Below are 85373 nucleotides of genomic sequence, written 5' to 3' on the forward strand. Positions count from 1 at the left end.
GGCGGGTGTGGTGGACCGCCGATACGCCATGCCTGGGAGGGCCGGGCGCGGGGGCTGGCTGTTTCCGGCGCAGGGTCGTGTTGCTCGACGAGATCGCCGTCCAGTGGGCTCCTGCACAGAGCGGGTGAGGGTACGCAGGTGTGTCTCGTTGCCGTTGTGCTGACGGGCGGGCGGTGAGGCCGTCAGCGGGTGGTCAGTGGCCGGTCAGCGGGGGCGGCGAGTCTCGGGGCATGACGAACACGAGCATTCTCATCTCCGGCGCCGGGATCGGCGGGCCCGCTCTGGCGTACTGGCTCGACCGGTACGGCTTCGACGTGACCGTCGTCGAGCGCTGGAACGGCATCAGGCCCGGCGGACAGGCGATCGACGTTCGGGGGCCCGCGCTGGACGTGGCCGAGCGGATGGGCGTTCTGGACGCGATACGCGCCAAGAGCACCGGCATGCGCGGGATGTCGGTGGTGGACGCGGCGGGTGAGGAGGTCTACCGGTCGCAGGAGCGGACCGTCAGCGGCGGTGACCTGGCGAGCCCGGACGTGGAGATCCTCCGAGACGATCTGGCGCAGATCATCGCGGCGGCGGGCGGGGAGCGGATCGAGTACCTCTTCGATGACTCGATCATGGCGCTGGAGCAGGACGCGGACGGGGTCCGGGTGCGGTTCGACAGCGGCCTGGAGCGGTCTTTCGGGCTCGTGATCGGGGCAGACGGGCTGCATTCCACCACGCGCCGGCTGGCGTTCGGGCCGACGGAGCTGCAAGAGCTCGGGACCTGCATGGCCGTCTTCAGCGTCCCGAACTTCCTCGGGCTGGACGGCTGGCAGGTGATGCACCAGATGCCGGGCGGCGGCCTGCGCGGCGGCATGGTGATGAGCGTGCGGAACGGTACCGAAGCCCGCGCCTACCTGATGTTCGATCCGGCGGGACCACTGGAGTACGACCACCGAGACATCGAGGCGCAGAAGAAGCTCGTGGCCCGCGAGCTGGAAGGGGACAGCTGGGTGATGCCAAAGCTGCTGGAGCTGATGTGGGCGGCTCCAGACTTCCACTTCGACTCGGCGGCGCAGGTCCGTCTCGACGCCTGGTCGAGCGGCCGGGTGGCGCTGCTGGGGGACGCGGGCTACTGCGGGTCCCCGCTGTCCGGGCAGGGAACGAGCATGGCCATGGTCGGCGCCTACGTCCTGGCGGGCGAGCTGAAGGCGGCCGACGGCGACCATGTCCGGGCCTTCGCCGCCTACGAGGAGGAGCTGCGCGGCTACGTCGGCGCGAACCAGCGAATCGCGGTCGAGAACATGAGGGCGCGGCGAGCGCAGCTCGCGGCCGAGACCCAGGGAGAGGAGGCAGCGGCCGAGGCGCTGGCGGAAATAGGGGTGGAGGAGTTCACCGAGGTCGTCAGCTCGTACACGATCAAAAGGTACTGACACGAGACCGCCGGGCGCCGCCCCTACGGTCACTTCCGCACGGCCCGACGCGGCCCTGCCCTGCCACCTCCTCCCGACACAGGAGAGCACGAGTGCTGGTTTCGGTGGGTGCGCAGTCCGGTCGCCTCGGGGATGGCCCGGGCGGGAACTGGAAACGCTACACGACGGCGCTCCAGCCGTTCAGGGCGGCGTAGGTTGGCAGGTCAGATGCGTAGGCAGGAGCCGCCGCAGCCATCGACGCGGGTCGCGCCGTCGCGGATGCCGTGGCTCACCGCACACCGGCGGCTGGCTCGCGACTACGAACGCAATACCGCCACCAGCGAAGTATGATCCGGTGGCCGCCATCGGCCTCATGCATGCCCCGCTGCTTGGGGGGGTGGACGACCGGCCGTCGGTCAGGGCCTGCGTCCGCCCGAATGCCAGCGCCTGTGCAATTCTTCATGGCATTCCGTGCGCAGCCGTTCGAGTGTCTCCCCGGCCGGAAGCGGATCCTGATATGCCTGAAGAGCCTGGGAGGCAAGGCGTTCCGGCCACATCGGCGTCGCCGGACCGGGGACCTGTCTGTACTGGCTGGAGAATGAGTCCTCTCCGTTGATCACTTTGATCTGGTCCGTATCCGTCGAGGTGAAGCGGTAGGTCATCTCCTCGCCTGCGGAATCGATGAACACCATGGCCACTTCGTTATCCGACAAGATCGTCAAGGACCGGAGCGTCAGGTACGTCGCCATGATCCGATCGTCCCACTCTCGGGCGGCTCCACGTCATCGGGCCTTACCACTCCGACAGGCGCTCCCTGAGCCCAACGTGGTCCCGAAGGCTCATCGGGTCAACTTCTCAAACACGCACTCAGAACCGTCAGGTGCGAAGTGTTTAGTCTTGGCTGAGAGTGGCCGCCGCAGTAGCGAGCAGGACTTCAAGATCGCGGATCGCCCGCTTCGGCCGGCTCCCGCACCCGCGTGGTCGACGATCACACGTTCGGCGACGCGCGGTGTGCGGGTCCGAAGGGCGCGGGAACCGGCGTCCGGGGGCCAGATCCTGCTGGCATGCGAGACAACCGGTGTTCCCCGCGTTTTCGCAATTGTCCGGCGCTGTTGACGGTTCTCGCGGGCTGTGTCTTGGCTGCCGCAACGCAGAACGACGGAATCCCGCCTGATCATAAACTCAGACGGGATTCCATTGTTCGGCTCCAGGCCGTCTGGAGGACGGCCATGGGTCACTGCCCCTGGGGGTTTAGAAGGTCAGTTTCCAGGAGTCGAGTGTGCCTTGGTCCCGGTGGAAGATGTCCCGGACAAGGAGCTTCCAGGGGCCGTTGGCTGGTTCGCCTGAGGCGTTGACGGTGTAGGTTTCGGCCAGATTCGCCGCGCTGTCGCCGCCGTTGGCGGGGCGCAGGGGATAGTGCTTGCCGCTGGGAGCGATCAGGTCGATGTGGAGATCACCGCGGTAGGTGTGTTTCACCGACACCGCCGCTTTGAGGGTGGCGGGGGCGTTACCGCTTTGTCCGCTGACCTCGATCGTGCTGGTGACTCCCTTCTGGTCTAGATCGGGGACGGTCATGTCGGTGTCGTTGGTGAATTCCCTGCCGCCGGGGGTCTCGGGGCCGAGTTCGGCGAGGATCGCGTCGGAGTACTTGGTGATTCTGGTGGAGATGCCGGGCCCCTGGCATTGGGAGTCGCCGGATGAGTGGATGCCGACGAGCGTGTAGGTGCCCGATCGAGGTTCCGGCAATATAGGGCGAGCCGCTGTCGCCTCGGCAGCTGCCGACCTCGCCCTTATGCGGGCCGTGGCAGAGCTGGTTTTGCGGGTTGAAGGTGAAGCCGACGTCCTTGCAGGTCTTGCCGTCGATAATGGGGAACTTGGCCTTTTGCAGATGTGACTGGTACCCCGTGCCGCCGTCGGTGTTGCCGTAGGTGAGCATGGTGGTGTCGGTGCCGGGTTTGTCGATTACGCCGTTGTCCTTGCCCAGGGCGACTTTCAGGGTCTGGGTGCCAAGGTTTTTGTCCAGTGTCAGGACGGCGACGTCGCTGCCGTCGAGCTTGCCCGGTGTGTAGCCGGGTTCGATCCACCGCTTGATCGGTTTGGCGGTGGTGCCCTGGGAGGCGTCCTTCAGGTCATCGCGGCCGAACACGATGGTTTTGGACTGCCAGTTGTCGGCGCTGTTGTCCACGCAGTGCGCGGCGGTGATGACCTTGTTGGGGCGGACCAGCGCGCCGCCGCAGTTCAGCTTCTGCGGATGGGGGCTGCCGGGGCGCAAAATCGCAACCGCCCACGGGTACTCGGCGGTGGTGGTGTCGGTGCCGCCCCGGACGAAGGGTTCGGCCGACGGTGATGCGGCGCTGTCGGCGAAGCACATGGGCGAGGAGAGGCCCGACCAGCAGACGATCTTGCGCTGGGTCACGGCGCTCAGGCCGCCGGTGTCGGTGACGGTGAGCTTGCTGATGTAGTCGGCGGTCTTGTTCGGGTAGGGATGCTTGGCGACCTTGTCGCCGCCGGTGCCGCCGTCACCGAAGTCCCACTGGTAGGACGCGATGGCGCCGTCGGGGTCCTTGGAGCCACCTGCGTCGAAGGTGCACTGGCCCGACCAGCACTGCGCGCTGAAGCTCGCGGTCGGCGCCAGGTTGGGGTCGCCGCCCGGCTTGCCCGCGGTGACTTCCTGCTCGGTGGAGTTGCTGTTGCCCGCGCTGTCGGTGACGGTCAGCTTGACCTTGTAGGCGCCGGCCTTGGCGTAATTGTGCTTGTACTTCACGCCGTCGCCGGTGCCGCCGTCGCCGAAGTCCCAGCGGTAGGACGTCGCCCCGGTGGAGACGGACGCGTCGAACGCACAAGACGGAGCCGTGATGGCGCAGCTGGCGGTGAACTTGGCCGCGGGACCGCCGGGACCGGGGTCACCTGGGCCGAACTGGACGTTCAGCAGCTTGTTCGGTGATCTGGTGCCGGGGTTCTTCACCACGCCCTGGGTCGCGGCGTTGACGATCGCGTCGTGGGCCTGCTTGGCGGTCGCGCCGGGGTTGGCGTGCAGCCAAACCGCCACCGCGCCCGCGACGTGCGGAGCGGCCATCGAGGTGCCGGTCTTTTGGGTGATGCCGGTATCGCTGCTGTGCGAGGCAGCGTCGATGTAGGTGCCGGGGGCGAACACATCGACGCATCTGCCGTAGTTGGACATCGAGTTGCGGCGGTCGTCGCGCTCGGTGTTGCCGACCGTGATCACCTCGGGCAGCTTGGCGGGGCCGTAGCCGCAGGCGTCGGCGTTGCTGTTGCCCGCGGCCGCCACGAACACCAGCCCCTGGCCGGTCAGGTTCCGGATCATGTCGGCGGCGAAGTCGGCGGTGTCGAAGATCAGGCTCATGTTCACCACCGCGGGCTTGACGCCGTTGCGTCCGAGCCACTCCAGCGCGTCCATGGCCCAGGAGTCCGGGGCGGTCGAACCGCAGCCGAAGGTCCGCAGGGCCACGACCTTGACCTGTTTGGCGACCCCGTAGACCTTGCCGCCCACGGTGCCCGCGACATGGGTGCCGTGCCCGTTGCAGTCACTGCCATCGCCCGGCTTGCTGTCGGTGAAGTCCCCGCCGACGCTGGCGCGGCCCCCGAACTCGGTGTGGGTCTTGCGAATGCCCCCGTCCATCACATAGGCGGTGGCCAGGGACGCGGTGTTGGGTGGGTTGTACTTTTTGTCCAGCGGCAGGTTCTTCTGGTCGATCCGGTCAAGGCCCCAGGTGGCGTCGTCCTGAGCCAGCCGGGCCGTGCCCTCCTGGTACACGGCCGCCACCGCGGCGTGGCCGGCCAGTCGGCGTGCCTTGGCCTCGTCCAGCCCGCGCACCAGGAACCCGTTGCCGGCGGCGGTGTAGACGGACTTGAGCTGGCCGCCGTGGGCTCGCGTGAGGTCAGAGGCGGTCTGGCCCACTGAACGCGAGTCCTTGAGCTTGACCAGGTAGCTGCCCGGGATGGGTGTGCGGGCCGCGATCACCCTGCCTTCCGGTTCGGCGGCCGAGCCGACGCCGGGCAACAGCGCCGCGACCACGACCGCGGCGAGCGCCGCGACCGCCGATGAAGAGATACGTCTCCTGGGAGCGTTCACGGGGGTCCTCCATTTCTAAAGCGCGGCAAGGATGCACGCGCAGGACGGAGACATCCCAAAGGGTAGGAATCGCAGACCCAAGCCGCATCCGGGAAAGCCCTCGTCTCACCAGCACCGGGAATTTCCCTGTCGTTGCAGAACAGTCGTTGATGAATAACAAGGGATTCCCCTATTTCCTCGGCCGCCGGGTCACGCCACGCAGCAGTTCTCTGAATTCCCCCTGCACGGCGCCCTCCCTGCTTTCGCCACGGGACAGCCGGCAGAAAGGTCAGGTCTGTGCAGCATTTCCCACATCTCGTCCGCTGGAGCGCATTCACCGCCGCCAGCGTCCTGTCCACCACCCCCGCGCAGGCCGAGCCCCGAACCATCCGACCCCGCTGCTGAAGGCCATAACGCGATCTGAGTTTGGGCGCCGCACAGTGCGCGAACCTCTCACGGACGAAGCCACCGCCCCGGACGGCCACGAGCCTGCGAATGACCTCCAGGGCGACCAGGCCGGATACTGGTTCGACACCGCCAGCGGCACACTCGTCGCGGCCGTCCCCAGCGACGCGGCGGCTGATGCCCGTCCGACTGTGCGCCGGCACCCAGCGGGTCAGCCACAGCGCCGCCTAACTGCCCGCATCTGAACCCGTACGGGCCATGCGGACACCCTGGAACCAGGCGAGCACCACTCCCCACCAGGGGTCGTCGCCATGGCCACCATCAGCGTGTTCGCGGCCATTCTCACCGTGCTGTGCGCGGCGTACCAGCGGCGGCACGCCGACCCCGAAGAAGAACCCGAGGAATGGGAAGAACACCAAGGCTCCGGCGTCGTCGCGGACACTCCATCTCCTGTTCAAGCGCACCGGAGATGGCCATCAGCAGTCGGCTTGTAGCTGCGTCAACATCGCTGTCGCAATGACTCGTAGTAAGAGGGTGTCTCGCGTGGGAGGTCTGGTGAGTCGCCAGTAGTTGGTAACGGCGCCTGCAAGGAAGAGGATCCGGGGCCCGTAGTAGGGCGTCGGTGCGGTGGCGAGGGTTTTCCCTCTGTCGGCGCAGGGGCTCACTGCCTACGATCACGTGGCATGGTGGTGCGCGCCGGGTTGACAGCCGCCGCCGGGGCGCTGGCGGCGGGTGAGCGCGTCGTGCTCCGCGGCCCGGCGGGAGTCGGCAAGAGCACGTTGCTGGACTGTCTGGTCCGGGACCGGCCGGGGCCGGTGATCCGGGTGGGCACTGGCAGCGATGCGCTTGAATTTGCGGTCGTCGCGGAGATTATCGACGTTGTGCCCGCGCGGCTGATCGGCACGCTGGCCGGGCCGCAGCGGGAGGCGGTGGGGGCGCTGTTGCGGCGAGAGCCAGGCGAGGCCGACCCGCTGGCGGTGCGGTTCGCGCTCGCCGAGGTGCTCGCTGGATCCGGCGGACTGCTGGTGATCGACGACGCCCACTGGACGGATCCGGCCAGCGTTGGGGCGTTGACGCACGCGCTTCGGCGCTGTGGCGGGCGGGTGGGGTGCCTGATCGCCGAGCGCACGTCACCGGGATTGTCGGTGACCGAACGGCTCGGTGGAGCGTGGACGGTGGTGCCGGTGCCGCCGCTGTCGGGCCAGGAGGTGGCGTCGCTGCTGAGCGAGCACGGCATCGCCTGCCACCTGGCCGGGCGGGTGCACGCGGCGAGCGGTGGATTCGCGGGATGGGCGCTGGAGATCGGCAGGGCTCTGGCGGCCGGGACCGATCCGCGTCCGGTCAGGCGTCTCATTGCCGCACGGCTCGTGGAACTGCCCGCCGCGACCCGCGATGTGCTGCTGCCGGTAGCGCTGGCGCGGCGGCCGACGTTCTCGCTGCTGTGCCGGGCGGGATGGCCGGACGCCGACGTCGAGCTGCAGCCTGCGGTGGCGGCGGGTCTGGTCACTCTGGACGAGATGAGGGGGACAGCCGCAAGAGACGCCACAGTGAGGTTCGCCGGGACGGCCATCGCCGACACGGTGATCGAGGAAGAGGGCGGGAGCCGCCGGGCGACGGTGCACCGGGCGCTGGCCGAGGCGTCCGAGGATCCCGCCGATCGTCTTCGCCATCGCGCGCTGGCCGATCCGGGACCGGACGCCGGTCTGGCCCACGAGCTGGCGGCGGCGGCCGTGGTCGCGCGTGCGGCGGGTGATCGTGCGGGCGCCGCCGAGCTGGGGCTGCTAGCGGCCGAACGCGCTCCGGGCCGGGCGAGCGGCGTGGTGGCCGAGGCGACGGCCGACGCGGCGGCTGCCGGGCGTGCCGATCTGGTCCAGCGGGGCGAGGCGCTCCTGGAGGAGATGGGCACCCCCGCCGAACGCACCCGGGCCCGGCTGGCGGTCATCCGGACGGCAGGGCAGTCGCTGCACGGCCATGACGACACCTTCGCGCGGGCTCTGGCCGACGCCGGTGGCAATCCGGCCTTGCAGGCCGAGGTCCGCATTCGCCTGGCGGTGCGCGCCAACCTGACCGAGGCCAATCCCGCCCGGGCCAGGGACGAGGCCGACCGGGCGTGCGATCTGGCGACCGCCGCCGGCGACCGCGCGCTTCTCGCGGCGGCGCTGACGATGCGCGCCCGGGTCGAGCGGATCATCGGCCATCCGGACGCGGAACGCTCGCTGGCGGACGCGCTGATCCTGGCGCCCGGCGGTCAGGCCCCAATGAACGACTCGGCCAGGTTCCTCGCGGCCCGGCACGCGCTGTTCGACGACCGGCTCGACGACGCCCGCACGATGCTGCTCGACCTGCTGCCCGCGGCCGAACGGTCCGGCGACGCCGAGGACCTGACCGACGTGCTGCGCGGTCTCGCCGAGGCCGAGGTCCGGTCGGGCGCCTGCGTGCAGGCGTCGTCGTATGCGGCGCGTGCGATGGAGCTGACCAAGACGGCGGGGCTGTCCGCGGGACCGGCCTGGTACAGCATGGCCTTGACGGAGGCGGCGGGTGGTGACTTCGGCCGTGCGCGGGCGTATGCGGAGCACGGCGCCGCCGCCTCCGAGGAGGAGCACGACGTGATCTTCCTCGCTCGTTGCCTGCATGTGCTGGGGGTGGTCGACCTGGTCCGCGGCGATCCGGCGGAGGCCGTCCGGGCGCTCGGCCGGGTGGGCGACCTGGAGCGGATGGCCGGTGTCGTCGACCCCTCGCAGCTTCGCTGGCACGGTGATCTGGCGATCGCGCTGGCCCTGACCGGACGTCCCGGCCAGGCACGCCGGCTGCTGGCGGAGGTCCGGCCCACCGCTGAGCAATTGGGCCGGATGGGTGTCGTGGCCGCGCTTGACCACGCACAGGGGGAGGTCATGGCCGCCGACGGCGGTGATCTGTCCGAGGCGGCCGAGGCGCTGGCGTGTTCGGCACGGCGGTTCGGTGAGCTCGGCCTGCCGTTGGAACAGGGGCGGGTGCTGCTGTCTTTGGCCAGCGTTACGCGCCGGCGGCGCCGCCGGGCCGAGGCGCGTGTGCTGGTGGCGCGCGCGGGTGAGGTGTTCAGCGCGGCGCGGGCCTGGCCCTGGCTCCGGCTTACCGGGCAGGCCGCCGCCCGGCTCGACCCGGTCGCGCTCAAGGCCGGCCACGCGGCCGAGCTGACCGCGAGCGAGGAACGGGTGGCCGAGCTGGTCGCGGCGGGCGCCAGCAACCGGGAGATCGCCGTGGCGTTGTCGGTGAGCGTCAAGACGGTCGAGGCGAGGCTGACGCGGATCTACCGCAAGCGCGGCGTCCGCTCCCGCACACAGCTGGCCACCCTGCTTCGCTGACTTCGCACGGAGCAAGGGGTTCCTCGCTTTTGGGGCGGATGCCGGCTCCCTACCGTTCTGGCATCCCCCAACCCCCGAAAGGCGCAATCGATGAACAGGTACACAGGTCTGCTGTTTTCGGCGGGCATGGCGGCCGCGATGGCGTGCGCCGCGCTCCCCGGGGCGGCGGCGCACGCGCGAACGGGCCCCACGGACTCCGACCCGGTCCTGCAGGCGATGCGGCGTGACCTCGGGCTGTCGGCCGACCAGGTACGGCACCGCTGGTCGGACGAGGCACGGGCCCGGCAGGCCGCGCAGGCCCTGCGGCCGGCCGTCGGCGCCGCCGGCATGTGGTTCGACCCGGAGAAGGGCACCCTGGTCGTGCCCGTCACCGATAAGGCGAACATGGGCAATGTCCGTGCGCTGGGCGCCGAGCCCCGGCCCGTGACCCACGGCCCGGCGGTGCTCGCCCGGACGGCGGCCTCGGTGTCGCGGCTGGTCGGCGACGGTGTCCCCGGCGTCACGAGCTGGGGAGCCGACCCGGTCGGCGACCGCGTGGTCGTCCTGGTGACCTCCGCCCTCGCACCGTCGTTCCAGGCCCGGCTCCGCGCGCTGTCGCCCTCGGTCGCGATCGTCCGGTCGGACGCGGGGTTCCGCCAGCAGGGCGGTGACGTGGTCGGCGGCGAGTACTGGAAGCCAGGCTCGGAGGGGTCGTGCTCGATCGGCTTCTCGGCCACCGGCTCGGGCGGGTCACGCCACGTGCTGACCGCGGGCCACTGCACCAACGATGCCGATCAGCCCGCCTACGGCAAGGACGGCACGCGGCTCGGCACCTCCAACGTCGGCGGGAACCGCAGTGTCAACGCGCGCGAAGGCGACTTCGGCGTGGTCGCGGTCACCCAGACCGCCTGGCGGCTGACGGCGACCGTGTCCGGATGGGGCCAGGGCGACGTCACCGTCACCGGATCGGCAGAACCGATCGTCGGCATGTCGGTCTGCCACTCCGGTGGCAACACCAAGTTCCGCTGCGGCACCGTCACCAAGGTCAACCAGACCATCGACTACGGCAACGTGATCATCGAGGGCCTGTTCGTGACCAACGCCTGCTCGGGCGCCGGCGACTCGGGGGGCTCCTACATCACCGGGCCCAAGAGCGGCGCCAATGCCATCGGGCTCCATTCCGGCGGCGGGAACGGCTGCGGGCAGACCGGTCCGACGACGATCGGGCAACCGGTGCGCGAGGCCGCGGCCAAGTGGGGCCTGACCCTGGTCACCGACGACGCGCAGCCCGGCGACCTCACCGTGACAGCGCCCGGCGACCAGTCCGGCCAGGTCGGCACCGCCGTCCGGCTGGACCACAGCGTCTCGGGCGGGACGGCCCCCTACACCTGGACGGCCGCCGGCCTGCCCGCCGGCCTCGCCATCGACGCCTCCACCGGAACGATCACCGGTACCCCCACCACGGCCGGATCGACCCGGGTGACCGTCACCGCCACCGACGCCCAGGGCAAGACCGGCTCCGCCTCCTTCACCTGGACGATCGCCGCGACCGGCGGGACACCGGCCGTGACCGTTCCCGAGTCGCAGACCGCCTACGTGGGCCGCGCGTTCCAGTTGCAGATGAAGGCCACGGACGGCGCCGCACCGTACCGCTGGAAGGCGACCGGCCTGCCCGCAGGCCTGACGATCGACGCCGCGACCGGCCGGATCTCCGGAACCCCGAACAGGTGGGGGATGTACCGCGTCACCGCGACCGTCACCGACCAGGCGGGCAAGACGGGCTCCGCCACGTTCCCTGTGACGGTCTGGAACTCGTGGTGATCGCAGAGGCGCCACACCGATGACGGCCGGGGACGGGACCGCTGCCCGTCCCCGGCCCCTATCAGCGGACCTCCGGCAGTCGGCTCCACCATCTCCCGCCAGCGTCCGCTACCCGGCACCGAGCCGCAGCCCGACTTATCGACATCGCCCTCGTCATAGGACTCACCCTGGCGTTGGTAGCCCTCCTGGTGGCATTCGCCATGATCCGCGCCTGTGAGGGTCCGCCCGGCGGCACGGTCAACATCAGCGGGTTCGTCCCCCTTGCTCCCTTGCCCCAGGGTCCGCCTTCCCTGGGGCGCGGGCGTGGAAAGAGGAAAGAGGTGCGCAGGTGGTGGCGGACCCCGGGATCGAGGCCGTCGTACGGGCCCGCGATCCACGGCGGGCGATGACGCGCGTCGCGCTCGTCCAGGTCGCGAGCCCCGCGGCGGAGCCGCCCGCGCGGCGCAGGGAGCGGGTCGGGCGGATGGTGGCGGACGCCCGCGGCGCCGACCTGGTGCTGCTGCCCGAACTGTGGCTTCCCGGCTACTTCGCCTTCGACCGGTACGCCGAGCTGGCCGAGCCGCTGCACGGCGACACCGTCGCCGCCGCCCGGGAGTGGGCCCGCGAGCTGGGCTGCTTCCTGCACCTGGGCAGCATCCTGGAACAGGCACCCGCAGGACGCCTGCACAACACCGCCGTGCTCGTCGACCCCTCCGGGACCATCGTCCACACCTACCGGAAGATCCACCTGTTCGGATACCGGTCCCGCGAGGCCGAGCTGCTCACCTCCGGCGACACGGTCGCCACCGTCACCTCCCCGCTCGGGACGACCGGCACCCTCACCTGCTACGACCTGCGGTTCCCGGAGATCTGGCGGGCGCTGACAGACGCCGGCGCCGAGGCGGTGGCGGTCCCGGCCGCATGGTCGGCACGGGTCCGCGCGCACTGGCGGCTGCTCACCGCCGCCCGCGCGGTCGAGCAGCAGATGCTGATCCTGGCCTGCAACGCCGCCGGCACGCACGAAGGCGTGACACTGGCCGGCGCGTCCCGCGTGGTCGACCCGTGGGGGACGGTCCTGGCGGAGGCGGGCGCCGCCGAGGAGATCCTGCGCTGCGACATCGACCCGGGCGTGGTGGCGCGGATCCGCGAGGAGTTCCCCGTCCTACGCGACCGCCGATCCGGACGGTCGAGACCGCCGGGACGCGGTACGCCGCGACCGCGTCCGCAGCGATGAGGTGACGCGTTCCGGCCAAATCGTTGGCACCATCCCCCACGTAGCCCCGGAGCAACCGGACGGTGCCGGTCCGAGCGCAGCGTCACCCGGTGTGGAGCGTTGAGAGGGTGGGCAGGTCTGGCGGATCACCGAGCGTTACCGGACCCTCGATGCACGGGCGCTGAGCATGAGCCAGGAAGAACTGTTCGAGGACAGCCCGCACCAGTCGCCGATCCCAGGCCCAAGCGACGGCGAAGTCGAGGCGATCCGCCTGATGCTGAACGCCCTCATGGCCGCCGACCGCCGCTTCGGTGGACGGCGCATCCGCCGACAGGCCTACAGCTATCTCACCGACGTGATCGAGCCGATACTGCGCGGGTACGCACCCGAGGCACTTCCGTCCCCCGGCGGTGCCCATCTCCGCCCCCGACACCCCGTTCTCCCACCGCCACGCGGCCCTTCGAAACCCCACCCTGGCTCCAAGCGTCAATGACGTCACCTACGCCGGCGCTCTGCTGACCAGTTTCCCGCCGTCCCGATTTCTGGGCCGTCCACATTCATGCTAATGCTTGACCCGAGTAGGCCTTGATGTCTATTTCACCATCGATTTGGTGTTCACGACGATATGGTTACTTATGGTCACGCCTGCTCTTCGGGAGCGGGTTGTAATTGCGTGTTTGACCACGGCCGGGGGTTCGGATGGAGTCATCACAGGTCGAAGCCGGGCTGGCGTATGTCTGCGCGAATTTTGAGGAGATCCGAGACCTCCTCGATGATGAAGGGGCCAGCGAGACGGCGCCGTTGTCGCAGTTGAAGGCAGCGCTCCAAGGTCGGCAGGAACTCGATCGACAGGGGCCATCGAGGGAGCATGTGCCCGAGTTGCTGAACGCGGTGCACCTTGCGATCCAGGCCCGAGGGGACGTGCTGGGCGTATTCGGATATGGCGGTTTCAGGAGCGTCATGGGTGCCGACGGAGTGGAGAGCCTGGAGATCGTGTATCGGTGCCCGCTGAAGGCCTGCACGGGGCGGGATGAGGCTGAGGCGCCGGAGTTCCCGCCGCGCTGTTCGATCAGTGGAGTAGTGCTGGTGCGCGAACCACTCGACCCATGAACGGGCTGCTGGGCGAGCTCGGCAAGAAACTCGCCGAGCGCTGGCTGTCGCTGCTGGTGCTTCCCGGGGCGCTGTACCTGGCGGTCGCCGCGGCGGCCGTCACTCTCGGGCACGGCCACGCGTTGGACGTGGGACGGCTCGCCCATGAGATCACCCGCCACGCCAAATCGCCCTCCGTGACGAATGCCGGCGGGCAAGTGGTGCTGCTGGCCGCGGTGCTGGCCGGGGCCGCTGTGGTGGGCTTGATCGTCCAAGCTCTCGGTGTACTGGTCGAGCGGTTGTCGCTGGCCGCTGGGTGGCGCCGATGGCCGCGTCCCGTGCAGGGCGTCGTCCGGCGATGGGTCGATGCCCGGCAGCGGCGCTGGGACGCCGCCCACGCCGCCTGGCATGCCGAGTACCAGGGGGCGAGGGCTCCGGATCCGGCCGATCGGCCCGATCCGGCCGCACGGCACAAGGCCGCTCGTGATCGGGATCGGATCGCGGTGGAACGCCCCGCCCGGCCCACCTGGAGCGGTGACCGCGTGCACGCCGTCGCCGTCCGCCTGGACCGGCACCATCACCTGGACCTGGCCACGGTGTGGCCACAGCTGTGGTTGATCCTGCCGGACGCGGTGCGCCGCGAGCTGAACGATGCCCGCGCGGATGTCGCACGTGCCGCGACGCTGGGCGCATGGGCCGTGCTCTACGTGCCGCTGGCCGTCTGGTGGTGGCCTGCGGCGCCCATCGCCATCGTGATCGCGGTCACCGCCCGCCACCGTATCCGCACCTCAACGAATGCCTATGCCCGGTTCCTGGAGGCCGCCACCCGCATGCACGCCACGACGCTGGCGGTCCGGTTGGGCATCGTTTCCGCGGTGCCCGCGGACCAGCCCCTCGAAGCGCCGCCAATCCGGCCCCTCGACCGCGATCTTGGCCGCGCCCTCACCCGTCATCTGCGGACCCACCTGCCGCCTCCCAGGCCGCCGGCGGGCCGTTGAGCGGCGCGGCCACGAGCGAAGGCGGGTTCGATGCGAGAGCATGATCTAGCTGCGGTCAAAGCGCGGGTCGAGCGGATCAGGACCACCGGAAAGGCGTCGCTGGCGCTGAAGCGGGGCGCCGTGAAGGAAATGCGCCGGCTCCTGCGGATTCTTCAGGACGATCACGCCGACCTTCAAGCCCGCCACCTGCTCGGCTGGATGTTCTGGTATCGGCATTGCGCCCTGCCCCACAACGACGACGAGCTTGACGCGGCCGTGGAAATGTTCACGCCGTGCTTTATCGATGGCGTCGAACCGTTGCCCGAGGCCGTGCTTCCTGTGCTCGCCGAGTCGGTGGTGCCGATTGCCGAAGCGCGGCTGGATGACCTTGTGAGCCTGGGTCGGCTGCATCGGTTGTCGGACGACATCGCGCTCTGGCGGCGCATCGTCGACGCGACGACTGCAGATGACCCGTTCCGAGCCGCTCGGCTGACACGACTCAGTTTCCTTCTGTGGTTCCGGTTCCTGCGCAACGGTCAGGCGACGGATGTTGAGGAATCGGTGGCCATTGCCCGTAAGGCGGCCGCGCAAGACGAGGTAGGCGACACCGACACGGCGTTTCGGCTGAGTGTTCTCTGCCTCGCGCTGACCGCGAGGTTCAGCATGAACGGAATGGTGACGGACCTCGATGAGGCGATCGAGACCGGGCGTGAAGCGATCACGCTGAACGCCGTGGACGCAACCACGGTCATGGTTCGGATGGCCCTTGGCACAGCTCTGATGACACGAGCCCGCATGACCGGGGACGACGAGGACCTGGAGGAGGCGATCGTCCTCGCCCGCGAAGCGGTACAGAGGGGCGAGGCCGGCGACCCCGATGACGCCTCCGCGCTTTCACTCCTCGGTGGCGCTTTGCTGACGCGCTTCGAACGAAGGGGGAATCTGGCCGATGTGAACGAGGCCATCACGGCGTGCCGCGCCGCCGCCCGAGTCCTCCCCGCCGATCACGCCGACCGCACAGATGCGGTCTTCGTGCTTGGCGAAGCCTTGAAGAGGCGGGCTTTCCGCACACACAGCGAGGCGGATCTGGACGATGCGATCGCCTACCTTCGTGAGACGCTGAAGGTCGGCGGACCAGATAATTCCCGCCGGCACGGCATGCTTTCGTCCTTGGCCGGCGCCCTCCACATGCGCAGTGAGCACACGGGGGACCTGGCCGACTTGGACGAGGCCATCACGCTCGGACGACAAGCCGTCGCGCTCATTCACGATGATCACCCTGATCGGCCTCTCATGTTGGCGAACCTGGCCCGGGCCCTGCAAAGTCGGTTCGGGGCGACCGGAGGCATGGCAGATCTCGACCAGGCGATCGTGGTCGCGCGTGAGGCCGCCAACGTAGTTCCGGCTGACTCCTCCGCGCGCACCAACGTCCTCCTCAACCTCGGCTCGGCCCTGCAACAGCGTTTCGTCCGCACCGAGTCGCGCGAGGACATCGACGAGGCCGTCACCGCCTGTCGCCTGGCGGTCCACACTGCGATTGGCGAGCGAGCCGCCGCTCTTCTGCACCTCAGTCGGGCTCTGGGACCTCGGTTCGTGGCCTTCGAGGAGTCTGCAGATGGTGAGGAGGCCGTTGCCGCCGCGCGTGAGGCGGTCGCGATCATTCCGGCCGACCACAGCCGCCGGCCGATCGTGCTGTTCGAACTGAGTCGTGCGCTGGGCGCCCATTTCAGGATGACGGGTGACGAGACGGACCTTGAGGAGTCCACCGCGCTCCTCCGTGAGGCGATCGAGAGCACCGCAGACGACGCGGATCGCGCGCTCTATCTGAGTCGACTGGGTGATCGCCTTCGTTCCCGGTTTGAGCGTACCGGCGTGCCGGCGGAACGGGATGAGGCAGTGGCCGCCTGGTCAGAGGCGGCGAGCATTGTCTCAGCACCGGCCTCGTGGCGGATCGATGCCGGCTGGGCGGCGGCCGGTTTGATCGCTGATTCCGATCCCGGCCACGCCGCCAAGTTACTCGACGCCGCGGTGCAACTGCTGCCCGAGACAGCTGCTCGGCACCTCCACCGCAGCGATCGGCAACGTGCGCTCGGGGAGTACGCCAGTTTGGCTGCCGATGCCGCCGCGCTCACGCTTACCGACACCACCCTGCGCCGTACGGATGAAGAACGCGCGACCCACGCTTTGCAGCAGCTTGAGCTGGGCCGCGGCGTGCTGCTCAGTCAAGCGCTCGACACTCGTAGTGACTTCACCGACCTCCAGGCACGCCATCCAACTCTGGCCGCGCGCTTCACCGAGTTGCGCGACCGGCTCGACGCGGATGACGCCACGGCGGTACCCCTGATGACGGGCGACGCCGGTTCGCCACAGGATTGGGGTGTTGACCAGAGGCGGCGGATCGCGGCCGCCTTCACGGCCACCGTCACCGAGATCCGCGCGCTTGAAGGATTTGAGAGCTTCTTGCGTCCGCCCGAGCCGTCCGAGCTCGTCCGGCACGCCGCACATGGGCCGATCGCCGTCATCAACGTCAGCCGGTACCGCAGCGACGCGCTCCTTTTGACGGTGGACGGCATCAGGTCACTCAAGCTTCCCGGCATCGACGCGGCGGCCCTTGCCAATGCCTGGATACAAGCTCTCGACGCCGCGCGCGATCCCGAGCAGCCCGCCCGGCGTAGGACCGCCCAGACCACAATCGTCGAGATCATCGAACGGCTGTGGGACCGCATCACCGGCCCCGTTCTCGACGAACTCGGCTATCGGACCACTCCAGCGGACGGCACCGAGTGGCCACGAGTTTGGTGGGTGCCGTGTGGTCCGCTCAGTCTGCTGCCGATCCATGCCGCCGGATATCACCGTGAACGCCCTGGGGCCGGCCGGCGCGCTGTCATGGATCGTGTGATCTCCTCCTACACCCCGACCGTACGAACGCTCGGCTACGCCAGAGACAAGGACAGCACTTCGGCTGTGGTCGACCGGGCATTGGTCGTGGCCATGCCCACCACACCTGGAGCCAAGCCGCTTCGCCATGCGCTGCGGGAGGCGTCGCTGGTCCAATCTCGGTTCAGCCGGCCCACGGCGCTTATCGGTAGCGACCAAGACAGCCCCACAACGCAGCGAGTCTTGGACCATCTGCCCCGCTGTCCCGTTGCCCACTTCGCATGCCACGGCACCATCGACGAGACCGACCCTGCGCAGAGCCAACTCCTCCTGCATGATCACGGGGTCGCCCCGTTCACGGTCGCCAGGCTCGCATCGATTCAGCTCGATCAGGTTCGCCTGGCCTACCTGTCAGCCTGCACGACGGCGCTCAATCCCGCTGCAAGCCTGGTCGATGAGGCCGTCCATCTGGCGACCGCCTTCCAACTCGTCGGCTACCCACACGTGATCGGCACCCTTTGGGAGATCGACGACAGCCTCTCCGCAGACGTCGCCGACACCTTCTACGAAGGTGTGAGCACCGACGATGGACAGATCGACCCAACACATGCCGCACGGGCTCTACACCAGGCGGTGCGTGCCGCGCGCGATCGCTTTCCCGCTGCCCCGTCGCTATGGGGCGGCTACCTGCATGTCGGGGCTTAAAGGAACACGAATGACGGACCGCCAGGGTTCTGAGTGTGCAAGACGGACGCAGGGGCGGGGTGGCCGCCGGATCGCCAGCGCATCTCTGAACGGGCCCAGGGTCCGGTTCTCACATCCGATTTCGTCAGGGGCGTCGAGCTGTTGCCGTGAGGCGAGGACCGAAAGCTGATCGTTCGTCGTAGCGCCGGCCGGTTTGGAGGCAGTGGAACAAGCAGCCCAGCAAACGGTTGAAGGTGTCCCGCAACCGCACGCCACGCGACCGGCCCTCCGGGATCGACTCACCGGTCTCGGACGTCGGCCGGACCGGCACCGCGCCCGGCGCCTCCCGGAAAACGCGGGAGCGTGGGTTAGGTTCGGCTGCATGGACGACGGCACACCGGAGGAGCTGCTGGTGGCGGCGCGCGAGGGCGACGGGGCGGCCTTCGGACGGCTGGTGGCGCCGTTCCTCGGGGAACTGCAGGTGCACTGCTACCGGATGCTGGGGTCGGTCCACGATGCCGAAGACGTGGTGCAGGACACGCTCGACCGGGCCTGGCGCGGCCTTGAGCGGTTCGAGTATCGCGGGTCGGTGCGGCCGTGGCTCTACAAGATCGCGACAAATCGTTCGTTGACGCTGATCGAGCGGCGTGGACGGCGTGAGCTGCCCGTCGATCTGAGCCCCGAACGTGCGCCGCTGGCCGAGACGGTCTGGCTCGAGCCGTATCCGGATCGGCTCATGAACTGGACGGCGCGGCTCACCCCGGAGGAGCAGGCGGTGGCGCGCGAGAGCGTGGAGATCGCCTTCGTCGCCGCCCTCCAGCACCTGCCGGCCTCGCAGCGCGCCGTGCTGCTCCTGCGCGACGTGCTCGGCTATGGCGCCGGCGAGGCCGCGGACCTGCTGGAGACGTCGGTCGCGGCGGTCAACAGTTCTCTTCAGCGTGCCCGCAAGGTCGTCGCCGGGCGGCTCCCCGACGACGCCCAGCGTCAGACCTTGGCCTCACTCGGAGAGGCGAGCGTGCGCGACCTCGCCCAGCGGTACGCGGCGGCCTGGGAGGCCGGGGACGTCGACGCCGTGGTGGCGATGTTGACGGCGGACGCGAAGTTCTCGATGCCGCCGCAGACGGTCTGGTACGAGGGACACGACAGCATCCGCGGCTTCCTGGAGGAGGGGCCGATGCGCGAACGGTGGCGCTTCCTGCCGACGCGGGCCGGCGGGCAGCTGGCGTTCGGTACGTACATGTGGAACGGGGACAAGGGCGTCTACGTCCCGGCGGGGCTGGACGCGTTGATGTTGCGGGACGGGCTCGTCGCCGAGGTCATCTCGTTCCTGGACGCGGACTTCCCGGTGTACGGGTTGCCGGCTGAGCTGGCTGGATAGCGAATTCGGCGCGCCGCGATGATTTCGCGAGCCGGCGCGAGTTGTAGCTGTGACAGAGCTTCGACCCGAGAGGACGCGAACCGATGACCGCAGCAGCCGAAGACGTGATCCGCACCCTGATAGAGCGCTGGGCCGAGGCCGTGCACTCAGGTGACATGGACGCGGTGCTCGCCTACCACGCCAAGGACATCGTGATGTTCGACGTGCCGCCGCCGTTCGAGGGCGTTCGCGGCATCGAGGCCTACCGCGAGACCTGGCCCCCGTTCTTCGAATGGCAGGCGAACGGCGCCTCGTTCGAGATCGAGTCGCTGGACGTCACCGCCGGCGGCGACGTCGCGTTCGCGCACGCCCTGCTGCGTTGCGGCACCGCCGAAGAACTGGCCGCCAACCCGGCCAACCGCCTGCGTCTGACACTCGGCTTGCTATTCGAGGACGGCCGGTGGGTCGTCACGCACGAGCACCATTCGTTCCCCATCACCGATCAGCCGGCTACCGGTCAGGTGCGGGAGCCGGGTGGTGCTCGGTGAGCCGGCGCGAGGACGGGGGCCGCTAGCGCGCGGGTTGATGCGGGGACCGACGAGCCGAACTCGCGGGAGACGAGCCCGTCCTCCAGCTCGTCGATGAGCCTGTCGAGGCCACATGTTCGGCGGCCGGGCCGCCGTCTTCGGACAGGAAACGCTCGAGCAGGTCGTCGAGCATGCACCCATACTAGGATCACCCTGTATAGTCTCAGATGAGACTATCTCGACTAGAGCTAGGATTCGGCGATCGATGGGGAGAGGTCCATGCCCGATCCGACCCACCGGACCGCACCGGTGATCGGGGCTTTCCCCGGCGCGCGGGTCCAAGACCATGTCATGGTGGCCACCGCCGTGCTGAAGACCTATGGCTCCGGCGACGGCGCGGTCACCGCGCTGCGGGAGGTCTCGGCGACGTTCACCCGGGGTCAGTTCACCGCGATCATGGGACCGTCCGGGTCGGGGAAGTCGACCTTCCTGCACTGCCTGGCCGGGCTGGACACCGTGACCTCCGGCACCGTCGTCCTCGGCGAGATCGAGCTCACCGGCCTGTCGCGGACCCGGCGCACCCAGCTGCGCCGCGACCGGATGGGCTTCGTCTTCCAGTCGTTCAACCTGCTGCCGATGCTGACCGCCGAAGAGAACATCCGGCTCACCGGACGGCTGGCGGACCGCCACGCCGAGCAGGGATGGTTCGACACGATCGTGGACGCGCTGGACCTGCGGGAGCGGCTGCGGCACCGCCCGAGCGAGTTGTCGGGCGGGCAACAGCAGCGGGTCGCGGTGGCGCGCGCACTGCTGACGCGTCCCGAAGTGCTGTTCGCCGACGAGCCCACCGGCAACCTCGATTCGCGTTCGGGCGCCGAGGTGCTCGGCTTCCTGCGCTCCGCCGTCGACTCCTACCGGCAGACAGTGATCATGGTGACGCACGACCCGGTGGCCGCCGCGCACGCCGACAGGGTGCTGTTCCTGGCCGACGGGACGATCGTCGACGAGCTGCCCGCGCCCACCATCGACGCCGTGCACGCCCGCATGCGCAAGCTGGAGGGCTGACGCCATGGGAAACGCCATGTGGCTCATCGCGCGCCGTTCGTCCGCCGAAGGCTGGCCGCGGTTGACCGCCACGCTGCTGGCGGCGCTGGGCTCGATCGCGCTCATCGCGGGCTCGCTGCAGTTCGCCCTGCGTGCGCAGGAGGCGGTGTCGGGCAGCGACGCGAGCGAGTACTTCCGCGCGGACGTTCTCGTGCAGGGCGGAACGGTCGACCCGGACGACCCGTACGCGCCGTCCAACGGCCGGATCCGCACGGACCGCATCGCGCCCCGGCCCGGAGTGGCGGCCGTCGCCGGGGACGCCACGGTCACGGTGACGGCCGCCCTTCCCGACGGAAGGGCGATCACGGCGTCGGCCGAGGGTCGCACGCTGCTGCGTCCATGGGTGCCCGACCCGCGGCTCAGTCCCTACCGGCTCGAGGCAGGGCGCTCCCCCGTCGAGGGTGAGGTGGCGATCGTCCGGCACATGTCGCGCGCCGGGAAGGCGAAGGTCGGCGACACGTTGACGTTGACGCTGCCCCGCCAGACGCAACGAGTGCGGATCTCCGGGGTCGTCAGCGTGCAGGATCGTGACGCGGTGGCGGCCGGTGACCTGGTGCTGGCCCCGCCCGAGACCGTCCAGCGCGCCGCCATGCTGCCCCCCGGCACCTGGCAGAGCGTCTGGGTGAAGGCCGCCCCGGGCGTGCCCCCCGAACGGCTGCGCGGTGACCTGGCCCGGGAGTTGGGCGGCGCGGCCACGGTCCGCACCGCGGAGTCCGTACGGCGCGTGCAGAGCGCAGCCGCGGAGGGCGAGGGCGCCTCGATCGCCGGCGTCATCGGCATGCTCGCCTCGGTGGCGATCTTCGTCGGACTGTTCGTGGTGGCCAACACGTTCGGGACGCTGGTCCGGCAGCGCACCCGGCGGCTCGCGCTGCTCGGGGCGATCGGCGCCACGCCCCGGCAGATCAAGCGGCTCATCCGGCTGGAGGCGCTGGTGCTGGGCGCCGTCGCCTCGGCGGGCGGGGTCGCCGCAGGCTATCCGGTGTCCGCGCTGATCACCCGGCTGTTCGCGCGGGACGGCTTCGACGTCTCGGCCGCGGGCGCCCAGTTCGGCTGGGTCGCGCTCGCCGTCCCTGCCGCGGCCGGGATCCTGGTCACCCAGGCCGCCGCGTGGCGGGCGGCCCGCCGCGCCGCGGGCGTCTCGCCGGTCCAGGCGCTGCGCAGCACCGTCACCGAGACCCCGGAACATCGCCGGCCGCGGCTGCTGGCCGCGTTCGCGATCTTCGCCGGTGCGGGCTTCTGGTGGGCGGTGGCGGCCGCGATCCGCACCGGCGATCCGCCCGGCCCCGACCGCACGTTCGGGGTCTCGCTGATGGTCGTCTTCGGTGCGCTGCTCGCCGTGACCGGCCTGGCCGTCCTCACCCCGTTCTTCGTCAGGCCGCTGGGCGGCCTGGTCGGCCGCCTCGGCACGCTGGTAGGCGGCGAGACCGGGCGGCTGGCGCATGCCACCATCACCCGCAGCCCGCGCCGGGTCTCCTCGGCCGCCTCGTCGCTGATGCTGGGGGTCGCGCTGGTCGCGTCCGTGGCGCTGGTCACGCTGTCGGTGCACGACCGGTTCCGGGACGCGGGACGGGAGGTGATGGCGGCCGAGCACGCGATCACCTCGACCGCCAGGACCACCGAGGGCGCGCCCGCGCCGCTGCCCCGGGACGTCGCAACCCTGGTGACGGCCGCGCCGGAGGTGTCGCAGGCGACCGCTCTCACGCAGACCGAGGTCAAGCTGGTCTCGCCCCCATCGAACCGGCTCGAACCGGACGAGGAACCCGAGCCGTTCTACTTCCTCGTCAGCGGCGCCGAGCAGGCCGGGTTGCGCGACGTCCTGCGGCTGGGCGGACGGCCGCCCACGCTGCGTCCCGGCCAGATCGCGCTGTCGTCGACCGTCATGAAGGAGCGAGGGCTGCGCCGCGGCGAGGAGATCGTCGTCCGTGGCGCTCAGGGCCGCGTCACCCTCACGGTGGCGGCCGTCTACCACGACCCGTCCCACCTGTTCGCCGAACAGGCGCTCGCGGCGCCCGCGACGATGGACCGGCTGGACGCCAACGCGGCGACCCAGGCCGTCCTGGTGCGAGGCGGCTCCCCCGAGGACCTCGAGCGCGCGGTGGCCGGAGTGCCGGGCGTGCGGGTCCTCGACCGTGACGCCTACGTGGACGCCGCGTCCAGCTCCCTCACCCGTCCACTACGGGCGACGTACAGCTTCGTCGGCATGGCGCTGCTGCTGGCACTGTTCGGCATGGCGACCACGGTGTCGATGAGCGTCACCGAACGCACGCGGGAGTTCGGGCTCCTGGGCGCCGTGGGCACGACCATGAGGCAGATCCGCTCGATCGTCCGGTGGGAGGCGGCGACCGTGGTCGTCCTCGGCACGATCCTCGGCCTCGTGATCGCCATGGGAACACTGACTCTTCTGCACCTGGCGACGGGAAGTTCCTTCCTGCGCCCGGACCCGCCGTGGTGGCTGGTCCCGATACTGACGGCAGGTGCGGCAGCGGCGACGCTGGCCACCTCGGCCCTCCCCGCACGTCGGGCCGCCGCCATACCCGTCCTGGAAGCCACCAAGGCCGAGTAGGCCCCAGCACACGGCCAGCGGCCGGCAGCGTCAGGTCGCGCGTAACGCCGGAGCTTCGCCGATGGATGAGCAGCCCCACATCAAGCGGTGCGCAGGAGGTCGTCGCGGCGGCGATCGAGCGGAGGGCCTACCCCTCGAAAATCTCCCAACTATCTACTCTCTGCAATCAGTCGATCCCTCTAAGTGAGGGCATGGGATTGGGTGGATGCTCCCGACCCCCAGGAGAGGCCATGCCCGACCACACCAATGCCATCCCGACCGGCAAGGTCTTGATCGTGCACAAGGTGATCAACGCCTACCTCATGCCCGATGGCATCAGCGATGCCGAGACCAGCGACAACGACGAACTTCAGACCTACTGGGTGGACCCCTGGCCCAACAATGCATCGGTCTACTGGGTGTTCGAGCCCGCGCGGGACCGCCCCGGGGCTTACTACATCCGGTCCCAGCCCAACCAGCGATACCTCGGGATCCGGGGGGACGTGGCGAAAGCCGACGCGGTGGTGACCCTGCGGATGAACGAAAACAATGCCGGCCTCTGGGAGCCCGTCCCCATCCCGGGCCTGCCCGACAACCCGAACCACCCGGTGGTACGCGCGCTACGGCTGCGCGGCACCAACTTCGCCATGGCCACAGGCGGGAACCTTCCCAACCGAGACGCCGAGATCCACCTGGACCGCGCCTGGGACGGCGAGTTCAACTTCTACCACGCATTCCTCCTCATCCCCGAAGCGTCGGTCGTCACCCGGCCGTAGCAGCCTGCCCGTACGTGCGCACTCGTCCGGGCACACAGGCGCCTTGACGCCGCCCGCACGATACCCGCAGGCCACCGCCGAGACAGTCCTCGCACGCACGTCATCAGCCCGATGCCGTCTCCGGACGGCATCGGGCGAAAGAGCCGAGCGTGACGTTCGAGACCGACCATCTGCAGATCCGCGGTCATCTATTGAGAGTGGAGCCGGTCCGGTAGGTCGGCCAGCGCGAAGACCTTCCAGAAATAGGCATCCGCCGCGTGCTGGTCGCCGGGGTAGTTGATCGCCTCGGCGATACGGCCCTCCTCGACGCGGAAGGCCAGCGCCCAGGTGATGTCCAGTCCCTTGGGCTTCGTGCTCCACCCGCGGTGCAGGTCGACCACCCAGTCGCCGTCCGCGGCCAGGAAGATCGTCTCGGCCTTGAAGCCCGCCCGGCCGAGCGCCTTGAAGAAGGCCAGCACCTCGTCCGGACCCTCTTTCGTGCCGGCCAGGGGATGGTGTCCGGGGATGGTCCAGGTGATGTCCCGGGCGAAGAACCTCGTGCGCAGCGCTTGGAGATCGCCTTTTCCGTAGGCGTCGTAATACTTGCGGATCAGGGTGACGTTCGGATGCTCGCGAGGCTTGCCGACGGGCGCCGCCGCGGCCGGTTCGGGGCCCGCGATGGTCGCGGCGGCCGCGGCCGCCGCGGTGACGCCGGCGGCGCGCAACAGGCTCGCGCGAGAGATCTCGCTCAAGAGGAACTCCTTTCGGAAATGGGGACAGCGCTTGTCCCGCTCATGTGGTGGTCGGAGGGAAAGACGGCGATGGCCAGTGCGCCCAACGCCGAGTTGCTGCGCGGTGACGTTTAGAGCGCAGGCGACGCCGTGACGAGCCTGTGCGGTACCCCGGTGAGGGACGCGGCCCTCATGGCGGCGAATGCCAGCCCCTGACCCACGCTCATGACGACGACGCCGAAGACGTCCCCCTGCCGGGAGTGAGTTCAGAGGTCACATGAGCTCCGGTCGCGAGTGAGCTGTCACCATTGGCTCTCCATAGACCGCGGACTTTCCGCGCCGCATACCAGCCGCTCAGTAGCGGCCCACAACATCGCGGATCAGCCCGTCCTGGATCAGGAATGCGTAGGAGAAGCTCTCGCCACCGCCCCCGCCCGTCTTGAAGTCGTAGTTCACGACGTACCGGTCGCCGTCCCAGCGGCTCCCGGTGGGCTTGTAGCGGCCGCCGACGTCGAGTACTTCGGGAATGAGGAAGCGATTCATGATGTCGGCGCGCGACGGGTAGACGCGGCCTGCGCTGTCGAATCGGGCGTTCTCCGCGAAGGTGGCCTCGACCCCTTTCGCGTCCCCCGCGTTGGCGGCGTCCAGGAAGCGGCGCGCGACCCGTTCGGCCTCCGCCTTGTCGACGGGCACGGCGACGGTGGACGCCCGAAGAGAATCCGAGGCGCCCGCCTCTGTGCCGGTGCCTGCGGAATTTTCCGGCGAACCGCCGGTATCCCCCGCGCCACCGCAACCTGTGAGCAGTACCGCCGCCACCATTGCGAAGCCGATGTGCCTACGAAAACGCATGACAAAATCTCCAACCCTGCCATTTTCTTTCCTTCGCTTCCCGGCCGACGAGTGGACGCTGTGCCCCCGGCCCTGCGAGCGCAGGGCCTCCGCGGGCCGAGGGGAGGTCTCCGCTGCCGAAGGACGTCCGCTGGGCTCAGCAAAGCGCGGGCTCCCCGCGCGAGTCCAAGACCTTTGCCTATGCAAAAAGCGCATGGTGGCCCAAGGGCTGGCGTCTCACCCGAGATGGCAAGGGAGTATGAGACCCATGCCCATACAGTTGACGCCTAGATCAGCCCTTGGGTCAGGGAGGCCTGCGCATGGACGTGGACACGCGATCCCTGCGGTATTTCATCGAACTCGCCGAACAACTGAACTTCACCCGCGCCTCCGAACGGCTCTTCGTCTCCCAGCCCGCGCTGAGCCGAAGGATCCGCCAGCTTGAAGAGGACCTCCGCACGCCGCTGTTCGAGCGGACCGGTCGCGAGGTCCTGCTGACCGCTGCGGGCGAGGCGCTCCTCCCGCTAGCGCGGCAGCTCATCGCCGACTGGCAGGCGGCCCAGCGCACCGCACGCGTCGTGGCGGCGGCCAGGTCCCGAATCCTGCGAGTCGGATTCGAGGCTTCGGGTGCCGGGACGATGGCCACCCAGGCTTACACCGAGTTCATGCGGCGGCACCCCGATTCCTCCGTCGAGCCCAAGCGCTTCGAGTGGGGCGGGGAGGTGATGGCGCTGCACGAAGGCCTGGTCGACGTCGCCTTCGTCTGGCTGCCCGCCCACACCACCGGATTGCACACCGAGGTCGTGGCCGTCGAGCGGCGGATGGCCGGGCTGGCCACCGGACATCCGCTGGCCGGACGGGACACGATCTCGATCCTGGAGCTGAACGACGAGCCGATCGTCTGGACCCGGCGGGCGCCGCGGGACTGGGTCGACTGGTGGGCGGTGAACCCGCGTCCCGACGGACGGGAGCCGCTGTGGGGACCGGAGAACGACAACGTCGAGGAGATGCTCGAACACGTGGCCTCCGGCCGGGCGATCTGCATCAGCCCCGAGTCGATGACACTGCACTACAGCCGTCCGGATCTGGCCTGGGTGCCCGTGGACGACGTCCCACCGCTGCGCATCGCCCTCTGCTGGCCGGTGAACACCACCAACCAATCCGTCGCCGACTTCGCCTCCGTGGTCAGGCACCTGTCCAGGGAACCCACGTCCGACTCGACCCGCGATCCGATCCCCGGGGAAGCCCGCAGGATCGGCGGTTGACACGGTGGTGCCGCCCGACGGGCTCTAACACCGTTATGAACGCAGTCCGGAGAATCAGTTCACCATTGATGTTGTTGGTCGTTGCTGTCGCTATTGGTCGTCGTTGTGGCTGGCTGCGGAGACGCGGCCCAGGCGCGGTTCTTGATGCGGTAACTGTCTGGTACTGGGGCGACATGGACCCGTACACGGTCAGACCCGGACCCCGCAGATATTCGATACGTACCTGCTCGCCGGGCAGATAGCCGGAGGCCCTAATCCGGACCGTCCACCCGGCAGTTCCAGCGGCCGGCACGACCTCGGCGACCGGCGCGCTCGCACGAGGTGGCATCGGCAGAGCCTGCGTCGGCGGACCAGTGCTTCGCGTGAGGCAGGTGGAAGCCGCCCTGTCCGAACTGCGGTCCTGAACAACCCCTGGGATCGCCGCGGACGCCACCCACACTGCCACCAGCGCCACAACCACGCCTGCCACCTTGGGATCAGTGAAATAGGTCAGGACCAACCACGCGATCGCGGCACACACCGGTGCGGCGGGCAGCAGTAGCCAGGCTGCAGCCACGTTTAGCGTGTAGAGCCACACCCAGCCCGCGCTGCCCGCCACGATCACTGTCCCAGCGGCGATGGGGGTCAGCCACGGCGGAACGGCGATCGGGTGACGCTCAACCGTGTTAGGAGCCGAGGAAAAAGGTCTTGGTGATCACCGGCTGATCGGTGGCCCCTGGGCAACAGCCGCGCCGCAGCCGCCGCGTCCTGTTGCGTCCCCCACGATCTCGGACGCGATCGTGATTAAAGTGAGCGCGCCTCGTCCCGAGTTGGGCGCCGGGCGTGGGACACGGCTTGCGGACGTGCGGCCGTTCGGGTGTGGTGGAGGTGACGTGGGCAGCGCGAGGCGACCTACAGCGCTGCTGCGGCGCATCGGTGAGGAGCCGAGAAGATGAAGGCACTGGCACCTGCGGTGCACCGGGCGATCGTCTGCGTCGACGTGGAGGAGTTCACCGATCGGCGGCGCACTCACCCGCACCAGATTGCGGTGCGCAAAGGCCTCTACCGGGCGCTCGACCAGGCGTTCGCCCGAGCGGGAGTCGCCTTGCGGCACTGCTACCACGAGGATCGCGGCGATGGGGCGTTGATCCTCGTGCCGCCGGACGTCCCCAAGGACCTTCTCGTCGCCGGTGTCCCGCAGGAGCTGGTCACGGCGCTGGCCCAGCACAACCACGAGCATGACGAACGGGCACGGATCCGGCTGCGGTTGGCGCTGCACGCCGGGGAGATCCACCACGACGATCACGGCGTCACGGGCACCGCCATCAACCTCGCCTTTCGGCTGCTGGAGGCCGCGCCGCTCAAGCTGGCGCTTGCCGACTCGTCCGGCACACTCGCCATGGTCGCTTCGCAGTGGTTCTTCGACGAGGTCATCCGGCACACGCCGGGCAGCGCGTCCAGCTCGTATCGGCAGGTGCCGATCGTGGTGAAGGAAACCCGGACCAGCGCGTGGATATGCCGGCCCGATGATCCCTATCCGCCCGATGAGACGTCCATGGCGGAACCGCCCGCACCTCCGCAGGCGCGGGAATGGCCCGTCCCGCGGCAGTTGCCCGCCGCCACCCCGGTGTTCGTCGGCCGGGAGGCCGACCTGGCGGCCTTGGACGCGCTGCCGGGCCGCGATGGCGCGTGCGAGGCGGTGGTGATCTCCGCGATAGCCGGCGGTGCGGGCGTGGGCAAGACGACCCTGGCGGTGCACTGGGCGCAGCGTGTCCGGGAACGCTTCCCCGACGGGCAGCTATTCGTCAACCTGCGTGGCTATGATCCGGGCGACCCGCTCAGTCCGCTGGAGGCCCTGGACGGCTTCCTGCGAGCGCTGGACGTACCCACCACCAAGATCCCTCTCGATCTGCAATCCCGGGCGGCGCTGTTCCGGTCCATGCTGGCGGGACGCCGGATACTGGTGGTGCTGGACAATGCCGGCAGTGCCGACCAGGTCCGGCCGCTGCTACCGGGCGTTCCCGGTTGCCTCGCGCTGATCACCAGCCGCAGCCGCCTGTCGGGGCTGACCACACGCGAAGGGGCCCACCGGCTTCCCCTCGACGTCCTGCCGGTCGATCAGGCAGTACACCTGCTGCGACGGACCATCGGCGCCCCACGGGTGGACGCCGAACCGGACGAGGCGCAGGAACTCGCGCAGCGGTGCGCGTACCTCCCGCTGGCATTGCGCATCGCCGCCGACCGCGCGGCAGGCCATCCGCACCTCAAGCTGGCAGACCTGATCGAGGAACTCGCCGATGAGAGTGCCCGGTTGGACATGCTGGCGACAGACGACGAGACCACCGCAATACGAGCGGTCTTCTCCTGGTCGTACCGGAGGCTGCCCGACGACGCTGCCAGGGCCTTTCGCCTGCTGGGTCTCCACGCCGGACCCGACATCGCGCTCAACGCCGCCGCGGCCTTGCTCGGCCTCTCCGTCTCCCGCACGCGGACCGTCCTCGACACGCTGACCGGCCAGCACCTGCTGGAACACAGCGGACGGGACCGTTACCGATTCCACGATCTGCTTCGCGTCTACGCGGCTGAGCGCGCCGATCACGACGACACTCACACCACCCGCGACACCGCTGTGGGACGCCTGCTCACCTGGTATCTGCACACGGCCGGAGCCGCGCATGACGTCCTGCTCCCACACGGTCACCGGATCGATCTCGACCAATCGAACACCGAAGGACCATCGCCATTGGAATTCGCCCATCGTGACCTGGCACTGGCGTGGTTCGACGCGGAAAGGCATAATCTCGTCGCCGCTGTCCGGCACGCCGCGGAGAGCGGCCGCCACGCCATCACCTGGAAACTCGCGCACACGTTGATCGCCTTTCTCCACATGTGGTGGTATCCAGACGATTGGCTCACGGTGCTGCACACGGGTGGCGTCGCTGCCCAGCGTCTCGATGACGCGGGTGCGCAGGCCGTCATGCTGCTCCATGACGGGGTGTGGCATCGCGAGTTCGGCCGCTATCGCGAAGCCATCGAATTGTATGAGAGATCGTTGAGATTCAATCGCGAGTCCGACGACCGCCGAATTGAAGGCTTCTGCCACAACAGCCTCGGCGTGGCCCGTACCGAACTCGGTGAACTCGATGTGGCAGTGAACCACCTTCAGTTGGCGCTACAGGTCTTCCGTGACATATCTGATCGCCGTGGGGAAGGGATCGCCTTGTCCAACATCGGCGAGGCCTACCAGAGACAGGGACGGCTCGACGATGCGATCGACTGCAACCGGCGGGCGGCGGTGATCCTCCGATCAACCGGAAACCACGAAGGCCGGGCGTCGGCGCTGCGCCGCATCGGGAAGGTTTACCGAGAGCTTCAGCGATACGATGATGCCGCCCACCATTACCGGGAGGCACTCGATATCCTGCGCGATAGAGGACATCGAAGGCAGACCGGGTACGCCCTCGTCGGCCTGGGAGAGGTCCATCTCGATGCCGGCCACCTTGAAGCGGCGCGGCAATGCCTCCAAGAGGCACTCGCCATCTTTACCGACGTTGACACTTCGCAGGCAGCAAAAGTGCGCACCAAGCTGGCTGCTATCGACATTCCGAGAAAGGTGCGATGATGGAGAATAGTCGAGATGAGCTGACTCACGTCTCCTGGCGAAAGAGCAGCAGATCTCAAGAATTCGAAGACTGCGTGCGTGTTGCCCGAATCGGAAACAGCTGCGCCATCAGCGACAGCAAGGACCCGGACCAGGTTATGATCACACTCGCCGTCAAAGACCTCCGACACTTCATCCACTCCATCTGCTCCGGAGAGCACGACCTGCCTCTACCCTGAAACGGCTGCACAGGACCACCGACATCGAATATGAAGGTGCCCGAAAAGGAAGCGGCAACGGTCCTGCACTCGCCCGACACGATGACCGTGCCCTTGTGAACGCTTCCCCGCCTCACCGAGATCCATGGCCTCTCTGGCATGCGGCCCCTGGGTCATCGGCAGAGCTGCGCGAGCTGCGGCGGGAGAGGATGTTGGGGCTGAGGCAGGACCCCCGGGATGGATCGTTCGGTTAAGGGCCGAGGTAGGCCATTAGGGCCTTGCCGCGTGGGGAGAGGCGGTATCCGGTCTCCAGGCTTTCGGTTAGGCCGAGGGATTTGAGGCGGCGGACGTCGGCTTTGAACGGGAGTTTGTCGCGGTCCAGGCGTTCGGCCAGGTCCATGGCGCGCAGGCCGGGGTGTTCCTCGATGAGGCGCAGGACCTCGCGGGTCCAGGGGCCGCGGCGGCTGCGGGTGTCGATGGCGTCCAGGGCGGCTTTGAGGTCGGCCAGTTCCTGGTCGGTCAGGTCGGCGTTGCCGGCCAGCTCCGCTCTGGGATCGGGGCCGCCCAGATGGAGCATGACGCGGTGGTAGCCGCCCTGCTTGGTGCTCTTGGACAGGGCGGTGAGCAGCGCCGCGCGGCTTTTGAAGCCCGAGCGCAGGGCGTCCTCCTCGGTGATCTCCTCGGGGGTGACGGCCGTGACCGAGTCGATGACGATGATCCCCGCCCAGGTGCGCTGGGTGCTCCCGGCGCGGGCCCGGGGCTCGGCCCACACCCGGAACACCCGGTCGATCCGTCCGCCTGCGATCCCCTCAAGGACCTCTCGCTTGAACAGCACAGTTCCCTCCCGGGTGATGCGCCTCTCGTCCTGCAACTTCATGCGGGGGACCCAATAGGTCATGCTAAGCGAGCTGCAGGAGGCCGCCCGAGCAGGAACGATGACCCGAACGGCCACCTCGACCGAATGAGCCGCCGACCTCCGCGGCTTGGGCACAGTGCCGCGCCTCGCCACAGCTGACCGGCCGAGGAACCGCCGGTCACCACTGGCGGACGAGTTCGATCGAGGGTCACGCTGGCAGCGCCGAGATCCCGTTAGGGCTTACCTCACCAGGCGGCCGCGAGCGTTCAACAGCGTTGGAGGGTCGTGCTGGTCGTCGACGATGTGTCGGCGGGACGCATGGCGGCGGCCGCGAACAGTGCGGTGGCCAAGGCGACGATTCCGGCCACGCCGCCGACGAGGTGGAGCCAGTCGGTATGGGCTTGCTGGTGTCTGGGCGGTACTACCGGTTCTCAGGGGTCATGTGGTGCTGGCGGTAATGGTCGGCCAAGATGTCGTCGCCGAAGTCATCCGCGGGGTTGCGCCAGACCGAGTGGATGTGGGCGCCGTTGTTTTGAGAGTTGTCGTGTTCGATCAGCAGGACCGGTCCTTGGATACGGAAGTAGTGCCGGTCTCCGGGTGATGTGCCGCCGGCCCAGGCGAACACCAGGTTATGCAGGCCGGCACGCTCGATTTTGTGGAGCTGCGCTGCCGCCGCGTCCGATGGCAGCCGTCCGGCGAAGGCTTCGACGATGGCGAACAGGTCGCCGAGCTGGTCCTCGCGCAGCGCGTCTCCGGGCAGCCCGCGGGGGTCGTCGCGCACGTAGCTGAGGATGTCGCGCTCGGCCTCGCTGATCACGTAGTCGGGCTCGGGCGCGAACACCGGATCCGGCCGCTCGACGTGACCGATCTTGGGTGTGATGCGGGTCGCCAGATCCGGCGGCGGTCGATGGTGGATGATCGCGGTGGCGCGTTGCGCGGGGTCGAGGGAATTGACGAAGCGGAAGCCGGCCTCCTCGTCATCGGCGAGCGGGGCGAGTGTCCCGAAGGTCGCCGGCTGCGAGCCGAGCAACGACGGGGTGGGAGACACGTAACGTCCGTCCACCACCGTGAAGTTGAGCGAAACATGGTGCCCGGCGAGCTGCCATCCCCACGCGCCGGTGTCGCCGGGACGGCCGAACACCTTGAAGCAGTACCGTCCCGGGTCGAACAGGTCCGCGCTCGCCGGACGTCTCGCGGCGGTCAGCGCGCGGAGCACATGCTCCATGGCGATCACCGAGACGACCTTGGCGTAGCCGGGCATGCTGGTACCGGACACGATCAACTCGTGCGCGAGCTTGCGTTGCGCCTCGTCCAGCGCGCCGATCGGCAAGCCGTCGCGTTGCCTGGCGGGCAGGAACGACCAGTCGCGCCGCTGAGCCTCATCGGCGAAGTCGAAACCGACCTTGTCGCGCTGCGCCTCGGTCAGCGCCGCAAGGAGGGCGGCTGCGGCTTCGGCCATCGCACGTGCGGTCTCAGGAGCAGTCCGCGCCAACTCGTCCACTGTCCATCCCCCGCTCTCAAAGCCTGCACAACCCCCGGTCCAGCGGGCCATTCTGGCAGCTGACGATCAAGGCGTCGTGGCTTGAGCCCCAGCGTAGCCGGAGGGCTTGAGCAAGGAACGCCGGCCTGGACGTTCACTACCGGCCGCGGGGAAAGGCGCCCGACCGCCCTAATGAGCAGCAGATCAGGGTGGTGGCGCGGAGCGCGATGAATTTTGGGGGAACCGGCGGTCTGAGTGTGGAGTGATCACCACTGAGCACGAGCTGATCGAGCGTTTGACGCCGATCGGTGAGGAGCTGGGACCGTCCCGGCGCGGGAGGAAATACAGGGAGGCACGGATGCGGAAATTGGATCAGCCCGTCAACCTGCGCCTGGTGAAAAGCACGGCCTTCCCGTCCGGAGTCCTCGAACTGGTGTACGCGCCAGCCGACAAATAAGACCGGGAAGGCGACGCATCGTCACGGTGTGGGCTCGGTCGTTCGCCCGCGCGCCTGTCACGAGGTGGGGGTGCCTGAGGACTGTTGGTTCGCCGCTTGGAGTGAATCGTGATCGTGGGAGGTCGCCGTCCTCGGCCTTCCTACGAGGCGGGGCTTTCCTGCGCTGAAGGACAGGGCCGCCTGGACGACGCATATCGCCATGAGGACCGATACCGGCGTGGTCCAGGAACCGGTGACGTCCCGCAGCACGCCGACGGTGAACGGACCGAGTGCGGCGAGGAGGTAGCCGGCGCTCTGCGCCATCGCCGACAGGGCGGCGGTGTCCGTCGCGGTGCGGGTTCGCATGCTGAACAGCGCCAGGGTCAGTGGGAACACGCCGCCGCCGATGCCGATGAGCACCGCCCAGAGCCAGGGGACCGACTCCGGACGGAGCAGGAGGCCGGCCAGGCCGACGATCTGGACGGCGGTCATCCCCGCGCCGAGGGCTCCCTGCCGCCGTAGCCGTGCGGCCAGGACCGGGACGACGAAGTACACCGGTACGCCGACGAGGAGCGCGGCGGCCAGGAGGGTGCCGGCCTCGCCCGGTGCGAAGCCGGCGTCGATGTAGATGGTCGGCAGCCAGGCCATGACGACGAAGGCGAGGACGGACTGCGTCGCGAACAGGAGGGTGACCGCCCAGGCGACCGGACTGCGCATCATGGCCGTCATCGACGCGCGGGATCCGGCCGGGGTGCGGCTCCGGCGCAGCTGGGGCAGCCAGATCGCCAGAGCGGCGGCGGCGAGGACGGACCAGGCCGCGAGGCCGCCCCGCCAGCCGCCGGCGGCGTCCCCGATCGGCACGGTCGCGGCGGCGCCGATCGCGGCCCCGGCGGACATGGCGGCACTGTAGGCGCCGGTGACCTCGCCGGCGCGGGCCGGGAACTCGATCTTGACGATCACGGGGATCAGCACGTTGCCCACCGCGATGCCGGCGCAGGCGACGAAGGTGCCGGCGAGGAGCGCGGCCTCGCCGCCGACACGGACCAGCTGCCCGGCCAGGAGCAGTCCGAGCGCGAGGGCGAGCCCGGCCTGCGCGCCCACCCGCCGGATGAGCAGGGGCGTCACCAGGGCGATGCCGCCGAAGCACGCGACCGGCAGGGTCGCCGCGGTCGACGTGGCGAGCGTGGACATCGCGAGATCGGCGCGGGCCTGGTCGAGAACGGCGCCGAGGCTCGTCACCGCGACACGGAGGTTCACGGCGACGAGGACGACGGCGACCAGCACCACCAGCGGTCGCCTGAGCGCGCCGCGAGCGGGTGCCGCCCCGGTGGCCTGGCCGTTCCTGGTCACGTCGCGTCCCGTTCACCAGGGGTGCCCGGCGCCGCGCGGAACGCGGTGTGTGCCTGGGAGCCCCGGCGTCTCGCGGTGGATCCGTCGTCCGGGTTCATCACGCCCCGAGGGTCGGCTGCGCGGACGTGCCGGACCGTGCGCTCGCCGCGATGAGCGCGCGCACCGCGTCGACGGCGGTGGCGAACAGCGGGGCGGCGGAGGGGGCGGTGCCGGTGTCGATGGCGTCCTGGCTCCACATCATCACGACGCCGCCCGTGCGCACCTTGAGCACGGTGCCGACGATGAACACGGCGGCGGTCTCCATCTCCGAGCAGACGGCCCCGCCTCGGCGCCATGCCTCGAAACGCTCGGTCAGCGCGGCCGCCAGCGGCATCCGCTCCGGTTCCGTCTCGCCGTAGTAGGAGTCCTTGGTGTGCGCGGGTCCGCACGTGTACGGGACGCCCGCGCGGTCCGCGGCAGCGCGCAGCGCGAGCACCACGTCGATGTCCGCGACCGCCGGGAACTCGACCGGCAGGTACTGCCTGGTGGTGCCCTCGTCGCGGATCGCCGCGGTGAGGACGGCCAGCTCGCCGTTGCGGGTCTCGGGCCGCATCGAGCCCGACACGCCGACCCGGATCATCGTGTCGACCCCGAGCGCGGCCAGCTCTTCCACGGCCAGGGCGGTGGACGGTCCGCCGACGCCGGTGGAGGTCACGATGACGGTCGCGCCGCCGGCCGTGCCGCGCCAGGTCTCGAACTCGCGGTTGCGGACGACGAACTCGGGATCATCGAGGAGCGCGGCGATCGAGGCCACCTGGTCGGGGTTGCCGGGCAGGAGGGCGTACCGTCCCACGTCCCGGGCGCGAAGGTGCAGGTGGTGGGCCAGCTTGTCGCCGTTCATCCAGTTACCTCCGTGTGTCAATTGCGGCCATAGAGTGTCATAACCCAACTACGTTCGTCACTATTGACATACGCGGACAAGGCACCTACGGTTCCGGCACGGCCTGACGACGAGGAGGCGCCCGTGCGGTACACGCCGGCGATGGAGTCCGCGCTTCTGGCGTTCATGAACGTCCAGGAAGGCCCCGTAGGGGCGCGGGCGGCCACCCGGCACCTGCGCGGACGCGGCTTCGACGTCAGCGAGTCGACCGTCAGCCGGCTGCTCAACGACCTCGACGAGCGGTCCCTCACCCTGTCCCTGGGGAAGAAGGGGCGGATCCTCACCGAGGAGGGGAGCCGCGTCGCGGCCAACCAGCGGCTGGACAGCCGCCGGGAGTCGTCCTTCGCCGACGCCCTCGCGCTGCGCGACGTCCACGACCTGATCGACCACCTGATCGGGCGGCGGGGGATCGAGCGCGAGGCCGCGCGGGCCGCCGCGCTCCGGGCGCGCCCGGAGGAGCTCACCCGCCTCCGGGAGATGGTCGAGACGAGCGGCGAGGCGCGCTGGCGGGAGCGGCTCGCCTTTCACAAGATGATCGGCCAGTCCTCGCACAACAAGCAGATCCAGGCCATCAGCACCACCCTGTTCGACGAGCGCCTCGACGTGCTCGAACGACTGCTCATCATGATCGGAATCAAGCAGGATGCACTGCTTCGGTGGGACCAGGAGCACCGCGACATCGTCGCGAGCATCTCGGACCGGGATGCCGACGGCGCCGAGCGGCTCATGGTCGTGCATCTCGACGGAATGATCCGTGAGACGGAGCACTTCGCCAACAGCGGAAACGCTCACGTCATCCACACGCTGCTCGCGGAAAACGACCTCGCGTAGAGCGCTACCCCTTCCTCAACACAGCGATCACGACGACGACTCTTTCGGGAGCACGAATGACTCACTTCTGCGCGCCGCCCGGCCTTGGCCGGCGGTCCTTCCTCCGGGTCGCGGGCCGGAGCGCGGCCGTGGTGGCGGCCGGCTCGGCCGTCCCGTGGCTGGCCGCATGCGGTTCCAGCGCCGCCGGCGGCGGCGACTCCGGCAAGGGCCGGTTCACGGTGAAGCTCGCCTGGATTCCCAACGCGGAGTACGCGGGCATCTTCGTCGGGGCCGAGGACGGGCTCTACACCAAGCAGGGACTCGACGTCGAGGTCCTGCCGGGCGGGCCGAACTCCGCGGTCGTCCCCATGGTCACGACGAACCGCGTCGACCTCGGCGTCGAGGCGATCCCGGAGAACGTCGCCACCGCCGTCGCCCGTGGCTCGAAGCTGAAGATCGTCGGTGCCGGGCTGCTGAAGAGCCCCGAGTCCTGGATCTCGCTCGCCGACCGTCCGGTCAGGAACCCGAAGGAGATCGAGGGCAAGAAGCTCGGCATCACCCTGGCCGGGAAGAACACGGCCCTGGTGTTCATGAAGCGCAACGGCGTCGACGTCAGCAAGGTGAAGCTGGTGCCGATCCAGTTCGATCCCGCGCCGCTCGCGGCCCGCGAGGTGGACGCGATCTGGGGATTCGCGTCCAACCAGCCGGTGTCGCTGGCGCTCCGCGGGGTCAAGACGCACGTGATGCCGCTGGCCGACTTCGGGTTCAACCGGATGCAGAGCGTCTTCTTCGCGTCCCAGAAGACGCTGGACGACCCCGCCGCCCGCGAGCGCGCCCGCAAGTTCATGACCGCCAGCAGGCTGGGCTGGGAGGCGGCGCTGCGCGACCAGAAGCACGCCGCCGACGTGATCATCAAGAGGTACGGCGCCAAGCTCGGGCTGAAGCTCGACGAGCAGGCCAAGTCGCTCGCCGCCATCGCGCCCTACGTCAAGGGCGACGGGTCCGGCATCGGGGCCAAGGGCCTGTTCTGGATGTCGGACGCGCTCATCGAGGAGACGATCACGAGCCTGACCAGCATCGGGATCAAGCTCGACAAGTCGCTCTTCACCAACGAGCTGCTCGGGGGATGAGGCCCGCCATGCCGGAGGAGAGAACACTGCCGGACACCGAGAAGGCCCGCGCCGCCTCAGACGGCGTCCCGGACTCGGCGGGGATTCGCACGAGCGGCTTGAAGAAGACGTTCGCCGGGAAAGGGGCGTCGGTCGAGGCGCTGCGCGAGTTCTCGTTCGAGTCGCGCCGCGGCGAGTTCGTCGGGCTGCTGGGGCCGTCCGGGTGCGGCAAGTCCACGGTCCTGCGCATGCTGGCCGACCTGGAGACCCCCACCGCCGGGACCGTCACGGTCCACGGCCGGACGCCGCGCGAGCTGCGCGAGGGGCACGGCGTCGGCATCGCGTTCCAGGACGCGGGCCTGCTGCCGTGGCGGAGCGTGGAGGCCAACATCCGGCTCCCGCAGGAGGTGGCCGGTCACCGCGACGGCGCCGCGGTCGCCGACCTGATCCGGCTCGTCGGCCTCACGGGGTTCGAGAAGGCGCGGCCGTCGCAGCTCTCCGGAGGCATGCGCCAACGGGTGTCGCTGGCCCGGTCCCTGGTCACCGATCCCGAACTCCTGCTGCTGGACGAGCCGTTCGGGGCGCTGGACGACCTGACCCGGCAGCGGCTCAACTTCGAGCTGCAGCGGATCTGGGCCGAGCGGGGCACGACCACGGTGCTGGTGACCCATGGCATCGCCGAGGCCGTGCTGCTCTCGGACACCGTCGTCCTGATGTCGCCGCGTCCTGGAACGATCCTCGACGTCGTCCGCGTCGACCTGCCCAGGCCGCGCACCCCCGAGATACTGCAGGACGCCGCGTTCCACGCGCTCTGCGACGAGCTGTCGGAGAAGCTGTTCACCAGCCGTGAGAACGGGAACGCTCCATGAACGCCGCCGCCGTCCGGCCTCGCATGGCGGGCCTGCGGCACGTCGTCCCGCCGCTCCTGACGGTCGCGGTCCTGGGCGCCGCGTGGCAGGTGATGTCGCTCGGCGGGCTCGGGTCGCTGGTGCCGCCGCCCGCCGACGTGCTCGCGCAGATGCGGGACGACGCCGGCTACTACGTGCCGAACGCGACCGTCACCATGTCGTCCGCGTTGCAGGGGTACCTCTGGGGCAACGGCATTGCGATCGCGCTGGCCCTGTGCACGCTGCCGTTCCCCCGCGTCCAGGCGCTGTTCGAGCGGGTCGCGGTCGGCGCGATCGCGCTGCCGCTCATCGCCATCGCCCCGCTGCTCGCGATCGCCTTCCGCGGCAACGTCCCGAGCGTGATCCTCGCCGCCCAGGCCGTGGTCTTCACAACGCTGGTCGCCGCCATCCTCGGCCTGGGCAGCGTCGACCGGACCTCGGTGGACGTGGTCCGCGCCGCCGGCGGTTCGGAATGGACGGTGATCCGCAAGGTGCGGCTGCCCGCCGCGATCCCGAGCCTCGTCGGCGGCCTCCAGGTCGCGGCGCCCAGCGCCATCCTCGGCGCGATCATCGGGGAGTACATGGGCGGCGAGGAGGGGCTGGGCGTCGCGATGATCCAGGCCCAGGGCGCGTTCGACGTCCCCCGCGCCTGGGGCCTGGCGATCGTGACCTCGCTTCTGGCCGCCGTGGCGTTCCTGGCGCTGCCGCTGGTCGTGCGGCTGATCCTGCCGTGGACCCGCTCAGCGGACACCGTCCTGGACGCGCGGGCGGCCCGCCCCGGACGACGCGACGCGCGCCGGGCCGCCCGGGTGCTGCGCGCCGCCTTCGCCGCTGCCGGGACGCTGGCGGGCGTCGTGCTCGGCTGGTGGCTGCTGGTCCTCGTCGTCCCGGGCGGTACCGAGGTCGCGAGAGGCCCGCTGGAGGTCGCACCGTACTTCGCCACCGGCGACACCCAGCTGGTCACCGCGTCCGGTGAGGCGGAGGAGCCGCTGCCGTACATGCTGTCGTCGCTGCTGCGCACCCTCGGCGACGCCGGCGTCGGCTTCCTGGTCGGGCTCGTCCTCGCGGTGGCGATGGCGGTGGTCGCGCACGAGTTCCCGGTGATCGAACGGGTGCTGATGCCCGTCTCGATCGCGCTCCGGTCGATCCCGATCGTGGCCGCGATGCCGCTCCTCGCCCTCATGTTCGGGCGGGGGATCGTCGCCGTGACGATCCTGATCGCGGTGATGACGTTCTTCCCGATCCTCGTCAACGTCCTGCTCGCCATGAGAGCGGTCCCGCGCAGCGCCGTGGATCTGCTCACCGCGGTCGGCGCGGGACGCAGGCACCACCTGACGAAGCTCCTCATCCCGTACGCGCTGCCGGCGCTGCTGGCCTCGGTCAAGATCGCGCTGCCGCTGTCGATCGGCGCGGCCATGGTCGCGGAGTGGCTCGCCACCGGCTACGGGCTGGGCGCCTCCATGACCGTCGCCGCGACGCTGTCGGACTACGACTTCGTCTGGGGCGGGGTCGCCATCGTGCTGCTGGCATCGCTCATGGCCTACCGCCTGGCCGCCGCGCTGGAGGACATCGCGCTCAGCCGCCTGGAGTAATCGGAAGGCACGACCGTTCACGGTCCCGGACACCGGGACGTAGGAGAAGGCGAATCATGTCGAGAATCATCCTGTCCAATGTCCGTGTGAACGGCGCCGGCGACCCGCAGGTCATCACCATTGCCGACGGGAAGATCCACACCGTCGGCACCGAGACCCCGGCCGACCTCGGCCCGGCCGACCACGTCGAAGACCTCGCCGGGCAGATCGTCCTGCCGGGCTTCGTCGACGGCCACGCCCACGCCGACAAGAGCCTGTGGGGCGAGCCGTGGGTCCGGCGGACGTCGGAGCCGATCACCATGGAGCAGATGTTCGACGACCAGCTGCAACAGTGGGCGGAGACCACGACGCCGGTCGCCGCCCGGGCGCGCACCTTCCTCGACATGTGCGTCGCCTACGGCTCGACGTCCATCAGGACCTTCACCGACGTGGCCCCGGAGATCGGGCTCGACGGCGTCCACGGGCTGCTCCAGGTGCGCGAGGAGATGGCCGATCTCACGGACCTGCAGATCGTGGCGTTTCCCCAGCTCGGCATCCTGCGGAAGCCCGGCACCGCCGAACTGCTCGAACAAGCCTTGCGGGCCGGAGCCGACGCGATCGGCGGGCTGGACCCCGCCGGCGTCGACGGCGACGCGGCACGCCAGCTCGACATCGTCTTCGGCCTCGCCGAGAAGTACCAGGTGCCGGTGGACTTCCACGCGCACGAGTCCGGCGAGCTCGGCATCTGGCTCATCGAGCGGATCGCCGAGCGGGTCAAGGCACTGGGCATGCAGGGCAAGGTCAGCCTCTGCGACGTGTTCAGCCTGGCCGAACCGACGCCGCCGCAGTTCGAGCGGCTGGCGTCCGTGCTCGCCGACGCGGACATCGCCGTCGCCGTCGGCGTCCACGGGCTCCTGCCGGTGCCCGACGTCAAGGCCCTGCACGCGATGGGCGTGCGGATGTGCCTCGGCTCCGACTCCGCCCGCAGCCGCTGGTCGCCTTGGGGCGAAGGCGACATCCTCGCCAGGGCGATGTTCATGGCCTACAAGCGCTACTGGCGCAGGGACGAGGACCTGGAGTTCGCTGTCACCATGGGCACGACACTCGGCCGCGAGGTCCTCGGCGCCCCGCCGTGCGACCTCAAGCCCGGAGACGTCGCCGATCTCGTCGTCCTCCCGGGCGAGGCGATCGGCGAGATCGTCGTGGCCCCGCCGCAACGGACGCTCGTCATGAAGCGCGGGAAGATCGTCGCCCGCTCCGGCGTCCTGGTCCGCCCATGAACGCGTTCGCGCTGGCGCGGGCTGCCGCGGACGAGTTGCGCGCTCGCGCGTCCGCCGACTCCTTCGACGTCGCCTTGGTGATGGGTTCCGGCTGGGTCCCGGCCGCCGACGCCCTCGGCCAGCCGTCTACCGATGTGCTGGTCACCGAGCTGCCGGGCTTCGCGCCACCGGCCGCGGAAGGGCATGCGGGGCGGGTGCGGGTGGTGGAGGTCGCCGGGCGCCGGGCGCTGGTGTTCCTGGGCCGGACGCACCTGTACGAGGGACACGGCGTCGACGCGGTCGTCCACCCCGTCCGCACCGCCCTGGCCGCCGGAGTCACGACGATGGTGCTCACCAACGCGGCAGGCGGCCTGCGGCCCGAACACCAGAAGGTCGGCGACCCGGTGCTGATCTGCGACCACCTGAACCTGTCAGGCGCCAACCCCCTCACCGGCGCGACCTTCCTGGACCTGACCGAGGCCTACTCCGGACGGCTGCGGACCCTGGCCAAAGAGGTCGACCCGACACTGGCCGAAGGCGTGTACGCGGCGTTCCGCGGCCCGACCTATGAGACACCCGCCGAGATCCGGATGCTGCGCACCCTCGGCGCGGACCTGATCGGCATGTCCACCGTCCTGGAGACCATCGAAGCCCGCCGCGGCGACGCCGACGTGCTGGGCATCTCCCTGATCACCAACATCGCGGCCGGACTGGCCGGCGAACCCCTCGACCACGAAGAGGTCCTGGCCACCGGACGCGCCTCCGCCGGACGCATGGGCGCCCTCCTGGCCACCGTCCTGGCGAAACTGTGAGCGACCTGCGCCGCGCCATCCTGCGGGCGTTCCGACTCGTCGCGGGGACCGGCGCTAGTCGTCTGTTTCTTCTGGACGGCGTTGCTCGGCTGTGTGGGCTATGCCCTGGCACATTCCTCCGAAGATTCGGTCGTGGAATGGCCGGAATGTCCACCAGTACGCGTGGCCCGCCAGCCCTCTGGGGTGGAACAGGGCCCGTTGCGTGAGGACGGTGTGGGAGCCGTCCCGGTGGACGCCGAACTCCAGCCAGGCGAGGCCGGGGAGCCGCATCTCCGCCCTCAACCGCAGCAGCCGTCCCGTCTCGTTCTCCTCCACCCGCCAGAAGTCCACCGTCTCCCCGACGCGCAACCGGCGCGGGTCCCGGCGGCCGCGTCGCAGCCCGACGCCGCCGACCAGCCGGTCCAGGGCACCGCGGACGCGCCAGGCGATCGGGAACGAATACCAGCCGCGTTCCCCGCCGATTCCTTCGACGACCTCCCACAACCGCTCGGGCGTCGCGTCCGTCCGGCAGGATCGCTCGTCGGTGTAGAGGCTGCCGCCCGCCCAGTCCGGGTCGGTCGGCAGCGGGTCGCTGGGCGCTCCCGGTGTGCTCGCCGACGACCACCGCGTGGCGACGTCGGCCTCGCGGACCCGGCGCAGCGCCAACGCCACCGAACGCTCGAAACCGACCGGTCCTCCGGGCGGCGGAGGAAGATGCTCGGCGATGTCGTTCTCGGCGCAGACCACTTCGTTGCGCAGCGATTCCACCAGCGGGCGCGCGAGACCGCCGGGCACGGGGGTGATGGCTCCCACCCATAGGCTCGACAGCTGCGGGCTCAGCACCGGGACCGGAACGATGATCCGGTGCCTGAGCCCGGCCTCGGCGGCGTAGCGGCGCATCATGTCGGCGTAGGTGAGGATGTCCGGGCCGCCGATGTCGAACCCGCGGTTCACGTCCGCGGGAAGGTCGGCGGCGGCCACCAGGTAGTGCAGCACGTCCCGGATCGCGATCGGCTGGATGCGCGTGTGGACCCACCGGGGCGTGACCATCACCGGCAGCCGCTCGGTCAGGTACCGCAGCATCTCGAACGACGCCGAACCCGAGCCGATGATCACAGCGGCCCGCAGCCACACCGCCGGGACTCCGCTGCCGAGCATGATCTCGCCGACCTCGGCACGCGACCGCAGGTGCGGGGACAGTTCCTCCTCGGGGTCCATGCCGCCGAGATAGACCAGGCGCGCGATCTCCGCCTCCCGCGCCGCGTCGGCGAAGGTGCGCGCCGCCCGGCGGTCGGCGTCCGCGAAGCCGCCCTTGCCGCCGATCGCATGGATCAGGTAATAGGCGACGTCGACTCCGTCCAGAGCGCGCCGGGTGGACGCGGAATCGGTGGCATCGGCCTCGACGATCTCCACGTGTCCGGCCCAGGGGTGATCACGCAACCGCCGGGCCGAGCGGGCCATGCACCGCACCCGGTGGCCGGCGTCCAGCAGCTCCGGCACGAGCCGGCCGCCGATGTAGCCACTGGCGCCGGTCACCAGGCACAACCGTTGCTCTGCGGCGCCCGCGTCCGCCTCCTGGCGAGTTCCTTCTAGGACGATCGCGTCGCCGCCGAGTGCACCGCCCGGGCGGTGGACGGCGAAGCCATGTCGATCGGGTTCTGCGGGCATGTCCATCTCCGGGTTGACCAGGTATTTCTCATGCCTACCCGTCCCGGCGGCGGGTACCGCGAGGCACAGGCTTTATTGCCAGCGTTGGCTGGGCCTGGACGTCGTGAGGCGGAAGCGGAGGGTGTCGCCGGGGACGAGTTGCGCCGCACTCGGGAGGCTCGCCGTCGTGACGACGGCGATGACCGGGTAGCCGCCCGTCGTGGGGTGGTCGTTGAGGAAGAGGATCGGCAGGCCGGTGGGTGGCACCTGAAGCGCGCCGGTCATCATGCCCTCTGAGGGCAGCTCGGTGGTTTCGCGCCGGGTCAGGGCAGGGCCGCTGAGCCTGATGCCGATCCGGTTGGCTTCACTGGTGACCGTGTACTCGTTGCTGGTCAGCAGGGTCAGGGCTTGTGGGATGAACCAGTCGTCGCGGGGGCCCGGGACGATGTCCAGCGTCGGTGTCGGTGCTGGGCCGGGGACAGGTGCGATGTCCACGTTGAGCGCGGCCGCGGTCGATGGTCCGAGTGGCAGTCTTGTGCCGTTCCGCAGGGGCGGTGGGCCGAGTCCGGACATCAGGTCTGTCGACCGGCTGCCCAGTACCGGCGGAACGTCGATGCCGCCGGAGATCGCAAGGTAGGTGCGCAGGCCGCGGCAGGATGGGCGCTCGAGCCGCAGGATCTGGCCTGGCCGGGCGAAGTGGGGGGCGTTCGCTGCCAGGGGCGTGTCGTCCAGTCGCGCGGGCGGTTCGGCTCCGGTGAGCGCGAGCCAGCGTCCGGTGGTGAATTCGGCGATGAGGCCGCCGAGGGTGATTTCCAGGGCGGCGGTGTTCTCGGGGTTGCCGACCAGGCGGTTGGCCAGCTTCAGTGCGGAGGGATCGGCCGCTCCGGAGGGTGGGACGCCGAGCGACGCGTGGCCGGGTCGGCCGAGGTCCTGCACCAGTGTCAGAGTGCCGGGGTGGTGTATCAGCAGTTCTCGCCGCGGGTTCATCGGATCGGGTCGAATTGGACGGTGGTGCCTGGGGTGAGCAGCGCAGGGGGGTGCTGTTCCACGTCCCACAGTGCCGAGTCGGTGGTGCCGAGCAGGTGCCAACCGCCCGGTGACGAGCACGGATAGACGCCTGTGTATTCGCTGGCCATGGCCAGGGAGCCCGCCGGGACGCAGGTACGCGGGCTCTCTCGTCGAGGGAGGTGGAGTGCGGGGTCGAGGCCGGTGAGGTAGGCGAATCCGGGGACGAGCCCGAGGAACGCGGTCGCATAGGTGCGGCGGCTGTGTCTGGCGATCACCTCTTCGATGGACATTCCGCACCGTGCGGCGACTTCGGCCAGATCGGCGCCGTCATAGCGCACCGGCAACCTGACGGTTCTCTCCGTCAGCTGTGTGGCTGTCGTGTCCATCGGCTTCCGGGCGCGCTGGACGGCTATGCCCAAGGCCCGGCTTCGGCCCTGTTCAGCAATCAGGAGGACGGTCCGGGCACCGGGCACCACATCGACGATGCCTTCCACGGGGTGACGCACCAAGTCGGCGTGGACGCGCCGTACAGACTCAGGACCGTCCAGATCGAGAAGCACGGCACGGTCGCCGACCGGGTGAGCGGCGCAGATCACGGGGTCGTGGTTCACCGCCGCGTCTGCAGGTGGTGGTAGCCGACGGCGGCGCGGGCGTCCCGCAGGGACGCGCCGTTCACGATCTGTTCCCGGATGGCCTGCTCTGCTCGGGCGATGTCCATCGCGTACCGCAGGACCTCCTCGGCCCTGGAGGCGGGGACGGCGAGGACTCCGTCGGCGTCCCCGACGAGCAGATCGCCCGGCTCTATGCGGACTCCGCCGCAGTTGACGGGGCCCTGGACGTCCTCGACCTGGACCCGGTCCTTGCCCGTGCGCATCCACCGGTGCCGAGAGAAGATCGGATAGCCCGTCTCCAGGGCGACGTCGGTGTCGCGGCAGGTCCCGTTGACGACCGTACCGCCCAGCCGCCGGCGGTGGGCGGTCAGCGTGAGCAGGTCGCCCCAGACGGTGACGTCCGCGCGTCCTTGGTTGTCGAGTACGACGACAGAGCCCGGCGGTACCTCGTCGATGTAGTCGCCGACCGTGCCCGCGTCCTGGCCGACCGGACCGTACCGGACCGTGAAAGCAGGGCCGAGGAGCCGGAAGGACGGTTCGAGCGGCGCGATCGCGGGGATCTGCCCCGCGATCCCGGCACGGTCGAGCGCGTCGGAGACCGTGCTGGTGCCGAGATCGCGCCATTCGCGCTGGTCGATGGCCATCTAGTTCTCGCTTCCCAGGTCCGACCACAGATGGGCGACCGCCTCGGCTGCCTTGAGGAGCAACGGCATCTCGGTCTTCTCGTTCGGCCCGTGGTAGTTGTCATCGGGAAGGGTGACCGCCAGGAAGACGACGGCGGCGTCCAGCACCTCGGCCAGGGTGGCGGACGGGCCGGACCCGCCCTCGCGCGTGTAGAGCACCTGACGGTCGAAGGCCCGCTCCAGAGACCGGGTCACCGCTTCCAAGGCCGGGTGGTCGAGTGGGGTGAGACAGGGCATGGTCCCCTCCCCGAAGAACTCCACGTCGACGGCGATGCCCGGCGGAGCCTGTTCTCGCAGCCAGCGGCGGAAGGACTCCCGCACCTCGGCCGGTTCCTGGTCGGCGACCAGGCGGAAGGAGACCTTGGCGTGGGCCTCGCGCGGGATGATCGTCTTCATGCCGGGGCCGGTGTGGCCGCCCCACATGCCGTTGACCTCGGCGGTCGGCCGGGCCCAGACGCGTTCGAGGGTGGTGAAGCCTTCTTCGCCGTGGGCTGCGCGGGAACGGGCGGTGGACAGCCATTCCCGTTCGTCGAAAGGAAGCTTGGCGAAAAGGTCGCGTTCGGTGTCGGTGAGTTCGATGACGCGGTCGTAGAAGCCGGGGATGGTGACCCGGGATCGGCTGTCGTGCAGTCCGCCCAGGACCCGGCACAGTTCGGTGAGCGGGTTGGGGATCGCGCCTCCGAAGGAACCGGAATGGACTTCGTCGGCGGGCCCGCGGAAAGAGACCTGTGCGGCGACCATGCCGCGCATTCCAGTACAGGTGGTCGGGACGTCGGCCGACCACATCGCGGAGTCGGAGTTGACCACCAGGTCGCACGCCAGCCGGTCGGCGTGCCGCCGGACCAGTGCTTCGAAATGCGGCGACCCAGCTTCCTCTTCGCCTTCGATGAGCAGTTTCACGGTGACGGCCGGCGCTGTCCGGCCGGTGGCCGCCAGGTGCGCGCGGATTCCGAGCGCGTGAAAGAGCACCTGCCCTTTGTCGTCGGACGCACCCCGCGCGTACATGCGGTCCCCGGTCACGGTGGGGGTGAAGGGCGCCGTGTCCCAGGCCTCGACGGGATCGACCGGTTGGACGTCATGGTGCCCGTAGACCAGGACCGTCCGGGCCGACGGCAGGGAGGCGGGCCACTCCGCGTACACGGCCGGATGGCCGCCGGTCGGCCATATCTCCACGATCGGGAAGCCCGCCCACCGCAGGGCGGTCGCGAGCCACTCCGCCGACCGCCGGACGTCGTCCGCATGGTGCGGGTCGCTGGAAATGGACGGAATCGCGAGCCATTCCGCGAGATCGGCGAAGAAGGCTTCGCTTCCGGCCGCGATATAGGAACGCACGGCCTCAGGTGCTGTCATGGTCGTCATGTCCTCTCGTGGCGGTGGGGCCGCGCCTGGATGGCGCCCTCGTAGGCGGCGCCCATGACCTGGCTCATCGCGACGCCGTCCTGAACGGCCGCCGCCATGGCGGCCTCCTTTTCGGCGAGCCTCTCGGCCGTGTCCAGGACCCTGCCGGCCACCGACGCGGGGACGATCACAACGCCGGAGCCGTCGGCGCGGACCAGGTCGCCGGGGGCGACCGTGACGCCCTGGACGTCGATCTCGCAGTTCCAGCCGCGTTCCACGACCGTTCCGCGAGCCGACCGCGGCGTGACGGCGGCGGCGTGCACGGCGAGGCCCAGTTCGTGGATCTCGTCGACGTCTCGTACCGCGCCGTCGACCACGATTCCGGCGACCCCGGCCCGCACCGCGCCCCGGCTGAGGATTCCGCCCCAGCCCGCCACGCTGGTCATCCCGTGGTGGGCCACAACGATGACGGTGCCGGGGGCGGCGGCGTCCAGGGCGGCGGTCCCGAGATGGCGGACGGCCGCGGTCGCGGACCCGGCCGGGTCGGCGGAACCGGCCGGGCCCAGGTCGACGGTGACGGCGCGTCCGGCGAAGGAGCGGCCCGCGATGACGGGGACGAGGCCGGACGGCACGCCCGGGACCGATTCGGCGGCGAGCGCATCGCTGAGCAGGCAGGTGTCCAGCCTGGACAGCCTGCCGACATCGTGATCGGTCATGCCGGGAGCCCGTAGATGCCGAGGGTGGTCTCGCCGGCTTCGAGCCGGGCGATGATCGCGGTCTCGTCCAGGTCCCGGCGGCGTGCGGCCTCGACGGTCGCGCCGGCCGCGTCCGCGGGGACGACCACCACGCCGTCGGCGTCGCCCACCGCGAGGTCGCCCGGGCGGACCAGGACATCGCCGAGTAGGACGGGCACCGCCAGCGCCCCGCCGCGTGCCGGGTCCTTGCCCGTCCCCCGGATGCACGCGCCGCTGCTGAAGACGGCGAAGTCCAGCGAAGCCAGCGCCGCGGTGTCCCGGACGCCGCCGTCGATGACCAGCCCGGCCAGGCCCCTCGCCCGGGCGGCGCGGGTCATGATCTCGCCCCAGTAGCCGAACTCGGTCAGGCCGCCGGTCTCGGCGACCAGGATCGAGCCGGGTGGGGCGGCCGCGATCGCCCGGTGGAGCCACAGGTTGTCGCCTCCCGGGCAGCGCACCGGGTAGGCGGGGCCGTAGGCCCGCATCTCGGGTGTCACGGGACGAAACCTGCCGGGCAGTGCCCCGATGCGTCCTGCCGCCTCGTGAATGGACGCGGCTCCGGGGAACGGGGAGGTGGTCATGATGCCTTCCAGGCGGTGTGGCGCCATCCGTGGGTGTCTTCTGCGCGGCCGAATTGGAGGTCGAGCAGGCGCTGCCCGAGGGCGAGGGTCACGGGACCGGGCTGGCCGTCGCCGATGACGAAGTGTCCGGTCGCGTCATGAATGCTTCCGATGGGCGCGACCGCGACCGCCGTCCCGCAGGCGAACGCCTCGCGGATGGTGCCGTCACGCGCCCCGTCCTGCCACCGCTCGATGGCGATCGGTTCCTCCCGGACGGTCATGCCGCCGTCACGGGCGAGCCCGATGATCGAGTCGCGGGTCACCCCGGCCAGCAGGCTGTCGCTCAGGGGAGGCGTGAGCAGCACGTCCCCGCCTTCCTCCCGGGCGACGAGGAAGAGGTTCATCGCCCCGAGTTCCTCGACGAACCGGCGCCGCTCCGGGTCGAGCCAGATCACCTGGTCGCAGCCGCGCTCCCGCGCGAGTTTCTGGGCGAGCAGGCCGGCGCCGTAGTTCCCGGCGAACTTGGCCGCGCCGGTGCCACCGCGCGCCGCCCGTACCTGGTCGCGTTCGACCCAGACCCGCAGCGCCCGGATTCCGCCGTCGAAATACGCGCCCGCGGGGCTCGCGAAGAGAGCGAAGAGGTAGGTGCGGGAGGCCGCGGCGACGACCGCCTCGTCAGTGGCGATCATGAGCGGCCGCAGGTAGAGAGTCCTGTCCGCACCGTCCGGCACCCATGCGTGGTCGGCCTCCAACAGGGCGCCGAGGCTTGCCAGGAACGCAGGCCGCGGCAACGGCGGCATGGCGATGCGCGCGGCGGACGCCGCGAAGCGTGCGGCGTTCAGTTCCGGACGGAACAGGGCCACCGATCCGTCCGGTTGCCGGTACGCCTTCAGGCCCTCGAAAATGGCCTGCCCGTAATGCAGAGCCGATGTCGCCGGGGAAAGCGGCAGCTCTCGGAAGGGGCCGACGGTGAAGCCGTGCCAGCCCGCCTCCTCCGTGTAGCGGGCCGTCACCATGTGGTCGGTGAACGTCCGTCCGAAAACGGGATCGGCCAGGATGGCGGCCCGCTGTGACGGCGGACCCGGTGTCACGGGCAGGCGCTGGAATTCGAGGTCCTCGCCGGGCGGAGTCGGCGGCGCGCTCATCGCTCCTCCCCCGTTCCGCGGAACGCTCGCAGGGTCACGCCTTCCGCCCTTAGTGCGGCGCCGACCTTGGCGAGCAGATCGACCGCCCCGGCCGTGTCACCGTGCAGGCAAAGGGAGTCGGGGGCGACGTCCAGTACCGTCCCGTCGACGGCCTCGACGGTTCCGTCGCGCGCCAACCGCCGGACACGGTGCAGGATCTCCTCCTCGCCGTGCAGCACCGCTCCCGGCTGCGAACGGGGGACGAGCGTTCCGTCGGGAGCGTAGGCACGGTCCAGGAACGCCTCCCTGGCCACCGTGAGTCCCCTGCGGCGGGCCTGCCTTTCGAGCGCGGAACCGTGCCATGCCATGACGATCAGCCGCGGATCCACGGACTCCACCGCGGCCGCCACGGCCTCGGCCGCCCGGTCGTCCTTCCAGGCCAGGTTGCCCAGTGCCCCGTGCGGCTTGACGTGCCGCAGCCGGGTTCCATGGCGATGGCAGAACGCCTGCACCGCTCCGATCTGGTACACGACGTCGGTGGTGATCTCTTCGGAGCTCAGGGCCATCATTCGCCGCCCGAAGCCCACCCTGTCGGGGAAGCCGGGATGTGCGCCGACCCCTACCCGGTGCTCGGCCGCTGCGGCCACCGCCGCGTCCAGGGTGCGCGGGTCACCGGCGTGGAATCCGCAAGCGATGTTCGCGGACGTGATGAGGGGGATGGCGGCGGCGTCCCCGCCGAGGGTGTAGCGGCCGTACCCTTCCCCCAGATCGGCGTTCAGATCGAGGGACCGCGGTGTCGTGCCCGCCATCGGCTACTCCGCACCATCGGTCGGCCAAGCGGGCAGGTCGATGCCGTGCAGCCCGGCGTAGGACGCGACCGGCGGCGGGCTCCATCCTTCGAGCAGCCCGGCGTCCGGCCGGTACACCTCGACCGCGAGCGGCCTGCACACCTCCAGCGGATCACGGGCGTCCGGGCCCCACAGGGGGATCGACAGGTCGCCCGCCGGGCAGGTGGACAGCGCGCACAGCAGGTCCTGCTCGGCGAAGAACTCGAAGAAGTCCCCCGGCTTCGCGGGTGAGGCCTTCATGAAGTACCGGTCCTCATCGTTGAGGCCGGTGCACTGGAAGATGTTGAGCACGTCGTGGACGTCGAACTCGGTCAGCCCGTAGGGCAGCACGGCACGGACGAGGTTCGAATGGCAGTGGAAGTCGAAGTCCTCGTCGCTGAGAATGCGGTTCACGTACGGGTCGCAGCGTGAGCCGAGCAGGTCGTGCACCCGCCCGCCGTCATCGTCCACTCCGTAGGACTCCAGCGTGTCGTTAGTGATCGTCAGCAACGGGCGCAGGTAGGGAAGCGTGGACCACAGCCGGTCGTACCTGGTCACGTGAGCGCTCTGCAACTGGCGGGTCCGCGCCGCCCACAGCCGCTCCCGCGGATTGTGGCGGTTCCACACATTGAAGTCGCCGACCTGCGGGCCCTCGGGAGTGATCACGCGGCACAGGTGTCCGGCCGGGACCTCCCATGCGCGTCCGGAGCGGATCGGGATGACGAACTCTTCGACGGGCTTGCGCTCGTCCGTCCGTTCGGCCAGGCGATCGTAGAAGGGCCTGTCGACGTCCAGGACACTGCCGGCCTTCGGCTGGTAAGCGGCGGGAGGGTGGCTCATCGGATACCTCTCAAGGCGTGGAACGGAGAGACGGCCGAGTACGGACGACCGTCTCAGGGGGTCGGGGGGCCGTTCAGGCCGTGCGCACACGCCGGAGCGTGTCGAGGGTCTGGCGCTCGGAGTCGTCGAGGTAGACCAGCAGCGCGCCCACTCCCTGCGTCCGGCTGCCCGTGCGCAGGAGGTCGAACAGCTCGCGATCGCGTCCGGCCCACGAGCGCTGGAAGAGTTCCTCGTCCTGCGTCTCGCCCCAGGCCAGGCGGAGCTGGGCAAGAAGGGAGTGAAAGAAGTCGTCGAGCCGGCGGCTGCCCAGCAGGGCGATCAGCGCCTGGTGAAAGCGCAGGCTCGCGGTGCTCGCGGCGCCCCAGGCACGCTCCCGCTCGGCCCGCTCCCCGGCGATGACCGCCGCCTCCATGTCGGTGAACTGCTCGTCCTCCGCGAGAGCGCTCGCGGTGGCCGCCTGGACCTCCAGCGCTCTTCGCGCCCGGTAGATGTCACGCACGTCCGCCGCCATGAGCCGCCTGACCGCCGCCCCCCGGTTCGGGACGAGCGCCACCAGCCCCTCCAGCGCCAGCTGGCGCAGGCCCTCCCGCAAGGTGTTGCGGGAGATCTGCAGGTCGGTCGCGAGCGAGACCTCCCGCAGGGGCGAGCCCGGCGGCAGCTCACCTTCCAGGATCCTGTCGCGCAGTAGCCCGGCTATCCGTTCAGCGGCGCTGGCCGCCTCCGACTCGGCGGTATCGAGTGACATGCCGGGAAGGCTAGCTCAGATATTGCTCAACAATCAAGCGGGGTCGCATCAGGCATCAGACCCTGCGGTTCTGGAGTATGTGCACTGAGCACCACTCTCGAACTCACTATTGACGACAGATTGTTGAGCAATCTATGGTCCTCCTGACTTCGGCGGCGCTCGCCTGCCGGAACCACCGATGGGAGGAACCATGACCACTCCCGACCCCCTCACCTCGCCGCCCACCAGCGCGAGGCCGGCCTCGAACGTCATCGATGACGCCCCGCTGACCGCGTTCCACCGCAAGCTCACGATGTTCTGCTCGGGTGGACCGTTCCTGGACGGCTTCGCCCTCGGCGTCATCGGCTTCGCGCTTCCGCAGATCGCCGACCAGTGGCAGCTGTCCGGAACGTGGCAGGGGATCCTGGCCGTGGCCCCCCTGCTCGGCATCCCGGCCGTCGTCGGGGTCGGCTACCTGACCGACCGGCTCGGGCGGCGGATCATGTACGTGGCCGACATCGCCGCGATCACGCTGCTGTGCATCGCGCAGTTCTTCGTCACCGGTCCCGTGGAACTCCTGGTCCTGCGCGTGCTGCTCGGCATCGCGATCGGCGCCGACTACCCCATCGCCTCATCGCTGCTGGCCGAGTTCGCCCCGCGCAAGTCCAGAGCCAAGCTGATCGGACTGCAAACGATCATGTGGACGGCCGGCAACGCCGCCGCCTACCTCGTCGGCGCGGCGCTGCTGCAACTCGGACCGGAGGCGTGGCGGTGGATCCTGCTGTCCCCCGCCGTCATCGGCGCCCTGCTGGCCGTACTGCGCATCGGCACGCCCGAGTCGCCACGCTGGCTGATCAGCAAGGGCCGGACGGACGAGGCGCTCCGCGTCGTCCAGAAGGTCTACGGGCCGGACGCGACCCTCGACGGCATTGGCGAGGAGTCCGCTCCGACCCGCTTCCAACTGGTCTTCCAGTCCCCCTACCTCCAGAGAACGATCTTCGTCGGAACCTTCTGGGCGTGCTCGATAGCCCCCGTCTACGCGATCTACGCGTTCGCTCCCAAACTCCTGGAGGCGTTCGACCTCAGCGGGAAGGGCGCGGTGGACATCGGCTCCGTGCTGGTCGGGCTGTTCTTCCTCGCCGGGACGATCCTCGCCACCCTGGTCGCCGACCGGTGGCGCAGAAGAACCCTGCTGATCTGGCCCTTCATGATCGCCAGCGCCGCCCTGCTCGCGCTCGGCGCCTTCTCCGACGCCACGGCGATCGTCGTGGTGATCCTCTTCGCCGTGTACGCCCTGGCGATCGGCGGCCCGACGATCCTGCAGTGGATCTACCCGAACGAGATCTTCCCCACCGAGATCCGCGCGACGGCCTTCAGCATCGGCCTGTCGGTCAGCCGGATCGGCGCCATCATCGGGACCTTCGCCGTCCCCGTCCTCCTGGAGCGGACCGGAATCTCCGGCACGATGATCATCGTCGGTGTGGTCAGCGCCGTGGGCGCCGTGAGTTCCCTGGTCATGGCCCCGGAAACGAACGGCCGCCCACTCAACGAAGCCGCAGCACCCCGCGGGAGGTGAGCGTGGTCGTCAGCCGAGCAGGAAGTCGCGTGCCTGGCGGGCGACCGGCTCCGGGGCCATCCAGAACGCGGAATGGTCGTGGTCGGCCAGAGTCAGCACGGAGGCGTTCTTCAGGATCGCGGCCAGCGCGTTGGCGCCCGCGCGGATGAAGGCCTCGCCGTTGCCGCCGACCGCCACCGCGACCGGCGCTTCGATCGACCAGCGGTCGGCGGGCAGCGGCTTCCCGTCCTGGAGTCCGCGCATGATCCGGCCGTCGTAGGCGTAGGTGTGGGCGTACTTGACCATCGTGTCCCAGGACGGGTCCTGCTTCATCGCCGGGATGTACTCGGCCGGGACGCCGATCATCTCGGTCATGAAGTACTCGACGGCCTCGCTGCGCTTGCCCGCCGCGACCAGTGCCTCCTGGTGCTCGACGTAGCCGGCGGGCGCCGGGGGCCGGGAGCCGTCGACGATGAACGGCGGCTCGTAGAGATACACGCCCGTCACCTTGCCGCCCAGTGCGCTGGCCGCGTCGAGTGTGAGGCCGCAGCCACCGGATCCGCTGGTCAGGGCCGCCGAGCCGCCCACGACGTCGATCAGCGCGGCGATGTCGTCGATCTCTGATGCCGGGTCGTAGGGCTGCGGGTCACCGCTGGCGCCGCGGCCGCGGCGGTCGAAGCTGATCACGGTGAAGTCCTTTGACAGTGCCTCGGCCAGGCCCGCGACGCCGGTGTGGTCCTCGGCGACGTTGCTGATCACGATGATCGCGGGGCCTGAACCGGACTTCTCGTAGGCGATCGTGGTGCCGTCGGCGGAGGTGATGGTGGAAAGGGCGGACATGGTGGATTCTCCTTCGGTTGTTGATGCGTCAATGTGATCGTCGTGCGGGGCGTCCAGCAGGCCGGCGAGCCGGTCGAGGGCCTCGGCGTACCCTTCGGCCATCTGGAGTTCGACGGCCCGCCGCAGCGCCCGGCCGTCGGGAAAGGTCGCGGCGACTTCGACGGTGCAGCCGGTGCCAGCCGGGACGAAGGTGACCGAGGTCGGGAACGTGCCCGTGTCGTCGGACCGCCATGCCTCGTCGGCGAACGTGTCCTCGTAGCTCAACTCGGCCCGAGGGGCGATCGCCGTGTAGGTGGCGATGATGCGGACCGGAGAGGCCGATCCGTCCACCGGCGCCATCTGGAATCGCCAGGTTCCGCCGGGCCGGACGTCCATCTCGTAGACGGTCGCGGCCCAGCCCTGGGGACCCCACCACCGGCTGATCGCCTCGGCGTCGGTCCAGGCCCACCAGGCGCGGTCGACGCCGGCGGCGTAGGTGCGGCTGATGCGGACGGTGTTGCTCGCCTCGTCGATCACGATGCCGTCTTCGGACATGGTCAAACTCCTTCCTGGGTCGCCGCGTCGGGTGCGGAGTCGTCCTCTTCGAGGAAGGCGCCGAGTCGGTCCATGCGTTCCGACCACAGGCCGGCGAACCGCTGCACCCAGTCGCTCAGCTCGCGCATCGATTCGGGCCGCAGCCGGTAGATCCGCTGCTGGGCCCGTTTGGTCACCTCGACGACGCCCGCGTCCAGGAGCAGCCGCAGATGCCGGGACACCTGCGGCTGGCCCACACCGAGCGCGTCGACGATTCCGCCCACCGACTGTGGGCCGTCCCTGAGCAACTCGACGATCCGGAACCGGTTCGGCTCCGAGATCGCCGTCAATCGCCGTTGCACGCTGTCGACCATACCCATGAACATACACACTGACATATATATGCGCAAGTGTATGTTCGCACTTCGCCGTGTCGGACGGCTCGCGAGGCCGTGGATCAGGCGGGTCGGGGGTGGGCATGCGACGGCCGGGGCCCGGTCGTGCCTGGGCCCCGGCCGTCCGGCTGTACCGCCTTGTTACTTGGGCGGCATCAGGACGGAGTCGATGATGTAGACGGTGGCGTTGGCGGTCTGGACGTTGCCGCACACCACGTTCGCCTTGTCCTTGCCGACCGTGTAGGAATCGCCCGAGCCGCCCGTGGTCAGGGCGGCGCCCTGGAGGGTTTCGAAGCTGCCGGCCGACAGCCCGCCCGGCGCGATCTTCTGGCCGACGACGTGGTAGGTCAGGATGCCCTTCAACATCTCCTTGTCGGCCATCACCTTGTCGAGCGTGCCCTTGGGGATCTTCTTGAACGCGTCGTTGGTCGGCGCGAACACGGTGAGGTTCTGGGCGGAGTTGAGGGTGTCGACGAGCCCGGCCTGCTTGACCGCGCTGACCAGCGTGGACAGGACCGGGTTGTTGGACGCGGCGGTCGCGACGGGGTCGGTGGACATGCCGCTGAAGCTGCCCTTGCCGGACGCGGGGACGGCCGAGCACGCCGAACCGAACGGCTTGTCCGTCGCGGGCGCGGCGGCGCCGGTGCCGGCCGGGGCGGGAGCGGACGTGCCAGGGGACGCGACACTGGAGCCGTTGTCGTCGTCTCCCCCGGAGCAGGCTGTGAGCCCGAGAGTCAGGGCCGCCGCGGACAGGACGCCGACGGCGATTCGGGTGCGTTTCATGGTGAACTCCTTCGGGGTTGGAGAGCTGTCGATTTCGTCGGCTGCCGTGGTCAGGTCACGGTGACCACCACCGAATGCCAGCCGGTGGCCCCGTCCGGGAAGGGCGGTGACCGTGGCTCGGGTTGGGTCGTTCCGGTCTTGTCGGTGGCGCGGACGCGGAGCGTGTGCGAGCCCGGGACGGCGTCCCACTCGGCGACCCACTGCCGCCAGGTGTCGATGCCGGGGCCCGGGGCGAGCCGCGCCGGACGCCATGGCCCGTCGTCGGCCTGCCATTCGACGGCGTCGATGCCGCGGTGCTGGGCCCAGGCCGTACCGGCGACGGCGACGGGTCCGGCTTTGAGGCGGGCGAACGGCTTGGGGACGTCAATGCGGGAGAAGGTCTTCACCGGCGCGCGTTCGGCATAGCCGCGTCTGGTCCAGTACGCCTGGTCGGTGGCGAACCGGGTGACCTTGAGGTCGACGACCCACTTGGTCGCCGACACGTATCCGTACAGGCCGGGCACCACCAAGCGGGCGGGGAAGCCGTGCGCGACCGGCAGCGGCTCGCCGTTCATCCCCACGGCGAGGACCGCGTCGCGGCCGTCCAGCACGGTCTCCAGCGGGGTGCTGAGCGTCATGCCGTCGGACGAGCGGGACAGGATCTGGTCGGCCCCCGGCAGCACCCCGGCCCTGCGCAGCAGCGGTCCGAGCGGCGCGCCGAGCCAGCGGGCGTTCCCGGCCAGGTCGCCGCCGACCTGGTTCGACACGCACGACACGGTGATGTCGCGTTCGATCAGCGCCAGGCGCAGCAGGTCGTCGAACGTCAGCTCGACGGGGCGGGCGAGCATGCCGTGGATCCGCAGCGTCCAGTCCCGGGGATCGACCTGGGGCAGGACGAGCGCGGTGTCGACCCGGTAGAAGTCGGAATTGGACGTACGGAACGGCGTCATGCCAGGGACCCGCACCTGGGCGCCCGCCGGGACCGGAGGCGCAGGGCTGACCGGACGCGGCAGCCGCACGTCCGCCCGGACCGATGAGACATCACCGCGGCGCAGCAGCATCCGCCCGGATACGCCGCTCACCGCGGCGACGCCGATCACCCCCGCGCCCGTCAGCAGCGCCCGCCGCCAACCGACCTCGGCGCCCGGGGCGGAGGGTCGCTCGGGCTCGGCGTCCTGCCCGGGCTCGGCGTCCTGCTCGGGTTCTGTTGTGGGCTCGGGTCCGGTGTCGCGGCGACGGCGTTCCAGCCCGGCCGTCCGGCTCCTGGCGTCGCCCCCCGTGCCACGTGTCAGCAGGGTCAGGGCGGCCATGCCCGCGAGCGCGCCGACCGTGGCCGGCACCGCGTCCACCGGCTCGGCGACCGGCCTGGTCAGCGCCGCGACGATCCCGACGGTTCCGAACGCGGCGAGCCCGAGCAGGCCCCAGGCGAGCCTGCGCCGGCCGAGCAGCCCGATGGCGGGCGCGGCCGCGGCGACGCCGGCGGCGAGGCCGATCAGCAGGACCGTCTTGTCGTCGCTCCCGAAATGGCGGATCGCGAAGTCCTTCAACCACACCGGTGTGAGGTCGATGAAGCCCGCGCCGACGGCCGGCAGCGGAGAGGACGACACGCGTCCGAGCGCACCGGCCGCGAGCTCCGCGGTTCCCATCGCGGCGGCTGCGGCGAGCAGTCCGCGCAGAGCGGCGGTGACCCACCGCATTCGCCCAGTCGCTCGTTTCGCTGTCACACCGGGTGTTCGGGGCCGGACGACACGTGGATGGGTCGCGTTCTTCAGCGGATCCTGGGCCCATCCATGAGGGCATCCGCTCCGAACCAACGGTGTGGAGATGACCGAGCCGGCCGGCGAGCCGCCCAGAACACTGAAGCCGATCGGTGCCGCGTCCTGCGGTACGCCCGAGCTGGCCGAGCTGCTCGGCCGTGTCGCCCGCGGCGACCAGGACGCGTTCGGGCAGGTGTACGAGCTGCTGTCCGGTCCGGTGTACGGGCTGGCGCTGCGGGTCGTCCGCGACCCGGCGCAAGCGGAGGAGATCGCGCAGGACGTGCTGGTCGAGGTGTGGCGCAAAGCGTCGCACTACCGGCCCGAACGCGGCAGCGCGACGTCCTGGGTCCTGACCGTGGCGCACCGCCGCGCCGTCGACCGGGTCCGCTCCAGCCAGGCCGACCGCGACCGCGAGGAGCGCACCGCCGCGCCCGCGCCCGGCTACGACGAGGTCGCCGAAGAGGTCGGCACCCGGCTGGAGCACCAGCAGGTGCGCCGCTGCATGAGCAGCCTCACCGAGACGCAACGTGAATCGATCACCCTGGCCTACTACGGCGGCTACACCTACCGCGAGGTCTCCGAACTGCTCGGCGTCGGCCTCGCCGCCGTCAAGACCCGGATGCGCGACGGACTCATCCGGTTGCGTGACTGCCTGGGAGTCCAGCCATGACCCACGACCCGCACGACCTGGCCGGACCCTACGTCCTGGACGCGCTCGGCGACACCGAACGGCGCCGCTTCGAGCGCCACCTGCCGGGCTGCACCGCCTGCGCCGAGGAGACCGCCGGACTCCGCGAGACCACGGTCCGGCTGGCGCTCGCCGCCGCCCGCCGCCCACCGGACCGGCTCCGCGAACGCGTCATGGCCGAGATCGCCCGGACCCGGCAGTCGCCCCCTCCGCTCGCCCGCCGCCTGCCGTCCCCCCGCACCCGCGGGCTGAGCCGGATCGCCGCCGCGGCGTGCCTGGTCCTGGCGCTCATCGGCGGCGGCACGACCTGGCACTACCACCGCTCCGCCGACCAGGAACGAGCTCTGAACCGCCAGGTCACGGCAGTGATGACGGCACCGGACGCGCACACCTCCACCGCCCGCGCCCAAGGAGCCGCCACCGTCACCGTCGTGTCGTCCCGCTCACTCGGCAAAGCCGTCGTCACCACGGCCCGGCTACAGCATCTGCCACCAGCCAAGACGTACCAGATGTGGTGGCTTGGCCCGACCGCGCCACGCTCCGCCGGAACCTTGGACCCGTCGGGACGGCAACGCCCGGTCATTACGGTCGGCCTCGGGAACGCGCAGCGCTTCGGCGTCACCATCGAACCGGCGGGCGGCTCCCCTCAACCGACCAGCCCTCCGCTCCTGACCGTCGCCCTCGGCTGATCCAGGGCGGGTTCCGGATCACGGGGGTGGAGCGCGGCAGTTCCGGCTGATGAGGTTAGGCTGCCCTTATTTGCCGCCGTTTCGGAGGAATTGTGGTGCTGGCCGGAATCGGCGGACGCGGATGAGCACGGTGATCGCCAAGCGGCCGCCGGTGTCCCGGGTCGCGGCCGCACGCCGGCGGCGGGTCGTGGGTCTTGGCGTGCTCGTGGCCGTCCTGCTGACGGCGGGGGCGCTGTCGATGGTCGTCGGCGCGCGGGCGCTGAGCCCCCGCGAGGTATGGCAGGGGCTGTTCGCGGCATCGGACGCCGACCAGCGGCTCACCGAGATCAGGCTCATCGTGCGGACGGTCCGGGTGCCGCGGACGGTGCTCGCGATCGTGGCGGGCGTCGCCCTGGGGATCGGCGGGGCGCTGATCCAGGGGTGCACGCGCAACCCGATCGCCGACACGGGGCTGCTCGGAGTGAACGCCGGTGCCTCGTTCGCCGTGGTGTCGGCGGTCTCCCTGTTCGGGCTCGCGAACCCGTTCCAGTACGTCTGGTTCGCCTTCCTGGGGGCGGCGGTCGCCGGGGTCGTCGTGTTCGGGCTGGCGAGCATCGGGCGCGGGGCCGGGAACCCGCTGACGCTCGCGCTGGCCGGGCAGGGGGTCGCGGTGTTCCTGGCGGCGATGACCACGGCGGTCGCGCTGTCGGACAAGGCGTCGCTGAACGCGCTGCGGTTCTGGAACGCGGGCTCGGTGGCCGGGGTGAAGTTCGACGTCATCTGGCCGGTGTCGGCTTTCATCGCGGCCGGGCTGGTCCTGACGGTGATCATGCTGCCCGCCATCAACCTGCTCAACCTGGGCGACGACGTGGCGCGCGGGCTCGGGGTGAACATCGCGCTGACCCGGACGGTCGGCATCGCCGCCATCACCCTGCTGGCGGGCGCGGCGACGGCGGCGTGCGGCCCGATCGCGTTCCTCGGGCTCATGGTCGCCCATGTCGCCCGGTATCTGACCGGGCCTGACTACCGATGGCTCGTCCCGTATGCGGGGCTGCTCGGGGCGGTCGTCCTGCTGGTGTGCGACATCGTGGGACGCGTCGTCGTCCGGCCGGGCGAGCTGGACGCGGGCATCGTCGTCGCCCTCCTCGGCGCCCCGTTCTTCGCGGCTCTGGTCTGGCGCGGAAAGCTCAAGACCGCATGAACCAGACGGATGTGAAGCGGTCCGTGACGCCGGGTGTGCGGCTCGGGCGGGTGTCGTTCATGTGGCGGCCCTGGCCCGTCCTCGTCACGGTGGTGCTGGCGGCGGCGGCGTTCCTGGTGTTCTGCCTGTCCATCGGCGTCGGCGACTTCCCCATCGCGCTGCCCCGCGTGATCGCCACCATCCTCGGCCGGGGCGAGCGGGTCGACGAGTTCGTGATCATGGACCTGCGGATGCCGCGCGCCCTGGCCGGGCTCGTCGTGGGGGTCGCGCTGGGGGTGTCCGGGGCGATCACGCAGTCGATCGCGCGCAACCCGCTGGCCAGCCCGGACGTTCTGGGGATCACGGGTGGCGCAAGCGCGGTCGCGGTGTTCCTGGTGACGGTCTCGGGCGGGGTGTCCGCGTTGGTCGCCGGGTCGGTGGGCATGTCGGCGGCGGCGCTCGCGGGCGGGCTCGGCACCGGTCTGCTGGTGTACTTCCTCGCCTGGCGGCGCGGGATCGACGGCTTCCGGCTCATCCTCATCGGCATCTCGATGAACGCGCTGATGCAGGCGCTCACTGCCTGGCTGCTGGTCACCGCCGACATCAGGGACGTGGCCCGCGCCCAGGCGTGGCTGATCGGCTCGCTGGACGGACGCTCCTGGGACGACATCCGGGTGCCGCTCTGGTGCGCGGCCGTCCTGCTGGCCGTCGTCGGGGCCGCCGCGTTCCAGTTCAGGCAGCTGACCTTCGGTGACGACGTCGCCGCGGGGCTGGGCGTCCGGTACTCGGCGGTGCGGGCGGTCATGCTGCTGTGCGCGGTGCTGCTGGCCGGTGTGGCGGTGAGCGCGGCGGGGCCGGTCCCGTTCGTCGCGCTGGTGGCGCCGCAGGTGGCGATGCGGCTGGCGCGCTGCCCGACGCCGCCGCTGGTGGCGTCCGGCCTGGTGGGCGCGCTGCTGCTGATCGGCTCGGACCTGGTGGCGCGCACCGCGCTGCAGGTCACGCTGCCGGTCGGCGTGGTCACCGCCGCGATCGGCGGGCCCTTCCTCGTCTACCTGCTGGTGCGGGCGAACCTCCGCCAGGCGACACGGGGGTAGGCGATGCCGAGCAAAGGAGATCCAGTGACCGCTGAAACGCAGGCCGACGCGCCGCTGGCCGCGCGGGGCGTCACGGTCGGGTACGGCGGTCGGACGGTCATCGACGGCCTCGACGTGGCGATCCCGCCCGGGGTCATCACGACGATCATCGGCCCGAACGGCTGCGGGAAGACGACCCTGCTCCGGACGCTGTCGCGGCTGCTCAGGCCGTCGAAGGGCACGGTCGTCCTGGACGGCGAGGACATCGCCAAGCTCAAGACCAGGAACGTCGCCAAGAGGCTCGGCCTGCTGCCGCAGGCGCCGGTGGCGCCGGACGGGCTGACGGTCGCCGACCTCGTCGCGAGGGGCCGCCATCCGCACCAGAGCTGGCTGCGGCAGTGGTCGTCGGACGACGCCGCCGTCGTGGAGCGCGCGCTCGCCATGACCGGGGTGTCCGACCTGGCCGACCGTCCGGTGGACTCGCTGTCCGGCGGGCAGCGCCAGCGCGTCTGGATCTCGATGACCCTGGCTCAGGGCACCGACCTGCTGCTGCTGGACGAGCCGACCACCTACCTGGACCTGGCGCACGCGATCGACGTCCTCGACCTGGTGGACGACCTGCACGAGTCGGGACGCACCGTCGTCATGGTCCTGCACGACCTCAACCTGGCGACGCGCTACAGCGACAACCTCATCGTGATGCGGGCGGGGACGGTCCTGGCGCAGGGGCATCCGCGGGACGTGATCACCGCCGGGCTGCTGGACGAGGCGTTCGGCCTGCGCGCGGAGGTGATCGACGACCCGGTGGGCGACCGTCCGCTGATCGTCCCGATCGGCCGCACCCACGTCCGCCCCGGCGGCGCCCACGTCCGCCCTGGTCGGAGGCGGGACCCCGATGGAGAAGAAGATCCTAATTAGGTTAGGCTGCCCTTATTTACGCCTGTTAATGTACGTCTGCTCTGGAACGATCCAGCGGCGTCCGGCCTGGAAAGCAAGGGATTTCGCATGCCACTCCCCCGACTGACACGTCCGAGATCCCGGCGGCGGCCGGCCGCGCTCCTGTCGGCCGCGGCCCTCGGCGCCGCGCTCCTCACGGGCTGCGGCTCCGACTCCTCGGACGACGCGGACGGCGGCGCGCAGGCCGCCGCGGGCGGCGTCTTCCCGGTCACCGTGGAGCACGCGTTCGGGTCCACGAAGATCACCGAGGCTCCGAAGCGGGTCGTCTCCGTCGGCTACACCGACGACCAGGCCATCCTGGCGCTCGGCACCAAGCCCGTCGGCATGGTCGACCAGTACCCGAACCCGGCGGGCACATCCCCCGACATCAACACCCAGTGGCCCTGGGTGAAGGACAAGTGGGGCGACGCCAGGCCCGAGGTCGTCATGAACAACGGCGACACCGGCCCGAACTTCGAGAAGATCGCCGCGCTGCGCCCCGACCTGATCATCGCGGTCTACTCCGAGATCGACCAGGCCGCCTACGACAAGCTCTCCAAGATCGCCCCGACGGTGGGCCGGACGAAGGCGGAGAAGGAGCCGTTCAGCGCGCCGTGGCAGGACAACGCGGTGCACATCGCCAAGGCCCTCGGCAAGGAGGCCGAGGGCAAGAAGCTGGTGCAGGACATCCAGGCCAAGCTCGACGCCGCCCGCAAGGCGCACCCGGCCTTCGCGGGCCAGACCGCCGTCGCCGTGTCCTGGTACAAGGACTCGATCGCGCCGTTCACCACGACCGACGTGCGCGGACGGCTGCTCTCGGGCATCGGCTTCAAGGGCGCCGCCGAGATCGACAAGATCGCGGGCGGCAAGTTCTTCACGGTGCTGTCCCCCGAGCGCATGGACCTCATCGACGTCGACCGCATCTTCGTCATCAACGACAAGGCGGACCAGGAGGCGCTGAAGAAGTTCGAGCTGTTCGCCAACCTCTCCGCAGTCAAGGGCGGGAAGGTGTCCTACCTGCTGGACAGCGAGGGCCCGGCGATCGGCGCGGCCATGTCCCAGGGCACGCTGCTGTCCCTGCCGTATGCGATCGACGAGCTGGTCAAGGCAGCAGCCGCCCAGGGGTGAGCACCACCGACACACGCGCCACGGGGACGACGGCGACCCTGCACACGGCGACCGGACGCGAGGCGGCCCGATGGGTCGCCTCGCATTGCCGGGACGTGCCGTGGCTGACGTCCGCGACCGTCCTCACGACGGTGGCCGGGGCGGCGCTCCAGGTGCTGCCGGTGCTGCTGCTCGGCCGCGTGGCGGACGGGGTGGCCGGCGGCGAGCCGCAGTCGATCCTGGTCACGATCGGCGCGCTGATGGTGGGCGCCGCGCTGCTCGGCGCGGCCGCCACCGCCGCGTCGACGTACCTGATCGGACGGCTCGGCGCGGACCTGCTGGCGCGGCTCCGCGAAGGCGCCGTCCGGGCGGTGCTGGGGATGCCGAGCGCGCGGATCGAGCAGGTCGGGCGCGGCGACGTGCTCTCCAGGGTCGGCGACGACGTGGCCGTGGTGTCCAAGGGCATCCGGACGGCGGTCCCCACCGTCTTCTCGGCGGGCGTCCTGGTCGTCATCGCCACCGGCGGCATGTTCGGCCTGGACTGGCGGCTCGGCCTGGCGGGCGCGGGCGCGCTGCCCGCCTACACGCTGGCGCTGCGCTGGTACCTGCCCCGGTCCGCCCCGCTCTACCAGCGGCAGCGGGCCGCGCAGGCCGACCGGGCGCAGGCGCTGATCAGCGGCCTGAACGGGATCGGCACCGTCCGGGCGTACCGGCTCGAGGACGCCTTCCGCGCGAAGGTCACCGCCGAGTCGTGGCGCGTCCGCGATCTCGGCATCGAGGTGTTCCGGTTCTTCGGCCGGTTCGTCGGGCGGGAGAACCGCGCGGAGTTCATCGGGCTCGTCCTGATCATCGTGGTCGGGTACGCGCTGCTGGAGGCGGACGCCGCCACCCTGGGCGAGGTCGCGGCGGCGCCGCTGCTGTTCCACCGGCTGTTCAATCCGCTCGGCTCGATCATGTTCACCTTCGACGAGGCGCAGAAGTCGGGCGCGAGCCTGACCCGGCTGGTCGGCGTCCTGGGAGAGGCCGCCGAGGACCGGTTGGTCGGCGACCCGGCCGCCCCGCCGCCCACCGCCGCCGCGTACCCGGTGGCGGTGGAGGGGCTGACGTTCACCTATCCCGGCGGCGAGGAGCCCGTCCTCCGGGACGTCGACCTGGCGATCCCGTCCGGCGGCTCGCTCGCGCTGGTGGGGGCGACGGGCGCGGGCAAGTCGACCCTGGCCGCGCTGGTCGCGGGCATCGGGACCCCGCAGAAGGGCTCGGTCCGCATCGGCTCGACGGACCTCGCCGACCTGGACGAGGCCGGGGCGCGGACCTTGGTGAGCATCCTGACGCAGGAGACGCACGTGTTCTCCGGCCCGCTCGCCGACGACCTCCGGCTCGCCGCACCGAACGCGACCACCGCCGAGCTGATGGACGCGTTGCGCACGGTCGGCGCAGGCGAATGGGTCGACGCGCTGCCCGACGGCCTCGACACCAGGGTCGGCGAGGGCGGCGAACGCCTCGACGTCACCAAGGTCGCGCAGATCGCCCTGGCCCGCCTGGTCCTGGGCCGCGCACCGGTCGTGGTGCTGGACGAGTCGACCGCCGAGGCGGGCAGCCAGGGCGCCGCCGAACTGGAACGGGCCGTCCTCGCCGCATGCCAGGGCCGTACCACGTTGTTCGTCGCGCACCGGCTGACCCAGGCGATGACCGCCGACCGGATCGCCGTCCTGGACGCGGGCCGCGTGGTCGAACACGGAACCCACGAAGAACTGGTCGCCCAAGACGGCCGGTACGCGCGGCTGTGGCGAGCCTGGCGAGAAGGCAGTTAGGTCGATGACGACCCCTGACGAACAGCAGCCCCGCACGGGCTCCGCGATCCTCCGGACCGCGCTGCGCCGCAACATCGGCGCGATGACCGGCGGCACCGTCCTCATGGGCCTGTACCAGGCGGGCGAGACCGCCTTCCCCATCGCGCTCGGCCTGATCGTCGAGCACACGATGCGGGACCGGAGCCTCGGCGCGCTCGCCCTGTCCATCGCCGCGCTCGCCGTGATCATCACGACGGTGTCGTTCTCATGGCGGTTCGGGATGCGCGTCCTGCAGAAGGCCAACACGACCGAGGCGCACCGCTGGCGGGTGGAGGTCGCGTCCCGCGGGCTCCAGCCGGTGGCCAGGGACACCGATCTCAAGTCCGGCGAGGTGCTGACCATCGCCACCGAGGACGCCGACCAGACCGCCGACATCATCGAGGTGGTGCCGCTGCTCATCAGCTCGCTGGTCGCGGTGCTGGTCGCGGCGGTCGCGCTGGGCCTGGCGAGCGTCCGCCTCGGCCTGCTGGTGATCGCGGGGACGATCGCGATCCTGACGATCCTGAGCGTGCTGTCCAGGCGGATCGGCTCCGGCACCCGCGAGCAGCAGGCACGGGTGGCGCGGGCGGGCGCGAAGGTCGCCGACCTGATCATCGGGCTCCGCCCACTGCGCGGCTTCGGCGGCAACCACGCGGCGTTCGGCTCCTACCGGACGGTCAGCACGGAGGCCAAGCACCAGGCGGTGATCGTCGCGCGGGCGAACGGCGCGTACGCGGGCGCCGCGCTGGCCCTCAACGCGCTGCTGGCCACCGCCGTGACGCTCGTGGCGGGACGGCTCGCGTTCCAGGGCCAGATCACCATCGGCCAGCTCGTCATGGCCGTCGGGCTCGCGCAGTTCATCATCGAGCCGCTCAAGCTGTTCTCGCAGATGCCGACATACGTGATGATCGCGCGGGCGTCGGCGCAGCGGATGGCGCTGGTCCTCGCCGCGCCGCCGGTGACGACCCCGGGCCGCGGCCGTCCGGCGCCGGGCGGCGGCCTCGACGTCGACGGCGTCCGGTATGGGGCCTTGAACGAGCTGAAATTCACGGTGCCGTCCGGCGAGTTCGTGGCGATCACCGCCTATCAGCCGCGCGCGGCGGCCGACCTCGCGTCGGTGCTGGCGGCCGCCGTCCCGCCCGACGCGTACGAGGGCGTGGTGCGGGTCGGCGGGCAGGAGACGGCCGACCTGTCGATCGAGACGCTCCGCGAGCACATGCTGGTGAACCCCTACGACGGGGAGATCTTCGCGGGCACCCTCCGCACGAACATCGACCCGTCGGGCGCCGGACGGATGATCGCCGAGGCCGTCGCGGCGTCCATGCTGACCGACGTCGTCGCGCTCCACCGCGACGGGCTCGACCACCCCGTCCGGGACCGGGGCGCGAACCTGTCCGGCGGGCAGCGGCAACGGCTGTCGCTGGCCCGCGCCCTCGCCGCCGACACCGACGTCCTCGTCCTGCACGACCCGACGACCGCCGTCGACGCCGTCACCGAACAGCTCATCGCGCGCAACATCGCCGCACTGCGCCGGGGCCGCACCACCATCGTGATCACCAGCAGCCCGCCCTTCCTGGACGCCGCCGACCGGGTCCTCGTCCTGGACGGCGGCGTCATCACCGCCGAGGACACGCACCGCAACCTGCTCGGCACCGACGAGACCTACCGGCTGGCCGTGGCCCGCTGACCCGACTCCCGAGTCACTGCTGGGCCACTGCCATGGCTCGCAGCTCTATGTCCGCCGCCACCGACCGGAGGGCCTCGAGGACGAGCTTCACGTGCGGCAGCCGCGCGTCACCGATCCGGGTGAACGCATGGACGACCCGGACGACCGGATGGACCAGGGGGTGCAGGCTGACGTTCGAGGTGTCGGCGGGCAGCGCCATGCGCGGCACCAAGGCGACTCCGGCGCCGACGGCGACGAGTTCGGTCAGCACGGAGAAATCGCTGGCGATCACGGCGGGGCGGGGCACGAACCCCGCGCTTCCGCAGGCGCGCCTGGTCAGCTCGTGGCAGGAGGTCTCGGGGCCCGGCATCAGCCAGTTCTCGTCGGCGAGGTCGGCGAGGTTCACGCGCTGCCCGGCAATCAGGGTGCGCTCGGCGGCCAGATGCTGAGGCAGGGCCAGCAGTACCGGCTCGTCCATGAGCCGGTGCTGTTCGCAGCCCGCCGGCAGGTCGCGGGGCAGCAGGCTGTAGGAGTGGACGATCGCGATGTCGCTGTCGTGGCGGCGCAGCCCCTCCGCGGCCTCGTCCGGCTCATGTTCGATGACGCGCAGCTCGGGTGAGCGCCCCCGCTCCTGGGAGAGCGCGCGCCACATCCGGGACACCAGAACCCGGGCGGCCGACGGGAAGGCGGCGACGCGGACCAGCCCCTGGTCTCCGCCGCGCAGCGCGCGAAGATCGGCCTCGACGGTGGCGAGCTGGCCGAGGATGACCTCGGCGTGCTCGACCAGCAGGTTCCCGGCCGCCGTCAGCCGCAGCCTCCTGCCCTGCTTCTCCAGCAGCGGCATGCCGGCCTCCTTCTCCAGCGCGGCCAGTTGCTGGGACACGGCGGGACCGCTGAGGTGCAGGGCCTCGGCGGTCGCCGTGACGGTGCCGTGGACCTGGAGTTCGCGTAGCAGCCGCAGGCGGCGTACCTCTAACAAGAAGAACACCTTCCTGGTTCCGAAAGGAAGATTAATTAGATCTTCATCATTGTATAGGGAAGGCTGGGACCTGTGAATCGATCGAAGACACTTCGCTTTCCGGCCCTGGTCACGACGGTCGTCCTGTGGGCGTCGGCCTTCCCCGCGATCCGGGTGGCGGTCGACGGCCTGGACGTGGGAGGCCTGTCGTTCTGGCGCCTGGCCGTGGCCTCGCTCGCCCTCGCGGCCGTCAGCCCGCTGCTGAAGGTCCGCCGGCCGCGCAGGCGCGATCTCCTGCTGATCGCGCTGTGCGGGGCCACGGGGATGAGCGCCTACCAGTTATTGCTCAACTGGGGCGAGGTCCACGTCCCGGCGGGTACCGCGAGCCTGCTGATCGCCACCGCTCCGGTGTTCAGCGTGCTGCTCGCGACCGCGTTCCTGGGCGAACGCCTCACCACGACGATCGTGCTCGGCAGCATCATCGCGATCTCCGGCGCGGCGGTCATCGCCTACGCGGGCGGTTCGACCCGGGTCACCACCAGCGCCCTGGCCATCCTCGCGGCCGCGGTCGTGCAGGGCGTCTACCACTTCGCGACCAAGCCGCTGCTCAGGCGCTACACCGGGCTGGAGGTCGCCTGCTACGCGATGTGGGCGGGCACGATCTTCCTCCTGCCCCTGGCGCCCGCGGCGGCGCGCGGGCTGGCGCAGGCCCCCGCCGACGCCATCGGATCGGCGGTCTACCTCGGGCTGCTGCCCTCCGCGCTGGGCTTCGTCACCTGGGGGTACGCGGTCGCCCGCTACACGATCGCCGAGTCCACCGCCGCGCTCTACCTCGTCCCGCCCGTCGCGATCGTGGTCGCCTTCGTCTGGCTCGGCGAAAGGCCCACCCTGGTCGACCTGCTCGGCGGCGTGGTCAGCATGGTCGGCGTCGTGGTGATCAATCGCCGCTTCACCCGGCCGCCGACGTCCGCACCCGAGGATGACCCCGCCGTTCAGCGCGCGAAGACCAGGTGATGCGACACAGCATGATGGAACGGTCCATTCGAGGCGTGACGGGCGCCGGGGCCGCGCGGGGATCTACGCCGTGGGGGCCTGCACTGCCTTCAGCGCGGTCGTCACCATCAGCCGGACGCCGAGCGCGATGCATCTTTCGTCGACATCAAAGGCACCGACATGCAGGTCGTACTCGTCGGCGCGGTCGAACCGCCGTACGCCCAGTCGGCCCAGGGCCCCGGGAACCGATTCGAGGTAGTAGCCGAAGTCCTCTCCACCGAGGCTCTGAGGGGTGTCGACCACGCCGTCCTCGCCGAGTACCGTCCGTGCGGCCGTACGGAACAGCTCGACGCTCGTCTCCTCGTTGACGGTGGGCGGGGTGCCGCGTTCGTACGTCAGCTCGGTCTTGACGTCGTACGCTCTGGCGACGGTGTCCAGAAGGGCCTCCATGAGATCGGGCACGGTGTGCCAGAGGCCTCCGTCCAGGCATCGGACGGTGCCTTCGGCGACGCCGTCATCGGGGATCGCGATGGCCACCGAACCCGCGGCCACCCGTCCCCAGACGAGGCTGAGGCCGGCCCGGGGGTCCACCCGGCGGGACAGGGCCGCGGGCAGTTCGGTGAGGACCTTGCCCAGCGCGTACACCAGGTCCGCGGTCAGGTGGGGACGCGCGGTGTGCCCGCCGGGCCCGCCCACCCGCACGCGCACCTTGTCGCACGCCGCTGTGACGGGCCCGGCCCGGAGACCGAACTCGCCGACGGGGAGGCGCGGGTCGCAGTGCAAGGCGAAGATCCGCCCGACGGATGCCAGACCGCCGGCGTCGATGACCTCGCCCGCCCCGCCGGCCAGGCCCTCCTCGGCCGGCTGGAAGACCAACCGCACCCGGCCGGGCAGCAGCCCCGCGTCCGCCCATTGGGCGAGGAAGAGACCGGTGCCGAGCAGGATCGCGGTGTGCACGTCGTGACCGCAGGCGTGACAGGCTCCCCGCAGCCGCGAACGGTACGGGACGTCCTTCTCGTCCGTCACCGGCAGCGCGTCGATGTCGGCTCGCAGCGCTACCGCTGGACCGGCGCCCGAGCCGATGTCGCAGATCAGGCCGGTGCCTTTCGGCAGGCCGACAGGCCGCAGCCCGCCCCCGGTCAACGCCTCGGCGATCCGGGCGGTCGTCCTGTGCTCCGCGAATCCGAGTTCCGGATGCATGTGCAGAGCGCGGCGAAAATCGATCAGTTCGTCCTCTGATCTGGTCAGGAAATCGTCGAGCCGTTTTCGTAGAATTTCCTCGTTTTCATCAGGGCTGGATTCCTGCATGCGCACCTCCCGTGCGGCTCGCTTTTGCCGCTACACGGGTACTGCTTCGTGCAGCGCTGAAATTTCTTGGAGGAGATAGGTGTGCGTCTCCTCCAAGCAGCCAGGGCCGCACTGCTCAAGCGGCCTGCGTTGGACGACCACTTGGTAGCGGGCATCTCCGACTCCGACCTGCACCATGCAGACGGCCTCATCAGTCGCCGCGTAGAACAGTCGTCCCATCCGGACGTCGTCCACCTTGAGTGCACCGGTGTGAATACGGATGAAGTGCTCGGCGGCCTGTGCCGGTTCTGGCACACCGGCCTTTCCGCGGTAGCGGTTCAGAGATATCTCGTCGCGGTAATAGGCTTCGGCCGACGAGATCGCCTGTTCCGGACTGAGAGCGCCGTAGTACAGGCCGTGGGGAAGGCACACGAGATTGGCCGCATAGCGGTCGCCGCCGACGTGGGTGGTCTCCCACACCGCGTCCCCGAAACGGGCCTGCAAACCGCGTGCGAGTGGAACTCCGTGGCGGGCGCAGCACACGTTCCTCTTACCGTTCACGCACACCAGCAGGATCGGCCCGGCGACGCGCGAGCCGAAGGCGGGCGGACGACCGGAGCCCGCGGCCCGCAGATCAAGCCCCGCCAATTCCTCGTCATCGTCCAGTTCCCGGCCCTCCAGCCAGGGGGGATGGCCCTGGCGGTCGTCCCAGGCGGCGGCGTCGAACGGACCAGACCACCCCACGTAGATCTGACGGGGCGGCGGTGTGCGCCGCCTCCCCGGGCGCCGGATGAGCTGCACTCGCAGCCCGTGGGAACGGGCCCGCTCCACCGCATCGGCCAGCGGGGCCGTCAAGCCGGTTCCCTCAATCCGATCGGCCCAGGGGCCTCGATGCTCGATCAGCAGCCAACCGCGCGCCCTGACGGTCGCGCTGGCCATCGTCGGCACGCCGCCTGAATGGCTGCCAAGGCAATGGCTGCACTCATGGAATTCCACCGGATGCCTCCCTTTCAGCTGGAGTGGGGTGCGGCCGGTCGACCCGCATTCGCCTTTCTTCGGATCATCCTACGCCGTTATGTCCGAAAAATTCACGACCACCGGCGGCGGCCTCTGAAACGTGCCGAAAAGATGGCAGCCGACTGGTGATTCAAGTAGAATCCGGACGGTCTCGCCGGAGCGCCCGGAGTCACTCAACCTGAGCGGAGGATGTACCTGCATGCCCGAAGGTTCATCGACAATGATTCTTCTCTATGCTTTTCAGTACGCCGAGCGCGCCTTGGCAGAAGTGCCCTACCTCAGGTTCTCCGCCGAGCGAACCCTGTGTTTTCTCGACGACCTCCGCGACCCGCGCAGCAGGATCGTCGCCGTGATGTCGGAGCCCGTCGACCCGTACACGCTCGAATACCACTTCCGGGACATCTTCCGATTCGACGACCGGATGGTGGAGAGTGCGCGGGAGCGGCTGACCATCGTGGTCCCCGCCGCTCCCGAGGTCCGTCCGCTGGACGAGCTCGTCCACCGCGACGACCAGGTCATGGAGCTGCTGCGGAACACCGTCCGCGCTGATCCCGCGGCGGTCATCGTCAATTTCGCCGCGTCACGGCGGACGGACGAGCTCGCGAGGGCGATCGGTTCGAGCGCCGAAGAGAGCGACCACCTGTTCGCCGACCGATGGGGAGGCAAGGCCGGCGGCAAGGAGCTCCTGATCCGCGCGGGTGTCGCCGTCCCCGGGGGGACCCCGGAGCTCGCGCACGGCGAGGCGGCGGTCGTGTCGGCGGTCAAGCAGCTCACCTCCGGGCCGATACCGCCGCGGCGCGTCCTGGTGAAGTTGAGCGCGAGCACCTGGGCCGCGTCGATCGGCAACGTGCTCGTCGACTGCGACCGGCTCCTCCGCACCAGGGACCTGGTCGGGTCGGCCGAGATGATCCGCATGCCCGGGGACGACTTCCGCCGCGAACTCGCCGAGAGCGGAGCGATCGTCGAGGAGTTCGTCGACGAGGCCGTCTCCTCGCCGAGCGCACAGGGATGGATCGGGGACGGCGGCACGGTCGACACGATCGCCTGCCACGAACAGCTGCTGGTCGACGGCCAGTACTGGGGGTGCCGGTCCGCGGTGGACGAACAGTGGCGGCCCGCCATGGTGACGGCGATGGAGCGCACCGGCGCGGCCCTCGCCGAACTGGGTCACCGGGGCTCGTTCGGAGTGGACTTCGTGACCGTGCCGCGGCGCGGGCTGCTCGCGGTGGAGGTCAACCTGCGCAAGGTCGGGCCCAGCCATGTGGTCCGGTACGTCGAGGCGATCGCGGGCGCGAAGGCAGGAAAGGACGGGCTTGTGCGCAGGCCGGACGGACGGCGGGTGCACTACTCCCACCGGCGTCTGTTCGAGCCCGACGTCCTGACGGCTCTCGACCCGAGGTCCGCCGTCGATCGGCTGCGCGCGGAGGGGCTCCTCTACCGCCATGAGGCGGGCGAAGGGGTGGCGCTCCATGTGCTCGGCGGGTTGGACACCTGCGGATTCGTCGAACTGACCGCGCTGGCGCCGTCCGCCGAACTCGCCGACACGCATCGCGAAGCCGCCGAGGCGGCGCTCATGCGCACCTGAGCCCCTCTTTTGGTAAGGCAACGTTTCGCCGGTCTGACGCGCCTCCCGCGAGGGAGACGAGCCAGACCGGCGAAACGATGGCCCCCGCACCTTCACCCGACCGGGCTCGCCGGGCTCTTGGGGGAGCCGAAGACTTCCTCGAAGGTCTCCAGAATCTGGTCCGGGTCTTCGGTCCCGACGGAGATCCGGAGCATGTCCCGATGCAGTCCGTGGGCGCGCAGTACGGCACGTCCCTCGGGGGTGGACAGCAGATCGAAGTGGGCGACGAAGATCTGGGGCGACGCCATCGTGAAATCGGCGCCGAAACTCGGCCCCTTCGCCACGGCGAGCCGGTCGTACGCCCGCTCCAGCGGCACCCTCAGATCCACCATGAGCAGACCGCCGGGCGCGTCGGGGCGGCGTTCGATCTTCCGGTAATTGGCCCGGGAACGGGCGTCGTAGGGCCAGGCCACTCCCCTGACCAGGCTGGACTCCTGAAGAAGCCGCGCGAGCGCGACCGCGTTGGCGTTCACCCGGTCGATCCGGGCGGCGTAGTCACGGATCCGGGCGGCGACCCGGGCCACGTCGCGGTGGTAGGGCTCGTCACCGTGGCGCGCCAGCCCGTCCCGCAGCCTGGTGGCGAAGGACGAGCCGGCGTTGACCACCGCCGCGCCCATCAGCACGTCCGCGGAACCGGTCGCGTACTTCGTCAGGCTCTCGACCGCAACGTCGGCGTAAGGAAGCACGTCGACGTTGTACGGCGTGGCGATCGTCGCGTCGATCACCAGCGCGCACCCGGCGCGGTCGGCGATCTCCCGCAGCGCCGGGACGTCCGGCACCTGGAGGCTCGGATTGCTGGGAACCTCCACGACGATGCCCGCGAGCTCACCCGCCTGCGCCGCCGCGGCACGGGCGACCATCGCCAGGTCGAACGGGTCCGGCAGGACCATGCGCTCGACGTCGACGACACGCTTCTCCAGCAGGCTCACGGTGTCGAAGAAGATCCAGCCCAGCTGGATCCACCGCCGCCGTCCGTTCGCCCGCTGGATCTCCGACAGCGCCGCGACGGCCGCGGCGACCGCGTTCATACCGCTGTTGTGCAGAGAGACGTCGGCCACCGAGCGGGCGCTGTAGGCGTCCGAGAGCACCTCCCTGACGGACGCGGCCGGATCACCGTCCGGTGCGCTCCCGACCTGAGGGTCGTCGATCAGACCGGCGTCGATCAGACCGGCGGTCAGGAGGACGTCCTCCGCCTTGCGCGACGACAGGTGGCCACCGGTGTGCTGCACGTACTCGCGAACCCGGGTCCGCGCCACGCTCGCGTCACGGGGCAGCCGCACGCCGTGCACCCCGAGGGCCTCGAACGCGGCGTCGGGCGCGAGCCCGGCGTGGGCCGCGGCGGCCGCCGCGGCCCGTGCCGAGCAGGTGAGGACCATGTCCTCGGCCGGTCCGCCGATCTCGCCGGCCACCAGCCGCGCCACCCGCGTCACGTAAGGGTGCGCGCGGAATCGCGGATACCCCCACGGGATGCGCCGCAGCACGGCCTGGTCGCCCGACTCGAACCCGGTCATCGACCCGACGTCCGGGATCGACACCGACACCGAATGCACGGGGCCGGGGATCCGCCGTCCGGCGGGGACATGCCGCAGGCTGACCTCCGCCCACGGCCGTGCTCCCTGCTCGATGCTCACGGCGTGGCGCTCACGAGCCGCTGCACCCCGTCCCAGTAGTTCTCGACGAGCCGCAGGAACTCGAACGCGCCCGCCTCGAACTCGGCACGCGCCTCGGCCGATTCCACATACGGCGCGATCGCGTTGAAGACGGAGTTGCTGTGCCCGACCTCGACGTCGATGTGCAGCGTCCAGAAGTGCCGGACGTCCTCGTCATACCCCTGGTTGGCGAGCCCGTCGTTGATCTTCGAGACCATGATCGAGGACATCGTCTCGTCGGCGTACAGCGCACCGAGCGCGGTGTAGATCGACGACTCGGTGTAGAGCCGCCGGATACCGTCGTTGAGCTGCCGGGTCACCTCGAGCGGCTCGTACTCCGCCAGCTGCTCCCGCTCGATCCCGAGCCGGGACAGGAAGCCGGCGAAGACGGCCGAGTGCGTGGTCTCGCCGCCGACCTCGTCCGCCACGTTCAGGATGATCTCGCGCAGGATCATCTCGTCCCGGGTCTTGATCGCCATTCCGGTGATGTAGAACGGCAGGTACTGGAAGAAGTAGTAGCACTCGCTGAAGAACCGGCGTTCCTGCTCCGGCTCGAACGCCGTGGTGCGGTAGGCGTTCAGCAGCGGGTGCTCGACGGCGCGGTGGGACGCGATCCGGGCCAGCGTCTCGTCGAGGTAGGTCTTGATCTCCGGGTTCTCGACGGCGATCCGCCGCCGGATGCCGGCGTCGACGTTGTCGAAGTGCTCCCACACCGGCACCGAGGCGGGTTCGGTGGTCTTGAGCTCGGTCATTCTTCCTGCTCCTTGCTGTCGTGGCTGCTGTCGTGGCTGCTGTCGTCGTGGCTTGTCGTGCCGCCGCGTGCCCGCTCGCCGGTCAGCGCTCGACCGAGGTGGCCGCCGAGACGCCGGCGTCGTCCCACCAGCGGTCGTCGGCGTCGAACTCGCGGTTCAGGTCGCGGGTACCCGCCCACGTCATGTTGAGGATGATGCGGGTGGTGCTCTCTTCGAGGGGGATCGTCCGGTGCAGGGTCGTGTCGGTCCGCAGGAAGTACACGTCGCCGGACGTGAAGAAGTAGGTGTCGATCGGGTTGTCGACCAGGTACCTGTTGATCTGCGGGTTCGACTTGTCCCAGGAGGTGTGCGGGACGCACTGGAGCAGACCGCCCACATTGATCGGCGGCGATACCAGAACCCAGATCAGGGCGAAGCTGAAGTCGCCCCAGTGCCATCCGTGCGTGTCCCCGCTCTGCTCCTGGCGGGTGATGAGGAACTCCTCGTCCGGCTTCGGGCACGGGTGCAGCTTCTCGCCGGCAATGGCCTCCAGCGGCGAGGTCAGCTCCGAGTGCGCGTACAGCCTGCGCACCAGCTCGCTGTCGTTCGCGATCGTCTCGCTGGGCACCACGGACATCGATCGGCGGGTGTTGTCGGTGGTGGCCAGGCGCAGGTCCCGGCGCTCGGCGTGGAGGTCGAGAAGGCGTTCCGCCTCCTTCCGGAGGAGGTCGCGGACGTTCTCCTTGATGAGCTCGGTCACGGTGACGATGCCGTACCGGTGAAAGCGATGCGAGAGCCGCTGGATGTCGCTCCTATCGAGCTTTTCGCACACTCCGTTGAGTTCGGCTTTGTTCTCCGCATGGTCGACGGTCATGACGAACCTCCGGTATTGGCCGATGTGTGATTCGCCTCGAAGATCGCACCGGGCCGGCCCCGGAATCGGATCTCAGGCTGGCCTGATAGTAGGCAGATCGCGCGCTTTCAACCAAACAGTTCTGCGTGCACTTTTGAACCCTTGCGAAACTTCGCCGCGCATTACAATCCCGTCATGTCGTTTTCACCGTGCTATCCGGCCCCGGCCATCGAACTGGAGGACAAATGTCCGGCACGGCGCTCGATCCCACGTTCACCGCGGTGGACTCCCCCGCCTTTTCCCGCGCGCAGATCGAGGCTCTCGCGACGGGCGGCCTCGCCGCACTTCGCGTCCCCCGCCTATTCGGGCCCGACCTCGTCGGCGGGACGGTCGGCAGGCTGCACCGGCTGCCGGCGGCCGACTACCAGCCGGCCCGGACGGCGATGACGCGTTTCGGTCCCGCCCTCAACGACTACCGCCATCCCGACGGCGGCCTCGATGCCGACCGCTACTGGCACGACGCCGAAACCGCCCGGGCCCAGTGGCGGGGGACGGGCTTCGATCCGGACCCGACCAGGTTGTGCCTGGACGCTCTCGGCGACGCCTGGGGAGAGGCGCTGCGTCCCGCCACCATCGGCGGGCGTCCCGCGTTCGTCGGCATGCTGCGTGAGATAAACGCTGGCACGCTCATCCATTACGACGACATTCGCCTGGAGTACCCGGACGGTCTCTTCGATCAGGAGATCGTCGCGCAGCTCACCTTTAACCTCTGGCTCGTGGTGCCCGGCGACGGCGGGGAGACCACCGTATGGCGGCACCGGTGGGCGTTGGCCGACGACGTCCATCGTCACAAATACGGCTACACCCCGGCGGTCGTTGAGAACTACCAGGAGGTCACCGTGACCCCAGAACTCGGGGACGGGTTGCTTTTCAATCCGAACAACTACCACACGGTACGGCCGAACGGTGAAGGGCATCGGAGAATAACGCTGGCATTTTTCTTCGGCCTCACTCCCGAGGGGAGTCTCGTCGCGTGGTCCTGAGCCGACGATGTGGTGCCATCGGCAGAGGGCCCGCCGCAATTGCGGCGGGCCCTCTCTCAATCGCTCTGGACGGCGTCGGGAAGGCGACTCCATTCGCGGTGCCTTGCCTCGCGTAGTTCCTCGTCGGCCGTCCGCTCGACACGCTCCATGGCCAGTCTCAGCAGCGGCGGCGCCATCAGCGACGTGACCACGGCGATCAGCACCACGATGGTGTAGGCCGGAACGCTGAGAATGCCGAGCCTCAGCCCGACCATCGCGACGGTGACCTCGATGACTCCGCGGGCGTTGAGACCGGCGCCCAGGGCCAGCGCCTCCCACCGGTTCAGCCCGCTCAGCTTCGCGCCCGCCCAGGCCCCCACGAACTTGCCGATGATCGCGACCGCCAGCATGCCCAGCCCGGCCACGGCGATCCTCGGATCGAGGAGCGCGCCGAGATCCATGCGCAGGCCGGCGGTGGCGAAGAAGACCGGCCCCAGGACGGACAGAGCGATGGTGCGGAGCGGGGCCAGGCGAGCAGGTTCGATCCCGCCTACGCGTCCGATGAGGATGCCCGCGAGGAAGGCGCCCAGGATCGGCTCCAGGCGCAGCGCATGGGTGGCGGCCGCGGCGAGGAGGATCAGCACGACAGCGGCCGCGACCACCGGGCCCGGCTCGTTGCCGAGGCCGACCAGCCGGAACGTATGCCGGACCGCCCAGCGCCCGGCGGTCAGCGAGATGAGGGCCACGACCGCGACGGAGGCGAGCGACTGCAGGATGACCGTGCCGCGGACGCCGGCGACGGCGACGGACGACACGACCGACAGCATGAACCAGCCGAAGACGTCGTCGATCACCCCGGCGGTCAGGGTGAGCTGACCGACGTTGCGGTGGAGCAGCCGCATGTCCATCAGCGTCTTCGCGATGACGGGAATGGCGCTCACACACATCGCGACGCCAAGAAAGAGCGCGAAGACGACTCGGTCCGCGCCCTTCGGGGATAAACCGGCGGGAAGCAGGAACGCCGCGCCGATGCCCAGCCCGAGCGGGACGATCAAGCCGCCGCCGCTGACCATGACGGCCGTCCTGCCTCGCCGGCGCACAAGGTCCAGATCCAGGTGCATCCCGGTGACACCCACCAGCAGCAGCACTCCGATCTGGGCGACGGCGTCCAGAAGGTGCATCTGCTCCGCACCGCCAGGGAAGAACCGCCCCGACAGGTCGGTGGGCAGACGGAGGAGGAGCGACGGCCCGAGCAGGATGCCCACAAGGAGTTCGCCGACGACGGCGGGCATTCCAAGCCTCGCCGCGAGCCTGCCGAAGGCCATCGCCAACGCCAGAATCGAGGCCAGCTGGAGCAGAAAGACGAGCAATTGATCCGCTGAAAGCACCGCGACGGTCGTGGGCGTGGATGAGGAAATCATGTGCTCCCCGGACTGTCATGGCTCGACCACAGGAAAGCCGGGCGGAGGGTTGATTTCGGACCTTAACCGACGCGGTCGGCGAGGCACATCGACGAGCCGCCCGCCCTGAATGATCGGTAGGTCCGTGAGATCGTTCGAGTTTGGACAGGGACAAACACGAACAGTGCCGTCCTGATCACGCAATGACGACGGAGGTCATTCAACTGAGGATTTTCTTCAGTTGAAAGAAGGCTCAGCTTCATGGACGTGTCCAACGGTTGCGGCCGGTCACCGTCCCGGCAGGTCGCGGTCGTCTCGCGGGGCACCGTCCGGCAGGTTTCGGACGAGCATTCCGGCGAACCAGGCCCGTCCGAGTTACGTGGGGTGCCCGCTAATCCAGTTGGTTCTCACGTTCCTGGAGTTCCCGGGCAAGGCTACGCCACATTTCAGAGCACTGAATGGCCAAGTCGGCGACGACCGCTAGAAGATGTGCCGGCAGGTTTTCCACCACGCGCGACTGGTGGGCTCTCAGTTGCTGCTGCAGATGGAGCCAGCGCAGGAGTTCTCTCCCCGATTCGGAAAACCGCAGTGACGGATCTTTCCGCAATGACCGCAGCCGTTCCTGCACGCTGTTCTTATCCGTTCTCCGGACGGTGCGCAGGCCGCTCACCGGTTCCGCCGGCCGGTCGCGATCGTCCGGCGTCGCCCCGTCGGGTCGCGACTTGCGCCGGTCCCTGGACGCGACCGGGTCCTCGCCTCGGCGCAATCGCTGCCTGACGTCGTGCGCGGTTCCCACGGAGACGCCCGCGACCTTGGCGATCTTGGTCAACGGTGCGTCCGGCTCGGCTGCCAGGGCCTCCGCGGCCTGGCGCCGTCCCTCGGCGGCGCTGAGCGGACGGCGGCGCCCGTCCTTGCCGATCCGTGTCGCCTCCTCGGGAGATCGCCGGCCCAGCCTCGCCCGGATTCCGCTGACCGTCTTGGCGGATAAACCCGTGCACTCGGCGATGGCCCGGTCCGACATGTTCTGCCGCGAAAGGATGATGCGCTCGGCCGCGGCCCGCCGTTCCTCCATGGAAAGGGGAAGGCCATGCCTCACATTGGACTTCACCGCTTCGATGAAGGCCGCTTCCCCGGTGCCCTCGAAGAATTCGACCCTGACGGCGTCCTCACCTTTGAGCTTGGCCGCGCGGAGCCGATGCATACCGTCGATGACCCGCATCGTGGGCCGATGGACCAGAATCGGCGGCAGTGCGGATTCGATTTCGACCAGCCTTTTGATATGCCTCGCGTCCTCCCCTTCGAGGCGCGGAGTATCGGCCGGCCGAAGCTGATCGATGGGGACCAGGTACGTTTCTTGTGCACCGGAGAAAGATTCTCCGGACCTGTCGACGCGATCGGAAGCATTCATATATGTTCCTCAGTGCGCATCATCACGGAAGAAATGAGAGTGCCGCTGAGCAGACGTCATCCTCACCTTCGACCAAGGTCGGCGGAGAGCTTCGGCCACGACTACCGACCCTGGCCCGGCGCTGACGTTGACGTGCACTACCGTCGGGGCTTCCACCGGCCAGCGGCCGTGACGGTCCATTTTTCCCCGGTTCCAAGGCCATTCGTTACAGGTGGAACGTTGGAACGCAGCGACGCGCATTGAGAGGACCGCCCCATGTTTCTACTCCTCGTGTATCTGCGACGCCCACCGTCTGGCTATACCTTGCCAGCGGGTGACCACTTGATCACATATCAAATATCGAATAGATCAATATGTCAACCGACCAATCTCATGGGTCACCCCGGCTCCGTTCCGCGACCGGCACGTATTTGATCACGCCAGGAGTTTCGGCGCTGCCCTCGATCTGTCCAAATTAGCCAGGGTGTTCGCAGACCAGGCTTAACGAGAAGTAAGACAGTGCGGCGGCGACGCAGCTACAGAAGAACGAAACCGCAAAGAAGAACACGCACCCAGATCCGGCCCGATGGCGCCACCGGGCTGGACGGCGACGAATACGGATTCACGGTGGGCCGGACGGGGTCTGACGTTGAGTTAACCCCTTTCCCTACAGGACGACAAGGATGCGGAGCAAACGCTTTCCATTACGCAGCAAGGCACCACGGTGGACCGGCCACTAACACGATTAGCGGCGGGCCGCTTAAGCACCGATGATCGTCGGCACTGTCGGCCGCCAGCTCGCAGCACATGGGTGACGGTCTTTCCGGCGGCGGTGTGCCAGCGAGGCCGCCATACCGCAACTCGTACAGCCGCGCCGACAGCAGCCTCGGCCGACTGCCGGTTCCGGTGCACCCGCAACGCAGCGATGGTCAAGGCGCTGTACGCGGTCTTGTGCAGTCACACCTGCAGGCGACCGCGGCACCGTGCTCCAAGTCCACGTCCACCCAGCGCAACGCCGCCGCCTCACCACGCCGCAACCCCGCAACGCGATCAGCAGCAGGCGGCATTCAGCCGGTGGCCGCGGATGGCGTGCAAGAACGCGGCGGTCTGCTCGGCTCCCGGTCCGTCTCCAATGCTCCAGCCGGACAGCCGTCCACACCACCGCCCGCGGCCTCCGCCCCGTTGGTATCACCAGCAGCAGTGCAGACCTGCGCGGCGCTCGGGCCGCAGCCTGGCCGCGCTCACCTTCGGCGCTCTGTGGGCGCTGAGTTCGACACGGCCCGAGGCGCATGCGCACCTGCGAGGGCATGGCCTTAGCATGCGGTGCTGGAAACCGACCGCGACCAGGGTCGCCTCTCGGCGCTCCGTGACACGACCGCGACGGCGTCAGCGAACACGTCCGACCCGAGGGGCCGAACCAGCCCCGCGACGCCTGCACCGCTGCCGAGGTCCTGGCCTGGCACCTCACCCTCACCGCAGTCGGCCTGACCGGCGACGCCCACGCGCCTGAGCTATATCGCGGGTGTATCGAAAATCGCATACGTCACTGCAACAGCCTCCCGTCTTCAGTGGGAGGCATGGACCACAGCGCATCAGTGCCACCGCCGCGCTCGGCGATCAAGGCGCGCGTCCTCGCGACCGTCACCCGGCTCGTCGCGATGCTGCTGGTGCCGATCGCCTTCTGCCGCGCGCCGGGCCGTGCCCGCTTCCTGGCCTGCCAGTGGGCGTTGAGCCTGCGCTTCCCCGCCGAGGACCTCCGCGGGCTGGCGCCGGAGACACTGGCGGCGTTCACGCACGCGCGGGCCGAGGCGTTCTGGCGGGACGGGCAGCTGATCGGCCTCACCTCGGGATATCGCGACGCGACGGAGCAGCGCCGGATCTTCATGGCAGAGGTGCGGCGCACCGGCTCGGTGTCCGCGGCGCGGCGCCGGGTGCTGCCACCGGAGGAGTCCGGCCATGTGCGGGGGCTCGCGATCGACGTCCGGCCGACCGAGGGCGCGCGGTGGCTCGAACAGCACGGTGGACGGTACGGGCTCTACCGCGTCTACGACAACGAGTGGTGGCATTTCGAGTACCGCACGGTGGAGCCGGTCCGGCTGCCGCATCCGGACGCGGCGGGTTGGCTGTACGGGCACGGTCCCGCGTACGGGCACGGTCCCGCGTACGGGCGACGGCCTCAGACGTACGGCAATGAGACGTGGCCTGACGTAACGCGTCCCGATGCCCTCGACGGCCGTGGCTCGTGGATGTGCGAAGACCCGGGGATGCGGCCGTGAATCGTGTCTCGGTCGCGCCGGAGCGTCGTGCAGGTACTTTTCGGCCACCGACGTTGCAGACGCTGCCCGTGGCGGTGACCGCGAACGTGGCCAGGGTCCGTACGCGGACCCGGAGCACGATCATGGCCGTGGTCAAGGCCGATGGCTACGGCCACGGCGCCGTCAGCGTCGCCAAGGCCGCCGTCGCCGCCGGTGCCGCATGGCTCGGGACGACGAGCGTCACGGAGGCTTTGGAGTTGCGCGCCGCCGGTCTGGCGGTGCCGATCCTCACGTGGCTGCACCCGTCCGGGATCGATGCCGAGGCGGCGGCCGCCGCCGAGGTCGATGTCGCGGTCGGATCGGTGGACGAGCTCGACGCACTGCTCACGCAGACCGCGCCAACGGTACGGATTCATCTCCATCTGGATACCGGCATGTCCCGTGGCGGCTGCCCGCGTGCGGCCTGGACCGAGCTGATCGGCCTGGCTCAGCGTGGTCAGCGGGCTCGGAGGGTCCGCGTCGTGGGCGTGATGGGGCATCTCGCGATGGCCGATCAAGCCGATCCGGCGGCGAACGCGGGGGCGGTCGCCGGTATGCGCGCGGCGCGGCGGGTGGTCCGGGCGGCGGGTCTCGGCTCGCCCCCGGCCCATCTCGCGGCCACGTCGGGGGCGCTGACCGATCCGGCGACGCATTTCGGCATGGTCCGCGTCGGGGCGGGACTGGTCGGTATCGATCCTTCCGGGACGGTGGAGATGCACGGCGCGTCCCGTCTGACCGCGCCGGTCGTCCACACGTCGGAGGTTCCGGCGGGCACGCCGGTCGGCTACGCCGGTGCGTACGTCACCGACCGGGCCACCCATCTGAGCGTCCTGCCCATCGGATACGCGGACGGGATCCCGCGAGAGTGCTCGCCCCAGGCCGGCGTCGAGATCGGCGGGCGCCGTTTCCCGGTCGTCGGACGCGTCTCGATGGACCAGATCGTGATCGACACCGGCGCCGTGGCCTTCCCGGTCGGCACGTCCGCGACCGTGTTCGGCCCGGACGGGGGCGCGACCCCGACCATCGGGGACTGGGCGCGCTGGGCCGGAACCATTCCGCACACCATCGTCACCGGCATCGGCCCACGCGTGAAACGGAGCACCGCATGAAGAGAAGCCCGCATGAACGGGGACTCGGAACGAAGGAGAGCGCGGAATGATGCGGCGGATCGCGGTGATCGGCGGCGGGCAGAACGCCGAGCACGACGTCTCTCTCGCCACTGCCGCAGCGGTGGCGAAGGCGCTGTGCTCCAGCGGATTCGACGTGGACGAGCTGACCATCGACCGCGACGGCAAATGGTGGCGAGGAACCGACGCGCTCGGAACGAAGACCATCCCTTCCCTGGCGGCGGCCTTGCGCGTCATCGAACGTGCCGACGTCGTCTTCCCCGCGGTCCACGGCCCGTCCGGCGAGGACGGGACGCTTGCGGCGTTGTGCGCCCTGGCGCACACGCCGATGGTCGGGTCGGACCTGCGCGCCAGTGCGCTCGGCATGGACAAGTGGGCCACCAAGCTCGTGGCGGAGGACGCCGGCATCCGCACCGCTCCGGGCCGCCTGGTCATGGCGGCGGAGATCAACGACATCGAGTTCGAGACCGATGCCGTGGTGAAACCGGCCTCGGCCGGGTCGAGTTTCGGCGTCGCCCTGGCGCGCGACGCCTCCCAGCTGCGCGAGGCACTGCGCCGCGCGGCGCGGTTCGACGACCGGATCCTGATCGAGGACGTCGTCGCGGGCCGCGAGATCGATGTGGCCGTCCTGCGTGAGGCCGACGGCCGTCGATGGGCGTCGCCGCCGCTGGAGATCCACACCGACGGCCTGTTCGACACCCGGTCGAAGTATGACGGTTCGGCCCGGTTCAGCGTCCCCGCAGACATCGACGGCACGGACCGCGCGGCCCTGACCGAGGCGGCGCTGCGGATGTTCGACGCGCTCGGCTGCGCCGGCGTCGCCCGCATCGACTTCTTCCTCACCGGTCACGGGCCCGTCCTCAACGAGGTCAACACCATGCCGGGAATGACGGCCGAGTCCCAGGTGCCCAGAATGTTCGCCGCGGCCGGACAGTCCTACGAGCAACTGGTCGAACGCCTCGTCGACGCCGCCACCGTGCCCGGACAGACCCACGATCCCGGCCCCTGAGAGGCCGGAGCGCCGGAGCCACGGGCGGGTCCGTTCGCATACGTCGGCGATAGGTCGCGTTGCATACCCTGCGGAGATGCGTGTGCTGATCGTGGAGGACGAGCCCTACCTGGCCGAAGCCGTCCGTGATGGGCTGCGGCTGGAGGCGATCGCCGCCGACATCGCCGGGGACGGCGACACCGCGTTGGAGCTGCTCGCCGTCAACTCCTACGACCTGGCGGTGCTGGACCGCGACATCCCCGGCCCCTCAGGCGACGAGGTCGCCCGCTGGATCGTGGCGTCCGGCAGCGGCATCCCGATCCTGATGCTCACCGCCGCCGACCGGATCGATGACAAGGCGTCGGGGTTCGGGCTCGGGGCCGACGACTACCTCACCAAACCGTTCGAGCTCCGCGAGCTGGTGCTGCGGCTGCGGGCGCTGGACCGGCGGCGCGCGCACGCCCGTCCGCCGGTCCTGGAGATCGCGGGCCTGCGGCTGGACCCGTTCCGCCGGGAGGTCTTCCGGGACGGACGCTACGTCGCGCTGACCCGCAAGCAGTTCGCCGTGCTCGAAATCCTGCTCACCGCCAAGGGCGGCGTGGTCAGCGCCGAAGAACTCCTAGAGCGGGCCTGGGACGCCAACGCCGACCCCTTCACCAACGCCGTCCGCATCACCGTGTCGGCCCTGCGCAAGCGCCTCGGCGAACCCTGGCTGATCGCCACAGTCCCCGGCGTCGGCTACCGCATCGCCCCCGACCCCGCCGCCCCCGAC

General features: G+C 70.0%; 71 protein-coding genes. 39 read left to right on the plus strand and 32 right to left on the minus strand.

Translation table 11 applies throughout. The annotated features are described in order from the left end of the window. Positions 1–230: 230 nt before the first annotated feature. Positions 231–1415, plus strand: coding sequence for an FAD-dependent monooxygenase (locus tag E1287_RS06235; RefSeq protein ID WP_131963866.1), 1185 nt, complete (start codon positions 231–233; stop codon positions 1413–1415). A gap of 395 nt (positions 1416–1810) precedes the next feature. Here the strand turns inward: E1287_RS06235 and E1287_RS06240 are convergent, their stop codons facing one another. The 3 genes from E1287_RS06240 to E1287_RS06250 all read right to left on the minus strand — a co-directional run bounded on the left by E1287_RS06240 (position 1811) and on the right by E1287_RS06250 (position 5487). Further along, on the minus strand, positions 1811–2143 hold the full coding sequence (locus E1287_RS06240; RefSeq protein ID WP_131963867.1) for a hypothetical protein: 333 nt from the start codon (positions 2141–2143) through the stop codon (positions 1811–1813). Between the two features lie 502 nt (positions 2144–2645). Further along, a complete protein-coding gene (locus tag E1287_RS06245; RefSeq protein WP_131963868.1) occupies positions 2646–2969 on the minus strand; it encodes a proprotein convertase P-domain-containing protein in 324 nt (107 codons plus the stop codon). Next, positions 2902–5487 carry a S8 family serine peptidase gene (locus tag E1287_RS06250; protein WP_131963869.1) on the minus strand — a complete coding sequence of 862 codons (2586 nt, stop codon included), beginning with the start codon at positions 5485–5487 and terminating at the stop codon, positions 2902–2904. Before E1287_RS06250 ends, E1287_RS06245 begins: the two co-directional genes overlap by 68 nt. 695 nt (positions 5488–6182) lie before the next feature. Between E1287_RS06250 and E1287_RS06255 the strand changes: the two genes are divergently transcribed. From E1287_RS06255 to E1287_RS06320, 13 genes are all read left to right on the plus strand, one after another. Then, positions 6183–6365: a hypothetical protein gene (locus E1287_RS06255; RefSeq protein WP_131963870.1), complete on the plus strand. Its 183-nt coding sequence runs from the start codon at positions 6183–6185 to the stop codon at positions 6363–6365. 189 nt (positions 6366–6554) lie between these two features. Continuing rightward, positions 6555–9212 (plus strand): LuxR family transcriptional regulator, encoded by a 2658-nt coding sequence (locus tag E1287_RS06260; RefSeq protein WP_131963871.1) that lies wholly within the window; start codon positions 6555–6557, stop codon positions 9210–9212. 90 nt (positions 9213–9302) lie between these two features. Further along, positions 9303–11012 carry a putative Ig domain-containing protein gene (locus E1287_RS06265; protein WP_131963872.1) on the plus strand — a complete coding sequence of 570 codons (1710 nt, stop codon included), beginning with the start codon at positions 9303–9305 and terminating at the stop codon, positions 11010–11012. A 331-nt stretch (positions 11013–11343) separates the two neighbouring features. Next, a complete protein-coding gene (locus tag E1287_RS06270; protein ID WP_243718679.1) occupies positions 11344–12225 on the plus strand; it encodes a carbon-nitrogen family hydrolase in 882 nt (293 codons plus the stop codon). Between the two features lie 166 nt (positions 12226–12391). After that, entirely contained in the window at positions 12392–12697 is a 306-nt protein-coding gene (locus tag E1287_RS06275) for a hypothetical protein (RefSeq protein ID WP_131963873.1), read from the plus strand. A 206-nt stretch (positions 12698–12903) separates the two neighbouring features. Further along, the gene (locus E1287_RS06280) at positions 12904–13314 is read left to right on the plus strand and encodes a hypothetical protein (protein WP_131963874.1); all 411 of its coding nucleotides are present in this window, start codon (positions 12904–12906) and stop codon (positions 13312–13314) included. Then, on the plus strand, positions 13311–14291 hold the full coding sequence (locus tag E1287_RS06285) for a hypothetical protein (RefSeq protein ID WP_131963875.1): 981 nt from the start codon (positions 13311–13313) through the stop codon (positions 14289–14291). The genes E1287_RS06280 and E1287_RS06285 overlap by 4 nt, the downstream gene beginning before the upstream one ends. Before the next feature lie 30 nt (positions 14292–14321). After that, on the plus strand, positions 14322–17852 hold the full coding sequence (locus E1287_RS06290) for a CHAT domain-containing protein (RefSeq protein WP_131963876.1): 3531 nt from the start codon (positions 14322–14324) through the stop codon (positions 17850–17852). A 361-nt stretch (positions 17853–18213) separates the two neighbouring features. Next, positions 18214–19209 carry a sigma-70 family RNA polymerase sigma factor gene (locus tag E1287_RS06300; RefSeq protein WP_207934046.1) on the plus strand — a complete coding sequence of 332 codons (996 nt, stop codon included), beginning with the start codon at positions 18214–18216 and terminating at the stop codon, positions 19207–19209. Positions 19210–19292: 83 nt separating this feature from the next. After that, a complete protein-coding gene (locus E1287_RS06305; RefSeq protein WP_131963878.1) occupies positions 19293–19736 on the plus strand; it encodes an SgcJ/EcaC family oxidoreductase in 444 nt (147 codons plus the stop codon). Between the two features lie 330 nt (positions 19737–20066). After that, on the plus strand, positions 20067–20780 hold the full coding sequence (locus E1287_RS06310; protein WP_131963927.1) for an ABC transporter ATP-binding protein: 714 nt from the start codon (positions 20067–20069) through the stop codon (positions 20778–20780). A 4-nt stretch (positions 20781–20784) separates the two neighbouring features. Next, a complete protein-coding gene (locus E1287_RS06315) occupies positions 20785–23382 on the plus strand; it encodes an FtsX-like permease family protein (protein WP_131963879.1) in 2598 nt (865 codons plus the stop codon). 230 nt (positions 23383–23612) lie between these two features. Beyond that, positions 23613–24137 (plus strand): hypothetical protein, encoded by a 525-nt coding sequence (locus E1287_RS06320; protein WP_131963880.1) that lies wholly within the window; start codon positions 23613–23615, stop codon positions 24135–24137. Positions 24138–24325: 188 nt separating this feature from the next. On the opposite strand, the gene E1287_RS06325 is transcribed toward E1287_RS06320, so the two are convergent. After that, positions 24326–24868 (minus strand): nuclear transport factor 2 family protein, encoded by a 543-nt coding sequence (locus E1287_RS06325; protein ID WP_207934048.1) that lies wholly within the window; start codon positions 24866–24868, stop codon positions 24326–24328. 333 nt (positions 24869–25201) lie between these two features. Then, entirely contained in the window at positions 25202–25540 is a 339-nt protein-coding gene (locus tag E1287_RS06330) for a nuclear transport factor 2 family protein (RefSeq protein ID WP_131963881.1), read from the minus strand. A gap of 455 nt (positions 25541–25995) precedes the next feature. Here E1287_RS06330 and E1287_RS06335 point away from each other — a divergent pair, with 455 nt between their 5' ends. The 3 genes from E1287_RS06335 to E1287_RS06345 all read left to right on the plus strand — a co-directional run bounded on the left by E1287_RS06335 (position 25996) and on the right by E1287_RS06345 (position 30759). Beyond that, entirely contained in the window at positions 25996–26940 is a 945-nt protein-coding gene (locus tag E1287_RS06335) for a LysR family transcriptional regulator (RefSeq protein WP_207934049.1), read from the plus strand. Positions 26941–27871: 931 nt separating this feature from the next. Continuing rightward, positions 27872–30541, plus strand: a complete 2670-nt coding sequence (locus E1287_RS06340; protein WP_131963882.1) for a tetratricopeptide repeat protein — start codon at positions 27872–27874, stop codon at positions 30539–30541. After that, on the plus strand, positions 30541–30759 hold the full coding sequence (locus E1287_RS06345; protein WP_131963930.1) for a DUF397 domain-containing protein: 219 nt from the start codon (positions 30541–30543) through the stop codon (positions 30757–30759). The genes E1287_RS06340 and E1287_RS06345 overlap by 1 nt, the downstream gene beginning before the upstream one ends. A gap of 229 nt (positions 30760–30988) precedes the next feature. On the opposite strand, the gene E1287_RS06350 is transcribed toward E1287_RS06345, so the two are convergent. The 4 genes from E1287_RS06350 to E1287_RS06370 form a co-directional block, all read right to left on the minus strand. Next, positions 30989–31615, minus strand: a complete 627-nt coding sequence (locus tag E1287_RS06350; protein ID WP_207934050.1) for a hypothetical protein — start codon at positions 31613–31615, stop codon at positions 30989–30991. Between the two features lie 400 nt (positions 31616–32015). After that, the gene (locus tag E1287_RS06355) at positions 32016–33146 is read right to left on the minus strand and encodes a DUF3500 domain-containing protein (RefSeq protein WP_131963883.1); all 1131 of its coding nucleotides are present in this window, start codon (positions 33144–33146) and stop codon (positions 32016–32018) included. 442 nt (positions 33147–33588) lie between these two features. After that, entirely contained in the window at positions 33589–34860 is a 1272-nt protein-coding gene (locus E1287_RS06365; protein WP_131963884.1) for an MFS transporter, read from the minus strand. Positions 34861–34957: 97 nt separating this feature from the next. Beyond that, complete coding sequence (locus E1287_RS06370; protein WP_131963885.1) at positions 34958–35740, minus strand: nucleoside phosphorylase; 783 nt, start codon at positions 35738–35740, stop codon at positions 34958–34960. Positions 35741–35863: 123 nt separating this feature from the next. Here E1287_RS06370 and E1287_RS06375 point away from each other — a divergent pair, with 123 nt between their 5' ends. Genes E1287_RS06375 through E1287_RS06400 form a run of 6 tightly spaced genes read left to right on the plus strand, consistent with a single transcriptional unit; the run spans position 35864 to position 42227 of the window. Continuing rightward, positions 35864–36610, plus strand: a complete 747-nt coding sequence (locus E1287_RS06375; RefSeq protein ID WP_131963886.1) for an FCD domain-containing protein — start codon at positions 35864–35866, stop codon at positions 36608–36610. 56 nt (positions 36611–36666) lie between these two features. Beyond that, positions 36667–37719, plus strand: a complete 1053-nt coding sequence (locus E1287_RS06380; protein WP_131963887.1) for an ABC transporter substrate-binding protein — start codon at positions 36667–36669, stop codon at positions 37717–37719. 8 nt (positions 37720–37727) lie between these two features. Further along, complete coding sequence (locus E1287_RS06385) at positions 37728–38567, plus strand: ABC transporter ATP-binding protein (RefSeq protein ID WP_131963888.1); 840 nt, start codon at positions 37728–37730, stop codon at positions 38565–38567. Next, a complete protein-coding gene (locus tag E1287_RS06390; protein ID WP_131963889.1) occupies positions 38564–40177 on the plus strand; it encodes an ABC transporter permease subunit in 1614 nt (537 codons plus the stop codon). The genes E1287_RS06385 and E1287_RS06390 overlap by 4 nt, the downstream gene beginning before the upstream one ends. Positions 40178–40233: 56 nt before the next feature. Next, positions 40234–41436 carry an amidohydrolase gene (locus E1287_RS06395; protein WP_131963890.1) on the plus strand — a complete coding sequence of 401 codons (1203 nt, stop codon included), beginning with the start codon at positions 40234–40236 and terminating at the stop codon, positions 41434–41436. After that, complete coding sequence (locus E1287_RS06400) at positions 41433–42227, plus strand: purine-nucleoside phosphorylase (RefSeq protein WP_131963891.1); 795 nt, start codon at positions 41433–41435, stop codon at positions 42225–42227. The genes E1287_RS06395 and E1287_RS06400 overlap by 4 nt, the downstream gene beginning before the upstream one ends. 54 nt (positions 42228–42281) lie before the next feature. Here the strand turns inward: E1287_RS06400 and E1287_RS06405 are convergent, their stop codons facing one another. The 11 genes from E1287_RS06405 to E1287_RS06455 all read right to left on the minus strand — a co-directional run bounded on the left by E1287_RS06405 (position 42282) and on the right by E1287_RS06455 (position 52323). Then, the gene (locus E1287_RS06405; RefSeq protein ID WP_131963892.1) at positions 42282–43874 is read right to left on the minus strand and encodes an SDR family oxidoreductase; all 1593 of its coding nucleotides are present in this window, start codon (positions 43872–43874) and stop codon (positions 42282–42284) included. Positions 43875–43946: 72 nt separating this feature from the next. Then, the gene (locus tag E1287_RS06410) at positions 43947–44840 is read right to left on the minus strand and encodes a biotin-dependent carboxyltransferase family protein (RefSeq protein WP_131963893.1); all 894 of its coding nucleotides are present in this window, start codon (positions 44838–44840) and stop codon (positions 43947–43949) included. Then, positions 44837–45472 (minus strand): allophanate hydrolase subunit 1, encoded by a 636-nt coding sequence (locus tag E1287_RS06415; RefSeq protein ID WP_207934051.1) that lies wholly within the window; start codon positions 45470–45472, stop codon positions 44837–44839. Before E1287_RS06415 ends, E1287_RS06410 begins: the two co-directional genes overlap by 4 nt. Then, a complete protein-coding gene (locus tag E1287_RS06420) occupies positions 45469–46116 on the minus strand; it encodes an RraA family protein (RefSeq protein ID WP_131963894.1) in 648 nt (215 codons plus the stop codon). The genes E1287_RS06415 and E1287_RS06420 overlap by 4 nt, the downstream gene beginning before the upstream one ends. Then, the gene (locus E1287_RS06425) at positions 46117–47505 is read right to left on the minus strand and encodes a dipeptidase (protein WP_131963895.1); all 1389 of its coding nucleotides are present in this window, start codon (positions 47503–47505) and stop codon (positions 46117–46119) included. 5 nt (positions 47506–47510) lie between these two features. Beyond that, a complete protein-coding gene (locus tag E1287_RS06430) occupies positions 47511–48209 on the minus strand; it encodes an RraA family protein (protein ID WP_131963896.1) in 699 nt (232 codons plus the stop codon). Further along, complete coding sequence (locus E1287_RS06435; RefSeq protein ID WP_207934052.1) at positions 48206–48808, minus strand: RraA family protein; 603 nt, start codon at positions 48806–48808, stop codon at positions 48206–48208. Before E1287_RS06435 ends, E1287_RS06430 begins: the two co-directional genes overlap by 4 nt. Further along, complete coding sequence (locus E1287_RS06440) at positions 48805–49932, minus strand: branched-chain amino acid aminotransferase (protein WP_131963898.1); 1128 nt, start codon at positions 49930–49932, stop codon at positions 48805–48807. The genes E1287_RS06435 and E1287_RS06440 overlap by 4 nt, the downstream gene beginning before the upstream one ends. After that, positions 49929–50720 carry a 5-oxoprolinase subunit PxpA gene (locus E1287_RS06445; RefSeq protein WP_131963899.1) on the minus strand — a complete coding sequence of 264 codons (792 nt, stop codon included), beginning with the start codon at positions 50718–50720 and terminating at the stop codon, positions 49929–49931. Before E1287_RS06445 ends, E1287_RS06440 begins: the two co-directional genes overlap by 4 nt. Positions 50721–50723: 3 nt before the next feature. Next, complete coding sequence (locus E1287_RS06450) at positions 50724–51578, minus strand: DUF1989 domain-containing protein (RefSeq protein WP_131963900.1); 855 nt, start codon at positions 51576–51578, stop codon at positions 50724–50726. 73 nt (positions 51579–51651) lie between these two features. Further along, positions 51652–52323, minus strand: a complete 672-nt coding sequence (locus tag E1287_RS06455) for a GntR family transcriptional regulator (RefSeq protein WP_131963901.1) — start codon at positions 52321–52323, stop codon at positions 51652–51654. A 190-nt stretch (positions 52324–52513) separates the two neighbouring features. Between E1287_RS06455 and E1287_RS06460 the strand changes: the two genes are divergently transcribed. After that, positions 52514–53878, plus strand: a complete 1365-nt coding sequence (locus tag E1287_RS06460; protein WP_131963902.1) for an MFS transporter — start codon at positions 52514–52516, stop codon at positions 53876–53878. 9 nt (positions 53879–53887) lie between these two features. Here the strand turns inward: E1287_RS06460 and E1287_RS06465 are convergent, their stop codons facing one another. The 4 genes from E1287_RS06465 to E1287_RS06480 all read right to left on the minus strand — a co-directional run bounded on the left by E1287_RS06465 (position 53888) and on the right by E1287_RS06480 (position 58064). Beyond that, positions 53888–55231 carry an alpha/beta fold hydrolase gene (locus tag E1287_RS06465; RefSeq protein WP_131963903.1) on the minus strand — a complete coding sequence of 448 codons (1344 nt, stop codon included), beginning with the start codon at positions 55229–55231 and terminating at the stop codon, positions 53888–53890. Between the two features lie 2 nt (positions 55232–55233). Beyond that, positions 55234–55572 (minus strand): metalloregulator ArsR/SmtB family transcription factor, encoded by a 339-nt coding sequence (locus E1287_RS06470; protein ID WP_243718682.1) that lies wholly within the window; start codon positions 55570–55572, stop codon positions 55234–55236. Positions 55573–55746: 174 nt separating this feature from the next. Further along, positions 55747–56388 carry a fasciclin domain-containing protein gene (locus E1287_RS06475; protein WP_131963905.1) on the minus strand — a complete coding sequence of 214 codons (642 nt, stop codon included), beginning with the start codon at positions 56386–56388 and terminating at the stop codon, positions 55747–55749. Positions 56389–56438: 50 nt separating this feature from the next. Further along, positions 56439–58064, minus strand: a complete 1626-nt coding sequence (locus tag E1287_RS06480) for a molybdopterin-dependent oxidoreductase (protein ID WP_131963906.1) — start codon at positions 58062–58064, stop codon at positions 56439–56441. A gap of 127 nt (positions 58065–58191) precedes the next feature. Here E1287_RS06480 and E1287_RS06485 point away from each other — a divergent pair, with 127 nt between their 5' ends. The 8 genes from E1287_RS06485 (at position 58192) to E1287_RS06520 (ending at position 67292) form a co-directional block, all read left to right on the plus strand. Beyond that, positions 58192–58794, plus strand: coding sequence for a sigma-70 family RNA polymerase sigma factor (locus E1287_RS06485; RefSeq protein WP_131963907.1), 603 nt, complete (start codon positions 58192–58194; stop codon positions 58792–58794). After that, the gene (locus E1287_RS06490) at positions 58791–59501 is read left to right on the plus strand and encodes an anti-sigma factor (RefSeq protein ID WP_131963933.1); all 711 of its coding nucleotides are present in this window, start codon (positions 58791–58793) and stop codon (positions 59499–59501) included. Before E1287_RS06485 ends, E1287_RS06490 begins: the two co-directional genes overlap by 4 nt. 121 nt (positions 59502–59622) lie before the next feature. Continuing rightward, positions 59623–60681: an iron ABC transporter permease gene (locus tag E1287_RS06495; protein ID WP_131963908.1), complete on the plus strand. Its 1059-nt coding sequence runs from the start codon at positions 59623–59625 to the stop codon at positions 60679–60681. Beyond that, positions 60678–61754 (plus strand): iron chelate uptake ABC transporter family permease subunit, encoded by a 1077-nt coding sequence (locus E1287_RS06500; protein ID WP_131963909.1) that lies wholly within the window; start codon positions 60678–60680, stop codon positions 61752–61754. Before E1287_RS06495 ends, E1287_RS06500 begins: the two co-directional genes overlap by 4 nt. Positions 61755–61757: 3 nt before the next feature. Continuing rightward, positions 61758–62651 carry an ABC transporter ATP-binding protein gene (locus E1287_RS06505; protein ID WP_207934053.1) on the plus strand — a complete coding sequence of 298 codons (894 nt, stop codon included), beginning with the start codon at positions 61758–61760 and terminating at the stop codon, positions 62649–62651. 87 nt (positions 62652–62738) lie between these two features. Then, positions 62739–63797, plus strand: coding sequence for an iron-siderophore ABC transporter substrate-binding protein (locus E1287_RS06510; RefSeq protein ID WP_131963910.1), 1059 nt, complete (start codon positions 62739–62741; stop codon positions 63795–63797). After that, on the plus strand, positions 63794–65587 hold the full coding sequence (locus E1287_RS06515; protein WP_131963911.1) for an ABC transporter ATP-binding protein: 1794 nt from the start codon (positions 63794–63796) through the stop codon (positions 65585–65587). The genes E1287_RS06510 and E1287_RS06515 overlap by 4 nt, the downstream gene beginning before the upstream one ends. Before the next feature lie 4 nt (positions 65588–65591). After that, on the plus strand, positions 65592–67292 hold the full coding sequence (locus E1287_RS06520; protein WP_131963912.1) for an ABC transporter ATP-binding protein: 1701 nt from the start codon (positions 65592–65594) through the stop codon (positions 67290–67292). Positions 67293–67305: 13 nt separating this feature from the next. Here E1287_RS06520 and E1287_RS06525 read toward each other — a convergent pair whose 3' ends face one another. Then, positions 67306–68250, minus strand: a complete 945-nt coding sequence (locus E1287_RS06525) for a LysR family transcriptional regulator (protein WP_131963913.1) — start codon at positions 68248–68250, stop codon at positions 67306–67308. A 72-nt stretch (positions 68251–68322) separates the two neighbouring features. Between E1287_RS06525 and E1287_RS06530 the strand changes: the two genes are divergently transcribed. Then, positions 68323–69243 carry a DMT family transporter gene (locus E1287_RS06530; protein WP_131963914.1) on the plus strand — a complete coding sequence of 307 codons (921 nt, stop codon included), beginning with the start codon at positions 68323–68325 and terminating at the stop codon, positions 69241–69243. Positions 69244–69306: 63 nt separating this feature from the next. Here E1287_RS06530 and E1287_RS06535 read toward each other — a convergent pair whose 3' ends face one another. Together E1287_RS06535 and E1287_RS06540 are read right to left on the minus strand one after the other, a co-directional pair. After that, positions 69307–70530: an amidohydrolase gene (locus E1287_RS06535; RefSeq protein ID WP_131963915.1), complete on the minus strand. Its 1224-nt coding sequence runs from the start codon at positions 70528–70530 to the stop codon at positions 69307–69309. Between the two features lie 30 nt (positions 70531–70560). Continuing rightward, on the minus strand, positions 70561–71505 hold the full coding sequence (locus E1287_RS06540; protein ID WP_243718685.1) for a sucrase ferredoxin: 945 nt from the start codon (positions 71503–71505) through the stop codon (positions 70561–70563). Between the two features lie 241 nt (positions 71506–71746). Between E1287_RS06540 and E1287_RS06545 the strand changes: the two genes are divergently transcribed. Further along, positions 71747–73111 carry a peptide ligase PGM1-related protein gene (locus E1287_RS06545; protein WP_207934054.1) on the plus strand — a complete coding sequence of 455 codons (1365 nt, stop codon included), beginning with the start codon at positions 71747–71749 and terminating at the stop codon, positions 73109–73111. A 92-nt stretch (positions 73112–73203) separates the two neighbouring features. Here E1287_RS06545 and besB read toward each other — a convergent pair whose 3' ends face one another. The 3 genes from besB to besD form a co-directional block, all read right to left on the minus strand. Continuing rightward, positions 73204–74781 carry an L-2-amino-4-chloropent-4-enoate dechlorinase/desaturase BesB gene (gene besB / locus E1287_RS06550; RefSeq protein WP_207934055.1) on the minus strand — a complete coding sequence of 526 codons (1578 nt, stop codon included), beginning with the start codon at positions 74779–74781 and terminating at the stop codon, positions 73204–73206. Then, positions 74778–75551, minus strand: coding sequence for a 4-chloro-allylglycine synthase BesC (gene besC, locus E1287_RS06555; RefSeq protein WP_131963917.1), 774 nt, complete (start codon positions 75549–75551; stop codon positions 74778–74780). Before besC ends, besB begins: the two co-directional genes overlap by 4 nt. Positions 75552–75633: 82 nt before the next feature. Then, positions 75634–76404: an L-lysine 4-chlorinase BesD gene (besD, locus tag E1287_RS06560; protein ID WP_207934056.1), complete on the minus strand. Its 771-nt coding sequence runs from the start codon at positions 76402–76404 to the stop codon at positions 75634–75636. Positions 76405–76628: 224 nt separating this feature from the next. Here besD and E1287_RS06565 point away from each other — a divergent pair, with 224 nt between their 5' ends. Further along, on the plus strand, positions 76629–77426 hold the full coding sequence (locus E1287_RS06565) for a proline hydroxylase (protein WP_131963918.1): 798 nt from the start codon (positions 76629–76631) through the stop codon (positions 77424–77426). A 56-nt stretch (positions 77427–77482) separates the two neighbouring features. Here the strand turns inward: E1287_RS06565 and E1287_RS06570 are convergent, their stop codons facing one another. Both E1287_RS06570 and E1287_RS06575 read right to left on the minus strand, forming a co-directional pair. Next, entirely contained in the window at positions 77483–78793 is a 1311-nt protein-coding gene (locus E1287_RS06570) for a cation:proton antiporter (protein WP_207934057.1), read from the minus strand. Between the two features lie 403 nt (positions 78794–79196). Next, positions 79197–80213, minus strand: a complete 1017-nt coding sequence (locus E1287_RS06575; protein WP_131963920.1) for a ParB/RepB/Spo0J family partition protein — start codon at positions 80211–80213, stop codon at positions 79197–79199. 1556 nt (positions 80214–81769) lie between these two features. Here E1287_RS06575 and E1287_RS06580 point away from each other — a divergent pair. The 4 genes from E1287_RS06580 to E1287_RS06595 form a co-directional block, all read left to right on the plus strand. Continuing rightward, the gene (locus E1287_RS06580) at positions 81770–82468 is read left to right on the plus strand and encodes a M15 family metallopeptidase (protein ID WP_131963921.1); all 699 of its coding nucleotides are present in this window, start codon (positions 81770–81772) and stop codon (positions 82466–82468) included. Positions 82469–82542: 74 nt separating this feature from the next. After that, a complete protein-coding gene (gene alr, locus E1287_RS06585) occupies positions 82543–83595 on the plus strand; it encodes an alanine racemase (protein WP_207934058.1) in 1053 nt (350 codons plus the stop codon). Between the two features lie 46 nt (positions 83596–83641). Beyond that, a complete protein-coding gene (locus E1287_RS06590) occupies positions 83642–84622 on the plus strand; it encodes a D-alanine--D-alanine ligase family protein (protein ID WP_131963923.1) in 981 nt (326 codons plus the stop codon). Between the two features lie 76 nt (positions 84623–84698). Then, positions 84699–85373 (plus strand): response regulator transcription factor (locus E1287_RS06595; protein ID WP_131963924.1); only part of this gene is annotated, 675 nt, incomplete at its 3' end.

The organism is Actinomadura sp. KC06 (assembly GCF_004348735.1).
Lineage (GTDB): Bacteria > Actinomycetota > Actinomycetes > Streptosporangiales > Streptosporangiaceae > Spirillospora.

Excerpts from the sequence above, each read along its gene's own strand:
- E1287_RS06580 (WP_131963921.1), top strand. The coding sequence starts at position 81,770 with ATGGACCACAGCGCATCAGTGCCACCGCCGCGCTCGGCGATCAAGGCG.
- E1287_RS06320 (WP_131963880.1), top strand. The coding sequence starts at position 23,613 with ATGCCCGACCACACCAATGCCATCCCGACCGGCAAGGTCTTGATCGTG.
- E1287_RS06500 (WP_131963909.1), top strand. The coding sequence starts at position 60,678 with ATGAACCAGACGGATGTGAAGCGGTCCGTGACGCCGGGTGTGCGGCTC.
- E1287_RS06490 (WP_131963933.1), top strand. The coding sequence starts at position 58,791 with ATGACCCACGACCCGCACGACCTGGCCGGACCCTACGTCCTGGACGCG.
- E1287_RS06285 (WP_131963875.1), top strand. The coding sequence starts at position 13,311 with ATGAACGGGCTGCTGGGCGAGCTCGGCAAGAAACTCGCCGAGCGCTGG.
- E1287_RS06235 (WP_131963866.1), top strand. The coding sequence starts at position 231 with ATGACGAACACGAGCATTCTCATCTCCGGCGCCGGGATCGGCGGGCCC.
- E1287_RS06240 (WP_131963867.1), bottom strand. The coding sequence starts at position 2,143 with ATGGCGACGTACCTGACGCTCCGGTCCTTGACGATCTTGTCGGATAAC.
- E1287_RS06355 (WP_131963883.1), bottom strand. The coding sequence starts at position 33,146 with ATGGCCCGCTGGACCGGGGGTTGTGCAGGCTTTGAGAGCGGGGGATGG.
- E1287_RS06565 (WP_131963918.1), top strand. The coding sequence starts at position 76,629 with ATGTCCGGCACGGCGCTCGATCCCACGTTCACCGCGGTGGACTCCCCC.
- E1287_RS06590 (WP_131963923.1), top strand. The coding sequence starts at position 83,642 with ATGATGCGGCGGATCGCGGTGATCGGCGGCGGGCAGAACGCCGAGCAC.
- E1287_RS06280 (WP_131963874.1), top strand. The coding sequence starts at position 12,904 with ATGGAGTCATCACAGGTCGAAGCCGGGCTGGCGTATGTCTGCGCGAAT.
- E1287_RS06435 (WP_207934052.1), bottom strand. The coding sequence starts at position 48,808 with ATGACCACCTCCCCGTTCCCCGGAGCCGCGTCCATTCACGAGGCGGCA.
- E1287_RS06245 (WP_131963868.1), bottom strand. The coding sequence starts at position 2,969 with ATGACCGTCCCCGATCTAGACCAGAAGGGAGTCACCAGCACGATCGAG.
- E1287_RS06300 (WP_207934046.1), top strand. The coding sequence starts at position 18,214 with ATGGACGACGGCACACCGGAGGAGCTGCTGGTGGCGGCGCGCGAGGGC.
- E1287_RS06315 (WP_131963879.1), top strand. The coding sequence starts at position 20,785 with ATGGGAAACGCCATGTGGCTCATCGCGCGCCGTTCGTCCGCCGAAGGC.
- E1287_RS06575 (WP_131963920.1), bottom strand. The coding sequence starts at position 80,213 with ATGAATGCTTCCGATCGCGTCGACAGGTCCGGAGAATCTTTCTCCGGT.
- E1287_RS06340 (WP_131963882.1), top strand. The coding sequence starts at position 27,872 with ATGAAGGCACTGGCACCTGCGGTGCACCGGGCGATCGTCTGCGTCGAC.
- E1287_RS06475 (WP_131963905.1), bottom strand. The coding sequence starts at position 56,388 with ATGAAACGCACCCGAATCGCCGTCGGCGTCCTGTCCGCGGCGGCCCTG.
- E1287_RS06445 (WP_131963899.1), bottom strand. The coding sequence starts at position 50,720 with ATGGCGGGCACGACACCGCGGTCCCTCGATCTGAACGCCGATCTGGGG.
- E1287_RS06260 (WP_131963871.1), top strand. The coding sequence starts at position 6,555 with ATGGTGGTGCGCGCCGGGTTGACAGCCGCCGCCGGGGCGCTGGCGGCG.
- E1287_RS06520 (WP_131963912.1), top strand. The coding sequence starts at position 65,592 with ATGACGACCCCTGACGAACAGCAGCCCCGCACGGGCTCCGCGATCCTC.
- E1287_RS06545 (WP_207934054.1), top strand. The coding sequence starts at position 71,747 with ATGATTCTTCTCTATGCTTTTCAGTACGCCGAGCGCGCCTTGGCAGAA.
- E1287_RS06345 (WP_131963930.1), top strand. The coding sequence starts at position 30,541 with ATGGAGAATAGTCGAGATGAGCTGACTCACGTCTCCTGGCGAAAGAGC.
- besD (WP_207934056.1), bottom strand. The coding sequence starts at position 76,404 with ATGACCGTCGACCATGCGGAGAACAAAGCCGAACTCAACGGAGTGTGC.
- E1287_RS06420 (WP_131963894.1), bottom strand. The coding sequence starts at position 46,116 with ATGGCCATCGACCAGCGCGAATGGCGCGATCTCGGCACCAGCACGGTC.
- E1287_RS06385 (WP_131963888.1), top strand. The coding sequence starts at position 37,728 with ATGCCGGAGGAGAGAACACTGCCGGACACCGAGAAGGCCCGCGCCGCC.
- E1287_RS06400 (WP_131963891.1), top strand. The coding sequence starts at position 41,433 with ATGAACGCGTTCGCGCTGGCGCGGGCTGCCGCGGACGAGTTGCGCGCT.
- E1287_RS06395 (WP_131963890.1), top strand. The coding sequence starts at position 40,234 with ATGTCGAGAATCATCCTGTCCAATGTCCGTGTGAACGGCGCCGGCGAC.
- E1287_RS06510 (WP_131963910.1), top strand. The coding sequence starts at position 62,739 with ATGCCACTCCCCCGACTGACACGTCCGAGATCCCGGCGGCGGCCGGCC.
- E1287_RS06425 (WP_131963895.1), bottom strand. The coding sequence starts at position 47,505 with ATGACAGCACCTGAGGCCGTGCGTTCCTATATCGCGGCCGGAAGCGAA.
- E1287_RS06450 (WP_131963900.1), bottom strand. The coding sequence starts at position 51,578 with ATGAGCCACCCTCCCGCCGCTTACCAGCCGAAGGCCGGCAGTGTCCTG.
- E1287_RS06535 (WP_131963915.1), bottom strand. The coding sequence starts at position 70,530 with ATGCAGGAATCCAGCCCTGATGAAAACGAGGAAATTCTACGAAAACGG.
- E1287_RS06485 (WP_131963907.1), top strand. The coding sequence starts at position 58,192 with ATGACCGAGCCGGCCGGCGAGCCGCCCAGAACACTGAAGCCGATCGGT.
- E1287_RS06465 (WP_131963903.1), bottom strand. The coding sequence starts at position 55,231 with ATGTCCGAAGACGGCATCGTGATCGACGAGGCGAGCAACACCGTCCGC.
- E1287_RS06505 (WP_207934053.1), top strand. The coding sequence starts at position 61,758 with ATGCCGAGCAAAGGAGATCCAGTGACCGCTGAAACGCAGGCCGACGCG.
- E1287_RS06255 (WP_131963870.1), top strand. The coding sequence starts at position 6,183 with ATGGCCACCATCAGCGTGTTCGCGGCCATTCTCACCGTGCTGTGCGCG.
- E1287_RS06390 (WP_131963889.1), top strand. The coding sequence starts at position 38,564 with ATGAACGCCGCCGCCGTCCGGCCTCGCATGGCGGGCCTGCGGCACGTC.
- E1287_RS06335 (WP_207934049.1), top strand. The coding sequence starts at position 25,996 with ATGGACGTGGACACGCGATCCCTGCGGTATTTCATCGAACTCGCCGAA.
- besC (WP_131963917.1), bottom strand. The coding sequence starts at position 75,551 with ATGACCGAGCTCAAGACCACCGAACCCGCCTCGGTGCCGGTGTGGGAG.
- E1287_RS06305 (WP_131963878.1), top strand. The coding sequence starts at position 19,293 with ATGACCGCAGCAGCCGAAGACGTGATCCGCACCCTGATAGAGCGCTGG.
- E1287_RS06275 (WP_131963873.1), top strand. The coding sequence starts at position 12,392 with ATGAGCCAGGAAGAACTGTTCGAGGACAGCCCGCACCAGTCGCCGATC.
- E1287_RS06440 (WP_131963898.1), bottom strand. The coding sequence starts at position 49,932 with ATGAGCGCGCCGCCGACTCCGCCCGGCGAGGACCTCGAATTCCAGCGC.
- E1287_RS06455 (WP_131963901.1), bottom strand. The coding sequence starts at position 52,323 with ATGTCACTCGATACCGCCGAGTCGGAGGCGGCCAGCGCCGCTGAACGG.
- E1287_RS06310 (WP_131963927.1), top strand. The coding sequence starts at position 20,067 with ATGGTGGCCACCGCCGTGCTGAAGACCTATGGCTCCGGCGACGGCGCG.
- E1287_RS06350 (WP_207934050.1), bottom strand. The coding sequence starts at position 31,615 with ATGAAGTTGCAGGACGAGAGGCGCATCACCCGGGAGGGAACTGTGCTG.
- E1287_RS06370 (WP_131963885.1), bottom strand. The coding sequence starts at position 35,740 with ATGAACGGCGACAAGCTGGCCCACCACCTGCACCTTCGCGCCCGGGAC.
- E1287_RS06480 (WP_131963906.1), bottom strand. The coding sequence starts at position 58,064 with ATGCGGTGGGTCACCGCCGCTCTGCGCGGACTGCTCGCCGCAGCCGCC.
- E1287_RS06495 (WP_131963908.1), top strand. The coding sequence starts at position 59,623 with ATGAGCACGGTGATCGCCAAGCGGCCGCCGGTGTCCCGGGTCGCGGCC.
- E1287_RS06460 (WP_131963902.1), top strand. The coding sequence starts at position 52,514 with ATGACCACTCCCGACCCCCTCACCTCGCCGCCCACCAGCGCGAGGCCG.
- E1287_RS06430 (WP_131963896.1), bottom strand. The coding sequence starts at position 48,209 with ATGACCGATCACGATGTCGGCAGGCTGTCCAGGCTGGACACCTGCCTG.
- E1287_RS06410 (WP_131963893.1), bottom strand. The coding sequence starts at position 44,840 with ATGAACCCGCGGCGAGAACTGCTGATACACCACCCCGGCACTCTGACA.
- E1287_RS06290 (WP_131963876.1), top strand. The coding sequence starts at position 14,322 with ATGCGAGAGCATGATCTAGCTGCGGTCAAAGCGCGGGTCGAGCGGATC.
- E1287_RS06380 (WP_131963887.1), top strand. The coding sequence starts at position 36,667 with ATGACTCACTTCTGCGCGCCGCCCGGCCTTGGCCGGCGGTCCTTCCTC.
- E1287_RS06265 (WP_131963872.1), top strand. The coding sequence starts at position 9,303 with ATGAACAGGTACACAGGTCTGCTGTTTTCGGCGGGCATGGCGGCCGCG.
- E1287_RS06405 (WP_131963892.1), bottom strand. The coding sequence starts at position 43,874 with ATGCCCGCAGAACCCGATCGACATGGCTTCGCCGTCCACCGCCCGGGC.